The organism is Sphingomonas sp. 2R-10 (assembly GCF_030062225.1).
Classification (GTDB): Bacteria; Pseudomonadota; Alphaproteobacteria; order Sphingomonadales; family Sphingomonadaceae; genus Sphingomonas.
In genome coordinates, this window is record NZ_JASCXF010000012.1 from 1 (window position 1) to 97066 (window position 97066).

The window sequence follows — 97066 nt, forward strand, 5'->3', positions numbered from 1 at the left end:
GTCTCGGCGGGGATGGGCGGCTCGACGGGCATGTTCGGTTCTCCTCACCGCGTCCAACGTCCGCCGCGCTTGCCGGTTGCGAGGGGCAGGCAACTCTGCGAAGCGTGGCGACTTGCCCCGGCGCGCACGACTGCTATAGACGCGCCCGTGCCGGCGGCGTCCGCTCGGCGGGCGTGGCGGAACTGGTAGACGCGCTGGATTTAGGTTCCAGTATCGAAAGATGTGGGGGTTCGACTCCCTTCGCCCGCACCAGCAACGCCGCCTGCGCCTGTCGAAGCTGGAGCCGCTCCATTCGATTCTTTTGACGAAAGCCGTGAGAATGCAGACTGTCGAGACGTTGAACGAGGGCCTCAAGCGCGCCTACACGCTGACCATCACCGCTGCGGATATCGACGCAAAGGTCGATGCCGAAGTGAAGCGCGTCGCGCCGACGGTGAAGATGCCCGGCTTCCGCCCCGGCAAGGTTCCCGCGAACCTCATCCGCAAGATGCATGGCGAAGCGCTGTCGCAGGACGCGCTGAACAGCTCGATCCAGGACGGCATCCAGACGCTGATCGCCGAGCAGAAGCTGCGCCCGGCGACGTCGCCGCAGGTGTCGCTGGACGGCGACTATGCGCCCGGTCAGGACGCAGCCGTCACCGTATCGCTCGAAGTGCTGCCCGACGTGCCGGCACCTGCGATCGACGGGCTGAAGCTGGAGCGGCTGACCGTTCCTGCCGATGAAGCGGTGGTCGATGCGCAGGTCGAGCAGCTGGCCAGCAGCAACAAGCGCCATGACGAGGCACCGGAAGATCACGCCGCCGCCACCGGCGACCTGGTCGTGATGGACTTCGTCGGCAAGGTCGACGGCGTCGCGTTCGACGGCGGCACCGGCGAGGGCATGGCGATCGAGATCGGCTCGGGCCGTCTGATCCCCGGCTTCGAGGACCAGCTGGTCGGCGTGAAGAAGGGCGACGAGAAGACGATCGACGTCACCTTCCCCGACGATTACCAGGCCGAAAATCTTAAAGGCAAGGCTGCGACCTTCGACCTGAAGATTACCGAGGTGAAGGTCCCGGCCGAAGGCGGTCCGGACGACGAGTTCGCCAAGTCGCTGGGCCTCGAAAGCCTCGAGCAGCTGCGCGGCCTTATCAAGGGGCAGGTCGAGCAGGAACTGAACGGCCTGACCCGCACCCATATGAAGCGCAAGCTGCTCGACCAGCTGGCCGCCGGCCACGACTTCGACGTACCGCCGTCGATGGTCGAGGCCGAGTTCGACCAGATCTGGGCGCAGCTCCAGCACGAAGCGGGTCACGAAGCCGATCCGGAAGCGGCACGCGCCGAGCTGGAAGCCGAGCGTGAAGATTATCGCCAGATCGCGGTGCGCCGCGTCCGGCTCGGCCTGCTCCTGTCGGAAATCGGCCAGAAGAACGGCATCGAGGTCAGCCAGCAGGAAATGCAACGCCTGATCATGCAGGCCGCGCAGCAGTACGGCCCGGAAGACCGCCAGCGCTTCATCCAGTATGTCCAGCAGGAGCCGATGGCCGCCGCGCAGCTGCGTGCTCCGCTGTACGAGGACAAGGTCGTCGACTTCCTGTTCGAGAAGGCCGAGATCACCGACCGCGAAGTGACGCGCGAGGAACTGGAAGCCGAGATCGAGAGCGAGGACGGCGCGGTGCCGCACGTGCACGGTCCGGACTGCGGCCATGACCACGATCACGACCATGATGCCAAGCCGGTGACCGCCAAGGATATCGAGCCTGCCGCAGCCGACGCTCCGGCCGAGGCCGAAGCACCCAAGAAGAAGGCCGCGACCCGCAAGGCTCCGGCGAAGAAGGCCGAAGCCGCTCCGGCGGAAGCAGCCGAGGGTGAAGCCGCGCCGGCGCCTGCCAAGAAGCCGCGCGCCAAGAAGAAGGCCGAGAGCGAGACCAGCGAAGGCTGATCGCTTCCCTGCTTCGCGAAGGCATGGGCCGTCCGTTCCCCGTCGGGAGCGGGCGGCCTTTGCTTGTGCGGTGCTTGCTTTCGACGGCGTCCGGTGTTGTACGAGCGGCATGTCGATGACCGTTGCCGTGCTGCTGCCCTGCTATAACGAAGAAGCCGCGATCGCCGCGACCATCGCGGGGTTTCGCGCCGCGCTGCCGCAGGCGACGGTCTATGTGTACGACAACAACTCCTCCGACCGGACGATCGAGGTCGCGCGTGCCGCCGGTGCGGTGGTGCGCAGCGAACGGATCCAGGGCAAGGGTGCGGTGGTGCGGCGGATGTTCGCCGACATCGATGCCGACGTCTATGTCATGGCCGATGGCGATGCGACATACGACGCCGCAGCCGCACCCGAACTGGTCGCACGGCTGGTGGACGAGCAGCTCGACATGGTCGTCGGACAGCGGGTGAGCGACGCGGCGCTCGCCTATCGCCGCGGCCATCGCTTCGGCAACGCGATGCTGACCGGCATGCTGGCGCGGCTGTTCGGGCGCAGTTTTACCGACATCCTGTCGGGTTACCGCGTCTTCTCGCGGCGGTTCGTCAAGAGCTTCCCGTCGCTGTCGGCCGGGTTCGAGATCGAGACGGAGATCAGCGTCCACGCGCTCGAACTGCGCATGCCGGTGGCGGAGGTGACGACGCGCTATTTCGCCCGGCCGGAAGGATCGGCGTCCAAGCTGTCGACCTATGGCGACGGCTTTCGCATCGCGCGCACGATCGCAACGCTCTACCGGATCGAGCGGCCCTTGTGGTTCTTCGGCGCGATCGGGCTGGTGCTGGCGGTACTGGCGATCGTCCTGGCGGTGCCGCTGGCGGTAACCTATGCACAGACCGGGCTCGTGCCGCGGTTCCCGACCGCCATTCTGGCTACCGGACTGGTCATTCTGGCCTCGCTATGCCTCTTTTCCGGTTTGATCCTCGACACGGTCGTGCGCGGCAGGCGCGAGGTGCGGCGGCTGGCCTATCTGGCGCATCCGGCACCCGGTGCTGCGGTGCGGCCGCGATAACCATCATTCCGGGGGCGTAGCGATACGCTCGCCTCTTGCGTACCCCAGCGCGAGCGCCGATGTAGGGCGTCGAAACCTACTCAGCGGGAACCCAATGCTAGACATTCACGACGGCCTCGTCCCCATCGTCATCGAACAATCGAGCCGCGGCGAGCGCAGCTTCGACATCTTCTCGCGCCTGTTGCGCGAGCGCATCGTGTTCGTGACCGGCGGCGTCGAGGACCAGATGGCGTCGCTCATCACTGCGCAGCTGCTGTTCCTCGAATCGGAAAATCCGAAGAAGGACATCTGGATGTACATCAACTCGCCGGGCGGGGTGGTGACGGCCGGCATGGCGATCCATGACACGATGCAGTATATCCGGCCGCGCGTCGGGACGGTGTGCATCGGGCAGGCGGCGTCGATGGGCAGCTTCCTGCTCGCGTCGGGCGAGCCGGGCATGCGCGTCGCGCTGACCAATGCGCGGATCATGGTGCATCAGCCGTCGGGCGGTGCGCAGGGCATGGCGTCGGACATCGAGATCCAGGCCAAGGAAATCCTGCGCATTCGTCGCCGGATGAACGAACTGTACGCGAAGTACACCGGCAAGCCGCTGGAAGAGATCGAGCGCGCGATGGACCGCGACACCTTCCTCGAAGCGGACGAGGCCAAGGCGTTCGGGCTGGTCGATCAGGTGTTCGACAAGCGTCCGGGCGTGTCGGAGGATGCTCCGGCGGCGTGATGCCGTTCCCCGGCCACGCTTCGACCGGCGGCGTGGCCGGACAAAGTTTTAATGGATTGCCGGTTACGGACCTGTGTGTATCCTGACAGGCAGAAAGACGCGCCACGATGGTGCGGGAGATGATTTGAATGACGAAGCTCAGCGGCGGCGACTCCAAGAGCACCCTGTACTGCTCGTTCTGCGGCAAGTCGCAGCACGAGGTGCGCAAGCTGATCGCGGGTCCGACCGTGTTCATCTGCGACGAATGCGTCGAACTGTGCAACGACATCATCCGTGAGGAGACGAAGTCGGCACTGGTCGCCAAGAAGGACGGCGGGGTCCCGACGCCGCAGGAAATCTGCAACGTGCTCGACGATTATGTCATCGGGCAGAAGCAGGCCAAGCGCGTGCTGTCGGTCGCGGTGCACAACCACTACAAGCGGTTGAACCACGGGCAGAAAGGTGCCGACGTCGAACTGGCGAAGTCGAACATCTTGCTGGTCGGGCCGACCGGTTGCGGCAAGACGCTACTGGCGCAGACGCTGGCGCGTATCCTCGACGTGCCGTTCACCATGGCCGATGCGACGACGCTTACCGAGGCCGGCTATGTCGGCGAGGATGTCGAGAACATCATCCTGAAGCTCTTGCAGGCATCGGATTACAACGTAGAGCGTGCGCAGCGCGGGATCGTCTATATCGACGAGATCGACAAGATCAGCCGCAAGGCGGAAAACCCGTCGATCACCCGCGACGTGTCGGGTGAAGGCGTGCAGCAGGCGCTGCTCAAGCTGATGGAGGGCACCACCGCGTCGGTGCCGCCGCAGGGTGGGCGCAAGCATCCGCAGCAGGAATTCCTCCAGGTCGACACGACGAACATCCTGTTCATTTGCGGCGGCGCGTTCGCCGGGCTGGAAAAGATCATTGCGGACCGTTTGCAGGGCAAGTCGATCGGCTTCGGCGCCTATGTCGCCGCGCCCGAGGAGCGTCGCACTGGTGAGGTGCTGCGCCAGACCGAGCCCGAGGATCTGCTGAAGTTCGGCCTGATCCCCGAATTCGTCGGTCGTCTGCCGGTGATCGCTACGCTTGAGGATCTCGACGTGGCGGCGTTGCTCAAGATATTGACCGAGCCGAAGAACGCTCTGGTCAAGCAGTATCAGAAGCTGTTCGACATGGAGGGCGTCAAGCTCGGCTTCAACGACGAGGCGCTGGTGTCGGTGTCGAAGAAGGCGATCGAGCGCAAGACCGGCGCGCGCGGGCTGCGATCGATCCTCGAAGGCATCCTGCTCGACACGATGTTCGACCTGCCGTCGATGGACGGCGTGGACGAGGTGGTCGTCGACAAGGACGTGATCGAGGGCCGGAAGGAACCGGTCCGCGTCTATGCCGAAAAGAAGAAGGCGGGCGACGCGGCATAAGTCGCGGAGTTCGTCGGAAAAAAGCGCGGGCGTCGGGCAACCGGCGCCCGTTCTGCGTTCGGGGCCGCCCCTGACGGCGCGTCCTTTCGGTGAAGGCGGGAACCCGTGAATGGGCGAAGGTCGCGCCTGCTTTCATACCACCCGACACAACGGATTACGGCCTCCGCCGGAAGGACGTCGGTGCCCGCGACATCACGTTGCGGCCCGGAAATACCGTTGAGGCCGGGGAGCGTCGGGGCCCGGAAATAGCCGCCCGCAGCGGCCGCGGGTCGGGCGGGGCCGGCTTTCGCCATCGTCCGTTCCGCGCTATCGGACTTATATGCCGATCGAACTTATCTGCCTCGATGCCGACGACACGCTGTGGCACAATATGCGTCATTTCGAGGAAGCGCATGCCGCGTTCACCGCGATGCTCCGGCCCTTCGCCGCGGCCGACATCGCGCGCGAGACGCTTGATGCGTGCGAGGCGCGGAACCTTGCGCTGTACGGCTATGGGGCGAAGGGCTTCACCCTGTCGATGATCGAAACCGCGCTCGAACTGGGTGGGGATCGCCTGCCGAGTAGGGTCATCGCCGATCTGCTCGCGGCGGGGCGACGGCTGCTGGCCCATCCGGTCGAACTGCTGCACGGAATCGAGGCGACGCTGGACGCGCTGGCAGACCGCGGCCGGCTGGTGCTGGTGACCAAGGGCGACCTGCTGCATCAGGAAGCGAAGCTGGCGGCGTCGGGTCTCGGCGATCGCTTCGCCGGGGTCGAGATCGTCAGCGACAAGACCGAGCAGACCTTCACCCGCCTGTTCGAGCGTTACGGCGTCGCACCCGGACAGGCGGTGATGGCCGGCGACTCGATGCGGTCGGACGTCCTGCCCGCGCTGGCCGCGGGGGCGTGGGCGGCCTATGTCCCGCAACCGCTGGCGTGGCAGCACGAGGCGGCGGTCGCGCCCGCGAATCATCCGCGCTTCGGGCAACTGTCCGAACTCGCCGCGCTGCCGGGCTGGATCGACACGATCGGCCCTGAAGTTTGATCCATCTCTATTGAACCGGGCGTCATCCCGGCGAAGGCTGGAATCTCCCGGTGGCAGCGCGCAGCAGGAGCCGATGGAGACCCCAGCCTGCGCGGGGGTGACGTTTTCATACGGATGGATCAAAGTCTAATATCCCGGCGGACGGAAACATCGGGATGCCCGTGCATTTCCCTTGCGTAACGATCGTGGAGGAATGATGGCGGCGGCAAGCGACCAAGAAGCAATCAGGGCGGCGGAAGCGGGTGAAACGGTCGTCACCCCCGCCGTGAAACGCGCGCTGCTCGATCGGACGGCGCTCCCCTGGTGGTCGCTCGTCATCCCGCTGCTGGGGGGTATCGCCGTGTTGCTGAACCTCGCCAAGGCGAGCGGCGTCGGCGCGGGACTGGCCGGGGCGATCATGATCGGCTGCGTGATCGCGGCGGTCCACCATGCCGAAGTGGTCGCGCACAAGGTCGGCGAACCGTTCGGGACGCTGGTCCTGGCCGTTGCGGTGACGGTGATCGAGGTGTCGCTGATCGTATCGCTGATGCTGTCCGGATCGGGCGACGTCGCGACGCTGGCGCGTGACACGGTGTTCGCGGCGATCATGATTATCCTCAACTTCATCGTCGGAATCTGCCTGCTGGTCGGCGGCATCCGCCATCACGAGCAGCGCTTCGTCCTGCGCGGCGTCAGTGCCGCGCTGTCGGTGCTGGCGGCGATGGCGGTGCTGTCGATGGTGCTGCCCAACTATACCTCCACCGTCGCCGGGCCGACGCTGTCGTCGTCGCAGCTGGTGTTCGTCGCGATCGTGTCGGTCATTCTCTATGCGACGTTCGTCATGGTGCAGACCGTGCGCCACCGCGACTATTTCCTGCCTGCGACCGATGGCGCGCTGCCCAAGGACGTTCACGCCGAACCGCCAAGCGTCAGGACCGCATGGATCGCGTTCGGGGTGCTGGTGGTGGCGCTGGTCGGCGTCGTGCTGCTCGCCAAGGACCTATCGCCGGCGATCGAGGCGGCGGTGCTGGGCGCCGGCCTGCCGCTGGCTGTGGTCGGCATCCTGATCGCGGCACTGGTGCTGGCACCCGAAAGCCTTGCCGCGGTCAAGGCGGCGCGCAAGGACCGGCTGCAGACCAGCCTGAACCTAGCCATGGGCTCCGCGCTGGCGACGATCGGCCTGACGATCCCCAGCGTCGCGATCGTGTCGCTGGTGATGGGATGGCCGCTGTCGCTGGGCATCGACGCCAAGTCGACGGTGCTGTTCGCGCTGTCGCTGCTGGTCGCGACGCTGACGCTGGGCAATGGACGCACGACGGTGCTGGCGGGGATCGTCCACCTGACGATCTTTGCCGCCTATATGTTCGTCACGATCGTTCCGTGACATCGCTGCGCTGTCGGGCGGCCAGCGCCAGCCCGGCGGCGATCTGCACGGCGGCATAGGCGCGACGCAGGCCGGGGCGGCCGACGAACGGGCGGACGAGCCACTCGGCACCGGCGGCGCGTTCCTGCCATAGCGCGACATGGCGTTCGGGCTGCAACAGGCCGAGCAGCCCGTCGCCGATCATGAAGGTGGCGGCCATTTCGGCGGCGCGGTGGGTCCAGAGGGTCATGGGGCAGCAACGCCCGGGCGCTGCATCCGTTCGATCGCGGTCGACCGCCGCAGCAGCCGCGCCATCGGGTCGATGACGACATGCGTGCCGGCGGGGACGATGATCGTCTCCGCCCCGTTCGCCATCGCCAGCGTCCGCAGCCGGCCATCGACCGTCAGTTCGACCGGGAGCGGGAAGGGGCCGTCCCCCGGCACCTGCCACCGCAGCGTCAGTCGGTCGCCGCTGCGTTGCTCGATCAGGTCGGGCAGGGCCGCCTGCCGCAGATACACGTCGAAGAACCAGCCGAGATCGCGTCCGCTCTCCTGCGCGACCGCGACTTCGAAATCGCGGGTCGTGGCGAAGCGGGGCCGGAAATTGCCCGGCCGTGGATCGGGGTGGCCATAGACCAGTCGCCGCGTGGCCGCGAAGAACGCCCGGTCCCCGATCAGGTGACGCAGGCCGTGCAGCATCCATGCGCCCTTGAAATAGACGTCGGTGCCCGGCCCCTGCGCGCCATTGACCTCGCGCGAGGTCAGCGTCCGGCCCGACACGATCGGCACCCTGGCCGCGACCCGTTGCCGCTGGATCAGCATCATCGAGAGGTAGCGGGCGTCGCCCTCCCGCCATTGGCCGTAGAGCGGCTGCATGTACGACGCGAACGCCTCGTGCAGCCAGAAATCGTCCCAGTCGGTCGCGGTCAGCTGGTTGCCGAACCATTCGTGGCTGAATTCGTGCTGGAACAGCCAGTCGAACCCTTCCGGCGCGGCCTTGTAGTCGTTGCCATAGGCATTGATCGTCTGGTGCTCCATGCCGAGATACGGCGTCTCGACCACGCCGACCTTTTCTTTGCCGAAGGGGTAGGGGCCGATGGTCGATTCAAAGAAGTCGAGCGTCGGCGCGAATTCGGCGAACAGCGCGGCGGCCTGCGCGTCCTTGCCCTCCAGATGCCACAGGTCGAGCGGGATGACGTTGCCGAACCGGCTGCGATAGCCGCCCTTGATCTCGCGATACGGGCCGACGCTGATCGCCAGGGCATAGGGGTTGGCCGGGCCCGACCGCCAATGCCATGTCGTCCGCCCGTCGGGCAGGCGATCGACGCCGCGCAGCACGCCGTTTGCCGGCGCGGACAGGCCGGCGGGGACGGTGAGGTGCAGGTCGACCGCATTTGGCTCACCGGCGGGAAAGTCGAGGCACGGCCACCATAGGTCGCATCCGGTCTGCTGCGCGGTCGAACCGAACCAGGGTTTCCCGTGCCAGCTGCTCCAGACGAAGCCGTCGTCCCACGGCGCACGTTTGGCCACGCGGGGTCGGCCAGCATAGCGCAGTTCCACCCGCATCGTCTGTCCCGGCCCTAGTGGACGATCGATCACGACCTGTCCGCCGCCTTGCCGCCAGCCGGTACGCGGCAGCGCGGTGCCCTCCACGTGAATCGCCGACACCGGCAATGCGTCGTCGAGGTCGATCGTCAGCCGCGCTACCCCCGCCTGCGCGGTCAGCGTCAGCGTGGCGCGCGCCGACAGCATCTGCCGCGCCGGCAATGCCTCGACCGCCAGATCGGCATGGGTCAGCCGCAGCGCCGCGCGCTCCGGGGCGATCGCCCCGCCCGAGCGCAACGTCATCGGATGGACCGGCGGGACGTTGCCCGCAGGCGCCGGCTGCATCGCCGCGGCCAGCGCGAACGCGATCGGACCCGTCATGGGTCAGTGCGCCGTCGAACGGAGATTGATGGCGCGGTAATTGCCACCATATAAGGTCGTGGGTCCGGCAGTTCGGCCGGGTCGTGGAGTGTCCATGTCCGAGATTACCAATTCCGTTTCGTTCGAGCCGCTGAAGCTGCCGGTGTTGCCGCTGCGCGATATCGTCGTCTTTCCGCATATGATCGTGCCGCTGTTCGTCGGACGGGACAAGTCGGTCGCTGCACTGGAAGCGGCGATGGCGGGGGCGAAGGAAATCTTTCTCGTGGCGCAGCTCGATCCGGGCGAGGACGATCCGGCGCGCGACGACCTGTACGATGTCGGCGTGTCGGCCGAGGTGATGCAGATGCTCAAGCTGCCCGACGGCACCGTCCGGGTGCTGGTGTCGGGCAAGGCGCGCGCGACGCTGACCGGGCTGGAAACGGTCGACAATTATCTGGTGGCGACGGTGACGCCGGCGGCGGCCGACGACGCCACGCTCGAAGAGGCCGAGGAAGGCATGGACGAACGCGTGGCCGACGCGGTCGCGCAGCCCAGCGCCGAGCTGAAGGCGCTGATGCGCTCGGTCGTCGACCAGTTCGAGAATTACGCGAAGCTCAACAAGAAGCTGCCGGCGGAAACCGCGGTGCAGCTGTCCGAGCTGGACGATCCCTCGCGCCTTGCCGATGCGGTGGCCGGCAACATCGCGGTCAAGGTCGCCGACAAGCAGGCGCTGCTGGTCGAGGCCGATCCGCACAAGCGGCTGGAGATGGTGTTCGCCTTCATGGAAGGCGAGCTGGGCGTGTTGCAGGTCGAGAAGAAGATCCGCAGCCGCGTGAAGCGGCAGATGGAGAAGACCCAGCGCGAATATTACCTCAACGAGCAGTTGAAGGCGATCCAGCGCGAACTCGGCAACGAGGGTGAGGATGGCGACGGCGACGAGATCGCCGAGCTGACGCAGAAGATCGCGACGCTCAAGCTGAGCAAGGAAGCGCGGAGCAAGGCGACGTCGGAGCTGAAGAAGCTCAAGACCATGGCGCCGATGAGCGCCGAGGCGACGGTCGTGCGCAACTATCTCGACGTGTTGCTGGGCCTGCCCTGGGGCAAGAAGTCGAAGCTGAAAAAGGATATTGCCGTCGCGCAGAACGTCCTCGACGAGGATCATTACGCGCTGGAGAAGGTCAAGGACCGGATCGTCGAATATCTGGCGGTACAGGCGCGCACCAACAAGCTGAAGGGGCCGATCCTGTGCCTCGTCGGGCCGCCGGGCGTCGGCAAGACCAGTCTGGGCAAGTCGATCGCCAAGGCGACCGGGCGCGAGTTCATCCGCCAGTCGCTGGGCGGCGTGCGCGACGAGGCCGAGATCCGCGGCCATCGCCGCACCTATATCGGGTCGCTGCCGGGCAAGATCGTCACCAACCTGAAAAAGGCCGGTGCCGCCAATCCGCTGTTCCTGCTCGACGAGATCGACAAGCTGGGACAGGATTTCCGCGGCGATCCGGCATCGGCGCTGCTGGAGGTGCTCGATCCCGAACAGAATGCGAAGTTCAACGATCACTATCTGGAGATCGACATCGATCTGTCGGACGTGATGTTCGTGTGCACCGCGAACACGCTGAACCTGCCGCAGCCGCTGCTCGACCGGATGGAGATCATCCGGCTGGAGGGCTATACCGAGGACGAGAAGGTCGAGATCGCCGAGCGCCATCTGGTCGCCAAGCAGGTCGACGCGCACGGGCTGAAGCCCGGCGAGTTCGAGTTGACGCAGGCGGGGCTGCGCGACCTGATCCGCTTCTATACTCGCGAGGCCGGGGTCCGGACGCTGGAGCGCGAGATCGCGAAGCTGGCACGCAAGGCGCTGCGCCGGATCCTCGAGGGCAAGGCGACATCGGTCACGGTGACGCCCGACAATCTGTCCGAGTTCGCCGGGGTGCGGAAATATCGCTTCGGCGTGGGCGAGGAGGAGCACCAGATCGGTGCGGTCACCGGGCTGGCATGGACCGAGGTCGGCGGCGAGTTGCTGACGATCGAGAGCGTGACGGTGCCGGGCAAGGGATCGGTCAAGACCACCGGCAAGCTCGGCGACGTGATGAAGGAATCGGTCGAGGCGGCGTGGAGCTATGTCAAGGCGCGCTCGCCGGGCTATGGCATCAAGCCGAGCCTGTTCCACCGCAAGGACGTGCATATCCACCTGCCCGAGGGTGCGGTGCCCAAGGACGGGCCATCGGCCGGCATCGGCCTCGTGACGTCGATCGTGTCGACGCTGACCGGCGTGCCGGTGCGGCGCGAGGTGGCGATGACCGGCGAGGTCACGCTGCGCGGCCGCGTGCTGCCGATCGGCGGGTTGAAGGAGAAGCTGCTCGCGGCGCTGCGCGGCGGCATCAAGACGGTGCTGATCCCGGTCGAGAACGAGAAGGATCTGGCGGAGATCCCCGCCAATATCCTGAACGGGCTGGAGATCATCCCAGTCGCACATGTCGACGAGGTGCTGCGCCTGGCGCTGACCGATTCGCTGACCGCGATCGACTGGACCGAGGCCGACGACCTTGCCGCGCAACCGCCGGTGCCGGTACCGGGCATCGCCGAGTCGCGCCCGCACTGACGCTGCGGAAGCGGGCGGCCGGTCGTCGGTCGCCCCTTCTCGTCCAGACGATCGTGCGGGACGACTGGCCGCAACCGCCATGGATTGCGCGCGCGCTGCCAATTTGCTTTGACAGCATCCGTTCGAGCGGCCTTATTGCCGCGTTCGAGTTTTCCATATTGTTTCAGATTGACGAAGGGGGTTCCACGGGATGAACAAGCAGGAGCTGATCGGGCAGGTCGCCGACCATTCGGGGCTTACCCGCGGCGATGCGATGAAGGCGGTCGAAGCGGTGTTCGACGTCATCTCGGCTGCGCTCAAGAAGGGCGATGAAGTACGCCTGGTCGGGTTCGGCACGTTTTCAGTGTCGAAGCGCAAGGCGTCGACCGGCCGCAACCCGCGGACCGGCGAACCGATGACGATCAAGGCGTCGTCGCAGCCGAAGTTCAAGGCCGGCAAGGGCCTGAAGGATTCGGTGAATTAAGCTATGGACAGGCGGACCCTCGCGCTTTAGAGGGCCGCTCTCCGGGTTTCCGGGCGCGTAGCTCAGCGGTAGAGCACACCCTTCACACGGGTGGGGTCACAGGTTCAATCCCTGTCGCGCCCACCAGATCAACGGCCGTCCGGCACATGCCACCTCCGACGCGAGGGCATGTGCGGGGCGGCCGTTTCTGATTCCGCCGCCCTGCGCATCCCGTCGCGGCACGCTGTCACAAAACCGAAACCGTAACGTCTCCGAAACTTCATGCGAATCGCACGGTCCCGTCATCCAGCGCCCCTAACGCGCTGCTGTGGATCGGCCGAAGGGGGAACCTGGGACGATCGCCGGGCCAACGCGCCCGCACAACGACCAACCAAGTTTCGGGAGTTCATCGGTGATGGCCAGCAGCAAGCGCTTCGGCATTCTTCTCATGGCGACGACGGCATGTGCCGCGCTGGCCGGGTGCAGCGGCGCCGATGGCGTGGCGTCGCCCGGGGGCGGCACCATCAACGTGAACCTGCCCGCGCCGGCTCCCACCCCGACGCCGACCCCATCGGCCACGCCGGGCGCGATCACCGCCGCGCAGTTCGCCGCCCCGACCACCGTCAACGGCATCTCGATCACCGCCGACGAACAGCTCGCGATCGTGAACGCGGGCACCAACAACAACGTCAGCGGCGTCGGTTCGACGATGAACGGCGTGTACCCGGTCGGCAGCGCATCGCTGACCGTCGCGACCGACCCGTCGACGATCAACAGCTTCTTCACCAGCACCAATTTCGTCGGCGCGCTGAACGGCCCGACCGACACCGCGTTCCAGGGCTGGACCTGCAACTCGACCTCCGCCGAATTCGGCGGCACGGGCGCGCGCTGCACCGCGGTCCCGTCGATCGGCACCTATGCCGCCGCGACTTCGGTCTGCCCGACCGGCACGATCGACGACGGCACGAACAGTTCGTCGAGCCCGACGATCCGCTATTGCCGCCTGCCGCAGAACATCACGGCCGACCTGTCGCTTCCCAAGATCGCGGGCGTCGTCTATCGCCTGCGCGGCCAGACCGAAGTCGGCGCCGACCTCGGCACCACCGGCGGCACCGGCGCCACGCTGACGATCGCTCCCGGCGTCGTGATCGCCGCCGACTCGACCGAGGCGACCAACGACCTGCTGCTGGTCAATCGCGGGTCGAAGATCTCGGCGATCGGATCGCGCGACGCGCCGATCGTGTTCACATCGCAGCAGAACACCGTCAGCAACGGCGTGTCGGACGCGAGCCAGGGCCAGTGGGGCGGCATCATCCTGCTCGGCCGCGCGCCGACCGCGGTCTGCGCCACCGGCACCGGCCCGAACAACGCCGCCGGTTCGTCGACCACCTGCCAGCAGGCGATCGAAGGCGTCACCGGCCGCTTCTATGGCGGGCCGAACGCCGCCGACAGCTCGGGCCAGATGTCGTACGTCCAGATCCGCTATTCGGGCATCGCGATCAGCGACGGCAACGAGCTGCAGGGCCTGACGCTGGGCGGCACCGGCACCGGCACGGTGCTGGACCATATCCAGAGCCACAATTCGGCCGATGACGGCATCGAAATCTTCGGCGGCACGACCAACCTGAAGTATGTCGCGATCACGGGTGCCGACGACGACGGCTTCGACATAGACAACGGCTATCGCGGCTTCATGCAGTTCATCATCGCCGCGCAGCGCACGCTGGGCGCGACCGCCGACTCGTTCTCGACCGAGATCGACTCGAACAACGGCGAGGACCTGCTGCCGCGTACCTACAGCACCTATGCCAACTTCACCTTCGTCCAGACCGCGCTCGCCCCGGCGGCGATCCGCCAGCGTGGCGGTTCGGACATGCGCTACGTCAACGGCGTGGTGAAGTCGGTGACCGGCGTGCCGTGCCTCAACCTGGTCGCGGGCGAAACCAGCGCGTCGGACCGCTCGACGATCCGCGCGGCGGACACGACGAAGCAGGATGCCGGCCCGCCGGTGTTCAGCTCGGTCTACTTCGCCTGCAACGGGCGCTGATCCGACCCGTCGCAGCCCCAGCGATGACACGCCGATGCCGGGGCGGGCCGATACGCCCGTCCCGGCATTCGCTCTTTACGACTTGAACAGGTGGACCCCCGGTCATGCAGCACCGCCGCGCCTATGCAACGCTCCTTCTCCTGACATCCCAGCTGGTCGCGCCGGCCGTGCTGGCACAGTCCACGACGCCGCCGGCGCCCGCACCGGCCACGCCGCCGGTCGTGCAGACCGGTACCCAGCCCGATACCGCGACCCCGACGGCGCAGGACGGCACCACGACCGACGCCCCGGCCGAAGTTTCCTCGCCCGGTTTCGACGAGGAAGCGGCGCAGGAGATCGTCGTCGTCGGCCGCAACATCCCGAACGTCGTGCGCGCCACGCCGCAGATCGTGTCGGTGCTGTCCGAAGCGGACATCGCCCGCACCGGTGACGGCGACATCGCCGGCGCGCTGACCCGCGTGACCGGCCTGTCGGTCGTCGGCGGCGGCTTCGTCTATGTCCGCGGCCTCGGCGATCGCTATTCGTCGTCGCTGCTCAACGGATCGCCGCTGCCCAGCCCCGAACCGCTGCGCCGGTCGGTTCCGCTCGACATCTTCCCGACCGCGATCGTCGGATCGGCGCTGGTGCAGAAGACCTATTCGGTCAATTTCCCCGGCGAGTTCGGCGGCGGCGTCATCAACCTGACGTCGAAGGCGATCCCTAAGAAGAACTTCCTGTCGATCGGCGGGTCGATCGCGGCCGACACGGTCACGACCAGCGAACTCGGCTATGTCTATGCCGGCGGCAAGAGCGACTGGCTCGGCTATGACGACGGCACGCGCGGCGTGCCGGACTTGATCCGCAACGCCGATCAGGGATCGGGCATCTTTTCCGCGGAGCAGGTCGCGCAGCTGAACAACGCGCGCACGACGTTGTTGCAGGTCAACAACCAGCTGCCCGCCAATTTTTCGGGCGAGATCGCCGGCGGGTCGGTGTTCGACATCGGCAGCGATCGTCTGGGCGTCATCGCCTCGCTCGGCCTGTCCAACAGCTTCCGGACGCGTGACGCGATCCAGCAGGACAGCGTCAGCGAGAACGGTACGGTTCGCAACGACTTCCGCACGGTTCTTACCGACAATCGCGTCGTCGCCAACGCGCTGGTCGGCCTCGGCTACGAGTTCGACGACAACACCATCCGCTGGACCAACGTCTATATCCACGACACGCTCAAGCAGGGGCGTCTGGCGGGATCGGAGGCGTACAACAATTTCAGCGGCCTGCGCCTGCAACAGAACACCAACTGGTTCGAACGCCAGCTGATCGAGACGCAGCTGGTCGGCGAGTTCAAGCTGACCGACGCGCTGAAGTTCGACGCGCGCGGCGCCTACGCCAATTCGAAGCGCAACGCGCCGTACGAGCGGCAGTTCGACTATCTCTGCTCGAACCGGACGACCAACGGCTATCCGATCACGACCGATGGCGCGCCCTTCTCGCGCGGGTTCAACTGCAACGGCGCCTATCAGGTCACGCAGCGCTTCTCGCCGTTCGCGAGCGTGGTGTTCAGCGAACTGGACGAGAACCTGTACACCGGGCAGGCCGATCTGGCGTACAAGCTGCCGACCGACCGGCCGATGACGGTGTCGGCGGGCTATTTCTACTCGAACACCGATCGCAATTCGCGCCGTCTGCAATTCAACTACCAGACCAGCGACGGTGCCGGTACCGCGCCCGGTTTCCCCAACAACCTGCTGCGCCCGGACTATCTGCTGTCGCCGGATTCGCTGTTCAACGCCTGTCCGCAGCGCGGGCCCGACGCCTGCACCATCCAGCTGCAGTTCAATACGCAGAACGGCGCCTATGCCTATGACGCGGGCCTCGAAATCCATGCCGGCTACGTCCAGGCCGAGGCGGAGGTCGGCGACGGCCTGCGCGCGGTCGCCGGCGTGCGCTACGAAACGGCGCGGGAGGAAGTGACCCCGGTCAACAGCGCATCGACGCTGCTGAAGAACGGCTACTGGCTGCCGGCGGGGACGCTGACCTATAATTTCGCGCGGGACATGCAGCTCCGGCTGAGCGGTGCCAAGACGATCTCGCGGCCGCAGTTCCGCGAGCTGGCGCCGCAGCAGTTCCGCGATCCCGACTCCGACCGCCTGTTCTTCGGTAACCCGAACCTGCGCGATTCCGAGCTGTGGAACCTCGAAGCCCGCTACGAATGGTTCTTCGGTCGCGACCAGCGCGTGACCGCCGCCGGCTTCTACAAGCGGATCGACAACCCGATCGAACAGGCGGGCTTCTATCCCAGCCCCGATGCGACGCTCCAGACCGGCTTCACCTTCCTGCCCAAGGCGACGCTGTGGGGCGTCGAGGCCGAGGCGCAGAAGTACGTGCCGCTCGAAAGCCTCGGCAATTTCTTCGCCAGCCGCCGCCTGCTGCTGCTGGCGAACTACACCTACACCCAGTCGGAGATTACCGCCGACGGCAGCTGCGTGCCGAACCCGGCGGCGGCGCTGGGTTCGCCCGGCATCGGCGGCTGCGCGGCGGGCTTTGGTCGCGCTAACCTGCTGTTCCGCGACGGTGCGCCGCTGACCGGTCAGTCGGACCATCTGGTCAACGTCCAGATCGGGCTGGAGGACACGGCGGCGCTGTCGCAGGTCACGCTGCTGTTCAACTATGCCAGCGACCGCGTGACCAATCGCGGTCCGTCGAACCTGTCGGGGCAAGGGTTCCAGCCCGACATCGTCGAGCGTCCCGGCATCCGCCTCGACCTCGTCGTGCGGCAGGGGTTCGAGGTGGCCGGTGCCAATCTGGAAGTGAAGGCGGAGGCGCGCAACCTGACGGGAACGCGCTATTCCGAAAGCCAGGATTTCGGCGCCAACCAGGTGTTCATCAACCGCTACAATCTGGGCCGGATGTTCTCGCTGGGCGTCACCGCGCAGTTCTGATCCCGGACGGACGAGGCAGGACGGGCCGTCGGCAGCGATGCCGGCGGCCCGTTCGCCTATCCCCAGGGGCGTTCGCGAAACCATTTGGTCAGGACATATTTGGTGCCGTCGCGCACCTTCATCCCGTGGTGGAGCGTCGCCGGATTGGGGCTGCCGTCGGGGCGCAGGTTGTTCCATGCCAGCAACTTGCCGGTTTCGGGCTGGACGATCTTGTCGATCGCCCTGAACCATGTCGCGCCACCCGCGCCGGGTTCGTTCAAGTACAGCATCACCGTCCATGTCCGGTTGCCGGCGACCGAGCAGTATCGCGCAAAGTCGCGGCCTTGCGGGTCGAAATAGTCGGTATGTGCCTTGAACTCCTGCCCCACGGCATAGCGTTGTCCCTGCAACGGTTCGCCATGCGCCGGATCGAGCCCGCAAAAGCCGTAGATCAGCGTTTCCGCGGCGGCGACGACCGGATCGGTCGAATCGAGGTCGCAGGTCTCGCTGGTGCGAAAGGTCGGGTCGCCATTGGCATCGGCGATGGTCGACGGCCGCCGCGTGGCGTCGATCCGTTCGATCAGCGCGGTGCACAGGTCGGCGGGAATCAGGCCGCGGCGGATGAACAGCGACAGCTTCGCACTCGGCACGCGCTGCACGCCGGGGCGGGCCATGATGTGGTCGATCACCGGCCCGGCGGGGAAGCCCGAGCCGGGCGTCGAGGGGGAAGGGGGCGGTTCCATGGGCGATTTTCTGCCAGAACGATTGTCGCGATGCCACTGCTTGACCGATGCGTCCCGCGCGGCTAATCGCGCCACTCCACGGCGACCGTAGTTCAATTGGTTAGAGCGCCGGCTTGTGATGCCGGAAGTTGCGGGTTCAAGTCCCGTCGGTCGCCCCATCCCTTACAGCGCTGGAGCCGCCGCCGTGCAGACCGATTGGGGCTATCCCGACTTCGACGATCACGAGGGTATCCACCTCTTTTCCGATCACCGGACCGGTCTGCGTTGCGTCATCGCCGTCCATTCGACCGCGCTCGGCCCGGCGGCGGGCGGCGTGCGCTTCTGGCGTTACGGCAGCAGCGATGCGGCGGTGACCGACGCGCTGCGCCTGTCGCGCGGCATGAGCTTCAAGAATGCGATGGCCGGGCTGCCGATGGGCGGTGGCAAGGGCGTGGTGCTGGCCCCCGAGGGCGGCGCGAAGACTCCGGACCTGCTGGCGGCGTTCGGTCGTGCGGTCGAATCGCTGGGCGGTCGCTATGTGACGGCCGAGGATGTCGGCATGTCGGAAGCCGACATGATAACCATTTCGGGATCGACCCGATATGTCTCGGGCCTGCCGGTCGCGGCGGGCAATGCCGGTGGCGATCCGGGGCCGTTCACCGCGATGGGCGTCTATCTGGGCGTGCGGGCGGCGGCGAAGCGCGCGCTGGGCAGCGACGACATGCGCGGCGTGCGCGTGGCGATCCAGGGCGTCGGTTCGGTCGGCGGCGGGCTGGCGCGGCTGCTGGCGCAGGACGGCGCGGTGCTGACGCTGGCCGATGTCAACGAAGCGCGCGCCGAAGCGCTGGCGAGCGAACTGGGCGCGACGACGACCGATCCCAGATCGGTGCTGACGCTCGACGCCGATATCGTCAGCCCCAATGCGCTGGGCGCGGTGCTTGACGAGACAACGATCGCGGCGCTCCGGTGCCGTGCGGTCGCGGGTGGCGCCAACAACCAGCTGGCGACGACAGCCGACGGCGCGCGCCTGCAGGATCGCGACATCCTGTATGCGCCCGATTACGTCATCAACGCGGGCGGCATCATCAACGTGGCGCTCGAATATCTCGGCCAGGGCGACCGCGCCGAAGTGGAAGCGCGCATCGCCCGTATCCCCGAGCGGCTGGTGCAGGTGTGGGACGAGAGCGACGCGAGCGGCAGGCCGCATTCCGACGTCGCCGACGCCATCGCCCGGCGGTTGATCGGGCGCGGCTGAGGCGCGAGCCTATACCGGATCGTCGATCCGGCGCAGGCGGCGGATGCGGGGTTCGCGTTCCAGATCGGCCTGTTCGCGGATCGTCTGGCGCAGTTCGTCGCGCTTCTCGTGGATCGATGCGATCACCGGGCCCATCGCCACGCCGAGGTCGACCAGTACCGCCTCCGACAGCTGCAGCGAGCTTTCGAGCGTTTCGGGGACGGCGTCGCTGACACCTGCGGCATAGAGTTCGGCGGCATGGGTCGCATCGCGCGCGCGGGCGAGGATGGTCAGCTTCGGCACCCAGCCGCGCACCCGCCGCGTCAGCCGCACGGTCAGCACCGGATCGTCCATCGTCAGCACCAGCGCCGACGCGCGGCCAAGGTCGAGCCGGTCGACCAGTTCGGAGCGGCTGACGTCGCCGAACAGGATCGGATGCCCCTCCGCCCGCGCCGTCGCGACATTGTCGATGTCGGAATCGACCGCGATATACGGCTTGCCATGGGTCTTGAGCATTTCGGCCACCAGCCGCCCGACCCGGCCGAAGCCGATGATGACGACGCGTGCCCCGACCGCGTCGACCGGCGCTTCTTCGGGCGAGCCGACGCGGCGCTCGATCCGGCGTGACGCACGCTTGCCGAGCGTCGCCAGCAGCGGCGTGATCGTCAGGCCGATGGCGGTGACCGTCTGCCAGAAGGCGGCGGTCGACGGCTGGATCAGCTGCGCCTGTGTTGCGGCGGCGAGCACGATCAGCGTCGTTTCCGACGGGCTCGACATCAGCAGCCCGGTTTCGGTCGCGGTACCGGGACGCACGCCGTTGATCCACAGCAGCCCGCCGGTCACCGCGGCCTTCAGCACCACCACCGCCGCGATCGCGCCGAGCAGTTCGCCCCAGTTGTCGGCGATCGTCGCGAGGTCGAGGCTCATGCCGACGGTAATCAGGAACACGCCCAGCGCCAGCCCCTTGAACGGCGCGGTGATGACCTCGACCTCGCTGTGATATTCGGTTTCGGCGATCAGCAGCCCGGCGAGCAGCGCGCCGACGATCGGCGACAGGCCGGCGGCGGTGGTGACTAGGCTGGCGACGATCACGACCAGCAGGCTGGCCGACAGGAACAGTTCGGGGCTCTTGGTCCGCGCCGCCTGTGCGAACAGCCGCGGCAGGAACAGCCGGCCGGCAGCATAGAGCCCGACGACGCTAAGGCCGCCCCACATCGCGGTGTTGGCCAGCCCGACCCACCCGTCGTCGGTCGCGGTCGGCGCCAGCGCACCCAGCGCGAAGATGATCGGGACGAGCGCCAGATCTTCGAACAGCAGCATCGAGAAGGCGGTGCGCCCGACCGGGCCGGTCGTCCCCGCCATCGGCAGCACCAGCGCGGTCGACGACAGCGCCAGCGCGAGCCCCAGCCCGATCGCCCCCGCCGTCGGCTGGCCCAGCAGCATCAGCCCGACGCCGATCAGCAGCCCAGATCCGAACAGTTCCGCCGCGCCCAGCCCGAACACCTGCCGCCGCATCGCCCAGAGCCGCTTGAACGACAGTTCCAGCCCGATCGAGAACAGCAGCAGCACGATGCCGAATTCGGCAAAGGGTTCGATCGAGTGACGGTCGGTGATGGTGATGTGGAACAGCCAAGGCGCCCGGTCGACCAGCGCGCCCAGCCCGAACGGCCCGACCAGTACCCCGACGAGGATGAACCCGATCACCGGGTTGACGCGAAACCGGGCGAAAGCGGGAATGACGAGCCCGGCGGCCCCAAGGATCACCAGCGAATCGCTGAACGGCGTCGAATCAATCGGCAATGGCATGCCGCCATTGTTGCGGATGCGGTACGGACGCGGCAACCGCCAATGCACGAACGGCGCCCATCCGGAAGGACGGACGCCGCGTACCGGTATCGCTGGAGCGGGACTTAGCCCTGCTTGCCCATCGCCGCTTCGAGGTTGACGCGGACCTGTTCGAAGAACTGCTCGGTCGTCATCCACGGCTGGTCCGGGCCGATCAGGATCGCGAGATCCTTGGTCATGTGGCCGGCCTCGACGGTCTCGATGCAGACGCGCTCCAGCGTCTCGGCGAACTGCGTCACCTCGGGCGTGTCGTCGAACTTGCCGCGATACTTCAGGCCGCCGGTCCATGCGAAGATCGACGCGATCGGGTTGGTCGAGGTCGCCTTGCCCTGCTGATGCTGGCGATAGTGGCGCGTGACGGTGCCATGCGCCGCTTCGGCCTCGATCGTCTTGCCGTCCGGCGACATCAGTACCGAGGTCATGAGGCCGAGCGAGCCGAAGCCCTGTGCGACCTGGTCCGACTGCACGTCGCCGTCATAGTTCTTGCAGGCCCAGACGAACTCGCCGTGCCACTTGAGCGCGCTGGCGACCATGTCGTCGATCAGGCGGTGCTGATATTCGATGCCGGCGGCCTGGAACTGGTCCTTGAACTCGGTCGCGAACACTTCCTCGAAAATGTCCTTGAACCGGCCGTCATAGGCCTTGAGGATCGTGTTCTTGGTCGACAGGTACACCGGCCAGCCGCGGCCGAGGCCGTAGTTCATAGACGCGCGGGCGAAATCGCGGATCGATTCGTCGAGGTTGTACATGCCCATGGCGACGCCGGCGGCGGGGAAGTCGAACACTTCCTCCTCGATCACCTGACCGTCGGTGCCTTCCCACTTCATGGTCAGCTTGCCGGCACCGGGGACCTTGAAATCGGTCGCCTTGTACTGATCGCCGAACGCGTGGCGGCCGACGACGATCGGCTTGGTCCAGCCCGGGATCAGGCGCGGCACGTTCGAGATGACGATCGGTTCGCGGAACACCACGCCGCCCAGGATGTTGCGGATCGTCCCGTTGGGCGAACGCCACATCTTCTTGAGGCCGAATTCCTCGACGCGTTGTTCGTCGGGGGTGATCGTGGCGCACTTCACGCCGACGCCGTACTTCTGGATCGCCTTGGCGCTGTCGACGGTGATCTTGTCGTCGGTCTCGTCGCGCTTCTCGATGCCGAGGTCGTAGTAATCGAGCTGGATGTCGAGATAGGGCTGGATCAGCCGTTCGCGAATCCATGCCCAGATGATGCGGGTCATCTCGTCGCCGTCGATTTCCACGACCGGGGTTTTGACCTTGATCTTCGCCATGCGCCTGCTCTCGATTTTGTTGCGATTGCGAGGGGCCTTACGGGGTCGCCGGCCCGCGATCAACCGCATGCCGCCGCCCACGGAAATGCAGGGCGGTTGTCAGCACGGCTCGCCTTGGGTACACCACGCTTCATGGCATCGCTCGAAAAGCCCGCGGTCGGCACCACGACCGTCAAGTGGCGCTGGCCCCCGGTTCATCCCGAAGGGCGCAAATACGTCCTCATCGCCGCCGTCGTCACCGCCTTCCTCGCCTTCATGGCGTGGGAGACGCTCGCGTGGCCGATGGGGCTGGTGACGCTGTGGGTCGCGTCGTTCTTCCGCGATCCGGTACGCACCACGCCGCAGGGCGACGGGCTGATCGTCGCGCCTGCCGACGGGCTGGTCACGATGATCCAGCGTGTCGAATTGCCGGTCGAGCTGCGCGGGCTCAACGGTCTGGGCGACCAGCCGCTGGTGCGGGTATCGATCTTCATGTCGGTGTTCGACGTGCATATCAACCGCACGCCGATCGCCGGCACGATCCGGCAGGTGGTCTATATCTCGGGCAAGTTCCTCAATGCCGACCTCGACAAGGCTAGTGACGAGAACGAACGCCAGCATATCGTCGTCGAAGGGCTGGATGGCCGGCGGGTCGGCTTTACCCAGATCGCGGGGCTGGTCGCGCGGCGGATCGTCGGGTTCGTGAAGCCCGGAGACTTCGTCGCGGCGGGGCAGCGGATCGGGCTGATCCGCTTCGGCAGTCGCGTCGACGTGTTCCTGCCGGAAGGGATCGAACCACAAGTGACGTTGGGTCAACGCAGCGTAGCGGGCGAGACGGTACTCGGCCGGCCGGGCCTGACCGCCGCCACCGGGATCACTCAGTAAGATGCGCCGTCCGCTCCCCGTCCGTGGTATTCCGCTCCGCGCGGTCGCCCCCAATGCCATCACCGCGCTGGCACTGTGTTCCGGCCTGACCGGCATCCGCTTCGCGATCGGCGGGGAATGGGAACGTGCCGTGCTGATGGTGCTGCTGGCCGGCGTGCTCGACGGGCTGGATGGCCGCGTCGCGCGGCTGGTGCGAGGCGAAAGCCGCTTCGGGGCCGAGCTGGACTCGCTGTCGGATGCGATCTCGTTTGGCGTGTCGCCGGCGCTCATCATGTATCTGTGGGCGCTGCTGGCCGAACCGCGGGTCGGCTGGATCGTGTCGCTGATCTATGCGGTGTTCACCGCGCTGCGCCTTGCCCGCTTCAATGCGCGCATCGACGTCGCGGAGCAGCCGCACAAGTCGGCCGGGTTCCTTACGGGGATTCCGGCACCCGCCGGGGCGGGGCTGGCGATGCTGCCGCTCTATGCGTGGATCTGGACCGACCTCGAATGGTTCCGGTCGCCATGGGTGGTGGCGCCATGGGTCGCGTTCGTCGCGTTCCTGATGGTATCGAGCCTCGCCACGTTCAGCTGGTCGTCGCTCAAGCTACGCCGCAACATCCGCTTCGAAGCGATGGCGGGCGTGGTGATCGTCGCGGCGGCACTGGTTTCGGCACCGTGGCAGACGCTGAGCGTGGTATGCGTCGCCTATCTGGCGACGCTCCCGTTCAGCATTCGCAGCTATGCTAAGGTCAGGCGGCAGCGCGAAGCGGCTGTGCCGCGACCGTAACGACGCGCTGGCGGATCACGCCGCGACGCGAGGTCAGGTGTACCGGCGGCAGCGGGTCGATCGTCCATTCCGGGCCGCGCAGCAGCAGGCGGAGAATGCGGTCCCGTGCCGGGAGCAGGGTGCCGACCAGCGTCGCGATCACGACGATAAAGGCGAAAGCGAACAACGCAGAAACGAACAGGGCCATCTCGAAACTCCCCGATACCAATGCGACCGGTTAAAATCGCATTCATCACAACCAGTTGCGACGAATGTGGTTCCACGGTCCGTATCTGAGCCCTGTATGTTCCCATATCGTTCCGCCGTCAAGTCTTGATCGTTACGCTGACGTGCGCTAAGGGCGCCGTTCTCAACCCCACATGGGAAGCGCTCATACCGGTGCCCGGGCCTTTGGCCTGACAAGGGTTCCAGCTTCCCAGAGGAACAACCGGAAGGAATTATCCTATGGCGGCACCCGTCGTCACCATGCAGGCGCTGCTCGAATCGGGCGCGCATTTCGGCCACCAGACCCACCGCTGGAACCCGAAGATGAAGCCGTACATCTTCGGCGATCGTAACGGTGTCCACATCCTCGACCTGTCGCAGACCGTGCCGCTGTTCGCGCGCGCGCTGGAGTTCGTGTCGTCGACCGTCGCGTCGGGCGGCAAGGTGCTGTTCGTCGGCACCAAGCGCCAGGCGCAGGAGCCGATCGCCGAGGCTGCGCGCAAGTCGGGCCAGCATTTCGTCAACCATCGCTGGCTGGGCGGGATGCTCACCAACTGGAAGACGATCAGCAACTCGATCAAGCGTTTGAAGGCGCTCGAAGAGCAGCTGTCGGGCGACACGCACGGCCTGACCAAGAAGGAAGTGCTGAACCTGACGCGCGAGAAGGACAAGCTGGAGCTGTCGCTCGGCGGTATCCGCGATCTGGGTGGCATTCCCGACATCATGTTCGTGATCGACGCGAACAAGGAAGAGCTGGCGATCAAGGAAGCCAACACGCTGGGTATCCCGGTCGTCGCGATCCTCGATTCGAACGTGTCGCCGGACGGCATCGCCTTCCCGGTCCCCGCCAATGACGACGCCAGCCGCGCGATCCGTCTGTACTGCGAAGCCATCGCGATCGCCGCTACCCGTGGCGGCCAGCAGGCGATGGCGCAATCGGGCCGCGACCTGGGCGCGATGGACGAGCCGCCCGCCGAGGAAGCGCTGACCACCGAGCAGCCCGAAGCCGCGCAGCCGGAAGCCGCGGTCGAAGCGTAAGCTGTCACGGAACTGACGTGCGGGCGGGGCAGGGCGGAAACCGCGCTGCCTCGCCCGCAAGCATATCGAACACCAATCAGGAGCCAAGCCATGGCAGAAGTTACCGCCGCCGCCGTCAAGGAACTGCGTGAGCGCTCGGGCGCCGGCATGATGGACTGCAAGAAGGCGCTGTCCGAGAATAACGGTGACATGGAAGCCGCCGTCGACTGGCTGCGCACCAAGGGCCTCGCCGCCGTCGCCAAGAAGTCGAGCCGGACCGCGGCCGAGGGTCTGGTCGGCGTCGCCGTCGCCGGGACCAAGGGTGTCGCCATCGAGGTTAACAGCCAGACCGACTTCGTCGCGAAGAACGACCAGTTCCAGAGCTTCGTGCGCGACGTCGTCGCCATTGCGCTGGAAAAGGGCGACGACGTCGAGGCGCTCAAGGGCCAGGCGATGCCGAACGGCGGCACCGTCGAGGATGCGCTGGTCGCCAACATCTCGACCATCGGCGAGAACCAGGTGCTGCGTCGCGCGAAGGCCGTCGAAGTCGCCCAGGGCGCGGTGGTCCCGTACGTCCACAACGCCGCCGCGCCGGGTCTCGGCAAGATCGGCGTGCTGGTCGCGCTGGAATCGGACGCAGGTGTCGACGTGCTGGAGCCGCTGGGTAAGCAGATCGCGATGCACATCGCCGCTGCCTTCCCGCTGGCGCTGTCGGTCGAGACGCTGGACGCCGAGATCGTGGAACGCGAAGCCGCGATCCTGCGCGAGAAGAACGCGGAGAAGATCGTCGGCAAGTCGCCCGAGGTCGCCGAGAAGATCCTCAACGGCCCGATCGAGAAGTTCAAGAAGGAGAACGCGCTGCTGACCCAGGCGTTCGTCATGGATGGCAAGACGCCAGTCGCCGACGTCGTCGCCAGTGCCGCGAGGGATGCCGGCACGACCATCGTGCTGAAAGACTATGTCCGCTTCCAGCTCGGCGAAGGCATCGAGAAGGAAGAGACCGACTTCGCCGCCGAAGTCGCCGCGACGGCCGGCCTGACCAAGTAAGGTCGCCGTTCGACGCCGTCGCGGGCCGCGAGGGGGTTTCCCTTCGCGGCCCGTTTCGGTTCGGCATAAGGTCGCTTGGCTTTGCGGACGGTCGCGGCTAGGGTCCGCCGCGCTTCCGATAGACCAACTTCGCAGGTTCCATGACCCGTCCACGCTTCAATCGTATCCTTCTGAAACTGTCCGGCGAAGTGCTGATGGGATCGGGTCAGTTCGGCATCGACCCCGCGATGTGCGACCGCGTCGCCCGCGAGATCAAGGCCGCACGGGGCGAGGGGCATGAGGTCTGCGTCGTCGTCGGCGGCGGCAACATCTTCCGCGGTGTCGCAGGGGCCGCGCAGGGTTTCGAGCGGGCCAGCGCCGATTACATGGGCATGCTGGCGACCGTCATGAACGCGCTGGCGATGCAGAACGCGCTGGAGCAGATCGGCGTCGAGACCCGTGTCCAGTCGGCGATCCCGATGGCGTCGGTGTGCGAACCCTATATCCGCCGCCGCGCCGTCCGCCACATGGAGAAGGGCCGTGTCGTGATCTTCGCCGCCGGCACCGGCAGCCCGTTCTTCACCACCGACACCACCGCCGCGCTTCGTGCCGCCGAAATGGGCTGCGAGGCACTGTTCAAGGGCACCAGCGTCGACGGTGTCTATGACGCCGACCCCAAGAAGGTGCCGACCGCCAAGCGCTACGACACGCTGGGCTTCGGCCGGGTGCTGGCCGACGACCTGAAGGTCATGGACGCTTCGGCCGTGGCGCTGTGCCGCGACAACAACATCCCGATCGTCGTCTTCAACATCCGCGACGAAGGCAACCTCGCCGCCGTGCTGGCGGGTGATGGCGTGTCAACGATCGTCCAGAACAACGCTTGAATCAGAAGGAAGTCGGTTATGGCCGCATATAACAAGGCCGATCTGGAGCGCCGCATGGCGGGCGCCGTGGAATCACTCAAGGGCGATCTGGGCGGCCTGCGCACCGGGCGCGCGTCGGTGTCGCTGCTCGATCCGGTGACGGTCGAAGTCTATGGTGCGCACATGCCGCTGAACCAGGTCGCGACCGTTTCCGCGCCCGAGCCGCGGATGCTGTCGGTGCAGGTGTGGGACAAGTCGAACGTCGGTCCCGCGGACAAGGCGATCCGTTCGGCCGGCCTCGGCCTCAATCCGATCGTCGATGGTCAGACGCTGCGCCTGCCGATCCCCGACCTGACCGAGGAGCGCCGCAAGGAGCTGGCGAAGCTGGCCGGGAAATATGCCGAATCCGCGCGCATCGCGGTGCGTAACGTGCGGCGCGACGGCATGGAAGGCCTGAAGACCGATGAGAAGAAGGGCGTGTATTCGGAAGACGAGCGCAAGCGCCACGAAACCGAAGTCCAGAAGCTGACCGACGCGACGATCGCCGACATCGACCATGCGGCCGAGTCCAAAGAGAAGGAAATCCTCGGCAAGTGACGTCGTTCGCCGCACGTTCCCCGGCTTCGGCGGACGACCGCGCGGATCCGGGTCTGCCTCTTGCCGTCGCCGTTCCCCGCCATGTCGCGATCATCATGGACGGCAATGGTCGCTGGGCGAAGGCCCGGCGCCTGCCGCGGATCGCCGGGCATCGGCAGGGCGTGGAGGCGGTGCGCCGAATCACGCGTGCGGCGCGCGAACAGGGCATCGAGGCGCTGACGCTCTACGCCTTCTCCTCGGAAAACTGGCGGCGACCGGAGGAAGAGATTGGCGACCTGATGGGGTTGCTGCGGCACTTCCTGAAGAGCGAGATCGACGAACTGGCGCGCGAGGGGGTGCGGCTGCGCATCCTCGGCAACTACCGCGTATTGAAGCCCGATCTGGTCAAGCTGATCGACGATGCTGTCGCGCGGACGGCGGTGAATACCGGACCGATCCTGGCGATCGCGCTGAACTATGGCGCGCAGGCCGAACTGGTCGCGGCCGCGCGGCGGCTGGCGGAGAAGGTCGCGGCGGGCATGCCGGTGTCGGCGATCGACGAGGCGGCGATCGACCATGAACTCGATACCGCCGGGTTGCCGCCGCTCGACCTGATGATCCGCACGTCGGGCGAGCAGCGGCTGTCGAACTTCCTGTTGTGGCAGGCGGCCTATGCCGAGCTGCTGTTCGTCGACACGCTGTGGCCCGATTTCGACGGGGCGGCACTGGCCGAGGCGATCGCCGCCTATGGCCGGCGCCAGCGCCGCTTCGGCGGCCTGTGACGATCGATCCCGTCGCACGGCGCAAGTCGGACCTTGCGACCCGGACGCTGGCCAGCGTCGGGATGATCGCGGTCGCGGCGTCGACGCTGTGGCTGGGCGGGTTCGCCTTCTGGCTGCTGGTGGCGCTGGGCACGTTGTTCATGATGGCCGAATGGGCCGACCTTCACAAAGTATCGCGCGAGCACAAGCGGCTGGCGCAGCTGGCGCTGGTCGTCCCGCTGGCGATCCTGTCGCCGCTGGCGGCGGGGGCGAGTTTCCTCGCGCTCGGGCTGATCGTCGGCGCGGCGTTCTTCGTGGTCATCACGACCAGATCGCCGGCACTGGCGCGCGGCATCGTCTATTGCGGGCTGCCGGCGCTGGCGGTCGTGTTCCTGCGCGAACGGAGCGACGGGCTGCTGCTCGCCTTCTGGGCGATGGCGCTGGTGTGGGCATGCGACATCGGGGCCTATTTCGCCGGCCGTTCGATCGGCGGGCCGAAGCTGGCGCCGACGATCAGTCCGAACAAGACCTGGGCGGGGCTGATCGGCGGGGTCCTTGCCGCCGCAGCGCTGGGCGGCGTGCTGCAATATGCTGGCCTGCCGCTGCACCTCGCGCTGGCGACGCCGTTGCTGGCGGCGCTGGCGCAGGCGGGCGATCTGTACGAGAGCCAGTTGAAGCGTGCGGCGGGCGTCAAGGATTCGGGCAACGTGCTGCCCGGCCATGGCGGGGTGATGGACCGGCTCGACGGACTTGTCCCGGTCGCCCCGGCGGCGGGGTTGATGGTTTTGGCGGGATTATACTGGGCATGAAGCGGGTCAGCATTCTTGGCGCGACCGGATCGGTCGGCACGTCGACGCTCGACCTGATCGAACGCGCACCGGGCAATTTCACGGTCGAGGCGTTGACCGCCCACCGCGACGTTACGAAGCTGGCGGCGGCGGCGAAGCGGGTCGGCGCGCGGCTGGCCGTGGTCGGCGACGAAGCCTGCCTGCCGGTGCTACGCGACCTTCTGGCCGATAGCGGGATCGAGGCGGCGGGGGGCACGCAGGCGGTGATCGATGCCGCCGCGCGCCCGGTCGACTGGACCATGGCGGCGATCGTCGGCACCGCCGGGCTGAAGCCGGTGATGGCGGCGCTGGCCCGCGGGGGCGCGGTCGCGCTGGCCAACAAGGAAGCCCTGGTCTCGGCGGGTGAGGTGATGATGGCGGCGGCGCGTCAGGCCGGCACCACGTTGTTGCCGGTCGACAGCGAGCATAACGCGGTCTTCCAGTGTCTCGACGACTGTCCGCCCGAGCGCATCCGCCGGATCATCCTGACCGCGAGCGGCGGCCCGTTCCGCGAACGCTCGCTGGCCGAGATGCGAGCGATCACGCCGGAACAGGCGGTGGCGCATCCGAACTGGTCGATGGGTGCCAAGATTTCGGTCGATTCGGCGACGATGATGAACAAGGGCCTCGAACTGATCGAGGCCTATCACCTGTTCCCGGTGTCGGTTGAACAGCTCGACGTGCTGGTCCATCGCCAGTCGGTGATCCATTCGATGGTCGAATATGTCGACGGGTCGACGCTGGCGCAGCTGGGGTCGCCCGACATGCGCGTGCCCATCGCCCATGCGCTGGCATGGCCCGACCGGATGGAGACGCCGTGCGAGCGGCTGGACCTCGCGCGGATCGGGCGGCTGGATTTCGAGGCGCCGGACATGGTGCGCTTTCCCGCGCTCGCGCTGGCGCGGTCGGCGCTGGCGGCGGGTGGCGGGCGGCCTGCGATCCTGAACGCCGCGAACGAGGTGGCGGTGGCCGCGTTTCTCGATCGCCGGATCGGCTTCCTCGAAATTGCCGCAATCGTTTCGGATGTTCTCGACCGCTTCGACCCGCCGGGTCCGCAGACGCTCGACGCCGTGCTGGCGATCGATGCGCAGGCGCGGGCATTGGCGGGCGAGCGTGTGAAGGATTGCGCCGCTTGATCGAATCCCCGGGATTGCTGGTTACCGTCGTCGCGTTCCTGCTGGTGCTGGGGCCGCTCGTGTTCGTGCACGAGCTCGGCCATTATGCTGCCGGGCGCTGGTTCGGGGTGAAGGCGGAGGAATTCTCGGTCGGCTTCGGCCGCGAGATCGCCGGCTTCACCGACCGTCGCGGTACCCGGTGGAAATTCGGTTGGCTGCCGCTGGGCGGGTATGTCCGCTTCGCCGGTGACATGAACCCCGCATCGCAACCCGACGCCGAATGGCAGCAACTGTCGCCCGAGGAGCGCGCCCGCACCTTTCAGGCAAAGCCGGTGTGGCAGCGCGCGATCATCGTCGCGGCGGGGCCGGCGGTGAACCTGATCCTCGCAGTGCTCATCCTCGGCGGCTTCGCCGCGGCGTATGGCGTCGACCGGACGCCGGCGACGATCGGCGGCGTGTTGCAGGGGAGCGCGGCGGACCGCGCCGGGCTGCGTCCCGGCGATCGCATCGCCGCGCTGGACGGGCGCGGCATCGATACCTTCGCCGACCTGTCGTTCTTTACCGCAATGCGGCCGGGCGAGGCGGTGAAGGTCGATTACGTCCGCGGCGGTACGGCACGCCGGACCGACGCCGTGATCGGCGCAGTGATGCAGCGCGACCGCTTCGGCAACGAAGCCAGGATCGGTCGCTTCGGCATCGAACGCGGCAAGCCGGTCTATGCGCCGCTACCGCTATGGGAAGCGCCGGTCTATGGCGCGGGAATGGTCGGGACGATCCTGCGCGGCACGCTCGACGGGCTGGGGCAGATCATCACCGGCCGCCGGTCGATGGAGGAGATGGGCGGCCCGCTGCGCATCGCCAAGGCGTCGGGCGAGCAACTGTCCCTGGGGTGGCCGGCACTGGTCACCTTTGTCGCGTTCGTTTCGATTAATCTGGGATTCATCAACTTGTTGCCAGTTCCGATGCTGGATGGCGGCCATCTGATGTTCTACGCGATCGAGGCGGTGAAGCGCGGGCCGGTGCGCCCGCAGACGATGGAATGGGCGTTCCGCGGCGGATTGGCGCTGTTGCTCGCATTGATGATATTCGTCACGGTGAACGATCTGGGGGCGTTCGGCGTGTGGCGTGGGCTGGCCGGCTTGATCGGCTGACGCGGTTAGGGCAGGGCGCAATCGTCCTGGGTGAAAAGTTCCTCCGGTTGGGGTGGGTTTGGTGACGGCAAGCAAGTATTCGATTTTTGGCGTGCGCGGTGTCGCGCTGCTCGCGGGCACGATGCTCTCGAGCACGACGGCGTTCGCGCAGGCCCGGACCGCGCCCGCCGCCGCCCCGGCCCCGCAGACACCGGCGGCACAGGCCCCTGCGGTGCCCGCCACCCCGGTGCGTACCATCCGGTCGCTGCGCGTCGAGGGGTCGCAGCGGATCGAGCCCGACACGGTGCTGTCCTATACCAAGCTGCGCGTCGGCATTCCGTACACCGCGGAAACGCTCGATCAGGCGATCAAGGACCTGCTGGCGTCGGACCTGCTGGCCGACGTCACGATCGAGGGTGTCGAGACGGGCGACATCATCGTCCGCGTGCGCGAGAACCCGATCATCAACCGCGTGGTGCTGGAGGGCAACAAGCGGCTGAAGGACGACAAGATCACCAAGGAGATCAAGCTCGCGCCGCGGCAGATCTTCACCCGCACCGCCGTTCGTGCCGACATCGCCCGCATCGTCGAGCTGTACCGCCGCCAGGGCCGCTTCGCCGCGAATGTCGAGCCCAAGATGGTCATGCTCGACCAGAACCGCGTCGACGTGATCTTCGAGATTCAGGAAGGTGCCAAGTCCAAGGTCCGCCAGATCAACATCCTCGGCAACGAGGTGTTCAGCGACAGCGACCTGCGCAGCGAGATGGCGACGAAGGAATCGCGGCCGTGGCGCATCTTCAGCTCCGCGACCAGCTACGATCAGGATCGTCTGGCCTATGACCAGCAGAAGCTGCGCCAGTTCTACCTGACCAACGGCTATGCCGATTTCCGCGTCATCTCGGCGGTTGCCGAACTGACGCCGGACAAGGAAGATTTCATCATCACGTACGTGGTGGAGGAAGGCGATCGCTACAAGTTCGGGGACGTGGGCGTAGAAAGCGCGATCCGCGACTTCGACAACGCCTCGCTGACCAAGACGCTGCCGATGAAGAAGGGCGATTGGTACAACGCCAAGCAGGTCGAGGACACCGTCGACCAGCTGAGCGAATATGCCGGCCTGTTCGGTTATGCCTTTACCGACGTCCGTCCGGAATTCGTGCCCGATCGCGAAAACCACACGATGGCGATCACGTTCTTCCTGAACGAAGCCAACCGGACCTATGTCGAGAAGATCGACATTACCGGCAATACCCAGACGCAGGACCGCGTCATCCGCCGCGAATTCCGCGTCGCGGAGGGCGACGCGTTCAACGCGTTCCTGATCAAGCGGTCGCAGGACCGCATCAACTCGCTCGGCTATTTCCAGGACAAATTCGAGATCGAGCGCAAGGAAGGCTCGTCGCCCGACCGCATCGTGCTGGCCGCGAACGTCGAGGAAAAGTCGACCGGCGAACTGACGCTGTCGGCCGGCTTCTCCAGCCTCGAGCGCTTCATTATCCAGGCATCGATCCGCCAGCGCAACTTCCGCGGCAAGGGGCAGGACCTTCAGGCGAGCGTCAACTATTCGACCTATCAGAAGTCGATCGAACTGGGCTTCACCGAACCCTATCTGTTCGACAAGAACATCGCGCTGGGCGGCACGATCTTCCGTCGCGACCTCAATTCGTTCAACTTCCTCGGCACCGGTCGCAACTCGCTCTATTCGCAGGTTTCGACCGGCGGACAGGTGGTCGCCAGCGTCCCGCTGACTGAATTCTGGACGTTGTCGGGCCGCTATCAGCTGAGCCAGGACGACGTGACCCTCGACGAAGGTCAGTATTACACCAACGGCGTCTGCGACCCGCTGCGGGCCGGACGCTATCTGTGCGACTCGATTGGCAACCGCCTGACCAGCATGGTCGGTGCGAACCTGATCTTCGACAACCTCAACAACCGCCTGCGGCCGTCGCGCGGACAACGGCTGGTGACCGGACTCGACTTTGCCGGTCTGGGCGGGGACGTGCGCTTCGCGCGGGTGCGCGGCGATTTCGACAAATACTGGAACGTCGGCGGGTTCATCCTGTCGGCCGGGGTCGAGGGCGGATACATCCACTCGCTGCAAAAGAGCCCGGGCAACGGAATCGACCCGGTTCGCATCGTCGACCGCTTCTATCTGGGCGAGCCGCAGTTCCGCGGGTTCGACATCCGCGGCGTCGGTCCGCGCATCCAGCGGCAGCAATATAGCGGTTCGGTCGCCGGCGGTGACCAGACGCTGGTCACCGCGCGCGACCAGGTGCTGAACGATCCGCTGGGCGGTAAGGCCTATTATCTCGGCAAGATCGAACTCGAACCGCCGCTCGGTTCGGGCATCGCCGAACTGGGACTGCGGCCGTCGGTCTTCATCCAGGCCGGCGCGCTGTTCGGCGTCACCCGGCCGCGGCCGACCGTGGCGTTCGAACAGGCGCGCAACGCCGACGGGACGTTTCAGTTCAACAAGGATGGCTCGCCCTCGCTGCTGCCGTTCACGCAGCGTGCGACGATCAACGGGCTGCAGTTGTACAACAACCAGTTCACCGACGCGTCGGGTCAGGCCGCGTTCCGCCAGACGACCTGCTCGGTCGGCTATTCGGCGACGGTGGGCGGCACCTGCGCAGGCGGTGAGACCAACGCTATCGCCGTCAACACGACGCAGCCGTTCCTCGAACAGTTCCTCGGCGACTCTGCCCGGCCGCGTCTGTCGATCGGTATCGGCGTCAACTGGAATTCGCCGTTCGGCCCGCTGCGCATCGACCTTGCCAAGGCGTTGCTGAGCCAGCCCGGCGACGACAAGAAACTCATCACTTTCAACGTAGGAACCCAATTCTGATGCGTAGCTTCACCAAGGCGGCTGTTGCCGCATTCGTCTTTGCCCTTCCGACCGCGCCGGCCTTCGCGCAGGCGCTGCCCGACGCCAAGATCGCCGTCGTCGATTCCGAGCGGATCTTCCGCGACTGCAACGCGTGCAAGGCGGCGACCACGCAGTTGCAGGCACAGCGCACCCAGCTCCAGTCGCTCGCGACCTCGCTCGGCCAGCCGCTCCAGACCGAAGCGCAGTCGCTGCAGACCGCCGTCACCGCCGCCAAGGGCACGCCGGACGCCGCGCTCCAGACGCGCATCCGCACCTTCGAACAGCGCCAGCAGCAGGCGCAGCAGCAGATCGGCCAGCAGGAACAGCAGGTCCAGCGCAACATCGCCTATGTTCGCGAGCAGATCGGCACCCGCCTCGGCCCGATCATCAGCCAGATCGCGCAGCAGCGCGGCGCGACGCTGGCCGTCGACAAGGGCAGCAGCTTCTACAACGCGCCGGCGACCGAGATCACCGACGCGGTGCTGGCCTCGCTCAACTCGCAGCTGCCGAGCGTCAGCGTGACCGCCCCGGCACAGGCTGCCCCGGCGGCAGCCGCACCGGCCGCTGCCGGTACGCGCCCGGCCGCAGGCGCACGTCCGGCCCCGACGGGTCGCTGACACATGGACGGGGAAGCGACTTCGATCGGACCGCTCGACATCACGCGCGTGATGGCGTCGATCCCGCATCGCTATCCCATGTTGCTGGTCGACCGTGTCGCGGAACTCGTTCCCGACCGGTCGATCACCGCGATCAAGGCGGTGACGATCAACGAGAGCTTCTTCCAGGGGCATTTCCCGGGTCGTCCGATCATGCCGGGCGTGCTGATCGTCGAGGCGCTGGCGCAGGCCGCCGGGATCCTCGCGGTCGAGAGCCTGGGCCTCGCCGGGTCGGGCAAGCTGGTATATTTCATGTCGATCGACGGCGTGAAGTTCCGCAAGCCGGTCGAACCCGGCGTGCTGCTGACGCTGGAAGCGGAGTTCCTGCAAAAGCGGGCGCGGGTCTGCAAGTTCGCGGGGAAAGCGCGGATCGACGGCGAGCTTGCCGCCGAGTGCGAGTTCACCGCGATGATCGCCGATCCGCCCAAGGGCTGATCGGTCGCGGCAACATTGCCTTTCCGGGCGCGTCCGTGTACGGGCGCGCCTTCCTGTTCCAGGGCTGGTCGGAACCAGCCGCTTGTGGAGAAGACCGATGAAGAAAGAGACGCACCCCGACTACCACACCATCAAGGTCCAGATGACCGATGGCACGGTGTTCGAAACCCGCTCGACTTGGGGCAAGGAAGGCGATCTGATGACGCTGGACATCGATCCGCTGGCGCACCCGGCATGGACCGGCGGCCGCGGCCAGATGCTGGATTCGGGTGGTCAGGTCGCACGCTTCAACAAGCGTTTCGGCGGTCTCTCGCTCGGCAAGAAGTAACGCGCTAGCGGCAGAACGCCGCTTCGAACGTTCCGGAAAGGGCCGCGGTGGCGTTTGCTGCCGCGGCCCTTTTGTCGTTTACGGCAATATGCTGGTCATTCCTGCGAAGACGGGAATCCATAGCCGCTGACGTTTCGACCGGAGCCGTGACATCAGCGTGTATGGACTCCCGCCGTCGCGGGAGTGACGAGCTTGCGTTGGACGAGCCGAGGATGCCAGTTTTTGGGATACCCGGCCGTGGGTCAGCGCCCGCGCTTGTCGAGCGTAGTCGCGGCGAGACGCACGGTCGCCCGCCGGGCGATATCGGTCGCGGAATGCGCCAGCAGCAGTTGATAATCGCCGCCCGCGATCTTCCAGCCGCGGGTCGTGCTGTCGAACGTCGCCAGCAACCGGGGATCGATCGTCAGGCTGATCGTCCGGCTCTCGCCCGGTGCCAGATCGACCTTCGAGAAACCGCCTAGCCGCTTGGGCGCTTCCCAACCGGTACCGGCGACGTAGAGCTGTGCCAGCCCCTTGCCGCGGACCTTGCCGGTGTTGGTGATGGTAAAGCGCGCCTGCACGGTCTTGCCGGCCGGTGTCGCGGTCAGGCCGTGCAGCGCGAAGCTGGTATAGGACAGGCCATGACCGAACGGGAACAGCGGCCTGGCGCCGGTGCGGTCGAACCATTTGTACCCGACCGCCGCCCCTTCGATGTCGTAATTGCCCATCGGATGCGAATCGCGGTCGAGCTTTGGATCGCCCTCGATCACCGGACGCGGCAACTGCGACAGCGCGGCGGGGAAGGTCGCGGGGAGGTGGCCCGAGGGATTGACCTCACCGGTCAGCACGCGGGCGATCGCCTCGCCGCCCGAGGTGCCCGGATACCATGCCGCCAGCACCGCGCCGACCTTGCCCAGCCACGGCATCAGCACCGGGCCGCCGGCTTCGAGCACGACCACCGTCCGCTTGTTGGCGCGCGCGACGGCGTCGATCAGCGCGTCCTGGTTGTCGGGCAGGTTCAGGTCCGGCGCATCGATCGATTCGCCGGTCCATTGTTCGCCGAACACGATCACGACATCGGCCTTGCGCGCTGCCGCTGCCGCTGCCTTGGCGTCCTTGCCATCGAGATAGGTGACCGTCGCGCGGGTGCGGGCCTGCAACGCCTTCATCGGTGAAGACGGGTGGTAGAGCCTGGGGCCGGGAAAGCCGCCGGGAAACTCGTCGGGGACGGCAAGGCCGTTGACCGGGCCGCCGTGGGGATAGACCTGGCTCGACCCGCCACCCGACAGGACGCCGACATCGGCGTGTGCGCCGATCAGCAGGATCGATCTGGCGGTGCCGGCGAGCGGCAGGAGCCCGGCGCTGTTCTTCAGCAGGACGATGCCTTCTTCGGCATCCGCGCGGGTGACGGCGGCGTGGGCGGCATAATCGATCGTCGTCGCGCGGTCGCCCGCCACCGGCCTGTCGAACAGGCCGTTGTCGAACATCGCCCACAGGATACGGCGGGCCATGTCGGTCGCGCGATCCTGCGACACATAGCCGTTGTTCACCGCCTCGCGCAGCGCGTCGGCGAAATAGGGCGAGCGATCGAATGCCCAGCCCGATTGCTGGTCGAGCCCGGAATTGGCGGCCTGCGTCGTCGAATGGGTCGCGCCCCAGTCCGACATGACGAACCCCTTGTAGCCCCAGTCCTGCTTCAGCGTCTGGTTGAGCAGCCAGTCATTCTCGCACGCGTAGAAGCCGTTGACGCGGTTATAGGCGCACATCACCGATCCCGGATTGCCGGTTTCCAGCGCGATCTCGAACGCCAGCAGGTCCGACTGGCGCGCGGCCTGTTCGCCGATGCGGTGGTCGATGTTGAAGCGGTTCGTCTCCTGCCCGTTGAAAGCGAAGTGCTTCATCGTCGACACGACGTTCTGCGACTGGATGCCCTTGATCTCGCGACCGGTGATTATGCCGGCGAGCAGCGGGTCCTCTCCGCCATATTCGAAGTTCCGCCCGTTGCGCGGTTCGCGCATCAGGTTCATGCCGCCGGCGAGCTGGACGTTGAAGCCCGACAGATACGCCTCGTTCCCGATCATCGCGCCGCCCGCTTCGGCAAGGTCGGGGTTCCACGTCGCGGCGGTGGCGATGCCCGACGGAAGCGAGGTGCGCAGCCGCGGCGTGGCGCTGCGCTGGGTAGCGACGCCGATACCGGCATCGGTCTGCCACTGGCTGGGGATGCCAAGGCGCGGGATGCCGGGGACGATGCCGGCGGAATCGGGCAGGCCGTCCCTGGGCATCTGCCAGTTCTTGATCGGGCTGCGCTGCCATTCGGCCGTGGTCGAGAAATAGCCGAAGGTCAGCTGCAGCTTCTCGTCGAGCGTCATCTCCCTGAGCACCAGCTCGGTTCGCGCGGACGAGTCCAGCGCCGGGTTCATCCACGGGCGCTGCTGCGGGCCGTCGGTGGGTCCGGCGGCAGCTTTGGGCGCGTTGTTGGTCGTCTGGGCGAGGGCGGGGGCGGCAATGGCGAGCAGGGCGGTGCCGAGCAGCAGCGCGGGACGACGAAGGACGTGCATCGGGGACTTTCTGAACGGATGAACGTTCACAATCGCAGCGTCCCCGGCGTTTGTCGATACCGGTCGCGCAGCTATCCGTCGGCGCGCAGGCGGTAGCCGACGCCGAGTTCGTTGGCGATCACGCTGCCGATCGCGCCCGGCGGCTCCAGCTTCTGGCGAAGGTTGCGGATGATGATGCGCAGATATTCGATGCGCGGGTCCTCGCCGCCGCTCCAGCAGGTGGTGAGGATGCGATCATGGGTGACGACGCGACCAATATGGCGGGCGAGCAGGCCCAGCACGTCATATTCCTTGCGGGTCAGATGCAGGTCGGTGTCGCCGCGGCGCACGGTACGGGTGTCGAAGTCGATGGTCAGGTCGCCGCGGCGGACGATGTGCGGCGGTGCCCCGGAGCGTTCGCGGTGGCGCAACGCCACGCGCAGCCGCGCGAGCAGTTCGTCGGTGTCGAACGGCTTGGTCACGAAATCGTCGGCGCCGAGGTCGAGCGCGGTCACCTTTTCCTCCACCGCGTCGCGGGCGGAGACGACGAGGATCACCGCTTCGCCCGCCGCGCGAAGCAAGGGGATCAGGCCGAGCCCGTCACGGTCGGGCAGGCCTAGGTCGAGTAGTACCGCATCGGGATGCCCGGCCGCCGCGTGGCGCAGCGCGGTCCTGCCATCGCCCGCCTCGATCACGTCATGGCCCGCGCGTACCAGCGTGTTGCGCAGCAGGCGGCGAATGGCGGCGTCGTCGTCGACGACGAGAATCCGGGCGGGCATGTCAGGCGAGGCTTTCGGGCAGGGGATCGCGGACGATCAGCGCGGCGGGGAAGATCAGGGTGAAGGCGGCACCGCTGGTATCTGCGCGGTTGCCGGCCTCTACGTCCAGCCCCATGGCTTCGGCAAAGGCCTTGACGATGGCGAGGCCGAGGCCGGTGCCGCCGGCGACGCGATCCGACCCTTCGAGCCGGCGGAAGGTTTCGAACACTTCGCCCTCGCGTCCCGGCGGCAGGCCGGGGCCATGGTCGAGGACGGCGAGGCGCAGTTCGCCGAAGCGGTTGCGCCCCTCCACCACGATCCCGGTCCCCGGATCGCCATAGCGGCCGGCATTGTCGAGCAGGTTGAGGAGGCAATGGTGCAGCAGCTGCGGATCGACGCGCACCAGCGGCAGGTCGGGCGGCACGTCGAGGCGCACGTCGTGCCCCTCCAGCGCGCGCCGGGCATCATGGGCAGCACCGGCGACCGCGTCGCCGAGGTCGGTCGCCTCGACGTTCAGCTTCAGTGCGCCGGCCTCGACCCGCGCCATGTCGAGCAGGTTGGCGACGAAGCGGTTGAGGCGTGCCGCCTCGCTCTCGATCGTGCCGATCAGTTCGGGGGTGGCGCCGTCGCGCAGCTGTGCGGCGGCGGCGATGACAGCGGTCAGCGGGGTGCGCAGGTCGTGGCTGACCGAGGACAGCAGCGCCGCGCGCAGCCGGTCGCGGGTGCGCACGACATCGACGTCGCGCATCTCCGCCTGCAAGCGCAGCCGTTCGAGCACCAGCGCCGACTGATCGACCAGGCTGCTGAGCAGCGGCAGGCGGTCGGCCCGCACCGGATCGCCGCCCGCTTCGTTCGCGACGCCGAGGACGCCCAACACCCGGTCGCCCACCTTGAGCGGCTGGAACAGCCATTCGGACGCGGCGAGCGTGCCCGATCCCTTGCCGGCGGGCGATCCGGTGTCGAACGCCCACCGGGCCGCGGCGAGGTCCATCGTGTCGAGCCGGTAGCCGGGGTCGCTGGCGGCGAGCACGTCGAGCGACCCGCCGGGCGCGGCGGACAGCAGCACGACCTGCACCTGCAACAGCCGGCGCAGATCGTCGCAGATCATCTGTGCCGCCACGTCGCGGTCGTTGACGGCGGCGATCTGGCGCACGAACCCGGCGAGCGTGGCGTTGGTCCGCGCGCCGGCGGTCGCAAGGTCGGCCTGTGCCCGGACGCGGCCGGTCAGCTGGCTGGTGGCGAAGGCGATGCCGAGCAGCACGAAGACCGAGAGGATATTCTCAGGATTGTTCACGCTGAACGTGCCGACCGGCGGCAGGAAGAAGAAGTTGTAGGCGAGGCTGGAGACGAGGCCGGCGTAGAGGCCGGTGCGCAGCCCGTACAGGCTGGCGGCGACCATCACCGGCAACAGGTACAGCAGCGCGACGTTGCCGAGGTCGAGGATGTGGAACAGCGCGGTGGCGATGCCGGTGATCGCGGCGACGAGGAAGGTCGTCACCGCATATCCGACCGGCGTGCCCGGCTGGCGATGGCGACGACCGGCCACGCGGCCGGCATCGGACGCGGCGGGCATCGGCAGGACGTGGACCGTGACGCCGGGTGTGTCGCGGATCAGCCGATCGACTACCGACCCGTGGCGCAGTTCGAACCAGCGCGAGCGGTGCGACTTGCCGATCACCAGCTGCGTGGCGCGGGCGTCGGTCAGGAACGACTGGATACCCTCCACGGCATTGGGGGCGGGGACGGTGGCGACGGCGGCGCCCAGCTGTGCGGCCAGCGTCATGGTCGCGGCGAGACGGGCATGGTCTTCGTCGGTGAACTGGGCGGTGCGCGGGGTGTCGACGAACAGCGCGGTCCACGGGCCCCGCAGGCCGTCGGCGACCCGCTTGGCGGCACGGACCAGCGCGTCGCAGCCGGGCAGTTCGTTGATCGCCACGACGATGCGGTCGCCGCCCGCCCATGTCCCGCCCAGGCCCAGCGCGCGGACGTCGTCGAGCATCCGTGCATCGACCGCCTGCGCCGCGCGCCGCAGCGCCAGTTCGCGCAGCGCCGACAGGTTGGATTTGGAGAAGAAATGGCCGAGCGCACGGGTCGCTTCCTGCGGGAGATAGACCTTGCCCGCCTTCAACCGCTCGATCAGTTCGTCGGGCGGGATGTCGACGACCTCGATCTCCGCCGTTTCGAACACGCTGTCGGGGACGGTTTCGCGGACCCGGACGCGGGTGAAGCTGGCGACGACGTCGTTCAGGCTCTCGACGTGCTGGATATTGACCGTCGAATAGACGTCGATCCCGGCGGCGAGCAGCTCGGCGACATCCTGATGCCGCTTCGGATGGCGGCTGCCCGGCGCATTGGTGTGGGCGAGCTCGTCGACCAGCACCAGCCGCGGCGCGCGGGCGAGGATCGCGTCGAGGTCCATCTCCCGCAGGGTCCGGCCTTCGTACGCGACCTCGCGGCGCGGCACGATTTCGTGGCCACGGGTCAGCGCCTCGGTCTCGGTGCGGCCGTGCGTTTCGACCACGCCGATGACGACGTCGACCCCGTCGCGGCGGCGGGCCATGCCCTCCGACAGCATTTCACAGGTCTTGCCGACCCCCGGCGCGGCACCGAGGAAGATCTTCAGCCGCCCCCGTCCTTCCTGCGCCGCCGCGCGCAACAGCGCTTCGGGATCGGGACGGCGTGGCTGCATCGGTTCAGCGCAGCGCGTCTAGCGCGCGGTTGAGCGCCAGCACGTTGACGTGCGGATCGCCGAACAGCGAGGTTTCGGTGTGCTCAACGACCAGCGTCCGCACGCGCCCGGATGGGATGCCGCGGACGCGGGCGATGCGGGCGACCTGTGCCTGTGCCGAAGCAGGCGACAGATCGGGGTCGAGCCCCGATCCGCTGGCGGTCACCAGATCGGCGGGGAGCGGACCGGTGACGCCTTGCGCACGCGCCCGCTCGACGTCGCCCGTCACCCGGTCGACCAGCGCCCTGCTGGTCGGGCCGAGGTTGGAGCCCGACGAGGCGAGGCCGTCATAGCCCTTGCCGGCGGCGGACGGACGCGTCTGGAAATAGCGGTCGGTGACGAAGGCCTGTCCGACGACGCCCGACCCGATCACCGCGCCATCGGAGCCGCGGACGAGGCTGCCATTGGCCTGTGCGGGGAACAACAGCTGGCCGAGCCCGGTCATCGCCAGCGGATAGCCGATGCCGAGCAAGGCTGTGAACAGGATCGTCATCACGATGACGGGACGCAGCGCGGACGAGAGGTCTTTGCCCATGATGATGTTCCTTATGCGAGGCCGAGGCCACCGACCAGCAGGTCGATGATCTTGATGCCGATGAACGGCGCGATGAGGCCGCCGAGGCCGTAGACGGCGAGGTTGCGAGCGAGCAGGGGCCCGGCCGCCATGGGGCGATACGCCACGCCCTTGAGCGCCAGCGGCACGAGCAGCGGGATGATGAGCGCGTTGAAGATGATCGCCGACAGGATCGCGCTTTCGGGTGTGGCCAGCCCCATGACGTTGAGCACCCCCAGACCCGGATAGAGCGTTACGAACATCGCCGGGATGATCGCGAAATATTTGGCGACATCGTTGGCGACCGAGAAGGTGGTGAGCGCACCGCGGGTCATCAGCAGCTGCTTGCCCAGCCCCACGACCTCGATCAGCTTGGTGGGATCGCTGTCGAGGTCGACCATGTTGCCCGCCTCGCGCGCCGCCTGCGTGCCCGTGTTCATCGCCACGCCGACATCGGCCTGGGCGAGGGCAGGGGCGTCGTTGGTGCCGTCGCCGCACATCGCGACCAGCTTGCCGCCCTGCTGTTCCTTGCGGATCAGTGCCAGCTTGTCCTCCGGCGTCGCCTGCGCGAGGAAGTCGTCGACCCCGGCCTCGGCAGCGATGGCGGCGGCGGTGAGGGGGGTGTCGCCGGTAATCATCACCGTGCGGATGCCCATCGCGCGCAGTTCGCCGAAGCGTTCGCGGATGCCGGCCTTCACCACATCCTTCAGGAAGATCGCGCCGAGCAGACGACCGTTACAGGCGACCGCCAGCGGCGTGCCGCCGGCGCGGGCGATCTCGTCGGTCACGCGGCGCAGCTCGGTGGCGGCGGCGGTCTCGCCCGATCCGGGATGGGCGCGCAGGATCGAATCGACCGCGCCCTTCTGCACCAGCATGTCGCCGATGCGGATGCCCGACACGCGGGTCTGCGCGGTGAACGGGATCACCTCCGCATCGGCGGGCATCGCGCGTTGCAGCGCGAAGCGTTCCTTCGCCAGCACGACGATCGAGCGGCCCTCGGGCGTTTCATCGGCGAGGCTGGCGAGCAGCGCGGCCTCGGCGAGTTCGGCCTCGCCAGCGCCGCCGACCGCGCGGAACTCGCTCGCCTGCCGGTCGCCGATGGTGATCGTGCCGGTCTTGTCGAGCAGCAGCACGTCGACATCGCCCGCCGCCTCGACCGCACGGCCCGACTTGGCGAGCACGTTGAAGCGGACCAGCCGGTCCATGCCGGCAATGCCGATCGCCGACAGCAATGCGGCGATGGTGGTGGGGATCAGCGTGATGAGCAACGCCGCCAGCACCGCGACCGGGATGCTGCCGCCGGCATAGGACGCAAACCCCGGAATGGTCGCGACCGCGATCAGGAAGATGATCGTGAGCCCCACCAGCAGCAGCGTCAGCGCGACCTCGTTCGGCGTCTTCTGCCGCTCCGCCCCCTCGACCAGCGCGATCATGCGGTCGAGGAAGCCCTTGCCCGGCTCCACCGTCACCCGGACGCGGATTTCATCGGAGATGACACGGGTGCCGGCAGTGACGGCGGAGCGATCGCCGCCCGCCTCGCGGATCACCGGCGCGCTTTCGCCGGTAATCGCGGCTTCGTTGACCGAAGCCACCCCGGCGATCACTTCGCCATCGGACGGGATCAGGTCGCCGGTGCCGACCAGCACGACGTCGCCGACCGTCAGCTGGCTCGCGGGGACGCTGTCGTGGTGCGGGCCGTCGCCGATCAGCCGTTTGGCGATCAGTTCGGCCTTGGCCGCGCGCAGCGAGGCGGCCTGCGCCTTGCCGCGCCCTTCGGCCAGCGCCTCGGCAAAGGTGCCGAACAGCACCGTCAGCCACAGCCACACGACCAGTTGCAGCTTGAAGCCGATGGTCAGGTCGTCCTGTCCGACCACCAGCAGGACCGTCATCAATGCCGCGACGGCGGCGGTGACGAACATCACCGGGTTGCGGATCAGTTCGGCGGGGTTGAGCTTTGCGAACGACGCCCGGCACGCCGGCAACACAAGGTCGGCCGTGAACAGGCTTTGCGATTGGGTCTTCGCCACGATGGCCCCCTTGTCAGAACGATTGGCCGCGGATCATCGCGAGATGATCGGCGATGGGACCGAGCGCGAGGCTCGGCAGGAAGGTGAGGCCGCCGACGATCAGGATGATGCCGACCAGCAGTCCCACCCACAGCGCGCCGGTCGTCGGGAACGAGCCTGCGCTTTCCGGCGTGTAGCGCTTGGCCGCCAGGCTGCCGGCGATCGCCAGCATCGGCACGATGATGAAGAACCGGCCGATCCACATCGCGACGCCCATCAGGCCGTTGTAATAAGGCGTGTTGGCGGTCAGGCCGGCAAAGGCCGATCCGTTGTTCGCGACCGCGCTGGTGAAGGCGTAGAGGATCTCGGAAAAGCCGTGCGGCCCCTTGTTCAGCGGCCCCGCCAGCCCCTGTTCGAGCACCGACGACAGCGACGTGAAGCCGAGGATCATCAGCGGCAGGACGGCGATGGCGAGGACGGCGAGCTTGACCTCCCGCGCTTCGATCTTCTTGCCGACATATTCGGGCGTGCGGCCGACCATCAGCCCTGCGACGAACACCGTAAGGATCGCGAACAGCAGGAAGCCGTAGATGCCCGCGCCCACGCCGCCGATCACGACCTCGCCCAGCTGCATGTTGAACAGCGGGATCATGCCGCCGAGCGAGGTGAAGCTGTCGTGCATCGCGTTGACCGCGCCGCACGAGGCGGCGGTGGTGACGACCGAGAACAGCGCGGAGGCGGCGACGCCGAAGCGGACCTCCTTGCCCTCCATATTTCCGCCGGCGGTGCCCAGCGCGTGCAGTACCGGATTGCCGGCCGCCTCCTGCCAGTAGGTGACGGTGACGCCGGCGAGGAACAGGAACGTCATCGCCGCGAGGATCGCCCAGCCCTGACGCGGATTGCCCACCGCCTTGCCGAAGGTCCAGGTCAGGCCGAAGCCGATCAGGAAGATCGACAGCATCTGGACCAGATTGGTCAGCGCGGTCGGGTTTTCGAACGGGTGCGCCGAATTGGCATTGAAGAAGCCACCACCATTGGTGCCGAGCATCTTGACCGCTTCCTGGCTGGCGACGGGGCCGAGCAGCAGCGACTGCTTCGACCCCTCCAGCGTCGTCACGTCGACCACGCCTGCCATCGTCTGCGGCACGCCGCTGGCGATCAGGAACAGCGCGTAGGCGATGGCGAGGGGCAGTAGCAGGTACAGCGTTACCCGCGTCATGTCGGCCCAGAAATTGCCGATCGTCTGCGCCTGTCGCCGGGCAAAGCCGCGGAACAGCGCGAAGGCGAGCGCGATGCCGGTCGCCGCCGACAGGAAATTGTGGATGGTCAGCCCCAGCATCTGGCTGAGGTTCGACATCGTCGATTCACCGGCATAGCTCTGCCAGTTGGTATTGGCGGTGAAGCTGATCGCGGTGTTGAACGCGAGGTGCGGCGACAGGCCGGGCAGCCCCTGCGGATTGCCGGGCAGCACGCCCTGCAGCCGCAACACGGCGTAGGTGAAGGCCATCAGCATCGCATTGAACAGCAGCATGTGCAGCGCGTAGCGCCGCCACGACTGCTCGACCTGCGGGTCGATGCCCGACAGTCGGTAGAAGCTGCGCTCGACGGGGCCGAGCACGAGGTGGAGCGGCGTGCGGCGGCCTTCGTACAAGGCGAACAGCCACAGGCCGACGGGTTTGGTGAGCGCGATCAGGATCGCGACGAAGCCCAGTATCAGGGCCCATCCGGCAAGGGTCATGGGTGCCTCCGTTCAGAAGCGTTCGGGGCGGATCAGGACCGCCACGAGATAGACGAGCAGGCCGAAGGCGGCGACGGCCGCCAGCCAGAGGTCGAGGGTCATCGCATCACCTCACGCATTGTCGATCAGGCGGGCATAGGCGAGCGTCGTCGCCAGCAGCCCGAGCATGAACAGGATCCACAGGACGTCATCCATCGTGCCGCTCCCCGCTCAGAACGCGGCGGTCAGCGACGCGAGAAGCGTGCTGCCGGCGATGTTGCCCGAACCGTCCTGCCCGCGGCTGAAGCTGGGCCGCAGATAGGCGGCGTCGCCGTCCGATATGTCGGTATCGACCCACGACAGGTTCAGCGTCAGGTTGCGGTAGGCGACGTCCGCCCCGATCGACCAGTCCCAGTAGGATCCGGTCGGCGACACCGCGGTCGCATTGGGGCCGAGGCCGTCCTGTCCCCGGCCATGGCCGATATGCGCCCTGGCGGTGATCGGCGTGCCGGCGACGGCATAGGCGCCGTCGCCCCAGAGATAGAGGTTGTCGTCCTTCGCACCCGGCCGGTAGCTGCCGTTCGCCGCGCTGGTGCCGTTGCGATACCAGCGGCCGAGCGCTTCCTGTTTCGGGGCATAGGCCGCGCCCGCGGTCAGCGTCGCGGGGCCGGCGGTGCCGGTCAGCTTGGCATAGGGTTCGGCGAAGTCGGTCTTGTCGGCGCCGCCCGGGTACAGATACCATGTCAGCCCGACGTCGAGCGTCGCGTTGTCGGACAGCTTCGCCCTGTACCCCTCGATCAGGTCCAGTTCCACGTTCGCGCCGCCGAACGTGCCCCATCCGGCGAGGTTCGACGCCCAGATGCCGACATAGCCGCCGCTGTCATGGGCGAGGGTGATGCCGCCCTGCACCGCCATGTCCCCATCGGATTGCGATACGCCGCGGAAGCGGTAATCGGATGCGATCGCCGCCGATCCGCTGATGGTGACGGCGCTCGGCGCGTCGGGTTCGGCCGGCGCCTCCTGCGCCATCGCGGCGACCGGACAGAGAAGGAATGCGACCGTAACGGCCGCGGGACGGAACCTCATGCTATCACCCCTGGATACGGCGACCGCCGCGTGGCGGTGCCTTCAGGGGTGGGCGATTAGGCCCGTGGCGCGTAGCAATTCGAGAGCGATCGGCGGCAAAGCCGTATAGCTGGCGTATAGCAGGAAATTATTTGCCGGGGGGTTCGGTTGTCCCGTGCCCCGCACGTCACCCCAGCCTTCGCTGGGGTGACGTTTCCGCATCAGCGGATCAGACCCTGACGGGTGGCGGAGCGGTGGAGGCGCGCAGGTTGAGGGCGGCGGCGACCGATACCGGTTCGGCGGCGGGCAGGGTGTCGCGCTGTTCGGCGATGATGCGTTCTACCGCGCGTGCGGCAACTTCTGCAATCGGCTGCGTCACCGCGGTCAGCGGCGGTTGGGCGAAGCGGACGATGGGCGTGTCGTCGAAGCTGACGATCGACAGGTCGTCCGGCACCCCCAGCCCGCGTTCCTTCGCCAGCGTCAGCGTCGCCATCGCCATCTGGTCGCTGCTGGCGATGATCGCGGTCGGCGGATCGGCGGCGTCGAGCAGCGCGGTGGCCGCGGCATGGCCGGATTCATAGCCGAAATCGCCCGGCTGGATCAGGTCGTCGGCCAGCCCCGCCGCCGCCATCGCCGCGCGCCACCCCGCGATGCGCCAGCCGCTCAGTTCGTAGTCCGGCGCGCCTTCGATGAACCCGATGCGACGATGGCCCAGCCCGACCAGATGTTCGGTCACCATCTGCGCCGCGGCATCGTCCCCCATCGTCAGCGAGAAGCCGGGGCCGGGCACCCGCGACCCGATCCGCGCGATGCTGATCCCGCGCCTGGCGAGCAGGTTCAGGATCAGCGGGTCCTGCGAATGCGGCGGGGTCAGGATCACGCCGTCGGGCTGGAGCGCGCCGATCGCGGCGGACAGTTCGCGTTCGATATGGTCGCTATGCGTGTCGACCAGTTCGAGGATCAGGCGATAGCCGTGTGGGCTGCACGTCAGCATGCCACCCAGCAGCATCTGGTCGACCCAGTCGGTGCCTTCGCGGTTCTGCCAGCCGGAGATGGTTCGGTCGCGGTCGTTGAGCGCGAGGATCAGGCGCGAACGCGACCCGCCCATGCGCTGCGCCGCGATCAGCGGGACATAGCCCAGCCGGTCGATCGATTCCTGCACCCGCCGCGCCATTTCCGGGCGGACATTGGGTTCGTTGTTGATGACGCGGCTGACCGTCTGCAACGACACCCCGGCATCGGCGGCGACATGCTTGATCGTCACGCCCTGACGACGCGGTGCCATCAGCCGCGATCCGCCGGGCAGTAGCGTGCGACATAGTCGCCGTGCGGCGGCATCGTCGCGACCGTCTCGGTCACCTGCCGGCGCAGCATCGACAGCAGCCGGTCGATTTCGTCGTCGCCCAGCTTCGCCGCCAGCGGGTGATGCCGCTCCGGCACGATCCCTTGCCCCATCATCACCTGCACCCAGCTATTCTCGCCGAACAATTCCTCGTTGCGGCGGAATACCCGACCGGTCTGGCGGAACAAGTCGATCTTCTGCGCCAGCGTGTCGGGCACGTCCATGTCGGCGCATTGCCGCCAGAACGGCGAATCGCGGCGGTCGGTGACCTTGTAATGCAGGATCAGGAAGTCGCGGATCTGCTCCATGTCCTGCATCTGCTGGTCGTTGAACTCGGCGACGTCGGCCGCGCTGATGCGCCCTTGCGGGAACAGCCGGACCAGCCGCAGCACCGCGCGCTGGATCAGGTGGATGCTGGTCGATTCCAGCGGCTCCATGAACCCGCCCGACAGGCCGATGGCGACGCAGTTGCGATGCCATTGCCGCCGCCGGGCACCGGTGGTGAAGCGCAGGAAATTGGGTTCGGTCAGCACCGCGCCCTCGACATTGTTCGTCAGCCGGCCGAGCGCGGCGTCGCGATCGAGATAGCGGCTGCAATAGACGATGCCGTTGCCGACCCGGTGCTGCAACGGGATGCGCCATTGCCACCCGGCATCATGCGCCATCGCGCGGGTGTAGGGCACCGGCGGGCCGACGCTTTCGGTCTGGAGCGCGATCGCCGCGTCGCAGGGCAGCCAATGGGTCCAGTCGTCATAGCCGGCGTGCAGCGCCCCTTCGATCAGGACGCCACGAAAGCCGGTGCAGTCGAGGAACAGGTCGCCCGCCACCCGCCGGTCGTCGTCGAGCAGCAGCGCGGCGATATCGCCGGTTTCCGCGTCCAGTTCGACCCGCGCGATCCGCCCCTCGATCCGCGTGGTGCCGTCGCGCTCGGCCATCGTGCGCAGGAACCGGGCGTAGCGTCCCGAATCGAGCTGATAGGCATAGTTGGTGGCATCGCCCGGTAGATGCGCGAACCTGCCCCGCAGCGCCGCGACCAGTTCGGTGCAATAGTCGTCATAGGGCTGGTCGTGGCCGCGTGTCCGTCCGTTCAGCCAGTAATGCTGGAACCCTGCCGCCCAATGATCGCGCCCGGTGGTGCCGAACGAATGGAAATAGCGACTGTCGGCGGTCTTCCATCCGTCGAACAGGATGCCGAGCTTGAAGGTCGCCGACGTGGCGGCCATGAACTCGGCCTCGTTGATGCCGAGCAGCCGGTTGTAGGTGACCAGCGGCGGGATGGTCGATTCCCCGACGCCGACGGTGCCGATCGCTTCGGATTCGACCAGCACGACCTCGACCGTGCGGCCCATCATCCGCGCGATCGCCGCCGCCGCCATCCATCCGGCGGTACCGCCGCCGGCGACGACGACGCGGGTGGGCGCGGGGTTCATTTGGCGAGCTGCCGCAGCAGGAAGTTGCGCAGCCGCTCGGCACTCTCGGCGGTCAACGGATCGAGCACGCCGCGCCCGCCGGCCGGGATATGCGCGGTCACGCCATCGTCGTTGGCAAAGACATAATGGTCGAACACCTCGCGCCAGTGCTGCTTTTGTTCGGGCGGCAGGTCGCGGATCGCGAGCAGCGCATGGTGGAGCGCATCCTGCGGCTGGCCGAACCAGCGCGGGGCATCGCGCCACCAGTAGTTCACGAGGATGTTGAACGGCGCCAGCCCTTCGACATGATGCCACCACAGTCCCGGAATGTGGATCGCGTCGCCCGGTTCCAGCTCGGCGACCTGCGCATGGGCCAGCGCCCCGGCGAAGCGCGGGTGGCGGATGGCGTCCGGTGCGCTGAAATCGACCATCGACACCGCGCGTCCAGCGGGGGTGTTGTCGAGCGGTCCCAGATGCAGGTTGCGGAACTGGTCGGGCGGGAACAGCGTGAAGCGCCGCCGGCCTGCCGCCACGCAGGCGAGATTGTCGGGCAGGTCGTTATGGGCGGCGATGCGGGTGCGCGTGCCGATCCAGATGCTGGCGAGCGGTTCGCGGCTGCCCAGATCGACCCGGTTCGCCTCGTCCAGCCCGTCGAAAAAGCCGCGCATGTCGATCGAGGCGAGGTAGATGGCGCGCGGATCGGCGGCCTGTTCGACCCGGCCCATCTCCCCCAGGATATCGGGCAGCTTGGCGCGAACCGTGGCGAAGTTCATTTGCATCGCGTCGTCGTAGAACAGCCGCCCGCCGCCGCCGGGCTGTCCGACCGACACGGTGAACGGCACGTCGCGGTGCCGCGTGACCAGATAGTCGCGGGCAGCCTGCGACGATTGCCTTGCCGCCTGCACCAGCGGCCAGTCGGCGACGAGGCCGCGGACGACGAACGGCCCGGTGGCGGTGCGCAGCAGGTGGTCGAGCGCGGCGGCATCGGCCACCTGCACTTCGGCGACGGCGGGCAGATCAGCCACGACGGTTCTTGCGCGCGATCAGGGCGGGCAGGTTGGCGAGCGAGGCGACCGCCATGTAGATCGGCAACAGTTGGCCGTCGGCGTTCAGCTTGCCCAGCGTCGCGGCGTCGAGTTCGGCCAGTCGTTCCTCCGCGATCGTGTGGAAGCCGACCAGCCGGTTGGTCGCGCCGTTGTCGAGTGTGACTTCCAGCGTGAAGGGTTCGAGCAGCTGATAGCGGTCGAGCGCGGCGAAGAACGCCGCCGACCCCCGAAAGCCCGCGTCCAATGCCCCCAGCCGTTCGAGGATGATGTCGAGATAGGGCGACGGGCGGCCTTCGCGATCGAAGACCCGGACGCCGTCATCGCTGGCGAGGCGCGGGCTGGCCATGTCGACCACGGCCTTTGGCGTGGCGTCGGCACCGGGCGCGCCGCCGATCAGGAACGGCTGGATATCGATCGACAGCGGCAGATAGGGGGCGTCCCAGCGGTCGGCTTCGAGGAACAGGTTCTCGCCCGCGTCGAAGCCGAACAGCGCCAGCGCGACGAAACCGTCGCGTTCGCGGTTCTGGCGGAACAGGATCGGATAGCTTGCCTGCACCTGCCGAAACTCGTCGGGCACGACCAGCGCGGTCATCACCGCGTCGCCCAGCTCGGCCGATCGTTCGCGCCGGACGCGCAGGTCGCGGTGCGCGGCGACGTTCAGCAACTGATGGTCAGACATGGGCAACCTCGGCAGGGGCGCGGGTGAGCGCGGTCAGATATTCGCGGTTCGTCGGCAGGCTGCTGGTCAGCGCACGGGCGCGCTGACGGATATGGTGCAGCACCGCCACCGCATCGGGGCGGTCGGGGCGCAGCAGGCCGGGGGGCGGGGGCGTCATCCCCATGCCGTACAGCACATATTGGTGGCTGGCCGCCGGAAAAATCTCGTTCGCCTGGGTGAAGTCGGCGGGCGAGGGCGGCTGCGTCCGCCACAGCGCCAGCAGATCGCCAAGCGCCGGCGGGATCGAGGCGGGATCGCGATGCGCGCGCCAATAGGGGCTTTCCCGCTCGCTCAGGACATAATGGAGCTTCAGGAAATCGACGATCCGGTCCCAGCGGTGGCGGAACAGCGCGTTGAAGCGGCGGGCGTGCAGCACCATCGCGCTCCGGTCCGTCGGGAAGCCGTCGAGCAGCGCGTCGAGCGACAGTTCGATCGTGACGATCGCCGACGCCTCCAGCGGTTCGAGGAAGCCTGCGGATAGGCCGATGGCGAGGCAGTTGTCCTGCCAGAACCGTTCGCGATGTGCCGAGCGGAAGCGCAGCTGGCGGAACGAGAGGCTTGCCGGATCGACCCCGGCAGCGGTGCGGCGGAGATAGGCGGCGAGCGTGGCGGCGGCCTCGTCGTCGCTGGCGAAGGTGCTGGCATAGACGCAGCCCACGCCGCGGCGCGACGGCAGGCCGATGTCCCAGATCCAGCCGGCATCGTGCGCGGTGGCGTTGGTCTGCGACGCGATCGGGCTGTCGGGGGCGACCGGCACCTGCACCGCCAGCGCGCGGTCGTTGAACAGGATGTCGGTACGGTCGATGCTGCCGATGCCGTAATGTCCGCCGATCAGCAGCGCGGCATGGCCGGTGCAGTCGAGGAACAGGTCGCCCGCGATCCTCCCCGCCGTGCGGGTGACGACGGCGGCGATGTCGCCGTTCGACGCGGCCTCGACGCCGGTCACATGGTCGCGGACATGGGTCACGCCCGGCCGGGCGCAGGCGGTGTCGCGCAGCAGCTCGGCCAGCTTGCCGGCATCGAGATGATAGCCATAATTGAGCGCCCCGGCATAGGGCGGCATCGCCGGCTGGCGCGGGGCGAGATGGTCGTCGCACACCGCCGGCTGCGCGGAGACGTGCGCGGCGAAGCTGCCCTGCTGCCAGTCGCGCAGCAGGTCGGCGGGGGACAGGTCGGCAGGCGCGGTGAAGGGGTGGTAATAGCTGTCGCCGGGCGCACCGCTGCGCCATCCGTCGAAGCGCGAGCCCTGCTTGAAGCTCGCATCGGCCGCGCGCAGGAACGTTGCCTCGTCGATACCGATCTTCGCCAGCGTGCCGCGCATCGTCGGCCACGTCCCCTCGCCGACGCCGATCGTCGGCACGTCGGGAGATTCGATCAGCGTGACGGTCAGCGGATCGGTGGCATGGGGGTCGGCGGCGGCGGCGATGCGACACGCCGCCAGCCAGCCGGCGGTGCCGCCGCCGACGATCACGATCCGCCTGATCCGCTCGCTCATTTCCCGTTCCCTGGCCGGGGCGACGGCAACGTGCCGCCGCCCCCGGACCGCTTTCGCATCAGAAGCTGAAGCGGACGCCGCCGGTATAGCGCGCGAAACCCGGCTGCGCGAACGTCACGAAGTTTTCGTTGCGGCGATGGCCGCGCCGCCCTTCGCCGGTCAGGTTGATCGCTTCGGCGAAGACGGTCAGGCCCTTGCGGAACTCGTAGCTGATGCTCGCATCGATCTGGCCATAGGCTTCGACATAGGTCGGGTTGGGATTGCCCCCGGCGTAGAACTTGTCGCGCCAGTTGTATGCGACGCGGCTCTGCAACCCGTTCTTGTCGTAGAACAGCACCGCGTTGGCGCTGTCGCTGAGGCCCGCCAGCGCGAACTGCCCGACATTGGGGTCGAGCGCGTTGTTGAACTTCGCGTCGCCGCGCACGATCGTATAGTTCAGGATCGTGCCGAAGCCGGTTTCCCAGAAGCTGTGCTGAATCGCCAGCTCGAAGCCGTCGAGCGTCGCGGTCTGGTCCGAATTGAACGGCGTGCCGATCCGGAAATCGACCAGCCCGTCCTCGGGCAGGCCGAGGATGCGGCCGGTGTAATAGCCGTTGACGTCGAGGATCGGTGCCCCGGCGGCATTGCGGGCGACCTCCACCCCTTGCGTGAAGTTGCGCAGAATATAGTCCCGGATGCGGCCGGTGTCGGTCGTCCCGCCCAGTGCCGCCTGCGCCGCGCGGAAGCGCGGGCCGTTGGCCGGGTTGCGCAGGTCGAACGCCGAACGCTGCACCTCCTGCGAATTGATGAAGTTGCTGACGTTCTTGCGGAAATAGCCCGCCGACACGTAGCTGGTCGGCGAATAATACCATTCCGCCGAGACGTCGATGTTCTTCGACAGGAACGGCACGAGGTTCGGGTTGCCCTGCAGACCGCCGCCGCCGGCGATGCCGAACTGGCGGTTGAGCGTCAGGCCGCCCTGCAGGCTGTTATAGTCGGCGCGGGTGATGGTGTGGCTGTACGATGCGCGCAGCTTGACGTTGTCGAGCACTTCGATGTCGAAATCGACCGCGGGGAGCCAGTTATCGTAGCTGCCCTTGTTCGGCAGGAAATCGCTCTGCGTCGAATAGACGACGTTGAACTCGCCCTGCGCGACCCATGCGGTGCCGACCGGGATCGGCGTCAGCGAGGCTGAATTTACCGTCGTCTGGTCGTAGCGGACACCCGCGATCAGGTGCGAACGGCGGCCGAGCAGATCGAAGCTATTGTTGACCTGGATGAAGGGCGAGATCGTCTTCTCGGTGATGCGACGATCGGTCTCGAAGCTGGCGAGGCAGTTGCCGTCGCCGCCGCAGATGCCGAAGCGGCTGTCGAGCAGGTCGACCATCCGTTCGAAATCGAACCGGTAATAGGCCGGGATGATCCCGTCCTTCGCCCCGTCGACGCCCCGGAACTTGTCGGGCAGCGTGACCCGGGTGAACAGGTCGTCGGGCAGGTCCGCCGGGGTGCCCACGCCGCCCCAGGTATCGTTCTGGACGAAGCCATAGGCCGAGCGGACCTGGTTGTTGACGTAGGAGAAGCCGAAATCGATCGAATCGAGGAAGCTGCCGTCATGGTCGTAGCGACCGCTCAGTTGCACCTGATTGATCTCGTCGCGGAAATACGCATTGCGGAACGAGTTGCCGGTGGCGTTGATGAGCGCGGGATTGAGCGCGTCGATGCCCGGCTGCATCACGTACGAGATGACCGGCAGGTCCCTGGTGAAGTCGACCGTCTGCGACGCGACGCCGAAGATCGCCGAGCCGACCGAGGTGCTGGAGCCGAAGCGGTTGGTCGGCTTCGATTCCGCTGTCGAATGATGCGCGTCGAGCGTGACGGTGACGCCGCCCGGCGCCTCCCATTTCAGGTTGCCGCCCAGCGACTTGTTCTCGCTGACATTGGCGGTCAGCGACCCGCTGTACGACAGGTCCTTACCCGGGCCGAAGCGCTCCGTGTAGAAGACCGGGCCGGCGGCGGGGCCGTCGGTCCATTCGGTCGACGTGTCGCCGAAGTTGAACCAGATGCCGACGCTGCTGTCGCGCGCCTCCACCTTGTTGCGCGAATAGGTGAAGTCGACCGTCGCGGTCAGCGACTCGATCGGGCGGTATTGCAGCACCGCCTGCCCGTTGATCCGCTCGCGGCGGATGTCGGTGAGGTTGTACGCCGCGCTCTGCGGCACTTCGTAGACGTCGGTGGGTCCCGGACGGTTGACGACGTTCGGTCCCTCGGCACCCAGCGTGCCCCAGTCGTTCTCGGTCCCGAGGAACGAGTTGCCGAACCCGACCGAGCCGGTGTTCACGCTGGCGTTGCGCTTCTGGTAGCTGCCCGACACGAGGAAACCGAACTGGTCCTCGTTGCCGAAGGTCGTGCTGAACACGCCCGACAGTTCCGGCGTGATCTGGTCCTTGCCGTTCTGCGACGTGTCAAGCACGCCACGCGCGGCGAACGATCCGCGGATGCCGGGACGGTCGAGCGGGCGGGGCGTCTTGATGTTGATCGTCGAACCGATGCCGCCCGACGGCACGGCGGCGCGGCCGGTCTTGTACACCTCGACCCCGGCGATCCCTTCAGACGCGAGGTTGGCGAAGTCGAACGAGCGCGAGGCCGGCGCGCTGGCACCGTCGCCCAGCGTCGAGGTCGGCAACTGGCGGCCGTTCAGTACGACGAGGTTATATTCGGGACCGAAGCCGCGCACGGTGACGGTCGATCCTTCGCCGTTCTGGCGGTCGATCGACACGCCGGTGATGCGCTGAAGCGATTCGGCGAGGTTGGTGTCGGGGAACTTGCCGATGTCCTCGGCGCTGATCGCGTCGACGACGCCCTGCGCGTTCCGCTTGATGTTCAGCGCGTCGCGAAGGCTGGCGCGGATGCCGGTGACGGTGATCGCATCGCCATCTGCGTCGTCGGCCGTGGGTGCGTCCTGGATTTCCGATGGGCCGGGCGCGCCGAGCGTCGCGGCGGCATCCTGTGCCCATGCAGGTCCGCCGACCGACAGGAGCGCGACCGTCGATACCCCGATTGCCAGACGACAGGCGGCTGTTCCGCGCATATGCTTCCTCCCCACTCATGTTAGCGCTACTATTTTGTGCGCATATTGAGAACGTTCACTCATCCGGGGTGCGGGGGAGTGTCAAGCGTTACGGACGATCGGATGTGAACATTATCAACCGCTGATGCACGAACGACACATTCCGCGCGGATGGTATCGTTTGCAGCGATCAGCCGGCGGTCGGTGACATCGAGCCGGCGTCGAACACGGCATAGCGTTCGCGCCACGCGGCGACCTCTTCGGCGAGATGGCCGGGCGCCGGCGCGCCCGACAATACCACCTTCGCGACGTCGGCGGCCGGATGCATGAGCATCTTCTCCGCCCCGTCGCTGAACCACACGGGCACCAGCTGCGTGCACAGCGTATCGAGCAGTCGCGCGGCAAGGCCGCTGCGGATCGCGTCGCTGCCCGGCAGCAGCCGGACGAGGATCGACACGCCTTCGAACATGTTGGCCGGACGGTCGACGAAGTTCATCGATACCAGCAGCCCCGACCGGTCTGGGCGGGCGGCATCGGGCAGCGCGGCGACCCGCCGCCATGCGCAGAACCAGGTGCGGCAGATCGTCGGCCGGACGGCATGGATGCCGCACCCCTGCGTAGTCAGGTGCCCGCACGGCACACCGGCCGGCTTGGCGAAATCGGGCGAGTTCACCGTCAACACGGTGCAGCACACCGTACACTCGCCGCATGTCCGCCCGGGCACCAGCGGCCCCAGCAACATGGTTTCGATTTCGGTGTCGCCGGGCATGGATCGGTTCTTGGCTGAAGAAGGAGGTCGCGCGACGCTATACGAGAAGGGGGGCTGGCTGTCGCGCGCGATCGGTTGTAGGCGACTGGTTCGTGAGGATCGCGATCATCGACACCAGCACCACGCGCGCGGCCATCATCGCCGAAGGACTGCGCGAGGCGGGCCTTACCGATCAGGTCGTGATCGATCCGGGAGGCCCGCTGGCGCGCCAGATCGAGGCGTGCGCGCCCGAAGTCGTGCTCATCAACCTCGAAAATCCCAGCCGCGACCTGCTGGAGGATTTCTTCGCCATGTCGCGCGCGCTCGACCGGCCGATCGCGATGTTCGTCGACCAGTCGGACGCGGAGTCCGCGCTGGCGGCGGTCGATGCCGGCGTGTCGGCCTATGTCGTCGACGGCCTCGCCAAGCAGCGGATCAAGCCGGTGCTCGATGTCGCGATCCGCCGGTTCCAGGCGTTCTCGCGGTTGCAGGCCGAACTGGCCGAGGCGCGCACGGCGCTGAGCGATCGCCAGACGATCGACAAGGCCAAGGCGATCCTGATGCGGCGGCGCGGGATCGACGAACCGGCGGCCTATGCGCTGCTGCGCCGCCACGCGATGCAATCGAACCAGCGGATCGCGGAGGTCGCAAACGCGATCGTGACGAGCGACGCGGTGATGGGGGACCTGGCATGAGCACCGAACGCCTGCGCATCGGGTTCCTGCCGCTGGTCGACGCGGCGCTGCCGATCCTCGCGCACGAACTGGGCTTTGCCGAGGCGGAAGGGCTGTCGCTCGACCTCGTGCGCGACGTCACTTGGGCGACGGTGCGCGACCGGCTGCTTTATGGCCATACCGACATGGCGCATATGGTCGCGCCGCTCGCCATCGCGACGGCGCTGGGACGAGACCGGCCCGCGACGCCGATGGCGGTGCCGTTCGTGCTGGGGCTGAACGGCAACGCCATCACCTTTTCGACGGCGCTGGGCGATGCCTGCGGCCTGGGCGATACGCTGGGCGATCCCTACCGGGTCGGGGCGACCCTGCGCGCGGTGGCGGCTGCGCGGGCGGCGGAGGGCAGGCGGCTGCGCTTCGGCGTGGTCCATCGCTATTCCAGCCACAACTATATGCTGCGCTACTGGCTGGCCGGGGTCGGCATCCGCCCGGATGATGACGTCGAGATCGTGGTGACCAGTCCGACCTTCGCCGCCGACGCGCTGGCGGCGGGCGAGGTCGACGGCATCTGCGTCGGCGAGCCGTGGAACTCGATCGCGGTCGATCGCGGCGTCGGGCGGATCGCGCTGGCGACCGCCCAGATCTGGCGGCGCGGCGTCGAAAAGGTGCTGGCGATGCGCGCCGATATCGCCGAGGATCGCGGTGACGCCACGCTTCGCCTCATCCGCGCGCTGCATGCCGCCGCCGAGCATTTCGTCCGCCCCGATACGGCGGATGCCAGCGCGGCGATCCTCGCGCAGCCCCGCTATCTCGACGCGTCGCCCGACGCGATCCAGCGCGCGATCACCGACCGCATCCGGCTGGTGTCCGGCGGCACGCCGATCCACTATCCCGACTTCATGTTCCAGCACCGCGAGGCGGCGAACTTCCCGTGGCGCAGCCAGGCGGCATGGCTGTATGCGCAGATGACGCGGTGGGACGGGCGCGCGTACGACGCGAACGACGCGGCGATCGCCGCCGCGACCTTCCGCCCCGACCTGTACCGCGCGGCGCTGGCCGGATCGGGTGCCGTGTTGCCGGGGGCGTCGTCCAAGCTGGAGGGGGCGCTGGGCGCGCCGATCGGCGCCGGATCGACGCAGGGCAGACTGATGCTGGGCAACGACCGTTTCTTCGACGGGCGTTCGTTCGATCCCGACGACATTGCGGGCTATCTCGCGACAATGCCATGATCCTACGGCAAATTTGCTGCGGTTGCGAAAGGTGCTTGTGCGAACGGCCCGGATAGGGCAGCTTTGCATCAGCCCGGCAATGGAGTCGGGCATGAAATAACGGCGCGACACTCTCCAACGCCGGGGAGGATGCACCGCGGATAGCCGGGCAGCGCCCGGCACTCCGAACAGGCAACGAAGCCGCCAGGACGCACCCGACAGGGTCGCCGTCCTGGCGGCTTTTTTCATTTCCGGCTCAGGGAGGCAGGAATGGCGACGACGTTCTGGCAAGAGACGAAGGATACGGCACCCGACAGCTTCTGGAGCAGCGGGCACAGTCCCACGCTGATCGCGGCGTTCCTGTATTTCGACCTTGCCTTCATGGTGTGGGTGCTGCTGGGTCCGCTGGCACCCGACATCGCCGCGACGCTGGGGCTGACCCCGGCGCAGAAGGGGCTGATGGTCGCGGTGCCGACGCTGGCCGGCGCGGTGCTGCGCGTGGTCAACGGGCTGCTGGTCGACCGGATCGGGCCGAAGCGCTCGGGCGCGATCAGCCAGATCATCGTCATCGTCGGTCTGGCCATCGCATGGGCAATGGGCGTCACCAGCTTTGCCGGCACGCTCGCGCTGGGCGTCATCCTCGGCTTTGCCGGGGCATCGTTCGCGATTGCCCTGCCGCTCGCCAGCCGCTGGTATCCGCCCGAGCATCAGGGCAAGGCGATGGGTCTTGCCGGCATGGGCAATTCGGGCACGGTTCTCGCCGCGCTGTTCGCGCCGGTGCTCGCCAAGCTGTTCGGGTGGAACGCGGTGCTGGGGCTGGCGTGCATCCCGCTGACCCTCGTCTTCTTCGTGTACATGGCGATGGCGAAGGACGCGCCGGACGCGCCGGCGCCCAAGCGGCTGATGGAATATCTGATGCCGCTGCGAGAGGCCGACGCGTGGTGGCTGATGGGCTTCTATGCCGTCACCTTCGGCGGGTTCGTCGGGCTTGCCGCCAGCCTGCCGATCTATTTCACCGACCGGTTCGGGCTGTCGACGATCCATGCCGGCTACGCCACCGCCGCCTGCGTGTTCGCCGGGTCGCTGGTGCGGCCGATGGGTGGCGCGCTGGCCGACAGGGTCGGGGGCGTGAAGGCGCTGACGGTCGTGTTCCTTGCCGCCGCCGCCGCGCTGGCCGGGGTGGCGAGCGCGGATACGATGGAGGTTGCGCTGGCGCTGTTCGTCGCGGCGATGCTGGCGCTGGGCGTCGGCAACGGCGCGGTGTTCCAGCTGGTGCCGCAGCGTTTCGCCGCCGAAATCGGGGTGATGACCGGGCTGGTCGGCATGGCCGGCGGGGTGGGGGGCTTCACCCTCGCCTCCTCGCTCGGCATCGCCAAGCAATGGACCGGCAGCTTCGCCCCGGGCTTCCTGATCTTCGCCACGCTCGCGCTCATCGCCTTTGCCGGGCTGCTGCTGGTCAAGGGCCAGTGGCGGCGCAGCTGGGGCGCGGCCGACGGCGTGCGGATCTGACCTGCGAAGGATATGACGATGAAACAGGAACCTATCCACGCGCCGGACGGCGACACCCGCGAGCACCTGATCGTGATCGGCAACGGCATGGCCGGCTGTCGCGCAGTCGAGGAGTTGCTGGCCCGCGATCCGACACGCTACCGCGTGACGATCTTCGGTGCCGAACCGCTGGTGAACTACAACCGGATCATGCTGTCGCCGGTGCTGGCGGGCGAAAAGACGTTCGACGAGATCGTCATCAACGGGCTCGACTGGTACGCCGACAACGGCATCGCGCTGTTGAGCGGCGACCCGGTCATCGCGATCGACCGGGCGGCGCGGACCGTGACCAGCCGCAGCGGGCTGACGCTGGCCTATGACCGGCTGCTGATCGCCACCGGTTCCGACCCGTTCATCATCCCGGTGCCGGGCAAGGACCTGCCCGGCGTCGTCAGCTTCCGCGACATGCAGGATGTCGAGCATATGCTGGCGGCGGCCGAAGCCGGTCGATCGAAGGGGGGCGGCAGCGCGGTCGTGATCGGTGGCGGGCTGCTCGGGCTGGAGGCGGCGCACGGCCTGTCGCTGCGCGGCATGAACGTCACCGTGCTGCACATCATGCCGACGCTGATGGAACGGCAGCTGGACGAGGCGGCGGGCTGGCTGCTCAAGACCGCGCTGGAGGCACGCGGGCAGACGATCCTGTGCGGCGCCGACACCGCCGAGATCGTCGGCGACGGGCGGGTACAGGCGGTCCGGCTCAAGGACGGGACCGACATTCCCGCCGACCTCGTGGTCATGGCGGTCGGCATCCGCCCCTCGGTCGCGCTGGCCCGGGAGGCTGGGCTCGCCGTGGGTCGCGGCATCCAGATCGACGACCATATGGTCACCAGTGATCCGCATGTCCTCGCGGTCGGCGAATGCGTCGAGCATGACGGGCAGGTCTACGGCCTCGTCGCGCCGCTATGGGACATGTGCCGCGCGCTGGCCGACGGACTGGTCGAGGCGCCGACCGGCTATCGTCCCGCGCCGACCTCGACCAAGCTGAAGGTCGCCGGGCTGGACGTGTTTTCCGCCGGCGACTTTTCGGGCGGCGACGGGGCGGAGGACATCGTGCTGCGCGATGCCAGCCGCGGCATCTACAAGCGCGTCGTGGTGAAGGGCGACCGGATCGTCGGCGCGGTCCTCTATGGCGATACCGCCGACGGAAACTGGTATTTCGACCTGCTCAGGCGCGGCGAGAGCGTCGCGGACATCCGCGATGCGCTGATCTTCGGCCAGGCCTTCGCCTCGGGAGGGGGGCAGGCGGACCCTAGGGCGGCCGTTGCGGCGCTTTCCGACGGAGCGGAAATCTGCGGCTGCAACGGCGTCACCAAGGGCAAGGTGCTGGCGTGCATCGATGGCGGGGCGCACAGCCTCGACGCGGTCCGCTCGGGCTGCAAGGCGTCGGCGAGCTGCGGCTCGTGCACCGGCATCGTCGAAAGCCTGCTCGCGCTGCGGCTCGGCGGCGAGGTCGAGGCCGGGCCGAAGACGATATGCAAATGCACGAGCTTCGGCCACGACGACGTCCGGCGGGAGATCGTCGCGCAGGGGATGCGCGCGATCCCCGAAGTGATGCACAGGCTGCACTGGTCGACGCCGGACGGATGTTCGTCGTGCCGCCCGGCGCTCAACTACTATCTGCTGTGCGCCTTGCCGGGCGATTACGTCGACGACCAGCAGAGCCGCTTCGTCAACGAGCGGATGCATGCCAACATCCAGAAGGACGGTACCTATTCGGTCGTCCCGCGGATGTGGGGCGGGATCACCAGCCCGAAGGAGCTGCGCGCGATCGCCGACGTGGTCGAGAAGTTCGATGCGCCGATGGTCAAGGTCACCGGCGGCCAGCGGCTCGACATCTTTGGGATCAGGAAGGAGGATCTGCCCGCCGTCTGGGCCGACCTGAACGCCGCCGGGATGGTCTCGGGTCACGCCTATGGCAAGTCGCTGCGGACGGTGAAGACCTGCGTCGGCAGCGAATGGTGCCGTTTCGGCACGCAGGATTCGACCGGGCTGGGCGTCAGGATCGAGCGTGCCACGTGGGGATCGTGGATGCCGCACAAGTTCAAGATCGCGGTGTCGGGCTGCCCCCGCAACTGCGCCGAGGCGACGATCAAGGACTTCGGCATCGTCTGCGTCGACAGCGGCTACGAACTGCACGTCGGCGGCAATGGCGGGATCAAGGTCCGCGCCACCGACCTGCTGTGCAAGGTCGCGACCGAGGCGGAGGTGATGGAGATGTGCGCCGCCTTCATCCAGCTCTACCGCGAGGAGGCGCGCTATCTGGAGCGCACCGCGCCGTGGATCGAGCGGGTCGGGCTGGCCCATGTCCAGTCGCGGCTGCTGCCCGATGCCGACGAACGCGCCGCGCTGGCGGCACGCTTCCGGTTCTCGCAGCAATTCTGTCAGGACGATCCGTGGGCGGCGCGCGTCGCCGGTGCGGAACGCGAACACCATGCGCCGATGGCGCGCTTCCAGCCTGTGGGAGAAATCGCATGACCCTCAATCTTCTGGCGGGCGAATGGCTCGATATCGGCTGGGTCGAGGAGATACCGCTACGCGGCAGCCGGACGGTGCAGGTCGATGGTGGCGACGACATCGCGGTGTTCCGTACCGGCGAGGGGAAGGTGTTCGCGCTGCGCGACCGTTGCCCGCACAAGCATGGCAAGTTGAGCCAGGGGATCGTCCATGGCGGTGCGGTGGCGTGCCCGCTGCACAACTGGCGGATCAGCCTGTCGACCGGTGAGGCGCTCGGCGAGGATCGGGGTTGCACCCCGACGGTGCCGGTGAAGGTCAGCGGCGGGCGGGTGCTGATCTGCCGCGCCTCGACCTTGCAGGCTGCAGCGTGAATATCCTCCCCGACACGGGGAGGGGGACCGCCGCGAAGCGGTGGTGGAGGGGGGCTTCCTCCACCGCAACTGCTGCGATCGGCGAGATCCCCCTCCACCATCCTGCGGATGGTCTCCCTCCCCGTGCCGGAGAGGATGCATGACTATAAGGACCACTTGCGCCTATTGCGGCGTCGGCTGTGGCATCCTCGCCACGGCCACCGGCGAGCGCAGCGTCCGGATCGAGGGCGACCCCGACCACCCCGCCAATCGGGGACGGTTATGTTCGAAGGGCACATATCTCGGCGAGACGGTCGGCCTCGAAGGACGCCTGCTCCACCCGATGATCGGCAAGCGCCGCGCGTCGTGGGACAAGGCGCTCGACCTCGTCGCGCGGCGGTTTCGCGAGACGATCGCCCGTCACGGACCGAACAGCGTCGCCTTCTACGTCTCCGGCCAGTTGCTGACCGAGGATTACTACGTCGCCAACAAGCTGATGAAGGGCTTCATCGGCAGCGCCAACATCGACACCAATTCGCGACTGTGCATGTCGAGCGCGGTGGCCGGACATATGCGCGCGTTCGGCGAGGATGTCGTGCCCGCCAGCTATGACGACCTCGACGCCGCCGACCTGATCGTACTGGTCGGCAGCAACACCGCGTGGTGCCACCCGATCGTCTATCAACGCATCCGCGCGCGGTGCGAAGCGGGCGCGAAGCTGGTCGTGATCGACCCGCGCCGCACCGAGACCGCCGACGAGGCGGACCTGCACCTCGCGATCCGGCCCGGAAGCGATGTCGCGCTGATGAACGGGCTGCTGGCATGGTGTCGGGAGGCGGGCGCGCTCGACGCCACGTTCCTTGACCGTAACGTAGCGGGGCCCGACGACTTCTGGGAGCGGACCGGCGCGGGCAGCGACCTGTGGTCGGTCGCACGGACCTGCGACGTGCCCGCCGCCGACCTGCGACGCTTCTACGAACTGTTCGCCGCCACGCCGCGCACCGTGACGATGTTCAGCCAGGGCGTGAACCAGTCGCTGTCCGGCACCGATCAGGTCAACGCGATCCTCAACGTCCACCTCGCCACCGGCCGTATCGGCAAACCCGGCGCACAGCCCTTCTCGATCACCGGACAGCCCAACGCGATGGGCGGCCGCGAGGTGGGCGGGCTCGCTTCGACGCTGGCCGCGCACATGGACTTCGCCGAGGAAAACCGGGCGCGCGTGCAGCGCTTCTGGGCATCGCCGACGATCGCGGCGAAGCCGGGGCTGAAGGCGGTCGACCTGTTCCGCGCGGTGGGGGAAGGGCGGATCAAGGCGCTGTGGGTCATGGCGACCAACCCGGCCGTGTCGATGCCCGATGCCGGGCGCGTGCGCGAGGCGCTGGCGGCGTGTCCGTTCGTGGTGGTCAGCGACGTGATCGCGGACACCGATACCTCCGCCCACGCCCATGTCCGCCTGCCCGCCGCGGCGTGGGGGGAGAAGGACGGGACCGTCACCAATTCCGACCGCACGGTCAGCCGCCAGCGCAGCATCCTGCCGCTGCCCGGCGAGGCGAAACCCGACTGGTGGATCGTCAAGGAAGTCGCCCGTCGCATGGGGTGGAAGACCCCGTTCAGCTATGACCGACCCGCCGATATCTGGCGCGAGCATGTCAGGCTGTCGACCTATCAGAACGATGGCGCGCGGCTGTTCTCGCTCGCCGGGCGGGGCGGCGGCGGAAATGCCGATTATGACGCGATGGTCCCGTTCCGCTGGGGCGGTACGCCGTTCGCCGATGGCCGCTTCCCGACGCCCGATGGCCGCGCGCGGCTGGTGCCGGTCGTGCAGAAGCCGATCGCCGCGCCGCTGAAGGACTGGCCGCTGACGCTCAACACCGGGCGCTATCGCGACCAGTGGCACAGCATGACGCGCACCGGCCTCGCGCCGAAACTCGCCCGGCACCGCGAGGAACCGCTGGTCGAGGTGCATCCCGACGATGCTGCGCGGCTGGGGATCGTCGCCGGCGGCCTCGCGCGGGTCGCGACGCCGCAGGGCGAGAGCCTTTACCGGGCGCAGGTGACCGACGCACAGCGTCCGGGCGAACTGTTCACCCCGATCCACTGGACCGATCGCACGTCGAGCGGCGGCCGCACCGGCCTGCTCCCGCGTCCGCTGGCCGATCCGATTTCGGGCCAGCCGGGGTTCAAGGCGACCCCCGCCAGCATCGCGGCGGTGGCGACACGCTGGCGCGGGTTCCTGATCGTCGCGGGCGAGCCCGGACGCCGTCCGGATTGCCTGTGGACGACGCGCGTCGCCGTCCCGTCGGGCAGCCTGTGGGAACTCGCCGGCGACAGCGATCCGTTGCGGCTCGACGCCTGCCTGCCACCCGGCGAGCGGATCGAGGCGGTCGACCATGCGCGCGGCACCCGTCGCGTCGCGGTGCTGGCCGGTGGCCGGTTGGTCGCGGCGCTGTTCCTGACCGAACGGGGCGTACTGCCGACCCGCGACTGGCTGATCGCGCAGCTGAGCGCGCCGCAGGTGGCGCCGACGGTGCTCGCCGGACGCGCGCCGGGGGCGCAGGCCGATCGTGGGCCGATTGTCTGCGCCTGTTTCGACATCGGGCTGCGCACGATCGTCGCGACGATCCATGACCAGCGCCTGACCGATGTCGCCGCGATCGGTACGGCGATCGGCGCCGGAACGAATTGCGGGTCGTGCCGCCCGGCACTGGCCCGTCTGCTTGCCCAGGAGAAGACCGATGCCGCATGACGATTTCCCCGCCGGCAGCGTATGGCTGGTCGGCGCGGGCCCCGGCGATCCCGACCTGCTGACCCGCAAGGCGCTGCGCCTGATGGAAGCGGCCGACATCGTCTTCTACGATGCGCTGGTCGGTCCCGGCATCCTCGACCTGATCCCGACGCGCGCCGAACGGGTCAGCGTCGGCAAGCGGTCCGGCCGCCATTCGCGCGATCAGGGGACGATCGACGCGCTGATCGTCGCGGCGGCGGCGACCGGCCAGCGCGTCGTCCGGCTGAAGGGCGGCGACCCGGCGGTCTTCGGCAGAACCGCGGAGGAAGTCGCCGCATGCCACGCCGCGGGCATTCCCGTCCGTATCTGTCCCGGCATCACTGCCGCCAGTGCCGCGGTCGCCGCTGCGGGCACAAGCCTGACGCTGCGCGGCGTCGCCCGGCGGCTGACGCTGGTGACCGCGCACGCACAGGCCGGCGTGCCGCTCGTCCTCGACTGGCAGGCACTGGCCGATCCGCAAGCGACGCTCGGCATCTATATGGGGCGGACCGCGGCGGCGACGGTGACGCAGCAGTTGCTGGCAGCCGGGCGCGACGCCGATACGCCGGTGCTGGTGGTGGTCAACGCCTCGCTGCCCGACGAACGGATCATCCGTGGCCGGCTGTCCTCGCTGGCATTCCTGGTCGAGGCGATCAGCGCGAGCGACCCCGCGATCCTGATCGTGGGCGAAGCGGTCGGCACCGCATCGATCGCGGCGCCGGTCCGGCAGCGCGAGGCGGCACGGCCCTGACGCTGCGGCGTCAGCGTGGCGAGCGCGCCTGCCCGTTATACGCCTCGCGAAATTCCTTGGCGAACATGTCGAGGAACGCTTCGTCCGATCCCTGCGCGACGCCGCCGAACTCGCGTTCATAGGCCTGCCACAGCGCGGCATCGCGCGCGGAGGGCAACACGCGCTCCAGCACGCCGCCCGCCTTTGCCCGGGCCCGGATCGCGGACGGGGCGAAGCGTTCCAGCGTGTTGCGCAACGCCCCCTGCATCGCGCGCAGCGTCGCCATCTGGTGCGATTGCAGGTCTTGGAACGCATCCTCGACCGCGCGGTCGGGCGGCATGAAACCCGGTTGCGGCGCGCCCAGCAGCATCGCCAGCGCATCGTCTGGGGTCCGCGCGAACTTCAGCGGGTTGTGTCCGTCGGGGCTGAACGCCGTCGCTTCCGCGCCCAGCTGCGCCTTGGCCCGTGCCCGCGCCTCCAGCATCACGACCAGCCCGGCGACCAGCCGCCGGAACAGCAGCGCGCCGCGTTCGGCCGCGTCGTCGTCCAGTCGGTCAGGATCGATGCCGAGCGCCTGCACGAACGCGTCGGAGGGTGCCGGTGCCGGCGCGCAGGTCGTGGTCCGCGACGGCGGTGCGGGCGCGACCTGCGGCGGCGCAGGCGCAGGCGCTGGCGGGGACAGGCCCAGCGGATCGCGCGGAGGCTCGACCGGCTGGCCGAAACCGCCCCGTGCCCAGTCGACGACATTTCCCTCGGCGATGCGGCCCCACAGGTCGTCGGGCGACGGCGCCGCCGGACGATCCGGCGCGGCGCTCGACCACGCGGACGCCGGATCGGGTGGCGGCGTCGCGCTGTCCCATGTCGATACGACCGGCGCGGCGGCGGTAGCGGGAGCGGCCCAGCCCGAAGCATTGTCCTGCCGCACGTCGGCGCTTGCCGCGCGATCCCATCCGGCCGCGGCGCGATGCGCTTCGGGTCGGGCGAGAGACGGTCCGGTCTGCGGCTGCCATCCGCTGCTTCCCGACCGGCCCGCGGACGGCGGCGGTCCCCAGCCCGAACTTGCGCTGCCCGACGCTGCCGCGCCCGACGCTGCTGCCGGGTTCCAGCCATCGTCCGTTGCCGGTGCAGCGGTCGGTTCGGTGTTCCAGCCGCGCCAGTTCGTCGTCCCGCCGCCCGCTGCTTCGACATTGGCCACGATCGTGAACGGGCCCGCGGTGAACCGGTCCCCGTCGCATACCACATGATCCGGCGTTACCCGCTGGCCGGTGTCAGCCAAGAAGGTGCCGTTGGTACTGCGATCGGTCAGGCGATAGTCGCTGCCGTCGAAGCGGATTTCGAAATGGCGCGACGACAGGTGCCGCGTCGGGTCGGGCAACACCCAGTCGCAGCCATCGGCACGCCCGATCGTCGCCGTCCGCCGGTCGACTTCGAGGCTGCCGGACGTACCGCCCGCCGGGCCACCGACGATCGACAGGCGCAACGTCATTCGCCGCTGGCTCCCGCCGCCGGGCCGAGGTTCGCCGGCCCGCCGAACGCGTTGCCGTCCAGACCTTCGGGATTGATGTTGGTCTGGCCGCCGTTCAGTAGCAGCGTCGCCTTGCCGTTGATCGCCGTTGCTTCGCCCGCATTGATGACGGCGGTCTGGTTCGCCTGAATCTCGACGGTCGGCGACTGGATCGAAATGCTGTTTGGCCCGATCGTGATCTGCGAATTCTGCACCCGGATGGTGATCGACGTCTTCGACTCGATCGACAGTGCGCCATCGACCAGCAGTGAATCGGTGCCGATGACATGGGTCTGGCGCTTGCCCTTGATCGTATTGGTGCTGTCGCGACCGACGGTGTTCGTATCGTCGCGCCCGATGTTCGTCGTGCGGTCCAGCCCGACGCGGCGATCCTGATTATGGCCGACATGGCGCGATTCGTCGAAGCGGACGCGGCTGTTCATGTCGCGCTCGGCGTGGATGAACATCTCTTCCTGTCCGCCCTTGTCCTCGAACCGGATTTCGTTCGAGGTACGGGTCTGTCCGCTATCCAGCGCTTCCGTCTCGGGATATTCACCCGATGCGCCGTAGGTGAGGGTGCGCCAGACCGCGCGGGTCTTGTTGGCCGGCAGGTCGTATACCGGCATGTGCGACCGGTTGAAGACGCGGCCCATCACGATCGGCCGGTCGGGATCGCCGTCGAGGAAGTCGACCAGCACCTCGTGCCCGACGCGCGGCAGGATCACGTTGCCCAGGCCCCCGGTCTGCGACACCCGGACCCAGCAGGTCGAGCGTTCGCCCGGCGTGTCGGCGCGGTCCCACGGGAAGCGGATCTTCACCCGGCCATATTCGTCGGTATAGATCGTCTCGCCGGTCGGGCCGGTGACGAGCGCGGTCTCCAGCCCCTGCGCGCGGGGGCGCGCCGTCTGCGGCGGCGACTGGAACACCGTGTCGGCGGGCACCGCCTCGAACTTCACGTTATAGGGTTGTTCGTCCTCCTGCTCGCCCGAACGATAGGCTTCGGCGGCGATCGAATGCGTCGCCGCGATCACCATGTACGATCCGTTCAACCGGTCGGCGGGATGATCGGCGACGTCCAGCCGCTGGCCGGTGGTGATGCCCGATGCCTGGCTGGTGCCGGTGAAGACGCGGCGGTTGGCACGCTGCGCATCCAGCAGCGTCTGCCCCCGTTCGCGCCCGGTCTGTTCCTGATCGCCGCGCCCGGTCTTCTCGCGGGTATAGCGGCCCGGATAGACGAAGATCTCGCGGTCGTCGCGCGGATGGCCGCCCTGTCCGATCGATTCGCTGGCCAGCGGCTGGTCGGGCGATTCGAAATCGAAGTCGCGAACCGTCACCCGCGCCTGTCCGCTCGACGCGACCTTCTCGACCCAGGTTTGCAGGATGTCGCGCGGCGCGTCGAAGCGGCTCTTCGAATTGGCGGTGAACACCGACATCGCGTTGGCGTTGAAGCGCAACTGCGGCGGGTTGCCGGGCTGGTGCGACGCCGGCCCTTCGCACAGCACCATCACGTGCCGGTCGGCATCGTGGCGGAAGAAATAGTAGATGCCTTCCTCTTCCATCAGCCGCGACACGAAATCGAAGTCGCTCTCGCGATACTGGACGGTATAGCCGCGGGTCACGCGCGGCTTCGACAGGCGGGTATAGTCCACGTCCTGCACCCCGGCCCCCTCGATCACCGTCTGGATGATCTCGACCGCGGTCTTGTCCTGAAAGATCGCCATCTGGCGGTTCTGCGCCAGATAATAGGTCCATGGCTCGATCGTCAGCCGGTAGTGATGGCCGTCGGGCTTTTCCTCGACATATTCGCCGGCGGTCACCAGCCCGTGGAAGCGGCGGAGCAGTTCGCCGTCCTCCAGCACCGCCAGCCCGGCAGGCTTGCCGAGATGGGGATAGAGGTCGAGTTCGAGCGGCGAGATGATCGTCGCCTGTACCACGAAGGGACGGCCGAGCCGCTCCTCGCTCTCGATCCGTTGCAATACGACCTGTTCGTCACCGACGTCGATCGACATCTGGGTGAGCCGTTGCCCTGCATCCGCCACCGGTTACTCCTGTGTGCGACAGCCTGCGATCCGCGGCTGAACTGCCTAGTCCTCGCCCGCGAACCTACCGGCCGTCCCGATCCCGTACAATGCCTTGGAAAACGAAACGGTCGTTTCGGGATTGTGATCCATCGCGAATCGCGGCTAGAATGTGGCAACGGGCGGGGGCCTAATCGTATCGGAACCGGAAGGGGACGAGACTATGACGCTACGCATCGCAATGGTTTCCATGGCTGCCTTGATCGCGACTCCGGCCATCGCCGGGCAGGCGCCGGCCGCACGGACGCCCACCGTCGAGGGATATCTCTGCACCTTCGCCGGCAAATGCGACGGTTCCACCACCGACCGCATCACCCGCGACGCGCCGGATACCCGCGGTTTCCGCCTCGCCCGCCCGGGCGAGGGATCGGACGCCGCCCCGGCGACGCAGGCACCGGTCGCGCGTACCCAGCGCCGCGCGACGCGCAGCGCCGCGGTCGCCGAACGCGCCGGCCGGACCAGCCGCAGCGTCGGCACGCGCGGCTATGCCGCCGCCGCCCCGACCGCCAATCCGGGATCAGCCGGTCCGCAAACGGGACGCCGTGCCGACCTGATGATCGGGTTCGAACTCAATTCCGACCGGCTGACCCCGGCGGGCGAGGCGTCGGCACGGGTCTTTGCCCAGTCGCTGCTGATGCCTGAACTGCGCGGCAGCCGCTTCCTGATCGAGGGGCATACCGACGAGCGCGGCGGGCGGGGCATCAACGTGCCGCTGTCCGTCCGCCGGGCGCAGCGGGTCGCCGACTATCTGATCGCGCAGGGTGTCGAGCCGCGCCGGCTGCAGACGCGGGGCTTCGGCTCGGCGCAACCGCTGCCGGGACGAAGTGCCTCCAGCCCCGCGAACCGGCGGGTCGAAGCCGAGCTGATTTCCTGATCGCGCCGGCAGCGGCCGTGACCATGATCGACCGGGAAACCCTGTTGCAGCCGGTGTCGGACGAGGCGCCGGCCGGCCCGGACCTGTCGTACGATTCGTCGCGCGAGACGATCGAGCAGGCTTTCTCCGGCCCGGCCGACGAGGTCGACTGGGATGCGACCGTGCGCGCCATCGTCGAACAGATGGAGCGGACCCGCGATCTGTGGCTGGCGGTCTATCTTGCCCGCGCCGGCGCGCGCGCCGGTCGGCTCGACGTGGTCGGCGACGCGTTCGACCTGCTCGCCGGTTATCTCGAGCGTTTCTGGGACAGCTCGCATCCCTCGCTGGAGGAATATGGGATCGAGGGTCGCCGCGGCGCGTGTGAATCGCTCGTGCGGATCGGCGAGTTCCTGGCGCCGCTGCGGCGCGTGCCGCTGATCGACCACCCGCGGCTCGGTAGTTTCTCGGGCGGGGATTTCGAACGCTTCGCTGCCGAAGGGGCTTCCGCGGAAGGCTATGGCCAGTTTCGCGCGGCGCTGGCCGATACCCCGGTCGACGTCATCGCGCGGGAGCGCGACCAGTTGCAACAGATACGCGCCGCGATCCTGCGCAGCGATCGCGTGCTGTCGGATCAGGCCGAACTGGTCGGGCAGACCGGCACCAATTTCGCCGCGACCTATGACACGATCGATTCGATCGTCGCCGCGATGCGGCCGTTCGTCGTAGAACCGGCGACGTCGCAGGACGCCGCCGACGGCACGGCGGATGCGTCGGCGATCGCCGCAGGATCGGCGGGATCGGCGCCGGGCAGGATCGCGTCGCGCGACGATGTGGCGCGGGCAATCGATTCCATCGTCGAATATTATGCGCGAGTCGAACCATCCAGCCCGATTCCGATAGCACTCGTCCGAATCAAGGGGTGGATCACAATGGACTTCGTTTCGATCCTAGATGACATTGCGCCAGGGAGCCGAAACGAGGCCTTGAGCGTATTACGATCCAGAAGCGAAGAGGGCGGCGATTCAGACCTGATGTAAGTACCGGGGCGATATCGAGCTGCCGGTACGGAATTTGGGTTCAGGCCTAAACGGGCGAAAGGGATGCGGATACATGGCGATCAAGAGCGGGCAGCGTTTCATTCGGGAAAACCGCAAGCCCAGGGTGCATATCGAATACGAAGTCGAAACCTATGGCGCGCGCCAGAAGGTCGAGTTGCCGTTCGTGATGGGCGTCATGTCCGACCTGTCGGGCAAGAGCCTGAAGGACAAGAAGGCCGCCGAAGCCCGTGAGTTCGTCGATTTCGACATGGACAATTTCGACCAGCGGATGGAGGCGATCGCCCCGCGCGTCGCGTTCGCCGTCGACAACACGCTGACCGGTGAGGGCAAGCTCAGCGTCGACCTGACGCTCAATTCGATGAACGACTTCTCCCCCGGCCAGATCGCGAAGCGGATCGAGCCGCTCGCCAAGCTGCTCGAAGCGCGGACCCAGCTGGAGGACCTGTTGTCGTACATGGACGGCAAGCACGGCGCGCAGGACCTGCTCGACAAGGTGCTGAACGACCCGGCGCTGTTGAAGGCATTGCTCGCCGAACGTGCCGCGGCACGTACCGACGCCGACGGCACCCCGTCGGCACCCCAGGCCTGAACCCCGTAGCGAACAGGAGCGGACCATGGCCCAGGAAGCCTTCAGCCAGATCAACGACACGGCGCCCGCAACCTCCAGCGAGGTGAGCGATTTCCAGGCGCTGTTGCAGAAAGAGTTCAAGCCCGCGACCGACGAACGCCGGTCGCGCATCGAACAGGCGGTGCAGACGCTCGCCGAACAGGCGCTGACCAATGCGCAGATCGTCGGCGGCGACGTGTTCGCGACGGTCGACGCGATGCGTGCGGCGATCGACCGCAAGCTGACCGAACAGATCAACCAGATCATCCATCATCCCGAATTCCAGGCGATGGAATCGGCGTGGCGGGGGCTCAACTACCTCGTCATGAACACTTCGACCGGCAAAGACATGAAAATCCGCGTGATGAACATGTCGAAGGAAGAGGCGCGGCGGATGTTCCGCCAGTATCGCGACGCGGCGTGGGACCAGAGCCCGCTGTTCAAGAAGATCTACGAGAACGAGTTCGGGCAGCTCGGCGGCCAGCCCTATGGCGCGTTCGTCTGCGACTACAGCTTCGATCACAGCGCCCCCGATCTGGAGGTCATGCGCGGGCTGTCGCGGATCGGCGCGGCGAGCCATGCGCCGTTCATCGCGGCGGCGGCGCCGTCGCTGCTGGGCATGGACAGCTGGACCGAGCTGTCGAACCCGCGCGATCTGGGCAAGCTGTTCGATGCGACCGATTACGGCGCATGGCGTTCGTTCCGCGCGTCGGAGGACAGCCGCTATCTGGCGCTGACCCTGCCGCGGTTCCTGGGCCGGCCGCTGTACGGCGCCAAGACCGAACCGGTCGAGGAGTTCGATTTCGAGGAGGATGCCGGCGGCGCGCACGACCATCACCTGTGGCTGAACGCAGCCTATGCGATGGGCACGCGCATCACCGAGGCGTTCAACACCTATGGCTGGACCACGCGAATCCGCGGCGTGGAATCGGGCGGCACCGTCGAGGAACTGCCGACCGCGGCGTTCCCGACCGACGAGGGCGGCATCGACTACAAATGCCCGACCGAGATCGCCATTTCCGACCGGCGCGAGGCGGAACTGTCCGCCGCCGGGCTGATGGCGCTGGTCCACCGCAAGAATACCGACCAGGCGACGTTCATCGGCGCGCAGACCGTCCACCGGCCCGCCACTTATGACAAGAAGGAGGCGACCGCCAACGCAAACCTGTCGGCTCGTCTGCCCTATATCTTCGCCAGCTGCCGCTTTGCGCATTATCTGAAGTGCATGGTGCGCGACTGGGTCGGAGGATCGCGTGAGGCCGACCAGCTTCAGCGCGATCTCAACAATTGGGTCCTCCAATATGTCGACGGTTCGCCGACGACGTCGAACGAGGAAACCAAGGCGCGCCTGCCATTGAAGCAGGCCAAGATCGAGGTGATCCCAGACGAGGAGAACCCGGGGTACTACAAGGGGAAGTTCATGTTCGTGCCGCATTACCAGCTCGAAGGGATGGATGTGGCGCTGAGCATGGTTTCACGCTTGCCCAAGGCCTGACGGGACATTTTTCGTCGAGGCTTTCACGATTTGTAACGGGAGTAAGTCAATGGCAGTCGATCTGTTTCTGAAAATTGACGGTGTTCAGGGTGAATCTTCGAAGAAGAACCACCAGGGCGAAATCGATATCATCTCGTTCGATTTCGGCGCCGTGCAGCATGGTTCGTTCCACAGCGGCGGTGCCGGCGGTGGCGCGGGCAAGGCCGAAATCTCCGACATCCGTATCCAGAAGGAAGTCGACAAGTCGTCGCCGCTGCTGTTCAAGCACTGCGCGTCGGGCAAGCACATCAAGGAAGCGATCATCTATTCGCAGAAGGCCGGCGACGGTAACAACGCGCTGACCTATTACAAGATCAGGCTGGAGGACATCATCGTGTCCGACATCCACAACAACGGTGCTTCGGGCGGTGACGCGATCATGGAATCGGTCACGTTCAACTGCGCGAAGGTGACGTTCGACTATCAGGCGCAGAACGCGCAGGGTGGCAAGGACGGCGGTGTCGTCACCGCCTATTACGACATCCGCCAGAACGAGGCGGGCTAAGCGATGGCAGCGGTCGTCAGCACTGGTTCCAAGGCCGACGACCTGCTGCGGGCGGGCGACTTCGACGGGGCGCGCCGCGCTCTGGTCGAAGTCGTCAAGTCCGACCCCGGTCACGTTCCCACCCGGCTGTTCCTGTTTCAGCTGATGGCGGTGCAGGGCGACTGGGCCAAGGCCAGGACCCATCTGGCCGCGCTGGCGCAGCTGTCGCCGGAGGCGCAGATGCTGGCGGTCGTCTATGGACAGGCGATCGATGCGGAAGCGACGCGGGCCGCGGTGATGGACGGACGCGAGCGCGCCGTCATTCATGGCGGATCGGATTGGGCGGACGGCGTTGCCGGGGCTTTGCAACTGGCGGCGACCGGTGCGACCGGCCAGGCCGACGACGTTCGCGCGGCGGCATTCGATGCGGCGCCCGATACGCCGGGCACGATCGACGGTGTCGCGGTCGACTGGATCGCCGATGCCGATCCGCGCTTCGGCCCGGTGATCGAGGCGATCATCGGCGGGCGTTATGGATTGCTGCCGTTCGATGCCGTGGCGAAGATCAAGGCGGAGGGCCCGAGGGATCTGCGCGATATCGTCTGGTATCCGGTCGAGTTGACGCTGAACGCCGGCCCGCGGGTCGCGGCGTTGCTGCCGACGCGCTATCCCGACCTGTCGGACGATCCGGCGGAGCTTGCCGCGCGGGCGACCGGGTGGCGCGACGACGGGCATGGTGTCGGCCAGCGGCTGTGGACCGCGTCGGACGGTGAGGATCGCGGATTGCTCTCGATCCGCACGATCGAGATCGGCTGACCCGGTGGCGGTCCGGCAGCGGCTGACGCCGACGCTCTACGACAAGCTGGTGGCGGACCTCGATATCTCGGGGATGCGCGACAATGACGATGCCGCGCCTGCCGTCGCGCGGGAGAAATTCCGCTATTATTCGGTGCCCAGGCTGGAGCGGTTCAATGAATCCGCGCTGCGGGCGACGATCCGCCGCGATCTGGCGTGGCTGTTCAATACCACCAATCTGGAATCGCTGGTCGACCTCGAAGCCTATCCGCACGTGCGCGAGTCGGTGCTGAACTACGGTTTGAGCGACCTTGCCGGCCGGACGCTGGATCGGCGGGCGGTACTGGCGCGGGCGCGCGAGATCCGGCGGGCGATCCGGCTGTTCGAACCACGGCTGTCGCGCGAAGGGCTGTCGGTCGATCCGGTCGAGGACCCGGGCGATCCCCATGCGCTGACCTATCTGATCCAGGGCGACATCACCGCGGCGGCGCAGACCATGCCGGTCAAGTTCCGCACCGAGGTGGAGGCCGAAACCGCGTCGGTCAACGTGCGCGAATGACGGCATGACCACCGGCATCGATCCGCGCCTGCTGCGCTATTACAACGACGAACTCGCCTATCTGCGCGAGGAGGCACGCGCGTTCGGAACCGAGCATGAGGCGGTGGCCGGACGGCTGGGGCTGAAGACCCCGACCGATCCCGACCCCTATGTCGAACGGCTGCTGGAGGGGGTCGCGTATCTGGGCGCGCGGGTGCAGCTGAAGATCGCGGACCAGTATCCCGAATTCACCCACCACCTGCTCCATGCCGTCCAGCCGCATTACCTCGCGCCAACGCCGTCGATGTGCATCGCGGGCTTCGCGCCGAAGGACGGCGACCCGATCCTGACCAAGGGCTATGTCGTGCCGCGCGGCACGCCGCTGGTGGCGACGGCGACCGAACAGAACGGCGTGTCGGTGGAGTTCCGCACCGGCCACGACGTGACGCTGTGGCCGCTGAAGATCACGCAGGCCGAATATCTGCCCAGCCGCGCCGCGGTCGCGCCGTTCGCCACCGCCGCCGACGTACGCGCCGAAGCGGGTTTGCGGCTGCGGTTCGAGACCACGGGCGGCGCGGCGCTGCCGCAGGTGCTGCCCGAGGCGCTGCCGATCTATCTCGCAGGATCGGAAGCGGTGCCGGCCGAACTGTACCGGCAGATCGTGGGCGAGACGGTGGCGACGATCGCGCGGTCAGCCGATGCGGCGGCGGGACCGGAGGGATGGATGCGCCTGCCTGCGCCGGGGCAGGTGGGGTTCGACGACGATCAGGCGCTGTTGCCGCCCGAACTCCGCTCGTTTCGCGGCTATCGGTTGCTGACCGAATATTTCGCCTGTCCCGAACGGTTCCTGTTCGTCGACCTGAAGGGGCTGGGCCGCGCGTTCCGCGTCAGCCCGACGGCGTGCGACGTGGTGCTGCTGTTCTCGCGATCGGCGCAGATCCTGCACAATGCGCTCGACCCATCGAACTTCCGCCTGTTCGCGACGCCGGCGATCAATCTGTTCGAAAAGCAGCTGGGGCGCGTGCGCGTGTCGCGGTTCGAGCATGAGCATCACGTCGTCCCCGACCGCGCACGGCCGCTGGATTACGAGGTGTTCCGCATCCTCGACGTGCAGGCCTATGCCGCCAACAACGTCGACGCACGCACCGTTGCCCCGCTCTATGCGCCCGGCGCGCTGCTGTACGACTGGAACGAGGCGCTGTTCTATACCACGCAGCTGCGGCCGCGCCGGCTGTCGACGCGCGAACGGCGGTTGCGGCGGCGCGGGGAATATACCGGCACCGAGACGTGGATCGCGCTGACTTCGCCCGGTGACGCCGCGCGGCTGGACGGGGTGGACGAGCTGGCGGTGCGGGCGCTGGTCACCAATCGCGAACTGCCCGAGTTGCTGACTTTTCGCGGCGAGCATCACTTCACGGTGTCGGGCGTACCGGCGCGGACCGTCAGCGTGCTGCGTGCGCCGACGAAGCCGCAGACGCCGATGGGGCTGGGCGACGCCGCGTGGCGGCTGATCGGTCACCTGACGCCCAACTACACCACGCTGGCGCCGCAGGACGGTAACGATCCGGGGGTGCTGCGCGATCATCTGGCGCTGTACGGGCGGCAGGACGATGCGACGTCGCGGCGACAGGTCGATGGCGTCATGGCGATCCGTTCCGAACGCATCGCCCGGCGGGTGCCGGGCATGGACCGCATGTCGATCGCGCGCGGGCATCGCATCCACCTGACGCTGGACGACGCCGCGTTCGACAAGGGACGGATGTTCCTGTTCTCGGCGGTGCTCGAACGCTTCCTCGCCGAATTCAGCAGCATCAACAGCTTCACCGAAACCTGGGTCGCAAGCGCCAACGAAGGGGAGTTTCAGCGATGGCCGCTGAGGATCGGTCGGCGTCCGACCATCTGACCTTCCTCGCCGCCGCGGCGGCCGATACCAAGCGCTTCGGCCTGTTCCCGATCATCCGAGGGGCCGAAGCACGGGCACGTCATCTGCCCCGGGTCGGTCGCGCGCGACGCCCGTCGCAGAGCGTCGCCGACCTGACGCAGGTGCCTTCGCTCGCGTTTCCCGATTCGACGCTGGCGGAGGTCGAGGTTCGCGGCGGGCGGGCGCGGGTAGGCGGATACTGGCTGGGGCTGACCGGGCCGATGGGGCCGTTGCCGCAGCACATGACCGAGTTCGCGACGTTCGAGCGGCGCTATGCCCGCTCGCGACCGTTCGGTCGCTGGCTCGACCTGCTGGCCGGGCGGATGCTGCAGTTCTTCTTTCGCGCGTGGAGCGATTCACAGCCGGCGGCGCAGGCCGATCGGCCGGAGGACGACCGTTTCGCGGTCGGGCTGGCGCGGCTGAGCGGTGCAGGGGACGGTGTGCCACCCGACGCGGCGTTTCCGGCGGCGGGGCGGGTCCATTACGCGGCGCTGTTCGCTGGCCGGCGCAGCGCGGGCGCCATCGAGGACGCGCTGACGCATCTGCTGGGACAGGCCGTGCGGATCGAGGAATATCAGCCGCGCTGGCGCGATATCGATGACGACGACCGCACCCGGCTGGGGCGGCAGTTCGCGCGGTTGGGCGACGAGGTGATGCTGGGCGCGCGCGCGAAGGTGGTGAACGATGCGTTCCGGGTCGTGATCCGCGCGCGGTCGGCGGCGGACTATGCCGCGCTGCTGCCGGCCGGCAGCCGCTTCGCGGTGCTGTCGGAGGCGCTCGACGCCTTTGCCCCCAGCCATCTCGAATGGGACGTAGCGCTGGAGATCGATGCGGCGAATGCGACGCCGGCCCGGCTGGACGGCGCGACGCGGCTGGGGTGGAGTGGCTGGCTGGGCGCGGGCGGGGCTGGCATCCGCCGCGACGCCCATCTGCGGCGACGAGAGGATGTTGCAGTGGCTAGGACGGAGATCGAAGTATGATGATCGCTTCTCCGGTCGGTCCATCGCGACCAAACCGCACGGCTGATGTTCGTGCCGTGCAAATGTTGTCGAGCGGGGCACGGTCGCAGATACCGGGGCAACGGGAATTGCAGATCGACGGGAAGTTCGGCCCGGAAACGGCAGCCGCGATCTGCCGGTATCGGGCGAACGTGCTGCGGTTCGGACGGCCTGATGGCGTCGTCGGTCCCGGCGGGCCGACGTTGCGCGGTTGTGGGCGGCAAGTCGGGCGTCCCATCGCGACGGGCAGGCGGTCGCCGAGCCCGGCGGTGTCCGGCCGTGCCGCAGGCATAGGCGCAGCGCCAAGGTCCCAGAGCGCGCCCGTTGCGGCCCCGGCCGCCAACACGGCGGGTAGCGGCGGTAGCGTCGGGCGTCTGAACGAAGCGAAGTTTGCACAGATGGCGGCGGCGCCCGACTGCGAAGTCGCCCCGATCAGGGCGGTCGTCGCGACGGAGGCGGTGCGTGGCGCCTTTGACGGACAGGGGCGGCCGACGATCCTGTTAGAACTGCACAAATTCTACCTGCAAACCAATGGCCGCTTCGCGACGTCCGATCCCGACATCTGCAACGCCGGGCGTGGCGGATATGGCAAATTCCCGGCGCAATACCCCAAGCTCGAACCGGCAATGAAGCTGGACCGGGCGGCCGCGTTGAAGTCGGCCAGCCGGGGCGCGTTCCAGATCCTGGGGGAAAACCACGTCGCGGCGGTTGATCGCCGCGATGCCCGGTTGCGGTCGGCGGTGCTGTTCGCCGCGCTGCTGGTCGGAGCTTGCGGTGCGGCGCCAGAAGTAGCGGAGGCGAACGTCGCGGCGCCGTCGAGCAAAACGGTCGCCACGGCGCCCGCGCCGGTTGCCGAGCCGAGCGCAGCACCGGTAACGGGCGAAGTCAAGCTGGCCGGACCGGCGGCAAATCCAGCGGTCGTCGCGGTCGAGGCGGAGGCCAAGCGGCAGGGGCTTGCCAACGTGGCGGTCACCACGGCCCAGTCGTTTCAGGTCAGCGAGGCGGGGCGTGCGATCGCCACACTGGTCACTGGCAAGGGTACGATGCCCGATGCGCCCTATGCGGGCTGCTTCGTCGCGATCGTCCGGAATGCCGCCGTCCAGCTGATCCCGACGATCGGCCATGGCGAGTATGAGGCGGAGACGTGCGGCGGGCCGTCGTCGGTGGGACTGCTGTCGTCGCGGGACCCGATCCGTTTCGGCATCGTGTTCGACGCATCGTCGCCCAATACGGAGGCGCAGGAGCCGATCGTCGTCAACTGGAACCGCGCGACCAACGCCCTGGGCATCGACAAAGCGCGATCGACCGCAGCCTCCGAGGCCGGCGCGACCACGATCGCCGAGATGCGACGCACGGTCCGCCCGTAGCCGCCATTTGCCCAACCACGCCCGACAAGGATCCGCATGACCGACATCAGCCGTACCGCCCTGTTCGGGCGCCTTGACCCCAGCGCGTTGCAGGCGATCGAGTCCGCCACCGGCTTTGCAAGGATGCGGGGCAATCCCTATGTCGAGCTGGTCCACTGGCTGCATCTGCTGGTGCAGGATTCGACGGGGGACATTGCCGCGATCCGGACTGCGTTCGGGATCGACGACGCCGTGCTGGCGCGCGATATCGTCGGGGCGCTCGACATCCTGCCGCGCGGAGCCTCCGCCATTTCGGACTTCGCGCCGCAGGTGGAGGAAGCGATCGAGAAGGGCTGGCTCTATGCGTCGCTCCAGTTCGGCGCGGGCAAAGTGCGCACCGGGCACCTGCTGTACGGGATGCTCAAGACGCCGACGCTGCGTAACGCGCTGTTCGCGACCAGCAGCGAATGGCGCAAGGTCGCGGTCGACCGGTTGGGCGCGGAGTTCGACGCGATCGTGAAGCCGTCGGTCGAGACGACGACGACCGATACCCCCGCCCCGGGCGCTCCGGCGGCGAGTGGTCCGGCACCGGCGGGCGAGGCGCTGGCGCGCTATTCCACCGACCTGACCGCCAGGGCGCGCGCCGGCGAGATCGACGCGGTGGTCGGGCGCGATGCGGAGATCCGGCAGCTGGTCGACGTGCTGCTGCGGCGGCGGCAGAACAATCCGATCCTGATCGGCGAGGCCGGGGTCGGCAAGACCGCGGTGGTCGAGGGGTTTGCGCGCCGCATCGCCGATGGCGACGTGCCGCCTGCGTTGAAAGGCGTGACGCTGCGCGCACTCGACGTCACGCTGATGCAGGCGGGCGCAGGAGTGAAGGGCGAGTTCGAGAAGCGGTTGCGCCAGGTCATCGACGAGGTCGAGGGGGCGGCCAGCCCGGTGATCCTGTTCATCGACGAGGCGCATACGCTGGTGGGTGCCGGCGGACAGGCGGGGACGGGCGATGCCGCCAACCTGCTGAAACCCGCGCTGGCGCGCGGGCGGCTGCGCACGATCGCCGCGACGACCTATGCCGAATATCGCCAGTATTTCGAAAAGGACCCGGCGCTGACCCGCCGGTTCCAGCCGGTCGACGTCGCCGAGCCGGAAACGGGCGTGGCGATCGACATGCTGCGATCGGTCGTCGGGGCGATGGAGACGCATCACGGCGTCGTCGTGCTGGACGAGGCGGTGACCGCGGCGGTGACCCTGTCGCAGCGTTACGTGCCCGCGCGGCAATTGCCCGACAAGGCGGTGAGCCTGCTCGACACCGCCGCCGCGCGCGTCGCGGTGTCGCAGCACGCGACCCCGGCGGCGGTCGAGGACCGGCGGCGGCGGCTGGAACTGCTGGAGGCCGAGCGCGGGGTCGTGGAGCGCGAGACGCAACAGCGCTATCGCCGAGACGACCGGCTGGCCGAACTCGACGACGCGATCGGCGATGCGCGCGCCGCGGTCGAGGCTGTCGAGGCCAAGTGGACCGCCGAACGCGACACGCTGGACGCCGTGCGGACCGCACGCGATGGCGAGGATGGCGCGGCGCTCGACGCGGCGCTGGCGGCGGCACGCGATGCGGCGGGCGACAACCCGATGGTGTTCGGCGTGGTCGATGGCGACGCGATCGCGGCGGTGGTCGGCGACTGGACCGGCATCCCAGTCGGGCGGATGGTCAAGGACGAGATCGAGAGCGTGCTGACGATCGGGGACGCGCTGAAGGCGCGGGTGATCGGGCAGGGCCATGCGATGGACGCGATCGCCAAGCGCATCCAGACCAGCCGCGCGAAGCTCGACAACCCGGCCAAGCCGGTCGGCGTGTTCATGCTGTGCGGCCCGTCGGGCGTGGGCAAGACCGAGACCGCGCACGCCCTGTCGGAATTGCTGTTCTCCGGCGACGATTCGATGATCGTCATCAACATGAGCGAGTTTCAGGAGGCGCATACCGTCTCGACGCTGAAGGGAGCGCCGGCGGGCTATGTCGGATACGGGCAGGGCGGGGTGCTGACCGAGGCGGTGCGGCGGCGGCCGTACAGCGTCGTGCTGCTCGACGAGGTCGAAAAGGCGCACCCGGACGTCCACGAGATGTTCTTCCAGGTGTTCGACAAGGGGTTCATGAACGATGCCGAGGGGCGGCACATCGATTTCCGCAACACGGTGATCCTGCTAACCTCGAACGTCGGTACCGATCTGATCGCGACGCTGACCGAGGATGACGAAACCGCGCCCGCGCCCGATGCGCTGGCGACGGCGCTGCGCCCGGAACTGCTGAAGGTGTTTCCGCCCGCGCTCCTCGGGCGGTTGTCGGTGCTGCCCTATTACCCGCTCAGCCGCGACATGCTGTCGGGGATCGTCCGCCTGCATCTGGGGCGGATCGAACGCCGCATCCGCGACAATCACGGCATCGCGCTGACCATCGATCCGGCGGTGATCGATCATATCGTCGATCGCTGCACCGAAGCGGCATCGGGTGGGCGGATGATCGACGCGATCCTGACCAACTCGATGCTGCCCGACATGTCGGTCGCGCTGCTCGAGCGGCGGATGCGCGGTGAAGAGGTGCGGACGATCGGCGTGGCCGTCGCGGGCGATGCGCTGACCTATCGGTTCGACGGTGCCGCCGATGCGGCGGACGGCCCGATCGAAACATTGCAGACGGTTGCGACGGCGAGCTAAGCTGGACCAGATCGAGAGGAGCGTGCATGCCTCAAGACCGATATGCCCATGAGCGTGGCGATCCGGCGGTGCCGCAGTGCGGCCGTTCGGCGGTCCAGATCGTGTTCGACGGCCGTACGCTGGTGCTGCGCGGCGGGAAGGAGCAGCAGAGCTGGCCGGCGGTATCGGGACGACCCGATGGTCGCGGCAATTTCGATTATTCGCGCGAACGCCAGCGACTGGGCGGCGAAGGGCCGATCCCGGCGGGCGAATACTGGATCAATCCGACCGAACTCTGGGAGCGGTCGTGGTACCGGTTCGACCAGTCGGCGCCATGGGGCGACTATCGCATCACGCTGCACGTCATGCCCGCGACGGTGACGCATGGGCGCGGGGGTTTCTTCATCCATGGCGGATCGACGGCGGGCAGCGCTGGCTGCATCGACCTGACCCATGCGATGGGCGGGTTCGTCGATCGGCTGAAGGCGATGATCGGTCCGTCGCCCAATTGTTTCGTGCAGGTCACGGTGCGTTACTGATGCGTGCGCTGCGCTGGATATTGGCGGCGATCGTCATGGGGGGGGCGCTGTGGATCGGCGTCGACATGCTGACCGAGGCCTATGGCGCGGGGCCGCCCTATTACGGGCGCACGGCGAACATGGACAAATGGACCAGTCCGTGGGGGCTGCTGGCGATCGTCGCGGTAATGGCGACCGGTATGGTCGCGCTGTTGCTGCGGCCATGGCAGGGGCGGACCCACAAAAGACGGTAAACGATGCATCCATTGCGAAGGCGGAACGTTCAGCGTTGCGCCGATTAGAGGCGGAGACGGAATCGTGCGATTTGGAGAGATCGATCGAGGTGCCCGGGGCCAGCAGGTCCAGATGTTGCAACATCTGCTGAACACGACGGCACGGCCGCGACCCCCACTGGAACTGGACGGCGTCTTCGGCGCCGCCACCGAGCGTGCGGTGCGCACGTACCAGCAGGGTCGCGGGTTGCAAGTCGACGGGGTCGTCGGGGCGCGGACGTGGGAGAGCTTGGGCGTAGGCGGTTCGGCGCTGCCGCGCACGCCGTCTGTTGCTGCCACGCCATCGCGTTCGTCCGGCGGCACCCCGACCCGCGCGGTGACGGCGCCCTCGATCCGCAACCTGCCGATTGGTAATGCACCGCTGGGCCGGGGTATCGGCGGTACGACGACCGCGACCCGGCCGGCCGCCGCGCGAACCGCACCGGTCGTCGCCCGACCGGCGCCGCATCGCAGCGCGCAGCTCGAACCGCCGGGTTCGACGATCGGCGCGCCGTGGATGCGGGTGGCGCTGGCCGAAAAGGGCGTATCGGAGGTCGCCGGGCGGGCGCACAATCCGCGCATCGTCGAGTATCACGCCACCACGACGCTGGCGGCGAAGACCGACGAGGTCGCGTGGTGCGCTTCGTTCGTGAACTGGTGTCTCGAGCAGGCCGGCATCCGCGGCATCCGCAGCGCGCGTGCGGCCGATTGGGGCAAGTTCGGCACGGCGCTGTCCGAGCCACGCTATGGCTGTATCGTCCATATCTATCGTACGCCGCGCGGGGTCGACGGGGCGACGGGATCGTCGTCGGGCAATCACGTCGCATTCTTCGTCGGGCAGACGGCGACGCATATCCAGCTGCTGGGCGGGAACCAGGGGAACCAAGTGAAGGTCTCCAGCTACCCGCTCAAGCAATATACGGTGAAGGCCATGCGCTGGCCGGAGGGACGATGAGGAGTTCAGCGAAGATGACGATGTGTCTTGCCGCGACGCTGCTGCTGTCGGCCTGTGGCGGTGGAGAAGCGCCGGTCGAGGCGAATATTGCCGACGCCGCAGCGCCGGTGAAGGCGCCGGTCGCGCCGGCAATCGAGGCGACGGCGACGCCGGCCGCTCCGGCCCAGGAGCAGTCGTTGGACGCGTTCTGGACGAAGTTCCGAGCGGCGGCGCTGTCGAACGATGCTGCGGCGATTGCAGCGATGAGCGCGCCGGTGGTGATGCAACATGGCGATCTGGATGACAGTCCGAAGTTCCGCCTGGCCCCCGAGCAGGTAGCGCCGGTCGTCGCCAAGATACTCGACAAGAACGATGGCACCAGTCTGCAGGGCCGGACCCATCGGCAATTGCTGCAGGCTGCCACTTCTCCACCGAAGGACCGTAGCGCGACGCGAGACGATTATAGGGTCGGTGACCTCGAGTTCACCCGCGGGGCGAACGGGTGGCGTCTGACCGCGCTCTACTACGAGTCATACGAGTGACGCTTTTTCGACCATAGAATCGACCGGCGACACGGAATCATCCGGCGCTGGCAACAAGGGGGTAAGGGTTTGCGGAAGCGGGGTTCGGGACGTTGGAAGCTGCTGGCGGGGGTGGTCGCGCTGGCCGCGCCCGCTGCGGCATTGGCGCAGGTGGCACCGCTGCCCAGCCGACAGGAGGTGACGCCGCCCGCGCCGGACCCCGATCGGACATCCCGCGCGGAAGTGGACGCGCGCGGTGCGTTCGCTGTCGGTAACTGCCCGTTCGCAGATTCGCCGTTGCGCGTGTCGCTCGACCGCGTCGCCTTCAGTCGTGCGGACGGCGCCCCGTTGCAGCCCGAGATTGCCGAGGCGCTGGCGAAAGTCACCGCGCCGACCGGCGACCAGTCGATCGCAACCGTCTGCGAAATCCGCGACCGCGCCAACGCCGCGCTGCGTTCCGAAGGCTGGATCGCGTCGGTGCAGATCCCGGCGCAGGAAATTGCCAACGGCGTCCTGCGGCTGGAGGTGGTGACCGCACGGATCGTTGAGTTGCGTGTGCGGGGTGATGCCGGACGCTACGAACCGCTGCTGCGCCAGCGACTTGCGCGCATCCAGGCGATGGACCCGCTGAACGAACGTGAGGCGGAACGGCTGCTGCTGCTCGCCGGCGACGTTCCCGGGCTGGACGTGGCGCTATCGCTGCGTGCGTCGGGGGGCAAGCAGGGCGACGTGATCGGCGACCTGACGGTCAGTTCGCGACGGTTCGCGTTGTTCGCCAACGTCCAGAACTACAACTCGGCGTTGCTGGGGCGCGAGACGGTCTATGCGCGCGGCGAACTGTACGGGCTGACCGGGCTTGGCGACATCACCTATTTCGGCGCGTCGGCGGCAGTCGATTTCCCCGAACAGTTCATCGTGCAGGGCGGGCACATCTTCGAGGTAGACGGTGCCGGCACCAGCTTTGGCGCCCGCGCGACCTATGCGTGGTCGCGGCCCGACCTCGGCGCGCTCGACTTGCGGACCAACACGCTGATCGCCGGACTGGATGTGACGCGTTCGCTCGCGCGGTCGATCCGCTCCAATGCGCGGGTCCGCGGCGGGCTGGACTATATCGACCAGATATCGCGCGTCGGCGGTGGCGACGATGCGGTGACGCTGACCCGCGACAAGCTGCGCGTGCTGTACATCGGCCTCGACGGCGACCGGCAGTTCGTCGATGCCAATGGCAATGTCTGGCTGTCGCTTTCGGCGACGGGCGAACTGCGCAAGGGGCTCGGCATTCTCGACGCCAGCGAGCGCGGGTTCGGCAGCGGTACGCTGACCTCGCGGCTTGACGGCAATCCCGAAGCGCTGGTGTTCCGCAGCGCGATCGACGCGACGGTGCGGATGGGGCCGGTGTTCAGCATCGCGGCGCAGGGCCAGTTCCAATGGTCCGACGATCCGCTGCTCAACTACGAGGAGTTCGCGCTCGGCAGCCTGACCATCGGGCGCGGCTACGATCCCGGTTCGAACAGCGGGGACCATGCGGTCGGCGGCCGGTTCGAAGCGCGCGCCGATATCCCGCTATGGTCGCCGGTCGAGGCGCAGTTCTTCGGCTTCTACGATCATCTCTACCTGCGCAACCTCGATCGTACCGCGATCGAGGGGCCGCGTAACTTCAAGAGCGTGGGCGGCGGCGTTCGGCTGTCGCTGCCCGGTAGCGTCGTGCTCGACGTCGCTTATGCCAAGCCGCTCGACAAGGCGCTGTTGCTCGACGAACGTCGTCCGCCGGCACGTGTGCTCGTCTCGCTGACCGCGCAGTTGCGCGATCGCGCCCGATAGGAGACCCTGATGCCCGTCGCCGCCACCGCCCGCCGCCTTCGCGCCCTCCTTGCGATCACTACCGCGTGCGGCGCGCTCTTTCCGGCGATCGCCGTGGCGCAGAGCGCGCAGGTGCGGCTGCCGACCGAGAACGACGTGCGCGGCATCCGGACCGACGGGATCACTCCCGGTTTCCGCGACAGCAGCGACAAGTTGCAGGTCGACCTGCGCGGGCGGAACACGGTCATCAACTGGGACGGGTTCAATATCCCCGAAGGCAAGGAGATCGATTTCAAGGACGGGCGCCTCCTGGGCGTATTGCGGGGCGACATCGCGGTGCTCAACCGCGACGTGTCGACCCGGCCGTCGCAGCTGCTGGGCAAGCTCAGCAGCGATGCGAACGTCGCGGTGTGGGTGCATAACGCGAACGGCATCCTGGTAGGGTCGAAGGCGGCGTTCAACACCGGGTCGCTGGTGCTGACCACGCTGGATATCACGCCGGACGATTTCCTGAGCGCCGGCAACAGCTATCGTCTGCAGGGCGCGGCGGGCAGCCAGGCGGGGATCACCGTGCAGCAGGGCGCGAAGCTGCGCGTCGACGGCAGCACCCGCGGGCTGGTGATGGTGGCGCCGAAGATCGACGCCTATGGCGAGTTCGTCGCCAACGGACAGGATGTGGCGTTCGTGACCGCCAGCGACGTGACGCTTGACTATCGATCGGGCAGTCCGTTGTCGGTGACGCTGAACCGCGGCAGCGCGGTCGCCGGGACCAGCCAGTATGTTCGCGGCACGGTGGCAGGCAACAATGCCATCTTTGCGCTGGCGTCGCAGGACACGCTCACCGATTCACTGTTGCAGGTGTCGGCGGCGGTGACGACCGCTAGCGCCGGGTCGCGCGGGATCGTGCTGTCGGCGGGCAAGACTGCGACCCCGGTCGACGGCGTGACGGTCGCGGGCGATGCGACGACGACCGGCGGGCTCGCCCGTCTGCTGGTCGACGGGGCGCTGCGCACCGACAATATGGCAGCCGACGTGACGATGGGCGCCAGTGGCGCGGTCAACGTCGCAGGCGCGGTGCAGACCCGCGGCCAGATGACCGTCGCAGCGGGTGGCGTGCTGACCATGGCGGGAAATGTGACCGCGGGTGGCAACGTGCTGCTGTCGGGACGGGGCGTGGTACTGGGCGGGGTCGATTCGGTGACCCAGCGTACCGACGGGCAGTTCCGCGTCAGTTCGACCGATGGCGATATTACCGGTATCGGTGCCGTGACGTTGCGGTCGGGCGATACCGGCGACGACGGACTGTTGCTCGAAACGCTGGGTACGACGGGCGGCAATATCGTGCTCGGCAGCGACAGCCGGTTGATCGCCGGCGACGATCGCAGCGGCGGGCTGACGCTCAGGCGGCGGGATACCGCCAACACGATCGACATCGGCGCGGTCGAGGCGCGGACGCTGCTTGGTGCAGTGGGCACTGGCGCGGTCGTAACCGGCGACATCTATGTCCGGGAAGCGCTGTCGATCGGCGGCGCGAGCGTCGCGACCGGCGACCTGGCGTCCGGTCGGGCAATCGATGTCCGGGGCAGCGGGGCGGTGACGACCGGCGGTCTCGACAGCGGTGCGGGCATCGACGTCGTCGCGGGCGGGCTGCTGACCGTCGGTGGCGACGTTTTCGCCGGCGAGGGCGTCGCGCTGCGTGGCGGCTCGGTGGCGCTCGACGGCCGGGCGCTGCTCAGCGGCGGTGCGATCGACGTGACGGCGCTGAGCGGCGGGATCACCGGATCGCGCGCGCTGGCCATCGCGTCGGGCAGCAGCCGGCGTAGCGACGTCATCAAGTTGCAGGCGGCGGGCGCGCAGGGCATCGTGCTGGCCGATGGCAGCTCGATCACCGGTGGCACAAACCGCGTGCTGGACGTGCGGATATTCTCGGCGGGCGAGGCGCCGCTCAAGCTGGGCGACGTCACCGCCCGATCGCTGGGCACGGTCGCCGCGCTGGACGACGCGACGGCGGCGGAGGGCGCGTTCCGGTCGACGGGGTCGCTGACCTTCGGGCGGCTCGATCTGGTCGATGGCTTCACCGCGGAGAGTACCGGCGGCGATCTGACCGTCGGGCGGATCGCGGTGAGCGGCGCGTTGCAGGGGATCGACCTGCGTGCGGCGGGTACGCTGTCGGTGCAGAACGATATCGCGACCAGCGGCGCGGTCACGCTGGCGAGCGGATCGGCGCTGACGCTGGGCGTGATCGAGAGCCGCGACCGGGCCGTGACGCTGACCAGCGGCGGTGCGTTGCGCGCCGCGCGCGTGACGGCGGCAACCGGCGTTACCGCCAGCGGCAGCAGCGCGACGCTGGGCGAGGTACGCGGCGGCACCGGCGCGGTGCTGCTGAGCGCGACGGCCGGCGATCTGACGCTCGGCAGTGCTGCCGGGCGACGTGTGGCGCTGGACGCTGCGGCCGGCGGCGTCGGGGTGACGGGCACGCTGACGGCCGATGCCGGGGCGGTCGACGTGGCGGCGGCGCAGGCGATCTCGGTCGCGGGCGCGGTTCGCAGCACGGGCGGCAACGTGCGGATCGTGTCGAGCGGTGGTCCGATCGCGGTGACCGGCGGCCTCGCGTCGGACGGTGCGGCGACGTTGTCGGGAACGGCGATCACGCTGGGCGGAGCGCAGAGCGCGCGCGGTGCCTATAGCGCCAGCGCGACGGCCGGGGGCATTACGCGGAGCGGACCCGGTGTGTCGATCCGGTCCGACAGCGATGCGAGCGGCGGCGAGGGCGTCACGCTGAGCGCCGCCGGTGGTGCGATCGACCTGCTCGATACGCGGATCGATGCCGGTGGCACGGTGCGGCTGACCACCGATGGGCAGGGCATCGTCTTCGGCGCGGTACAGGCGGCCGGGCTCGTCGCGACGGGCGCGACTGCCGCCGGTGCGCCCATCCGGACCGGGGACCTGAACATCGCCGGTCCGGTGACCCTGCGGGCGGCGGGCGATGTGGCGACCGGAGTGATTACGACCGATGGCGCGGTGACGCTTGCGGGCAATGCGATCCGCTTCGGCGACGCGCGGGCGGCGAGCCTGTCGGCGATCGCGTCCGGCGGCGATGCGATCGGCGGCAATGTCGATACGACCGGTGCGGTCGACGTGCAGGCGGCCGCCGGTGCGCTGACACTGGGACGCGTCGTCACCACGCAAGGCGACGTCGCGCTGACCGCCCTGGGACCCGTGTTCGTGCAGGCGGTCAATGCCGGCGGCACGGCCTCGGTCGTGGGGACCGGCGCCGGCAACGACGTTTCGGTGGTCGAGGGCGTGGCGTCGAACGGCGCGGTTACGGTGCGATCGGGTCGCGATATCCGTACCCCCTTCGTCCGCAGCGCCACGGGCGCGCTGACGGTCGCTGCGCCGAACGGGCGGCTGGCCGGCTTCGCGGCGGGAACGGGTACCAACCTGTCGGCAGGTGCGGGACAGCCTTTCTCGCTGACCATCGGGACCGACGCGGTGCTCGGCGACGTGGTCGGCGGCAATATCTCTATCACCGCCACCGCGATTACCGCCAATCGCATCGACGGCGGAGCGTTGCCGGTCGCGTTGAACGCGACGGTCGGCGACCTGATCGTGACCGGGCCGGTGACGGGCAGCACGATTGCGCTGACCGCCGCGGGCCGCGCGCTGCTCGGATCGGTCGACGCCTCGGGCGCGGTCACGCTGGGCGGAGCGCGGGGCCTGTCGTTCGATCGGGTATCGGGCGCGTCGATTACCGCGACCGGCGGGACGATCGCGGGGAACGCCCTGACCTCGACCGGCGTTATTGCGCTGCGCGGTGCCGACGTGACGCTCGAACGGATCGACGGCGGGACGCTGGAGGCCGATGCTACCGGCATCCTCGCACTCGGTACGGTGGCGGCGACGGGTGCCGCGACGCTGAAGGGCGGCACGGGCCGTTTCGGCTCGGTCACGACCGGCGGCGCGCTGGACATCGCGACCGCGGGCGATCTGCGGTTCGATCGGTTGACCGGGCGCGGTGTCACCGCCGTCGTGCAGGACGGCGCGCTGGCGGGTGCGGCAGTCGTCGCGACGGGAGGCGCTGCACTGCGCGGCCAGTCGATCGACGTCGGTTCGGTCCAGAGCGGCGGCTCGCTGTCGGCCGCGGCGACGGCGGGTGGACTGCGCCTGGGAACGATCGCTGCGGGCGGCAATGCGACCCTGCAGGCAACGGGTGCGGCAACGCTCGCCACGGTCACGACGGGCGGGGCGTACCGCGTAACCGCGGGTTCGATCGCGCTGGACGGTGTCCAGCGGGCGGGCGGCGACGTGCGTCTGGTGGCCAATGCGGGAGGAATCACCGGCACGTCGGGACTGACCCTGGTGAGCGGTACGGCAGCGGGCGCCGCGACCGGTGACGTACCGATCGTGCTCGACGCGACCGGCGGAATCGATCTGTCGGGCGCGACGTTGCGGACGGGTGCCGGGTCGGCCGTGGCACTGGGCGCCGGGCGTGGACAGGCGATCCGGCTGGGCACGGTCGAAGCGGGATCGCTCGGCGGGTTCGACGGCACCGCGCCGACCGACCGGCTGACGCATGACGGCAGTGTCACGACCGGCGACCTGACGCTCGGTCGGCTGGCGGTTACGTTGACCAGCGGCGACCTGACGACCGGGCGGATCGCCATCAGCGGTCCGGTGTCGCTGATCGCGAACGCAGGATCGATCCGCGGCGGCGGCGATCTGACGGCGGCTTCGCTGGAGGCGCGTGCGGGTACCGGCCTGTCGTTCGGAACGGCGACGGTCGGGGGCGTAGCGACGCTGGAGGCGGGCGCGATCGATCTGCGTGCGCTGACCGCACAGGCGCTCACGATCCGGACAGCGGGCGTTCTGGGCGCCGCCGATGGCGGTGCGACCTCGCTCAGGACGACCGGCAGCGACCTGAACGTCGATGCCGGAACGGCGCGTCTGGGCAGCGTCGAGTCCGCCGGGGCGGCCACGTTGCGCGGTGGCGCGATCGAGGTGCGCGAGCGGCTTTCGGCGGCGCGGGCGCTGCTGGTAGAGGCGCGGTCCGCGCTGACCTTGCAGAATGTCGGTGCGGGCGGCGACCTGTCGCTCAAGTCCGACGCGGTTGTGAGCGCAGGCGAATTGTCGGCGGGTGGTGCCCTGTCGGTCGACGGCGCTGGCGTCACGCTGGGCGCGGCGCGGGCGGGTGGCGCCTTGAAGGTGACGAGCAGCGGGGCCCTCTCGCTGGCGTCGGGTAGCGGGAACGGCATCACGCTGGATGCCGCCGGACTGATCCGCGCGGGTGCGCTGACCGGCGGGCCGTCGGTGTCGATCCGTGGCGCGGATGCCGAACTGTCGGGTGCGATCCGGGCATCGAGCGTGCGCTTCGCGACCCGCGATCCCGGGACGACCGCGCTGCGCATCGGCGATGGTACGCAGGCCGACGGCTTCCGCCTGTCGGCGGGCGAGGTCGCGCAGGTCGCTGCCGACACGCTGTCGTTCGACAGCGGCGCGGGCACGATGGAGGTTGGCGGTTTGACGTTGGCACCGGGTGTCGGGCGGTTGGTCGAGATGTGGTCCACCGGGGACGTGCGGGTGACCGGGCAGGTCGCCGCAAGCGGGACCGGGCGCACCATCCGTATCGGCGGGGACGGTGCGAACGGCAATGCCGCGACGATCCACCTGATCGCGACGAGCGATGCGGGCGGGCGGTTGTTGCTGGGCGACAACGACCTCGACCTGCGGGGCAACCGGATCGCCGCGGGATTGGCGCCGGGGTTCCTCGACACGCTGGCGCCGGGTGACGCCGGACGGGCGCAGGCGCAGGCGCTGATCGGCAATCCGAACTCGCCACTATACAATGCGCAACTGGGCGGCGGCTTCTTCGCGCCCGACGCGACGACGATGATCGCCGCGCGGTCGTTGAGCGTTCGCTTCGGCGATTACGCGCTGTTCCAGAATACGGCGGTCCCCGGCCGGTCGTCCGGCGTCGTCGTGGGGTCGCTGACGACACCGGTGACGCCGGCGCTGCGCATCGCGACCTTCGGCAACCCCGCTGCCGCCAGCTTCGCTTTCTTCGGCGAAATCAACGGCATCACCGGGGCGGGGGCGGCGTTGCTGGGCAATCCGGTGATCGATATTCAACCTGCGCTGCTGCCCAACAGCCGGATCAACGGCTGTCTGGCGGGCTCCGGTGCCGGGTGCCTGACGACGATCGTCATCCAGCCGACGTTGCAGGTGTTCGACTGGGACAGCCAGGCGGTGTTCGGCATCCTGCAGGACGTGTCGCTGCCCTTCACCCCGATCATCGGCGGCAACAACGAGGCGCTGCTGAGCGGGCTGCCCGCGCTGGCGCCCGAGACGCCGGCCGATGCCGCCGCCCCCGCCCCGATCGTCGCGGCGCCGCCGCAACAGGAGCCCAAGCCTTGATCCGAAGCCGTATCGTCCCGTTGCTGTCGGGTGCCGCCGCCGCCGTTCTTGCCGGCTGCACCACCACGCCGCCCGCGCGGCTCGACAGTTTCAACCTGGGGAGCAACACGGCGGGTGAACGGTGCGCGGCGGCGCGCAACTGGAGCGATGCGGCGACGCCCGATCCGTTCTCGCGCGCCTATGTCATCACCTGTTCGAGCGTCGCCGCCAGCCGGCCGCTGGGCAGCGTCCGGATCGTGCCCGTCGAACCGGCGGCGATCGCGGCGGTCGATGCGCAGTTCGACTGCGCGGACCGGCGCGACGTGACAATCGCCGGCAACCCCGCCACCGCCGCCCGCTGTTTCGACAGGCAGACCGGGCTGGAATCGATCCGGCTGGATCTGACGCGCGGTACGCGGCGCTATGTCGCCGCCGGCGTTCCGGCGGTGTTGCCACAGGTCGAAGAGGCGCTGACCATCGCCGCCGGGCTGCGCCGGCCGGCCATCGCCGCGACCTATGTCGCGACCGCCAGCGTCGATGCCGCCACCCTGCCACAGCGCGCCGGAGCCCCTGCCGTGGATACCGCGTCGGTGCCCGAGGCAAGTGCCGGTGCGGCGCTGACGCAGGGGATCGCGCTCAACCACAAGGGGCTGCATGTCGAGGCGTCGCGCGTGCTGAACGACGCGCTGACCCGACTGACCCCGGATGCTCCGCCGGCATTGCAGGCGGAATTGCTGCTCGAAGCCGGCCTTGCGGATTCGAACATCCGGTTCCCCGACGCCGCCGGCCAGCATTTCGAGGCGGCCCGCGCGATCTTCGTCGCGGTGCCGGCCACGCGCACGCCGTTCCTGCTGCGCAAGCTCGAGACGTACCGCGCGCTCGACGCGATCAACCGCGGCGCGTTCAACGAGGCGCTGGCGACGCTCGACCGGACCGGCGGGATGCCGGGAGCGACCGCCCGTCCGCTGGAGGATGCGGCGACGCTGGTCGCGCTGAACCAGCCGGCGGCGGGGCAGCGCGGCATGCCGGCGCTGGCGGATACGGCGCAGCTGTCGCGGCTCGTGCTCGACGCGCAGTCGCATTATGCGCGCAGCATCGCCCTGCTGGGGCGGGGCGACCGTGCCGGTGCCCTGACCGAGATCGATGCCGCCGCCGCCATCTATCGCCCGCTCACCAACGAACGGCTCGACCAGACGCAGCTGTTCTGGCTGGGCGCGCGGATCGCGCGGCAGCAGGGGCGGTTGCGGGCGCAGGCGGGCGATTATCGCGCGGCGCTCGACCATTTCACCACCACGGTCGAACTGTTGCGGCGGGGATCGATCGCCAATGCCGGGACCGGCAGCGAGCCGGCGATCGCCGATGCCGAGCTGGAGCGGGCGGCGGTCTATGCCCGCGCCGGCGCGTCACGGACGGAAGCGCGAGCGGCATTCCGCGACGCGGTGGATTCGGTCATCGAGTCGGGCGGCACCGCCCCGAGCGGCGCGATCGGCATGGAGGATTATCTCGACCTGCTGGTCGCCGAGTCCGCGCAGCCCGCGGCCGATACCTACGACCTGTTCTTCCGCGCCGTACAGGCGACCGGCGAACCGGCGGTCGCGCGGCAGATCACCGAGCTGCGCAACGTCGTGACCGCCGATCCGGCAGTGGGCGCGGCGGTGCGCGAGCGTGCCGATCTGGAGCGCGAACTGACCCGGCTGCGCTATGCGCTGTCGAGCGGGGGGGAGGGCGCCCCGGGCAGCTCGACCGCCGAACTGAACCGTGCGCGCGAGACGGCGGAGAACCGCCTGCTGGCGGTCGATGCGCAGCTTGCGGCCGATCCGCGCTATCGCACGCTCGACGAAAGTCCGGCAACGCTGGCCGAGCTGCGCGCGGCGTTGCGGCCGGGAGAGGCGTTCCTGAAGCTGACGACGCTCAACCGCCGTGTCTATGGCATGGTCGTCACCGCCGACCGGACCTACCTGTATCAGGTGGCCGAAAGCGAGGCGGCGCGCGGTGCCGTGCTGCAACTGGCCGAGCAGCTTCGCGGATCGATCGATGGCGATCTGGCGCTGGGCAAGCTGGTGCCGTTCGACGAGGCGCGGGCCTATACCCTCTACCGTCTGGTCAGCGGTCCGGCCGCGCCGGTACTGGCGAGTGCGCGGGCGATCGTCGTCGATCCATCGGGGCCGCTCCAGCAGTTGCCGGTCGGCGTGCTGGTGACGCGGTACACGGCGGATACGGCAGCGACGCCCGATGTCCCCAAGCGCGATCCGTTCGACTTCTCGCGTACTGCCTTCCTCGCCGCCAATGCGTCGATTTCCACCGCCCTGTCGCCGCGATCGTTTCTGGTGTCGCGGGCGCTGCCGGCGTCACGGGCGCAACGGGCATTCCTTGGCTTCGGGCAGAACCAGCCGGGATCGCCGGTGCCGGCGCCCGGCGCGAACGGCGAGATCCGGGTGGGGTTCGGCTGCATGGTCGCCGCCGACCGTCTGGGGACGATCGCGCGGTCGCTCAAGCCGATCGACGGGCGGGAACTGAACATCGCCGCCGGGGCGCTGGGCGCGCGGGATGCGCAGTTCGTCACCGGGCAGGCGTTCAGTGATACCGGGGTCGAGGGACGCAGCGATCTCGACCAGTATGAGGTCGTGCATTTCGCGACCCATGGTATCGAGGAAGGGCTGTGGGGTTGTTCGAAGTCCCCGCCTGCGCTGGTCACGTCGTTCGGCCAGCCGGGGTCGGACGGGCTGCTCGACTTTTCCGAGATCGCCAGGCTGAAGTTCGACGCGAACCTCGTCGTGCTTTCGGCGTGCGACACGGCGGCGGGGGTGCGCGGCGAGGCGCTGCGCCGGGCGGTCGGGCAGGAGGAGCCGGGATCGACGCTGGAAGGGCTGGTCCGCGCGTTCCTGACCGCCAATGCCCGATCGGTCCTCGCCACCTACTGGCAGGTGTCGGCCGAGCAGGAGAGTACCGAGTTCATGCGCAGCTTCTATGGCGAGGCGCGCACGCACAGCATCGGCGAGGCGCTGCAACGCGCGCAGCGGACACTGATCGCACAACCGCAATATTCGCATCCCTTCTATTGGGGGCCGTATTTCCTGGTAGGCGACAGCGCGAAGTCGATGTTGAGCGGTGGGGCGGGCGCGCGGGTCGCGGCGCGCTGACCATGGCTGTGCGCCCGATTGCGCTGGCATGCGCCGGGTTGCTGGCGACCTGGGCGTGCCTGTGGGGCGTGGCGCCGTTTGCCGACCATATGGTGCGGGGCGCTTCGCCGGTGGTGGCGGAGGCGGGGTTCGGCGTCATCGTGTTCGGCGCGATCCTGCTGCTCGCGCTGGGACTGGGTCGCGTTGCCGGTCTGCCCAGGCGATTGCCCGACATGGCGGGCGTTGCGGGGTTCGGACGGGGTGCGGTCGTCGGGGCGGCGGCGCTGGTGCTGGCAATCGGTTACTGCGCGCTGGCCGGGACACTGGGGTGGGGGGGTGGCGAGGCGGCGCGGGCGGCATTGCCGC

General features: G+C 68.1%; 74 protein-coding genes and 3 tRNA genes. 54 read left to right on the forward strand and 23 right to left on the reverse strand.

Features of this window, described 5'->3' with window-relative positions; genetic code table 11:
- The first annotated feature begins 167 nt into the window (after window positions 1-167).
- From QLH51_RS07195 to QLH51_RS07225, 7 genes are all read left to right on the forward strand, one after another.
- A tRNA-Leu gene (locus QLH51_RS07195) sits at window positions 168-252 on the forward strand.
- A 67-nt stretch (window positions 253-319) separates the two neighbouring features.
- Window positions 320-1921 (forward strand): trigger factor, encoded by a 1602-nt coding sequence (gene tig / locus QLH51_RS07200; RefSeq protein ID WP_125655860.1) that lies wholly within the window; start codon window positions 320-322, stop codon window positions 1919-1921.
- Between the two features lie 109 nt (window positions 1922-2030).
- On the forward strand, window positions 2031-2969 hold the full coding sequence (locus tag QLH51_RS07205) for a glycosyltransferase family 2 protein (RefSeq protein ID WP_125655857.1): 939 nt from the start codon (window positions 2031-2033) through the stop codon (window positions 2967-2969).
- Between the two features lie 94 nt (window positions 2970-3063).
- Window positions 3064-3690 (forward strand): ATP-dependent Clp protease proteolytic subunit, encoded by a 627-nt coding sequence (locus QLH51_RS07210; protein ID WP_125655854.1) that lies wholly within the window; start codon window positions 3064-3066, stop codon window positions 3688-3690.
- 128 nt (window positions 3691-3818) lie between these two features.
- A complete protein-coding gene (gene clpX, locus QLH51_RS07215; protein ID WP_125655852.1) occupies window positions 3819-5084 on the forward strand; it encodes an ATP-dependent Clp protease ATP-binding subunit ClpX in 1266 nt (421 codons plus the stop codon).
- A gap of 319 nt (window positions 5085-5403) precedes the next feature.
- Complete coding sequence (locus QLH51_RS07220) at window positions 5404-6108, forward strand: HAD family hydrolase (RefSeq protein ID WP_125655849.1); 705 nt, start codon at window positions 5404-5406, stop codon at window positions 6106-6108.
- Between the two features lie 193 nt (window positions 6109-6301).
- A complete protein-coding gene (locus tag QLH51_RS07225) occupies window positions 6302-7471 on the forward strand; it encodes a calcium:proton antiporter (protein WP_206428895.1) in 1170 nt (389 codons plus the stop codon).
- Here QLH51_RS07225 and QLH51_RS07230 read toward each other — a convergent pair.
- Window positions 7455-7700, reverse strand: a complete 246-nt coding sequence (locus tag QLH51_RS07230; protein ID WP_125655843.1) for a hypothetical protein — start codon at window positions 7698-7700, stop codon at window positions 7455-7457. The genes QLH51_RS07225 and QLH51_RS07230 overlap by 17 nt on opposite strands.
- On the reverse strand, window positions 7697-9376 hold the full coding sequence (locus QLH51_RS07235; protein WP_125655840.1) for a M1 family metallopeptidase: 1680 nt from the start codon (window positions 9374-9376) through the stop codon (window positions 7697-7699). The genes QLH51_RS07230 and QLH51_RS07235 overlap by 4 nt, the downstream gene beginning before the upstream one ends.
- 94 nt (window positions 9377-9470) lie before the next feature.
- Here QLH51_RS07235 and lon point away from each other — a divergent pair, with 94 nt between their 5' ends.
- The 5 genes from lon (at window position 9471) to QLH51_RS07260 (ending at window position 17364) form a co-directional block, all read left to right on the forward strand.
- Entirely contained in the window at window positions 9471-11954 is a 2484-nt protein-coding gene (lon, locus tag QLH51_RS07240; protein ID WP_125655837.1) for an endopeptidase La, read from the forward strand.
- 190 nt (window positions 11955-12144) lie between these two features.
- The gene (locus QLH51_RS07245; RefSeq protein WP_055756411.1) at window positions 12145-12417 is read left to right on the forward strand and encodes an HU family DNA-binding protein; all 273 of its coding nucleotides are present in this window, start codon (window positions 12145-12147) and stop codon (window positions 12415-12417) included.
- A gap of 51 nt (window positions 12418-12468) precedes the next feature.
- Window positions 12469-12543: transfer RNA gene (locus QLH51_RS07250), tRNA-Val, on the forward strand.
- A gap of 268 nt (window positions 12544-12811) precedes the next feature.
- Entirely contained in the window at window positions 12812-14443 is a 1632-nt protein-coding gene (locus tag QLH51_RS07255; RefSeq protein ID WP_125655834.1) for a hypothetical protein, read from the forward strand.
- A gap of 104 nt (window positions 14444-14547) precedes the next feature.
- Entirely contained in the window at window positions 14548-17364 is a 2817-nt protein-coding gene (locus QLH51_RS07260; RefSeq protein ID WP_125655831.1) for a TonB-dependent receptor domain-containing protein, read from the forward strand.
- A gap of 56 nt (window positions 17365-17420) precedes the next feature.
- On the opposite strand, the gene QLH51_RS07265 is transcribed toward QLH51_RS07260, so the two are convergent.
- A complete protein-coding gene (locus tag QLH51_RS07265) occupies window positions 17421-18086 on the reverse strand; it encodes a prolyl hydroxylase family protein (RefSeq protein WP_125655828.1) in 666 nt (221 codons plus the stop codon).
- Window positions 18087-18167: 81 nt separating this feature from the next.
- Here QLH51_RS07265 and QLH51_RS07270 point away from each other — a divergent pair.
- Window positions 18168-18244, forward strand: a tRNA-His gene (locus QLH51_RS07270).
- Window positions 18245-18270: 26 nt separating this feature from the next.
- Window positions 18271-19320, forward strand: coding sequence for a Glu/Leu/Phe/Val family dehydrogenase (locus QLH51_RS07275; protein ID WP_164516091.1), 1050 nt, complete (start codon window positions 18271-18273; stop codon window positions 19318-19320).
- 9 nt (window positions 19321-19329) lie between these two features.
- Here QLH51_RS07275 and QLH51_RS07280 read toward each other — a convergent pair whose 3' ends face one another.
- Window positions 19330-21105: a cation:proton antiporter domain-containing protein gene (locus tag QLH51_RS07280; protein ID WP_125655825.1), complete on the reverse strand. Its 1776-nt coding sequence runs from the start codon at window positions 21103-21105 to the stop codon at window positions 19330-19332.
- 104 nt (window positions 21106-21209) lie between these two features.
- The gene (locus tag QLH51_RS07285) at window positions 21210-22430 is read right to left on the reverse strand and encodes an NADP-dependent isocitrate dehydrogenase (protein WP_125655823.1); all 1221 of its coding nucleotides are present in this window, start codon (window positions 22428-22430) and stop codon (window positions 21210-21212) included.
- Window positions 22431-22562: 132 nt separating this feature from the next.
- Between QLH51_RS07285 and QLH51_RS07290 the strand changes: the two genes are divergently transcribed.
- Window positions 22563-23294 (forward strand): phosphatidylserine decarboxylase, encoded by a 732-nt coding sequence (locus QLH51_RS07290; protein ID WP_125655820.1) that lies wholly within the window; start codon window positions 22563-22565, stop codon window positions 23292-23294.
- Between the two features lies 1 nt (window position 23295).
- Window positions 23296-24063 carry a CDP-alcohol phosphatidyltransferase family protein gene (locus QLH51_RS07295; protein ID WP_125655817.1) on the forward strand — a complete coding sequence of 256 codons (768 nt, stop codon included), beginning with the start codon at window positions 23296-23298 and terminating at the stop codon, window positions 24061-24063.
- Here the strand turns inward: QLH51_RS07295 and QLH51_RS07300 are convergent.
- A complete protein-coding gene (locus tag QLH51_RS07300) occupies window positions 24026-24250 on the reverse strand; it encodes a hypothetical protein (RefSeq protein ID WP_125655814.1) in 225 nt (74 codons plus the stop codon). The genes QLH51_RS07295 and QLH51_RS07300 overlap by 38 nt on opposite strands.
- A 257-nt stretch (window positions 24251-24507) precedes the next feature.
- Between QLH51_RS07300 and rpsB the strand changes: the two genes are divergently transcribed.
- From rpsB to rpmE, 12 genes are all read left to right on the forward strand, one after another.
- The gene (gene rpsB, locus QLH51_RS07305) at window positions 24508-25305 is read left to right on the forward strand and encodes a 30S ribosomal protein S2 (RefSeq protein WP_125655811.1); all 798 of its coding nucleotides are present in this window, start codon (window positions 24508-24510) and stop codon (window positions 25303-25305) included.
- A 90-nt stretch (window positions 25306-25395) separates the two neighbouring features.
- Window positions 25396-26331: a translation elongation factor Ts gene (tsf, locus tag QLH51_RS07310; RefSeq protein ID WP_125655808.1), complete on the forward strand. Its 936-nt coding sequence runs from the start codon at window positions 25396-25398 to the stop codon at window positions 26329-26331.
- Window positions 26332-26471: 140 nt separating this feature from the next.
- Window positions 26472-27194, forward strand: a complete 723-nt coding sequence (gene pyrH / locus QLH51_RS07315; RefSeq protein ID WP_125655805.1) for a UMP kinase — start codon at window positions 26472-26474, stop codon at window positions 27192-27194.
- An 18-nt stretch (window positions 27195-27212) separates the two neighbouring features.
- Complete coding sequence (frr, locus tag QLH51_RS07320) at window positions 27213-27770, forward strand: ribosome recycling factor (RefSeq protein ID WP_125655802.1); 558 nt, start codon at window positions 27213-27215, stop codon at window positions 27768-27770.
- 53 nt (window positions 27771-27823) lie between these two features.
- Window positions 27824-28531, forward strand: a complete 708-nt coding sequence (locus QLH51_RS07325; RefSeq protein ID WP_283514462.1) for an isoprenyl transferase — start codon at window positions 27824-27826, stop codon at window positions 28529-28531.
- A complete protein-coding gene (locus tag QLH51_RS07330; RefSeq protein ID WP_206428894.1) occupies window positions 28528-29319 on the forward strand; it encodes a phosphatidate cytidylyltransferase in 792 nt (263 codons plus the stop codon). Before QLH51_RS07325 ends, QLH51_RS07330 begins: the two co-directional genes overlap by 4 nt.
- Window positions 29316-30473, forward strand: a complete 1158-nt coding sequence (locus tag QLH51_RS07335) for a 1-deoxy-D-xylulose-5-phosphate reductoisomerase (protein WP_125655796.1) — start codon at window positions 29316-29318, stop codon at window positions 30471-30473. The genes QLH51_RS07330 and QLH51_RS07335 overlap by 4 nt, the downstream gene beginning before the upstream one ends.
- The gene (locus tag QLH51_RS07340) at window positions 30470-31603 is read left to right on the forward strand and encodes a M50 family metallopeptidase (RefSeq protein ID WP_125655792.1); all 1134 of its coding nucleotides are present in this window, start codon (window positions 30470-30472) and stop codon (window positions 31601-31603) included. Before QLH51_RS07335 ends, QLH51_RS07340 begins: the two co-directional genes overlap by 4 nt.
- A 61-nt stretch (window positions 31604-31664) precedes the next feature.
- Window positions 31665-34427 carry an outer membrane protein assembly factor BamA gene (gene bamA, locus QLH51_RS07345; protein ID WP_206428893.1) on the forward strand — a complete coding sequence of 921 codons (2763 nt, stop codon included), beginning with the start codon at window positions 31665-31667 and terminating at the stop codon, window positions 34425-34427.
- Window positions 34427-35065: an OmpH family outer membrane protein gene (locus QLH51_RS07350; protein ID WP_125655789.1), complete on the forward strand. Its 639-nt coding sequence runs from the start codon at window positions 34427-34429 to the stop codon at window positions 35063-35065. Before bamA ends, QLH51_RS07350 begins: the two co-directional genes overlap by 1 nt.
- A 3-nt stretch (window positions 35066-35068) precedes the next feature.
- On the forward strand, window positions 35069-35539 hold the full coding sequence (gene fabZ / locus QLH51_RS07355) for a 3-hydroxyacyl-ACP dehydratase FabZ (RefSeq protein WP_125655787.1): 471 nt from the start codon (window positions 35069-35071) through the stop codon (window positions 35537-35539).
- A gap of 97 nt (window positions 35540-35636) precedes the next feature.
- A complete protein-coding gene (rpmE, locus tag QLH51_RS07360) occupies window positions 35637-35867 on the forward strand; it encodes a 50S ribosomal protein L31 (protein WP_055761384.1) in 231 nt (76 codons plus the stop codon).
- Window positions 35868-36109: 242 nt separating this feature from the next.
- Here rpmE and QLH51_RS07365 read toward each other — a convergent pair whose 3' ends face one another.
- The 15 genes from QLH51_RS07365 to QLH51_RS07435 form a co-directional block, all read right to left on the reverse strand.
- A complete protein-coding gene (locus QLH51_RS07365) occupies window positions 36110-38404 on the reverse strand; it encodes a beta-glucosidase family protein (RefSeq protein ID WP_125655784.1) in 2295 nt (764 codons plus the stop codon).
- A gap of 71 nt (window positions 38405-38475) precedes the next feature.
- Complete coding sequence (locus QLH51_RS07370; protein WP_125655781.1) at window positions 38476-39162, reverse strand: response regulator transcription factor; 687 nt, start codon at window positions 39160-39162, stop codon at window positions 38476-38478.
- 1 nt (window position 39163) lies between these two features.
- On the reverse strand, window positions 39164-41830 hold the full coding sequence (locus tag QLH51_RS07375) for a sensor histidine kinase (RefSeq protein WP_125655778.1): 2667 nt from the start codon (window positions 41828-41830) through the stop codon (window positions 39164-39166).
- Window positions 41831-41834: 4 nt separating this feature from the next.
- On the reverse strand, window positions 41835-42404 hold the full coding sequence (gene kdpC, locus QLH51_RS07380) for a potassium-transporting ATPase subunit KdpC (protein ID WP_125655775.1): 570 nt from the start codon (window positions 42402-42404) through the stop codon (window positions 41835-41837).
- 11 nt (window positions 42405-42415) lie between these two features.
- Complete coding sequence (kdpB, locus tag QLH51_RS07385) at window positions 42416-44452, reverse strand: potassium-transporting ATPase subunit KdpB (RefSeq protein ID WP_443018821.1); 2037 nt, start codon at window positions 44450-44452, stop codon at window positions 42416-42418.
- A 10-nt stretch (window positions 44453-44462) separates the two neighbouring features.
- Window positions 44463-46166: a potassium-transporting ATPase subunit KdpA gene (gene kdpA, locus QLH51_RS07390; protein WP_125655771.1), complete on the reverse strand. Its 1704-nt coding sequence runs from the start codon at window positions 46164-46166 to the stop codon at window positions 44463-44465.
- A 12-nt stretch (window positions 46167-46178) separates the two neighbouring features.
- A complete protein-coding gene (kdpF, locus tag QLH51_RS07395) occupies window positions 46179-46268 on the reverse strand; it encodes a K(+)-transporting ATPase subunit F (protein ID WP_125655769.1) in 90 nt (29 codons plus the stop codon).
- Window positions 46269-46376: 108 nt separating this feature from the next.
- Window positions 46377-47231 carry a TorF family putative porin gene (locus tag QLH51_RS07400; protein WP_125655767.1) on the reverse strand — a complete coding sequence of 285 codons (855 nt, stop codon included), beginning with the start codon at window positions 47229-47231 and terminating at the stop codon, window positions 46377-46379.
- Window positions 47232-47439: 208 nt separating this feature from the next.
- Window positions 47440-48495 carry a LacI family DNA-binding transcriptional regulator gene (locus tag QLH51_RS07405; protein ID WP_206428892.1) on the reverse strand — a complete coding sequence of 352 codons (1056 nt, stop codon included), beginning with the start codon at window positions 48493-48495 and terminating at the stop codon, window positions 47440-47442.
- Entirely contained in the window at window positions 48495-49982 is a 1488-nt protein-coding gene (locus QLH51_RS07410; RefSeq protein ID WP_125655763.1) for a tryptophan halogenase family protein, read from the reverse strand. The genes QLH51_RS07405 and QLH51_RS07410 overlap by 1 nt, the downstream gene beginning before the upstream one ends.
- On the reverse strand, window positions 49979-50986 hold the full coding sequence (locus QLH51_RS07415) for a cupin-like domain-containing protein (RefSeq protein ID WP_125655761.1): 1008 nt from the start codon (window positions 50984-50986) through the stop codon (window positions 49979-49981). The genes QLH51_RS07410 and QLH51_RS07415 overlap by 4 nt, the downstream gene beginning before the upstream one ends.
- Entirely contained in the window at window positions 50979-51686 is a 708-nt protein-coding gene (locus QLH51_RS07420; RefSeq protein ID WP_125655759.1) for a SapC family protein, read from the reverse strand. Before QLH51_RS07420 ends, QLH51_RS07415 begins: the two co-directional genes overlap by 8 nt.
- The gene (locus QLH51_RS07425; RefSeq protein WP_125655757.1) at window positions 51679-53220 is read right to left on the reverse strand and encodes a tryptophan halogenase family protein; all 1542 of its coding nucleotides are present in this window, start codon (window positions 53218-53220) and stop codon (window positions 51679-51681) included. Before QLH51_RS07425 ends, QLH51_RS07420 begins: the two co-directional genes overlap by 8 nt.
- A 58-nt stretch (window positions 53221-53278) precedes the next feature.
- Window positions 53279-56287 (reverse strand): TonB-dependent receptor, encoded by a 3009-nt coding sequence (locus tag QLH51_RS07430; RefSeq protein WP_125655755.1) that lies wholly within the window; start codon window positions 56285-56287, stop codon window positions 53279-53281.
- Between the two features lie 169 nt (window positions 56288-56456).
- Window positions 56457-57035, reverse strand: a complete 579-nt coding sequence (locus QLH51_RS07435) for a YkgJ family cysteine cluster protein (protein ID WP_125655753.1) — start codon at window positions 57033-57035, stop codon at window positions 56457-56459.
- A 92-nt stretch (window positions 57036-57127) separates the two neighbouring features.
- Between QLH51_RS07435 and QLH51_RS07440 the strand changes: the two genes are divergently transcribed.
- The 7 genes from QLH51_RS07440 (at window position 57128) to cobA (ending at window position 66766) form a co-directional block, all read left to right on the forward strand.
- Window positions 57128-57709: an ANTAR domain-containing response regulator gene (locus QLH51_RS07440; protein WP_125655751.1), complete on the forward strand. Its 582-nt coding sequence runs from the start codon at window positions 57128-57130 to the stop codon at window positions 57707-57709.
- Window positions 57706-58917 (forward strand): ABC transporter substrate-binding protein, encoded by a 1212-nt coding sequence (locus QLH51_RS07445; protein ID WP_125655749.1) that lies wholly within the window; start codon window positions 57706-57708, stop codon window positions 58915-58917. Before QLH51_RS07440 ends, QLH51_RS07445 begins: the two co-directional genes overlap by 4 nt.
- 249 nt (window positions 58918-59166) lie before the next feature.
- The gene (locus QLH51_RS07450) at window positions 59167-60405 is read left to right on the forward strand and encodes a nitrate/nitrite transporter (RefSeq protein ID WP_125655747.1); all 1239 of its coding nucleotides are present in this window, start codon (window positions 59167-59169) and stop codon (window positions 60403-60405) included.
- 18 nt (window positions 60406-60423) lie between these two features.
- Window positions 60424-62919, forward strand: a complete 2496-nt coding sequence (gene nirB / locus QLH51_RS07455) for a nitrite reductase large subunit NirB (protein WP_125655745.1) — start codon at window positions 60424-60426, stop codon at window positions 62917-62919.
- Complete coding sequence (gene nirD / locus QLH51_RS07460) at window positions 62916-63269, forward strand: nitrite reductase small subunit NirD (protein WP_125655744.1); 354 nt, start codon at window positions 62916-62918, stop codon at window positions 63267-63269. The genes nirB and nirD overlap by 4 nt, the downstream gene beginning before the upstream one ends.
- 139 nt (window positions 63270-63408) lie before the next feature.
- Window positions 63409-65997: a nitrate reductase gene (locus QLH51_RS07465; RefSeq protein WP_125655742.1), complete on the forward strand. Its 2589-nt coding sequence runs from the start codon at window positions 63409-63411 to the stop codon at window positions 65995-65997.
- Entirely contained in the window at window positions 65987-66766 is a 780-nt protein-coding gene (gene cobA / locus QLH51_RS07470; protein WP_125655740.1) for a uroporphyrinogen-III C-methyltransferase, read from the forward strand. The genes QLH51_RS07465 and cobA overlap by 11 nt, the downstream gene beginning before the upstream one ends.
- A 10-nt stretch (window positions 66767-66776) precedes the next feature.
- Here the strand turns inward: cobA and tagH are convergent, their stop codons facing one another.
- A complete protein-coding gene (gene tagH, locus QLH51_RS07475; RefSeq protein ID WP_125655738.1) occupies window positions 66777-68231 on the reverse strand; it encodes a type VI secretion system-associated FHA domain protein TagH in 1455 nt (484 codons plus the stop codon).
- Window positions 68228-70258, reverse strand: a complete 2031-nt coding sequence (locus QLH51_RS07480) for a type VI secretion system Vgr family protein (RefSeq protein WP_125655736.1) — start codon at window positions 70256-70258, stop codon at window positions 68228-68230. The genes tagH and QLH51_RS07480 overlap by 4 nt, the downstream gene beginning before the upstream one ends.
- Window positions 70259-70517: 259 nt before the next feature.
- Between QLH51_RS07480 and QLH51_RS07485 the strand changes: the two genes are divergently transcribed.
- The 19 genes from QLH51_RS07485 to QLH51_RS07575 all read left to right on the forward strand — a co-directional run.
- Window positions 70518-71201 carry an OmpA family protein gene (locus QLH51_RS07485; protein ID WP_164516090.1) on the forward strand — a complete coding sequence of 228 codons (684 nt, stop codon included), beginning with the start codon at window positions 70518-70520 and terminating at the stop codon, window positions 71199-71201.
- Window positions 71202-71224: 23 nt separating this feature from the next.
- Window positions 71225-72217, forward strand: coding sequence for a type VI secretion system protein TssA (locus QLH51_RS07490; protein ID WP_241217892.1), 993 nt, complete (start codon window positions 71225-71227; stop codon window positions 72215-72217).
- A 73-nt stretch (window positions 72218-72290) separates the two neighbouring features.
- A complete protein-coding gene (gene tssB, locus QLH51_RS07495; RefSeq protein ID WP_125655730.1) occupies window positions 72291-72827 on the forward strand; it encodes a type VI secretion system contractile sheath small subunit in 537 nt (178 codons plus the stop codon).
- 25 nt (window positions 72828-72852) lie between these two features.
- A complete protein-coding gene (gene tssC, locus QLH51_RS07500; RefSeq protein WP_125655728.1) occupies window positions 72853-74340 on the forward strand; it encodes a type VI secretion system contractile sheath large subunit in 1488 nt (495 codons plus the stop codon).
- 49 nt (window positions 74341-74389) lie between these two features.
- Window positions 74390-74884, forward strand: coding sequence for an Hcp family type VI secretion system effector (locus QLH51_RS07505; RefSeq protein ID WP_125655726.1), 495 nt, complete (start codon window positions 74390-74392; stop codon window positions 74882-74884).
- Between the two features lie 3 nt (window positions 74885-74887).
- Window positions 74888-75679 (forward strand): type VI secretion system accessory protein TagJ, encoded by a 792-nt coding sequence (locus tag QLH51_RS07510; RefSeq protein ID WP_125655724.1) that lies wholly within the window; start codon window positions 74888-74890, stop codon window positions 75677-75679.
- A 4-nt stretch (window positions 75680-75683) separates the two neighbouring features.
- Entirely contained in the window at window positions 75684-76217 is a 534-nt protein-coding gene (tssE, locus tag QLH51_RS07515; protein ID WP_125655722.1) for a type VI secretion system baseplate subunit TssE, read from the forward strand.
- A gap of 4 nt (window positions 76218-76221) precedes the next feature.
- The gene (gene tssF, locus QLH51_RS07520) at window positions 76222-78099 is read left to right on the forward strand and encodes a type VI secretion system baseplate subunit TssF (RefSeq protein WP_125655720.1); all 1878 of its coding nucleotides are present in this window, start codon (window positions 76222-76224) and stop codon (window positions 78097-78099) included.
- Window positions 78063-79097: a type VI secretion system baseplate subunit TssG gene (gene tssG, locus QLH51_RS07525; RefSeq protein ID WP_125655718.1), complete on the forward strand. Its 1035-nt coding sequence runs from the start codon at window positions 78063-78065 to the stop codon at window positions 79095-79097. Before tssF ends, tssG begins: the two co-directional genes overlap by 37 nt.
- 416 nt (window positions 79098-79513) lie before the next feature.
- Entirely contained in the window at window positions 79514-80482 is a 969-nt protein-coding gene (locus QLH51_RS07530) for an N-acetylmuramidase domain-containing protein (RefSeq protein ID WP_164516089.1), read from the forward strand.
- A 36-nt stretch (window positions 80483-80518) separates the two neighbouring features.
- Window positions 80519-83167: a type VI secretion system ATPase TssH gene (gene tssH / locus QLH51_RS07535; RefSeq protein ID WP_125655715.1), complete on the forward strand. Its 2649-nt coding sequence runs from the start codon at window positions 80519-80521 to the stop codon at window positions 83165-83167.
- Window positions 83168-83193: 26 nt separating this feature from the next.
- Complete coding sequence (locus QLH51_RS07540; protein WP_125655714.1) at window positions 83194-83685, forward strand: tlde1 domain-containing protein; 492 nt, start codon at window positions 83194-83196, stop codon at window positions 83683-83685.
- Window positions 83685-83918: a hypothetical protein gene (locus tag QLH51_RS07545; protein ID WP_125655713.1), complete on the forward strand. Its 234-nt coding sequence runs from the start codon at window positions 83685-83687 to the stop codon at window positions 83916-83918. Before QLH51_RS07540 ends, QLH51_RS07545 begins: the two co-directional genes overlap by 1 nt.
- Window positions 83919-83982: 64 nt before the next feature.
- Window positions 83983-84891, forward strand: a complete 909-nt coding sequence (locus QLH51_RS07550) for an NlpC/P60 family protein (RefSeq protein ID WP_283514459.1) — start codon at window positions 83983-83985, stop codon at window positions 84889-84891.
- A 20-nt stretch (window positions 84892-84911) separates the two neighbouring features.
- A complete protein-coding gene (locus QLH51_RS07555) occupies window positions 84912-85412 on the forward strand; it encodes a hypothetical protein (protein WP_283514460.1) in 501 nt (166 codons plus the stop codon).
- A 69-nt stretch (window positions 85413-85481) separates the two neighbouring features.
- The gene (locus QLH51_RS07560; RefSeq protein WP_164516088.1) at window positions 85482-87212 is read left to right on the forward strand and encodes a ShlB/FhaC/HecB family hemolysin secretion/activation protein; all 1731 of its coding nucleotides are present in this window, start codon (window positions 85482-85484) and stop codon (window positions 87210-87212) included.
- A 9-nt stretch (window positions 87213-87221) separates the two neighbouring features.
- On the forward strand, window positions 87222-93602 hold the full coding sequence (locus QLH51_RS07565) for a filamentous hemagglutinin N-terminal domain-containing protein (RefSeq protein WP_125655709.1): 6381 nt from the start codon (window positions 87222-87224) through the stop codon (window positions 93600-93602).
- Complete coding sequence (locus tag QLH51_RS07570; RefSeq protein WP_125655708.1) at window positions 93599-96721, forward strand: CHAT domain-containing protein; 3123 nt, start codon at window positions 93599-93601, stop codon at window positions 96719-96721. The genes QLH51_RS07565 and QLH51_RS07570 overlap by 4 nt, the downstream gene beginning before the upstream one ends.
- 2 nt (window positions 96722-96723) lie before the next feature.
- On the forward strand, window positions 96724-97066 hold a 343-nt coding region (locus tag QLH51_RS07575; RefSeq protein WP_283514461.1), incomplete at its 3' end, for a hypothetical protein.

What these genes read in the sequence shown, in the direction of transcription:
- QLH51_RS07555 (WP_283514460.1), top strand. Translation starts at nt 84,912, where the DNA reads ATGTGTCTTGCCGCGACGCTGCTGCTGTCGGCCTGTGGCGGTGGAGAA.
- QLH51_RS07350 (WP_125655789.1), top strand. Translation starts at nt 34,427, where the DNA reads ATGCGTAGCTTCACCAAGGCGGCTGTTGCCGCATTCGTCTTTGCCCTT.
- QLH51_RS07435 (WP_125655753.1), bottom strand. Translation starts at nt 57,035, where the DNA reads ATGCCCGGCGACACCGAAATCGAAACCATGTTGCTGGGGCCGCTGGTG.
- QLH51_RS07370 (WP_125655781.1), bottom strand. Translation starts at nt 39,162, where the DNA reads ATGCCCGCCCGGATTCTCGTCGTCGACGACGACGCCGCCATTCGCCGC.
- QLH51_RS07505 (WP_125655726.1), top strand. Translation starts at nt 74,390, where the DNA reads ATGGCAGTCGATCTGTTTCTGAAAATTGACGGTGTTCAGGGTGAATCT.
- cobA (WP_125655740.1), top strand. Translation starts at nt 65,987, where the DNA reads ATGCCGCATGACGATTTCCCCGCCGGCAGCGTATGGCTGGTCGGCGCG.
- QLH51_RS07220 (WP_125655849.1), top strand. Translation starts at nt 5,404, where the DNA reads ATGCCGATCGAACTTATCTGCCTCGATGCCGACGACACGCTGTGGCAC.
- QLH51_RS07235 (WP_125655840.1), bottom strand. Translation starts at nt 9,376, where the DNA reads ATGACGGGTCCGATCGCGTTCGCGCTGGCCGCGGCGATGCAGCCGGCG.
- QLH51_RS07485 (WP_164516090.1), top strand. Translation starts at nt 70,518, where the DNA reads ATGGCTGCCTTGATCGCGACTCCGGCCATCGCCGGGCAGGCGCCGGCC.
- QLH51_RS07335 (WP_125655796.1), top strand. Translation starts at nt 29,316, where the DNA reads ATGAAGCGGGTCAGCATTCTTGGCGCGACCGGATCGGTCGGCACGTCG.
- frr (WP_125655802.1), top strand. Translation starts at nt 27,213, where the DNA reads ATGGCCGCATATAACAAGGCCGATCTGGAGCGCCGCATGGCGGGCGCC.
- QLH51_RS07285 (WP_125655823.1), bottom strand. Translation starts at nt 22,430, where the DNA reads ATGGCGAAGATCAAGGTCAAAACCCCGGTCGTGGAAATCGACGGCGAC.
- QLH51_RS07260 (WP_125655831.1), top strand. Translation starts at nt 14,548, where the DNA reads ATGCAGCACCGCCGCGCCTATGCAACGCTCCTTCTCCTGACATCCCAG.
- tssH (WP_125655715.1), top strand. Translation starts at nt 80,519, where the DNA reads ATGACCGACATCAGCCGTACCGCCCTGTTCGGGCGCCTTGACCCCAGC.
- nirD (WP_125655744.1), top strand. Translation starts at nt 62,916, where the DNA reads ATGACCCTCAATCTTCTGGCGGGCGAATGGCTCGATATCGGCTGGGTC.
- tssG (WP_125655718.1), top strand. Translation starts at nt 78,063, where the DNA reads ATGGCCGCTGAGGATCGGTCGGCGTCCGACCATCTGACCTTCCTCGCC.
- tagH (WP_125655738.1), bottom strand. Translation starts at nt 68,231, where the DNA reads ATGACGTTGCGCCTGTCGATCGTCGGTGGCCCGGCGGGCGGTACGTCC.
- nirB (WP_125655745.1), top strand. Translation starts at nt 60,424, where the DNA reads ATGAAACAGGAACCTATCCACGCGCCGGACGGCGACACCCGCGAGCAC.
- QLH51_RS07290 (WP_125655820.1), top strand. Translation starts at nt 22,563, where the DNA reads ATGGCATCGCTCGAAAAGCCCGCGGTCGGCACCACGACCGTCAAGTGG.
- QLH51_RS07450 (WP_125655747.1), top strand. Translation starts at nt 59,167, where the DNA reads ATGGCGACGACGTTCTGGCAAGAGACGAAGGATACGGCACCCGACAGC.
- QLH51_RS07400 (WP_125655767.1), bottom strand. Translation starts at nt 47,231, where the DNA reads ATGAGGTTCCGTCCCGCGGCCGTTACGGTCGCATTCCTTCTCTGTCCG.
- QLH51_RS07365 (WP_125655784.1), bottom strand. Translation starts at nt 38,404, where the DNA reads ATGCACGTCCTTCGTCGTCCCGCGCTGCTGCTCGGCACCGCCCTGCTC.
- QLH51_RS07430 (WP_125655755.1), bottom strand. Translation starts at nt 56,287, where the DNA reads ATGCGCGGAACAGCCGCCTGTCGTCTGGCAATCGGGGTATCGACGGTC.
- lon (WP_125655837.1), top strand. Translation starts at nt 9,471, where the DNA reads ATGTCCGAGATTACCAATTCCGTTTCGTTCGAGCCGCTGAAGCTGCCG.
- QLH51_RS07510 (WP_125655724.1), top strand. Translation starts at nt 74,888, where the DNA reads ATGGCAGCGGTCGTCAGCACTGGTTCCAAGGCCGACGACCTGCTGCGG.
- QLH51_RS07210 (WP_125655854.1), top strand. Translation starts at nt 3,064, where the DNA reads ATGCTAGACATTCACGACGGCCTCGTCCCCATCGTCATCGAACAATCG.
- QLH51_RS07465 (WP_125655742.1), top strand. Translation starts at nt 63,409, where the DNA reads ATGACTATAAGGACCACTTGCGCCTATTGCGGCGTCGGCTGTGGCATC.
- rpmE (WP_055761384.1), top strand. Translation starts at nt 35,637, where the DNA reads ATGAAGAAAGAGACGCACCCCGACTACCACACCATCAAGGTCCAGATG.
- QLH51_RS07255 (WP_125655834.1), top strand. Translation starts at nt 12,812, where the DNA reads ATGGCCAGCAGCAAGCGCTTCGGCATTCTTCTCATGGCGACGACGGCA.
- QLH51_RS07280 (WP_125655825.1), bottom strand. Translation starts at nt 21,105, where the DNA reads ATGCCATTGCCGATTGATTCGACGCCGTTCAGCGATTCGCTGGTGATC.
- QLH51_RS07530 (WP_164516089.1), top strand. Translation starts at nt 79,514, where the DNA reads ATGGCGGCGGCGCCCGACTGCGAAGTCGCCCCGATCAGGGCGGTCGTC.
- QLH51_RS07545 (WP_125655713.1), top strand. Translation starts at nt 83,685, where the DNA reads ATGCGTGCGCTGCGCTGGATATTGGCGGCGATCGTCATGGGGGGGGCG.
- tig (WP_125655860.1), top strand. Translation starts at nt 320, where the DNA reads ATGCAGACTGTCGAGACGTTGAACGAGGGCCTCAAGCGCGCCTACACG.
- QLH51_RS07425 (WP_125655757.1), bottom strand. Translation starts at nt 53,220, where the DNA reads ATGAGCGAGCGGATCAGGCGGATCGTGATCGTCGGCGGCGGCACCGCC.
- QLH51_RS07565 (WP_125655709.1), top strand. Translation starts at nt 87,222, where the DNA reads ATGCCCGTCGCCGCCACCGCCCGCCGCCTTCGCGCCCTCCTTGCGATC.
- QLH51_RS07245 (WP_055756411.1), top strand. Translation starts at nt 12,145, where the DNA reads ATGAACAAGCAGGAGCTGATCGGGCAGGTCGCCGACCATTCGGGGCTT.
- pyrH (WP_125655805.1), top strand. Translation starts at nt 26,472, where the DNA reads ATGACCCGTCCACGCTTCAATCGTATCCTTCTGAAACTGTCCGGCGAA.
- QLH51_RS07405 (WP_206428892.1), bottom strand. Translation starts at nt 48,495, where the DNA reads ATGGCACCGCGTCGTCAGGGCGTGACGATCAAGCATGTCGCCGCCGAT.
- tssB (WP_125655730.1), top strand. Translation starts at nt 72,291, where the DNA reads ATGGCGATCAAGAGCGGGCAGCGTTTCATTCGGGAAAACCGCAAGCCC.
- QLH51_RS07445 (WP_125655749.1), top strand. Translation starts at nt 57,706, where the DNA reads ATGAGCACCGAACGCCTGCGCATCGGGTTCCTGCCGCTGGTCGACGCG.
- QLH51_RS07300 (WP_125655814.1), bottom strand. Translation starts at nt 24,250, where the DNA reads ATGGCCCTGTTCGTTTCTGCGTTGTTCGCTTTCGCCTTTATCGTCGTG.
- tssF (WP_125655720.1), top strand. Translation starts at nt 76,222, where the DNA reads ATGACCACCGGCATCGATCCGCGCCTGCTGCGCTATTACAACGACGAA.
- QLH51_RS07225 (WP_206428895.1), top strand. Translation starts at nt 6,302, where the DNA reads ATGATGGCGGCGGCAAGCGACCAAGAAGCAATCAGGGCGGCGGAAGCG.
- QLH51_RS07420 (WP_125655759.1), bottom strand. Translation starts at nt 51,686, where the DNA reads ATGTCTGACCATCAGTTGCTGAACGTCGCCGCGCACCGCGACCTGCGC.
- tssC (WP_125655728.1), top strand. Translation starts at nt 72,853, where the DNA reads ATGGCCCAGGAAGCCTTCAGCCAGATCAACGACACGGCGCCCGCAACC.
- QLH51_RS07410 (WP_125655763.1), bottom strand. Translation starts at nt 49,982, where the DNA reads ATGAACCCCGCGCCCACCCGCGTCGTCGTCGCCGGCGGCGGTACCGCC.
- clpX (WP_125655852.1), top strand. Translation starts at nt 3,819, where the DNA reads ATGACGAAGCTCAGCGGCGGCGACTCCAAGAGCACCCTGTACTGCTCG.
- tsf (WP_125655808.1), top strand. Translation starts at nt 25,396, where the DNA reads ATGGCAGAAGTTACCGCCGCCGCCGTCAAGGAACTGCGTGAGCGCTCG.
- kdpA (WP_125655771.1), bottom strand. Translation starts at nt 46,166, where the DNA reads ATGACCCTTGCCGGATGGGCCCTGATACTGGGCTTCGTCGCGATCCTG.
- QLH51_RS07490 (WP_241217892.1), top strand. Translation starts at nt 71,225, where the DNA reads ATGATCGACCGGGAAACCCTGTTGCAGCCGGTGTCGGACGAGGCGCCG.
- QLH51_RS07540 (WP_125655714.1), top strand. Translation starts at nt 83,194, where the DNA reads ATGCCTCAAGACCGATATGCCCATGAGCGTGGCGATCCGGCGGTGCCG.
- kdpC (WP_125655775.1), bottom strand. Translation starts at nt 42,404, where the DNA reads ATGGGCAAAGACCTCTCGTCCGCGCTGCGTCCCGTCATCGTGATGACG.
- rpsB (WP_125655811.1), top strand. Translation starts at nt 24,508, where the DNA reads ATGGCGGCACCCGTCGTCACCATGCAGGCGCTGCTCGAATCGGGCGCG.
- QLH51_RS07205 (WP_125655857.1), top strand. Translation starts at nt 2,031, where the DNA reads ATGTCGATGACCGTTGCCGTGCTGCTGCCCTGCTATAACGAAGAAGCC.
- QLH51_RS07375 (WP_125655778.1), bottom strand. Translation starts at nt 41,830, where the DNA reads ATGCAGCCACGCCGTCCCGATCCCGAAGCGCTGTTGCGCGCGGCGGCG.
- QLH51_RS07230 (WP_125655843.1), bottom strand. Translation starts at nt 7,700, where the DNA reads ATGACCCTCTGGACCCACCGCGCCGCCGAAATGGCCGCCACCTTCATG.
- QLH51_RS07295 (WP_125655817.1), top strand. Translation starts at nt 23,296, where the DNA reads ATGCGCCGTCCGCTCCCCGTCCGTGGTATTCCGCTCCGCGCGGTCGCC.
- fabZ (WP_125655787.1), top strand. Translation starts at nt 35,069, where the DNA reads ATGGACGGGGAAGCGACTTCGATCGGACCGCTCGACATCACGCGCGTG.
- QLH51_RS07265 (WP_125655828.1), bottom strand. Translation starts at nt 18,086, where the DNA reads ATGGAACCGCCCCCTTCCCCCTCGACGCCCGGCTCGGGCTTCCCCGCC.
- QLH51_RS07480 (WP_125655736.1), bottom strand. Translation starts at nt 70,258, where the DNA reads ATGTCGATCGACGTCGGTGACGAACAGGTCGTATTGCAACGGATCGAG.
- kdpF (WP_125655769.1), bottom strand. Translation starts at nt 46,268, where the DNA reads ATGACCCTCGACCTCTGGCTGGCGGCCGTCGCCGCCTTCGGCCTGCTC.